Origin of the sequence: Xenorhabdus innexi, assembly GCF_002632485.1 — a bacterium.
GTDB classification, from domain to species: Bacteria; Pseudomonadota; Gammaproteobacteria; order Enterobacterales; family Enterobacteriaceae; genus Xenorhabdus; species Xenorhabdus innexi.
In genome coordinates, this window is sequence record NZ_NIBU01000012.1 from 1 (window position 1) to 98,521 (window position 98,521).

General features: G+C 45.6%; 81 protein-coding genes, 3 tRNA genes, 2 pseudogenes and 2 riboswitches. Of the genes and pseudogenes, 40 read left to right on the plus strand and 46 right to left on the minus strand.

Going from position 1 to position 98,521, the window contains the following annotated elements:
* The 5 genes and pseudogenes from Xinn_RS06960 to xni form a co-directional block, all read left to right on the plus strand.
* Nucleotides 1-127 (plus strand): annotated as a pseudogene (locus Xinn_RS06960) (IS5/IS1182 family transposase); the annotation flags it as partial.
* Between the two features lie 51 nt (nt 128-178).
* Nucleotides 179-490: a YopJ family acetyltransferase gene (locus Xinn_RS23680; protein WP_479688273.1), complete on the plus strand. Its 312-nt coding sequence runs from the start codon at nt 179-181 to the stop codon at nt 488-490.
* 229 nt (nt 491-719) lie between these two features.
* Entirely contained in the window at nt 720-1,565 is an 846-nt protein-coding gene (queF, locus tag Xinn_RS06965; RefSeq protein ID WP_086955286.1) for an NADPH-dependent 7-cyano-7-deazaguanine reductase QueF, read from the plus strand.
* Nucleotides 1,566-1,895: 330 nt separating this feature from the next.
* The gene (ppnN, locus tag Xinn_RS06975; protein ID WP_086955285.1) at nt 1,896-3,263 is read left to right on the plus strand and encodes a nucleotide 5'-monophosphate nucleosidase PpnN; all 1,368 of its coding nucleotides are present in this window, start codon (nt 1,896-1,898) and stop codon (nt 3,261-3,263) included.
* Between the two features lie 77 nt (nt 3,264-3,340).
* Nucleotides 3,341-4,099, plus strand: a complete 759-nt coding sequence (gene xni / locus Xinn_RS06980) for a flap endonuclease Xni (protein ID WP_086955284.1) — start codon at nt 3,341-3,343, stop codon at nt 4,097-4,099.
* Nucleotides 4,100-4,119: 20 nt separating this feature from the next.
* Here xni and Xinn_RS06985 read toward each other — a convergent pair whose 3' ends face one another.
* The 8 genes from Xinn_RS06985 to Xinn_RS07020 all read right to left on the minus strand — a co-directional run bounded on the left by Xinn_RS06985 (nt 4,120) and on the right by Xinn_RS07020 (nt 13,645).
* A complete protein-coding gene (locus Xinn_RS06985) occupies nt 4,120-5,475 on the minus strand; it encodes a TolC family outer membrane protein (protein WP_244590152.1) in 1,356 nt (451 codons plus the stop codon).
* Between the two features lie 65 nt (nt 5,476-5,540).
* Complete coding sequence (locus Xinn_RS06990; protein WP_086955283.1) at nt 5,541-6,878, minus strand: HlyD family type I secretion periplasmic adaptor subunit; 1,338 nt, start codon at nt 6,876-6,878, stop codon at nt 5,541-5,543.
* Between the two features lie 18 nt (nt 6,879-6,896).
* Nucleotides 6,897-8,660: a type I secretion system permease/ATPase gene (locus Xinn_RS06995; protein WP_086956568.1), complete on the minus strand. Its 1,764-nt coding sequence runs from the start codon at nt 8,658-8,660 to the stop codon at nt 6,897-6,899.
* 178 nt (nt 8,661-8,838) lie between these two features.
* Entirely contained in the window at nt 8,839-9,159 is a 321-nt protein-coding gene (locus Xinn_RS07000; protein ID WP_086955282.1) for an AprI/Inh family metalloprotease inhibitor, read from the minus strand.
* A gap of 156 nt (nt 9,160-9,315) precedes the next feature.
* The gene (locus tag Xinn_RS07005) at nt 9,316-10,755 is read right to left on the minus strand and encodes a serralysin family metalloprotease (RefSeq protein ID WP_086955281.1); all 1,440 of its coding nucleotides are present in this window, start codon (nt 10,753-10,755) and stop codon (nt 9,316-9,318) included.
* Between the two features lie 440 nt (nt 10,756-11,195).
* On the minus strand, nt 11,196-12,293 hold the full coding sequence (gene rlmM / locus Xinn_RS07010; RefSeq protein ID WP_086955280.1) for a 23S rRNA (cytidine(2498)-2'-O)-methyltransferase RlmM: 1,098 nt from the start codon (nt 12,291-12,293) through the stop codon (nt 11,196-11,198).
* On the minus strand, nt 12,286-12,681 hold the full coding sequence (locus Xinn_RS07015) for a DUF423 domain-containing protein (RefSeq protein WP_086956567.1): 396 nt from the start codon (nt 12,679-12,681) through the stop codon (nt 12,286-12,288). Before Xinn_RS07015 ends, rlmM begins: the two co-directional genes overlap by 8 nt.
* Before the next feature lie 43 nt (nt 12,682-12,724).
* Nucleotides 12,725-13,645 (minus strand): transcriptional regulator GcvA, encoded by a 921-nt coding sequence (locus Xinn_RS07020; RefSeq protein ID WP_086955279.1) that lies wholly within the window; start codon nt 13,643-13,645, stop codon nt 12,725-12,727.
* A 444-nt stretch (nt 13,646-14,089) separates the two neighbouring features.
* Here Xinn_RS07020 and csdA point away from each other — a divergent pair, with 444 nt between their 5' ends.
* The 4 genes and pseudogenes from csdA (at nt 14,090) to Xinn_RS07040 (ending at nt 16,557) form a co-directional block, all read left to right on the plus strand.
* Nucleotides 14,090-15,385 (plus strand): cysteine desulfurase CsdA, encoded by a 1,296-nt coding sequence (gene csdA / locus Xinn_RS07025; RefSeq protein WP_086955278.1) that lies wholly within the window; start codon nt 14,090-14,092, stop codon nt 15,383-15,385.
* 7 nt (nt 15,386-15,392) lie between these two features.
* On the plus strand, nt 15,393-15,872 hold the full coding sequence (gene csdE / locus Xinn_RS07030; protein ID WP_086955277.1) for a cysteine desulfurase sulfur acceptor subunit CsdE: 480 nt from the start codon (nt 15,393-15,395) through the stop codon (nt 15,870-15,872).
* Between the two features lie 113 nt (nt 15,873-15,985).
* Nucleotides 15,986-16,264: pseudogene (locus tag Xinn_RS07035) on the plus strand (type II toxin-antitoxin system RelE/ParE family toxin).
* On the plus strand, nt 16,264-16,557 hold the full coding sequence (locus tag Xinn_RS07040; protein ID WP_086955276.1) for a HigA family addiction module antitoxin: 294 nt from the start codon (nt 16,264-16,266) through the stop codon (nt 16,555-16,557). The pseudogene Xinn_RS07035 and the gene Xinn_RS07040 overlap by 1 nt, the downstream one beginning before the upstream one ends.
* A 41-nt stretch (nt 16,558-16,598) precedes the next feature.
* On the opposite strand, the gene tcdA is transcribed toward Xinn_RS07040, so the two are convergent.
* Entirely contained in the window at nt 16,599-17,411 is an 813-nt protein-coding gene (gene tcdA / locus Xinn_RS07045; RefSeq protein ID WP_086955275.1) for a tRNA cyclic N6-threonylcarbamoyladenosine(37) synthase TcdA, read from the minus strand.
* A gap of 237 nt (nt 17,412-17,648) precedes the next feature.
* Nucleotides 17,649-18,761, minus strand: a complete 1,113-nt coding sequence (gene mltA, locus Xinn_RS07050; protein WP_086955274.1) for a murein transglycosylase A — start codon at nt 18,759-18,761, stop codon at nt 17,649-17,651.
* Between the two features lie 223 nt (nt 18,762-18,984).
* Between mltA and Xinn_RS07055 the strand changes: the two genes are divergently transcribed.
* The 3 genes from Xinn_RS07055 (at nt 18,985) to Xinn_RS07065 (ending at nt 19,319) form a co-directional block, all read left to right on the plus strand.
* A tRNA-Met gene (locus Xinn_RS07055) sits at nt 18,985-19,061 on the plus strand.
* 52 nt (nt 19,062-19,113) lie between these two features.
* Nucleotides 19,114-19,190: transfer RNA gene (locus Xinn_RS07060), tRNA-Met, on the plus strand.
* 52 nt (nt 19,191-19,242) lie between these two features.
* Nucleotides 19,243-19,319, plus strand: a tRNA-Met gene (locus Xinn_RS07065).
* A gap of 46 nt (nt 19,320-19,365) precedes the next feature.
* Here the strand turns inward: Xinn_RS07065 and Xinn_RS07070 are convergent.
* Nucleotides 19,366-19,713 (minus strand): DUF2834 domain-containing protein, encoded by a 348-nt coding sequence (locus Xinn_RS07070; protein WP_086955273.1) that lies wholly within the window; start codon nt 19,711-19,713, stop codon nt 19,366-19,368.
* Between the two features lie 248 nt (nt 19,714-19,961).
* Here Xinn_RS07070 and Xinn_RS07075 point away from each other — a divergent pair, with 248 nt between their 5' ends.
* Nucleotides 19,962-20,690 (plus strand): hypothetical protein, encoded by a 729-nt coding sequence (locus Xinn_RS07075; RefSeq protein ID WP_086955272.1) that lies wholly within the window; start codon nt 19,962-19,964, stop codon nt 20,688-20,690.
* 41 nt (nt 20,691-20,731) lie between these two features.
* Here Xinn_RS07075 and amiC read toward each other — a convergent pair whose 3' ends face one another.
* On the minus strand, nt 20,732-21,976 hold the full coding sequence (amiC, locus tag Xinn_RS07080; RefSeq protein ID WP_086955271.1) for an N-acetylmuramoyl-L-alanine amidase AmiC: 1,245 nt from the start codon (nt 21,974-21,976) through the stop codon (nt 20,732-20,734).
* A gap of 242 nt (nt 21,977-22,218) precedes the next feature.
* Here amiC and argA point away from each other — a divergent pair, with 242 nt between their 5' ends.
* Nucleotides 22,219-23,553, plus strand: coding sequence for an amino-acid N-acetyltransferase (gene argA, locus Xinn_RS07085; RefSeq protein ID WP_086955270.1), 1,335 nt, complete (start codon nt 22,219-22,221; stop codon nt 23,551-23,553).
* Nucleotides 23,554-23,561: 8 nt separating this feature from the next.
* Here argA and recD read toward each other — a convergent pair whose 3' ends face one another.
* From recD to rppH, 12 genes are all read right to left on the minus strand, one after another.
* On the minus strand, nt 23,562-25,496 hold the full coding sequence (gene recD, locus Xinn_RS07090) for an exodeoxyribonuclease V subunit alpha (protein ID WP_186435706.1): 1,935 nt from the start codon (nt 25,494-25,496) through the stop codon (nt 23,562-23,564).
* Between the two features lie 19 nt (nt 25,497-25,515).
* Nucleotides 25,516-29,130 carry an exodeoxyribonuclease V subunit beta gene (recB, locus tag Xinn_RS07095; RefSeq protein WP_086955268.1) on the minus strand — a complete coding sequence of 1,205 codons (3,615 nt, stop codon included), beginning with the start codon at nt 29,128-29,130 and terminating at the stop codon, nt 25,516-25,518.
* On the minus strand, nt 29,127-32,012 hold the full coding sequence (gene ptrA, locus Xinn_RS07100) for a pitrilysin (protein WP_086955267.1): 2,886 nt from the start codon (nt 32,010-32,012) through the stop codon (nt 29,127-29,129). Before ptrA ends, recB begins: the two co-directional genes overlap by 4 nt.
* A 20-nt stretch (nt 32,013-32,032) precedes the next feature.
* Nucleotides 32,033-35,413, minus strand: coding sequence for an exodeoxyribonuclease V subunit gamma (gene recC / locus Xinn_RS07105; protein WP_086955266.1), 3,381 nt, complete (start codon nt 35,411-35,413; stop codon nt 32,033-32,035).
* Nucleotides 35,413-35,808 (minus strand): prepilin-type N-terminal cleavage/methylation domain-containing protein, encoded by a 396-nt coding sequence (locus Xinn_RS07110; RefSeq protein ID WP_244590153.1) that lies wholly within the window; start codon nt 35,806-35,808, stop codon nt 35,413-35,415. Before Xinn_RS07110 ends, recC begins: the two co-directional genes overlap by 1 nt.
* A 13-nt stretch (nt 35,809-35,821) precedes the next feature.
* On the minus strand, nt 35,822-36,301 hold the full coding sequence (locus Xinn_RS07115) for a YgdB family protein (RefSeq protein WP_244590154.1): 480 nt from the start codon (nt 36,299-36,301) through the stop codon (nt 35,822-35,824).
* A gap of 4 nt (nt 36,302-36,305) precedes the next feature.
* On the minus strand, nt 36,306-36,932 hold the full coding sequence (locus tag Xinn_RS07120) for a prepilin peptidase-dependent protein (protein WP_086955265.1): 627 nt from the start codon (nt 36,930-36,932) through the stop codon (nt 36,306-36,308).
* Entirely contained in the window at nt 36,929-37,423 is a 495-nt protein-coding gene (locus tag Xinn_RS07125) for a prepilin peptidase-dependent protein (protein ID WP_086955264.1), read from the minus strand. The genes Xinn_RS07120 and Xinn_RS07125 overlap by 4 nt, the downstream gene beginning before the upstream one ends.
* 252 nt (nt 37,424-37,675) lie before the next feature.
* Nucleotides 37,676-38,470 (minus strand): thymidylate synthase, encoded by a 795-nt coding sequence (gene thyA, locus Xinn_RS07130; protein ID WP_086955263.1) that lies wholly within the window; start codon nt 38,468-38,470, stop codon nt 37,676-37,678.
* Entirely contained in the window at nt 38,467-39,372 is a 906-nt protein-coding gene (gene lgt / locus Xinn_RS07135; RefSeq protein WP_086955262.1) for a prolipoprotein diacylglyceryl transferase, read from the minus strand. Before lgt ends, thyA begins: the two co-directional genes overlap by 4 nt.
* A 92-nt stretch (nt 39,373-39,464) precedes the next feature.
* Nucleotides 39,465-41,711 (minus strand): phosphoenolpyruvate--protein phosphotransferase, encoded by a 2,247-nt coding sequence (ptsP, locus tag Xinn_RS07140; RefSeq protein WP_086955261.1) that lies wholly within the window; start codon nt 41,709-41,711, stop codon nt 39,465-39,467.
* 9 nt (nt 41,712-41,720) lie between these two features.
* A complete protein-coding gene (gene rppH, locus Xinn_RS07145; RefSeq protein ID WP_086955260.1) occupies nt 41,721-42,248 on the minus strand; it encodes an RNA pyrophosphohydrolase in 528 nt (175 codons plus the stop codon).
* Between the two features lie 262 nt (nt 42,249-42,510).
* Nucleotides 42,511-42,615, plus strand: a riboswitch (TPP riboswitch).
* A gap of 110 nt (nt 42,616-42,725) precedes the next feature.
* Here rppH and thiB point away from each other — a divergent pair.
* The 4 genes from thiB to Xinn_RS07165 are packed head-to-tail and all read left to right on the plus strand — an operon-like array spanning nt 42,726 to nt 46,322.
* Nucleotides 42,726-43,739 (plus strand): thiamine ABC transporter substrate binding subunit, encoded by a 1,014-nt coding sequence (thiB, locus tag Xinn_RS07150; RefSeq protein WP_086955259.1) that lies wholly within the window; start codon nt 42,726-42,728, stop codon nt 43,737-43,739.
* Complete coding sequence (gene thiP / locus Xinn_RS07155) at nt 43,715-45,319, plus strand: thiamine/thiamine pyrophosphate ABC transporter permease ThiP (RefSeq protein ID WP_086955258.1); 1,605 nt, start codon at nt 43,715-43,717, stop codon at nt 45,317-45,319. Before thiB ends, thiP begins: the two co-directional genes overlap by 25 nt.
* Complete coding sequence (gene thiQ, locus Xinn_RS07160; RefSeq protein ID WP_086955257.1) at nt 45,312-46,007, plus strand: thiamine ABC transporter ATP-binding protein ThiQ; 696 nt, start codon at nt 45,312-45,314, stop codon at nt 46,005-46,007. The genes thiP and thiQ overlap by 8 nt, the downstream gene beginning before the upstream one ends.
* An 18-nt stretch (nt 46,008-46,025) precedes the next feature.
* Nucleotides 46,026-46,322 (plus strand): hypothetical protein, encoded by a 297-nt coding sequence (locus Xinn_RS07165; protein WP_280176134.1) that lies wholly within the window; start codon nt 46,026-46,028, stop codon nt 46,320-46,322.
* A gap of 67 nt (nt 46,323-46,389) precedes the next feature.
* Here the strand turns inward: Xinn_RS07165 and Xinn_RS07170 are convergent, their stop codons facing one another.
* The gene (locus Xinn_RS07170; protein ID WP_086955256.1) at nt 46,390-47,796 is read right to left on the minus strand and encodes a DUF6880 family protein; all 1,407 of its coding nucleotides are present in this window, start codon (nt 47,794-47,796) and stop codon (nt 46,390-46,392) included.
* Nucleotides 47,797-47,904: 108 nt separating this feature from the next.
* On the opposite strand from Xinn_RS07170, the gene Xinn_RS07175 reads away from it, so the two are divergent.
* The 3 genes from Xinn_RS07175 to rluA all read left to right on the plus strand — a co-directional run bounded on the left by Xinn_RS07175 (nt 47,905) and on the right by rluA (nt 54,164).
* Complete coding sequence (locus Xinn_RS07175) at nt 47,905-50,253, plus strand: DNA polymerase II (RefSeq protein WP_086955255.1); 2,349 nt, start codon at nt 47,905-47,907, stop codon at nt 50,251-50,253.
* Between the two features lie 240 nt (nt 50,254-50,493).
* Entirely contained in the window at nt 50,494-53,403 is a 2,910-nt protein-coding gene (gene rapA, locus Xinn_RS07180; RefSeq protein WP_086955254.1) for an RNA polymerase-associated protein RapA, read from the plus strand.
* A gap of 107 nt (nt 53,404-53,510) precedes the next feature.
* The gene (gene rluA, locus Xinn_RS07185) at nt 53,511-54,164 is read left to right on the plus strand and encodes a bifunctional tRNA pseudouridine(32) synthase/23S rRNA pseudouridine(746) synthase RluA (RefSeq protein ID WP_086955253.1); all 654 of its coding nucleotides are present in this window, start codon (nt 53,511-53,513) and stop codon (nt 54,162-54,164) included.
* A 28-nt stretch (nt 54,165-54,192) separates the two neighbouring features.
* On the opposite strand, the gene djlA is transcribed toward rluA, so the two are convergent.
* The gene (gene djlA / locus Xinn_RS07190; RefSeq protein ID WP_099137624.1) at nt 54,193-55,002 is read right to left on the minus strand and encodes a co-chaperone DjlA; all 810 of its coding nucleotides are present in this window, start codon (nt 55,000-55,002) and stop codon (nt 54,193-54,195) included.
* A gap of 200 nt (nt 55,003-55,202) precedes the next feature.
* On the opposite strand from djlA, the gene lptD reads away from it, so the two are divergent.
* The 6 genes from lptD to apaH all read left to right on the plus strand — a co-directional run bounded on the left by lptD (nt 55,203) and on the right by apaH (nt 61,973).
* The gene (gene lptD, locus Xinn_RS07195; RefSeq protein WP_086955251.1) at nt 55,203-57,554 is read left to right on the plus strand and encodes an LPS assembly protein LptD; all 2,352 of its coding nucleotides are present in this window, start codon (nt 55,203-55,205) and stop codon (nt 57,552-57,554) included.
* A gap of 66 nt (nt 57,555-57,620) precedes the next feature.
* Nucleotides 57,621-58,919, plus strand: a complete 1,299-nt coding sequence (gene surA, locus Xinn_RS07200) for a peptidylprolyl isomerase SurA (protein ID WP_086955250.1) — start codon at nt 57,621-57,623, stop codon at nt 58,917-58,919.
* Nucleotides 58,900-59,898, plus strand: a complete 999-nt coding sequence (pdxA, locus tag Xinn_RS07205) for a 4-hydroxythreonine-4-phosphate dehydrogenase PdxA (protein ID WP_086955249.1) — start codon at nt 58,900-58,902, stop codon at nt 59,896-59,898. The genes surA and pdxA overlap by 20 nt, the downstream gene beginning before the upstream one ends.
* A complete protein-coding gene (rsmA, locus tag Xinn_RS07210) occupies nt 59,891-60,721 on the plus strand; it encodes a 16S rRNA (adenine(1518)-N(6)/adenine(1519)-N(6))-dimethyltransferase RsmA (protein ID WP_086955248.1) in 831 nt (276 codons plus the stop codon). The genes pdxA and rsmA overlap by 8 nt, the downstream gene beginning before the upstream one ends.
* Nucleotides 60,722-60,756: 35 nt before the next feature.
* Nucleotides 60,757-61,134 (plus strand): Co2+/Mg2+ efflux protein ApaG, encoded by a 378-nt coding sequence (gene apaG / locus Xinn_RS07215; RefSeq protein ID WP_086955247.1) that lies wholly within the window; start codon nt 60,757-60,759, stop codon nt 61,132-61,134.
* 2 nt (nt 61,135-61,136) lie between these two features.
* Nucleotides 61,137-61,973, plus strand: coding sequence for a bis(5'-nucleosyl)-tetraphosphatase (symmetrical) ApaH (gene apaH / locus Xinn_RS07220; protein ID WP_086955246.1), 837 nt, complete (start codon nt 61,137-61,139; stop codon nt 61,971-61,973).
* 68 nt (nt 61,974-62,041) lie between these two features.
* On the opposite strand, the gene folA is transcribed toward apaH, so the two are convergent.
* Nucleotides 62,042-62,527: a type 3 dihydrofolate reductase gene (folA, locus tag Xinn_RS07225; protein ID WP_086955245.1), complete on the minus strand. Its 486-nt coding sequence runs from the start codon at nt 62,525-62,527 to the stop codon at nt 62,042-62,044.
* A gap of 249 nt (nt 62,528-62,776) precedes the next feature.
* Nucleotides 62,777-63,511 (minus strand): hypothetical protein, encoded by a 735-nt coding sequence (locus Xinn_RS07230; RefSeq protein WP_099137625.1) that lies wholly within the window; start codon nt 63,509-63,511, stop codon nt 62,777-62,779.
* A gap of 304 nt (nt 63,512-63,815) precedes the next feature.
* On the opposite strand from Xinn_RS07230, the gene Xinn_RS07235 reads away from it, so the two are divergent.
* Complete coding sequence (locus tag Xinn_RS07235) at nt 63,816-64,109, plus strand: BrnA antitoxin family protein (RefSeq protein ID WP_086955242.1); 294 nt, start codon at nt 63,816-63,818, stop codon at nt 64,107-64,109.
* A 29-nt stretch (nt 64,110-64,138) separates the two neighbouring features.
* Here Xinn_RS07235 and ftsP read toward each other — a convergent pair whose 3' ends face one another.
* From ftsP to nudF, 7 genes are all read right to left on the minus strand, one after another.
* Entirely contained in the window at nt 64,139-65,563 is a 1,425-nt protein-coding gene (gene ftsP / locus Xinn_RS07240) for a cell division protein FtsP (RefSeq protein ID WP_086955241.1), read from the minus strand.
* A gap of 274 nt (nt 65,564-65,837) precedes the next feature.
* Nucleotides 65,838-66,569, minus strand: coding sequence for a 1-acylglycerol-3-phosphate O-acyltransferase (locus Xinn_RS07245; RefSeq protein ID WP_086955240.1), 732 nt, complete (start codon nt 66,567-66,569; stop codon nt 65,838-65,840).
* A 101-nt stretch (nt 66,570-66,670) separates the two neighbouring features.
* A complete protein-coding gene (gene parC, locus Xinn_RS07250; protein ID WP_086955239.1) occupies nt 66,671-68,926 on the minus strand; it encodes a DNA topoisomerase IV subunit A in 2,256 nt (751 codons plus the stop codon).
* A gap of 68 nt (nt 68,927-68,994) precedes the next feature.
* Entirely contained in the window at nt 68,995-70,890 is a 1,896-nt protein-coding gene (gene parE, locus Xinn_RS07255; RefSeq protein ID WP_086955238.1) for a DNA topoisomerase IV subunit B, read from the minus strand.
* A gap of 131 nt (nt 70,891-71,021) precedes the next feature.
* Nucleotides 71,022-71,630 carry an esterase YqiA gene (gene yqiA / locus Xinn_RS07260; RefSeq protein WP_086955237.1) on the minus strand — a complete coding sequence of 203 codons (609 nt, stop codon included), beginning with the start codon at nt 71,628-71,630 and terminating at the stop codon, nt 71,022-71,024.
* The gene (cpdA, locus tag Xinn_RS07265) at nt 71,630-72,469 is read right to left on the minus strand and encodes a 3',5'-cyclic-AMP phosphodiesterase (protein ID WP_086955236.1); all 840 of its coding nucleotides are present in this window, start codon (nt 72,467-72,469) and stop codon (nt 71,630-71,632) included. The genes yqiA and cpdA overlap by 1 nt, the downstream gene beginning before the upstream one ends.
* Before the next feature lie 106 nt (nt 72,470-72,575).
* Nucleotides 72,576-73,247, minus strand: coding sequence for an ADP-ribose diphosphatase (gene nudF / locus Xinn_RS07270; RefSeq protein ID WP_086955235.1), 672 nt, complete (start codon nt 73,245-73,247; stop codon nt 72,576-72,578).
* A 217-nt stretch (nt 73,248-73,464) separates the two neighbouring features.
* Here nudF and tolC point away from each other — a divergent pair, with 217 nt between their 5' ends.
* The 3 genes from tolC to Xinn_RS07285 all read left to right on the plus strand — a co-directional run bounded on the left by tolC (nt 73,465) and on the right by Xinn_RS07285 (nt 76,870).
* Nucleotides 73,465-74,838, plus strand: a complete 1,374-nt coding sequence (tolC, locus tag Xinn_RS07275; RefSeq protein ID WP_086955234.1) for an outer membrane channel protein TolC — start codon at nt 73,465-73,467, stop codon at nt 74,836-74,838.
* Between the two features lie 167 nt (nt 74,839-75,005).
* A complete protein-coding gene (locus Xinn_RS07280) occupies nt 75,006-75,686 on the plus strand; it encodes a DUF1190 family protein (protein ID WP_086955233.1) in 681 nt (226 codons plus the stop codon).
* A 23-nt stretch (nt 75,687-75,709) separates the two neighbouring features.
* A complete protein-coding gene (locus Xinn_RS07285; RefSeq protein WP_086955232.1) occupies nt 75,710-76,870 on the plus strand; it encodes a glutathionylspermidine synthase family protein in 1,161 nt (386 codons plus the stop codon).
* A 133-nt stretch (nt 76,871-77,003) separates the two neighbouring features.
* On the opposite strand, the gene ygiD is transcribed toward Xinn_RS07285, so the two are convergent.
* Together ygiD and ribB are read right to left on the minus strand one after the other, a co-directional pair.
* Nucleotides 77,004-77,780 (minus strand): 4,5-DOPA-extradiol-dioxygenase, encoded by a 777-nt coding sequence (gene ygiD / locus Xinn_RS07290; protein WP_086955231.1) that lies wholly within the window; start codon nt 77,778-77,780, stop codon nt 77,004-77,006.
* 326 nt (nt 77,781-78,106) lie between these two features.
* On the minus strand, nt 78,107-78,760 hold the full coding sequence (gene ribB / locus Xinn_RS07295; RefSeq protein WP_086955230.1) for a 3,4-dihydroxy-2-butanone-4-phosphate synthase: 654 nt from the start codon (nt 78,758-78,760) through the stop codon (nt 78,107-78,109).
* A 120-nt stretch (nt 78,761-78,880) separates the two neighbouring features.
* Nucleotides 78,881-79,067: riboswitch (FMN riboswitch) on the minus strand.
* Between the two features lie 158 nt (nt 79,068-79,225).
* Here ribB and ubiK point away from each other — a divergent pair.
* Nucleotides 79,226-79,555 carry a ubiquinone biosynthesis accessory factor UbiK gene (gene ubiK, locus Xinn_RS07300; protein WP_086955229.1) on the plus strand — a complete coding sequence of 110 codons (330 nt, stop codon included), beginning with the start codon at nt 79,226-79,228 and terminating at the stop codon, nt 79,553-79,555.
* Nucleotides 79,556-79,674: 119 nt separating this feature from the next.
* Here the strand turns inward: ubiK and hldE are convergent, their stop codons facing one another.
* The 3 genes from hldE to Xinn_RS07315 form a co-directional block, all read right to left on the minus strand.
* On the minus strand, nt 79,675-81,099 hold the full coding sequence (gene hldE, locus Xinn_RS07305) for a bifunctional D-glycero-beta-D-manno-heptose-7-phosphate kinase/D-glycero-beta-D-manno-heptose 1-phosphate adenylyltransferase HldE (RefSeq protein ID WP_086955228.1): 1,425 nt from the start codon (nt 81,097-81,099) through the stop codon (nt 79,675-79,677).
* A 93-nt stretch (nt 81,100-81,192) separates the two neighbouring features.
* Nucleotides 81,193-84,066, minus strand: coding sequence for a bifunctional [glutamate--ammonia ligase]-adenylyl-L-tyrosine phosphorylase/[glutamate--ammonia-ligase] adenylyltransferase (glnE, locus tag Xinn_RS07310; protein ID WP_086955227.1), 2,874 nt, complete (start codon nt 84,064-84,066; stop codon nt 81,193-81,195).
* Between the two features lie 22 nt (nt 84,067-84,088).
* A complete protein-coding gene (locus Xinn_RS07315) occupies nt 84,089-85,042 on the minus strand; it encodes a CYTH domain-containing protein (RefSeq protein ID WP_086955226.1) in 954 nt (317 codons plus the stop codon).
* Nucleotides 85,043-85,354: 312 nt separating this feature from the next.
* On the opposite strand from Xinn_RS07315, the gene Xinn_RS07320 reads away from it, so the two are divergent.
* The gene (locus tag Xinn_RS07320) at nt 85,355-85,975 is read left to right on the plus strand and encodes a TIGR04211 family SH3 domain-containing protein (protein ID WP_086955225.1); all 621 of its coding nucleotides are present in this window, start codon (nt 85,355-85,357) and stop codon (nt 85,973-85,975) included.
* Between the two features lie 17 nt (nt 85,976-85,992).
* Nucleotides 85,993-87,147: a multifunctional CCA addition/repair protein gene (locus Xinn_RS07325; RefSeq protein ID WP_086955224.1), complete on the plus strand. Its 1,155-nt coding sequence runs from the start codon at nt 85,993-85,995 to the stop codon at nt 87,145-87,147.
* Here the strand turns inward: Xinn_RS07325 and folB are convergent.
* A complete protein-coding gene (gene folB / locus Xinn_RS07330) occupies nt 87,144-87,497 on the minus strand; it encodes a bifunctional dihydroneopterin aldolase/7,8-dihydroneopterin epimerase (RefSeq protein ID WP_086955223.1) in 354 nt (117 codons plus the stop codon). The two genes, Xinn_RS07325 and folB, sit on opposite strands and share 4 nt — an antisense overlap.
* A 115-nt stretch (nt 87,498-87,612) precedes the next feature.
* Between folB and plsY the strand changes: the two genes are divergently transcribed.
* From plsY to Xinn_RS07345, 3 genes are all read left to right on the plus strand, one after another.
* Complete coding sequence (plsY, locus tag Xinn_RS07335) at nt 87,613-88,266, plus strand: glycerol-3-phosphate 1-O-acyltransferase PlsY (RefSeq protein ID WP_086955222.1); 654 nt, start codon at nt 87,613-87,615, stop codon at nt 88,264-88,266.
* 67 nt (nt 88,267-88,333) lie between these two features.
* Complete coding sequence (locus Xinn_RS07340; protein ID WP_086955221.1) at nt 88,334-88,921, plus strand: GrpB family protein; 588 nt, start codon at nt 88,334-88,336, stop codon at nt 88,919-88,921.
* A gap of 47 nt (nt 88,922-88,968) precedes the next feature.
* Complete coding sequence (locus Xinn_RS07345; protein WP_086955220.1) at nt 88,969-90,006, plus strand: zinc-dependent alcohol dehydrogenase family protein; 1,038 nt, start codon at nt 88,969-88,971, stop codon at nt 90,004-90,006.
* A 117-nt stretch (nt 90,007-90,123) separates the two neighbouring features.
* Here Xinn_RS07345 and Xinn_RS07350 read toward each other — a convergent pair whose 3' ends face one another.
* The 4 genes from Xinn_RS07350 to Xinn_RS07365 all read right to left on the minus strand — a co-directional run bounded on the left by Xinn_RS07350 (nt 90,124) and on the right by Xinn_RS07365 (nt 94,000).
* On the minus strand, nt 90,124-91,284 hold the full coding sequence (locus tag Xinn_RS07350; protein ID WP_244590158.1) for a DUF4056 domain-containing protein: 1,161 nt from the start codon (nt 91,282-91,284) through the stop codon (nt 90,124-90,126).
* The gene (locus tag Xinn_RS07355; protein ID WP_086955219.1) at nt 91,278-92,429 is read right to left on the minus strand and encodes a BamA/TamA family outer membrane protein; all 1,152 of its coding nucleotides are present in this window, start codon (nt 92,427-92,429) and stop codon (nt 91,278-91,280) included. The genes Xinn_RS07350 and Xinn_RS07355 overlap by 7 nt, the downstream gene beginning before the upstream one ends.
* Nucleotides 92,429-93,421, minus strand: coding sequence for a hypothetical protein (locus Xinn_RS07360; RefSeq protein ID WP_086955218.1), 993 nt, complete (start codon nt 93,419-93,421; stop codon nt 92,429-92,431). The genes Xinn_RS07355 and Xinn_RS07360 overlap by 1 nt, the downstream gene beginning before the upstream one ends.
* Nucleotides 93,422-93,559: 138 nt before the next feature.
* Nucleotides 93,560-94,000 (minus strand): bleomycin resistance protein, encoded by a 441-nt coding sequence (locus tag Xinn_RS07365; RefSeq protein ID WP_244590155.1) that lies wholly within the window; start codon nt 93,998-94,000, stop codon nt 93,560-93,562.
* Nucleotides 94,001-94,194: 194 nt separating this feature from the next.
* Here Xinn_RS07365 and gntR point away from each other — a divergent pair, with 194 nt between their 5' ends.
* The 3 genes from gntR (at nt 94,195) to gntU (ending at nt 97,284) form a co-directional block, all read left to right on the plus strand.
* A complete protein-coding gene (gene gntR, locus Xinn_RS07370; protein ID WP_086955217.1) occupies nt 94,195-95,190 on the plus strand; it encodes a gluconate operon transcriptional repressor GntR in 996 nt (331 codons plus the stop codon).
* A 220-nt stretch (nt 95,191-95,410) separates the two neighbouring features.
* Nucleotides 95,411-95,947 (plus strand): gluconokinase, encoded by a 537-nt coding sequence (gene gntK, locus Xinn_RS07375; protein ID WP_086955216.1) that lies wholly within the window; start codon nt 95,411-95,413, stop codon nt 95,945-95,947.
* Nucleotides 95,947-97,284 (plus strand): gluconate transporter, encoded by a 1,338-nt coding sequence (gene gntU, locus Xinn_RS07380; protein WP_086955215.1) that lies wholly within the window; start codon nt 95,947-95,949, stop codon nt 97,282-97,284. Before gntK ends, gntU begins: the two co-directional genes overlap by 1 nt.
* A 61-nt stretch (nt 97,285-97,345) precedes the next feature.
* Here the strand turns inward: gntU and Xinn_RS07385 are convergent, their stop codons facing one another.
* On the minus strand, nt 97,346-98,410 hold the full coding sequence (locus tag Xinn_RS07385) for an SGNH/GDSL hydrolase family protein (RefSeq protein WP_244590156.1): 1,065 nt from the start codon (nt 98,408-98,410) through the stop codon (nt 97,346-97,348).
* Between the last annotated feature and the right edge of the window lie 111 nt (nt 98,411-98,521).

The window sequence follows — 98,521 nt, forward strand, 5'->3', positions numbered from 1 at the left end:
GGTTGAAAACGCTTTTCTCCATTTGAAACGCTGGCGTGGTATAGCGACCCGTTATGCCAAAAATAGTGCATCGTTTCTTGCCGCAGTCCAAATCCGCTGCCTTGCTCTTTGGTTGAGCATTTCATGACGACACCATATAGAGTTTAATTCAAAAGACAATGAATTATTTACACCGAAAATAAAGCAAAAGCCAGATGATACATGCCTTAATTGGCGCAAAGTTTATTTCAATGATGCTATAAATTTACTTCCTATTGATTTCTTTAAACATGCACATTCACAAACCCCTATCAATGCTTATCTGGCTCGTCACCCAGATGAAGTTAAGATAAAAGTAAATAAATGGCATGGAGGAGAAACACTGACGGAAAGGTATGCGCGCCATATTGTTACACGCATGATTGATGGAAAAGAACGTACCTATAGCGCTTCCATCGAAGAAAAAAGACTCAGCCTCGCACAGGCAGCACTACGCTGGCTCGATGAATAGAATATGGGGAATAGCTGCCAACTAGAGCAGCCGAGCGCCTCTCTTAGCTTCCCGATAAATGCCCCTGTTTCGCAAACAGACAGATCGCAATTATCAGGCTAAGTTTCTTTAAAATGCACAATAAAAATACGAATCATCAATATTCCTTGATACACTACCGCCTGTATTCAGAACAATAACCTCCGCCCTATCGCTCTTAAATGCAGGGTATACAACTTTGAGGAATCTTATGTCTTTGTATCAGGATAATCAGGCGCTCTCTCAACTCACTCTTGGTAAACCAACTTCCTACTGCGATACCTATGAACCCGCATTACTGCAAGCCGTTCCCCGCAGTATGAACCGTGAGCCTCTGGGGCTGTACCCTGATAATCTGCCTTTCTACGGCGCAGACATCTGGACAATGTATGAACTGTCATGGCTCAATTCCCGGGGTGTTCCCCAGGTTGCCATTGGTCATGTCAGCCTGAATGCTGCCAGCCAAAATCTGATTGAATCAAAAAGTTTTAAACTTTATCTGAACAGTTTTAACCAAACCCGCTTTGCTGACTGGGAAACCGTCCAGCAAACCCTGCAACGGGATTTATCCGCCTGCGCTAACGGTGATATCGAGGTTGTTTTATACCCTCTGCATGATTTCAACCAACAACCAATTGCCGATTTTGAAGGTAAATGTATTGATAATCAGGATATTGAAATTGATGACTATCAATTCAGCCGCGATTATCTTAATGAGGCAGCGACAGGGCCTGTTGTTGATGAAGTTTTGGTCAGCCATCTCTTAAAATCAAATTGTCTGATCACAAATCAGCCTGATTGGGGTTCCGTACAAATTCGCTATAAAGGCCCGAAAATCGATCAGGAAAAATTATTACGTTATCTGGTTTCCTTCCGTCACCACAACGAGTTTCATGAGCAGTGCGTTGAACGTATTTTCAACGATTTAATGCAGTTATGTGCACCGGAAAAACTGACTGTTTATGCGCGTTATACTCGTCGGGGTGGGCTGGATATCAATCCGTGGCGCAGTAACGACTCATTTGTGCCGCCAACCGGCAGGTTAGCCCGTCAGTAATCGCCGGACTTATATATACTCTATGGATTTCAAGTTGCGTCGCGGCGGCAAGGGAATGACAAATTCGTCGGGAACGAATTTGCCCAGCTAAAGGCTGGCCTCCGGTGAGAGGCAGGAGCCTCTCAGTAATCCCCGGGAGCATAGGTTGGGGTGAATGAGCGCAGCCAACAAAGAGGCAGCTTGAAAGACGACGGGTATAGATGGCATACATCCGTATGCCATCCGATGACCTGACAGGCTGACTTAAACCAGATACGTTCAATTAGCCCCGACAAATTTCAGGTAGAATCATTATTGAGAAACCCCGATTGGGGTATAAAGGAGGCATTCTTGATTACACATGTCAGCCCATTAGGGTCAATGGATTTACTCTCTCAACTTGAGGTTGATACCCTTAAACGCACCGCAAGCAGTGATCTGTACCGCCTTTTCCGCAATTGCTCACTCGCAGTACTCAATTCTGGTAGCCAGACTGATAACAGCAAAGAGCTGCTGTCAAAACATAAAGATTTTGATATTAACGTCCTGCGCAGAGAGCGGGGAGTTAAGCTAGAGCTGGTCAATCCACCGGAAGAAGCATTTGTTGATGGCAAAATTATCCGTTCTCTGCGGGCAAACTTATTCGCCGTATTACGGGATATTCTGTTTGTCCATGCCCAGATTGCCAATGCACAAAAAGCTGACTCACTGAATCTGAAAAACGGTATGCACATTTCCAATACCGTTTTCTCCATCCTGCGCAACGCCAAGGCTCTGCATCTTACCGAAGATCCCAATATGATCGTCTGTTGGGGCGGGCATTCTATCAATGAGCAAGAATATCTGTATGCCCGTAAAGTCGGTAATGAGCTGGGTTTACGGGAGCTGAATATTTGTACCGGCTGCGGAGCGGGGGCAATGGAAGCACCGATGAAAGGCGCAGCCGTCGGTCACGCACAACAGCGCTATAAAAACAGCCGCTTTATTGGTATTACAGAACCTTCCATTATCGCCGCTGAACCACCCAATCCACTGGTTAATGAACTGATTATCATGCCGGATATCGAAAAACGGCTGGAAGCCTTCGTTCGTATCGCCCACGGTATTATCATCTTCCCCGGAGGAGTCGGAACAGCAGAAGAGCTGCTTTATTTGCTGGGAATTCTGATGCACCCTGAGAATGAGAATCAGGTATTGCCTCTGGTATTAACCGGGCCAAAAGAAAGTGCTGATTATTTTCATGTTCTGGATGAGTTTATTATTAACACACTGGGTGAACAGGCTCGCCGTCATTACCAGATTATTGTGGATAATCCATTAGAAGTTGCCAGAGTAATGAAAACTGCAATGCCACTGGTCAAAGAAAATCGCCGTTCAACCGGTGATGCATACAGTTTTAACTGGGCAATGAAAATTCCCCATGATTTACAATATCCCTTTGAGCCTAACCATGAAAATATGGCTAATCTGGATTTACACCTGAACCAGCCGACTGAAAAACTGGCAGCAGCACTGCGACAGGCATTTTCCGGTATCGTGGCAGGTAATGTGAAAGAGTTCGGCATTCAGTCTATTGAAAAATACGGGGTTTTCAATATTCACGGTGACGCAGAAATTATGCACCGGATGGATAACCTGCTGGAAGATTTTGTTCAGCAGAATAGGATGAAACTTCCGGGTGGCACAGCTTATGAGCCATGTTATAAAATCATCAGATAAATCACGGCAGATTATCCTGCCTCATCAAAACCCAGTGAGGCAGTAGCCAGGGAATAAGTCCACGGATGGAATAAGAAATTATGATACACCTTTTGATTGTAGATGCCCTGAATCTGATTCGACGTATCCATGCTGTGCAGGGAACGCCTTGCGTTACCGCCTGTGAGCATGCGTTAAAGCAATTAATCTCTCACTCTTCTCCGACTCATGCCGTCGCAGTGTTTGACGAGGATGATCGATGCCATAGCTGGCGCCATAAATTACTTCCCAATTACAAAGCCGGGCGTTCAGCTATGCCGGAGGATTTGCAACAGGAAATGCCGATGATTAAGCAGGCATTCAATGCGCTGGGAGTTGCCAGTTGGCATGCTGAAGGACACGAAGCGGATGATTTAGCGGCAACACTGGCGACCAAAGTCGCTGCTACAGGGCATCGGGTCACCATTGTTTCTACCGATAAAGGCTATTGCCAACTACTTTCTCCGAATATCCAAATCCGCGATTATTTCCAGAAACGCTGGCTGGATTTGCCTTTTGTACAACAGGAATTTGGCGTTTCTCCTGCCCAATTGCCCGATTTCTGGGGGTTGGCAGGAATAAGCAGCAGCAAAATTCCGGGGATTCAGGGTATCGGCCCCAAAACCGCCGTGACTTTGCTGCAACAGGCTGGCTCGTTAGATAACCTCTTCCAGAATCTGGAATCTCAGCCGGAGAAATGGCGCAATAAATTGGCTTCTGACAAAGAAATGGCTTATATCTGCCGTGAAGTTGCTTCATTAAAAACCGATTTATCCCTGCATGGTAATTTGCAACAACTCCGGCTGAATCGTCTCTGAGCCAGATACAAGTAATGTGGTCAGCCAAAATAATGAGAAAGCAATTGGATATGTTCACTACTGAGCTGCCCTGATTCATTCAGTAAGCCAATCCAGGATTTCATATAATCATATTTTGCCTGAGAAAGTTCACGACGAGCAGCATAGAGTTGCTGCTCCGCATTCAATACATCCACGTTCACCCGCTGCCCTAACAGAACACTTTTTTCCGTCGCCTGTACCTGCAATTCTGCCGCTTTTACGGCCGCTTCATAAGCACGTATCCGCTTCTGCCCATTGACACAACCGTTATAATGGCGGCGCAATGCATTGAGTGTTTCCCCTGCCTGCGCCTCCATTTCATATTTGGTCTTATCATAATTAGCGGCTGACTGACGCACGGATGCCAGTGTTCCATTACCGTTATAGAGGTTCATGGAAACACGCACACCTATAGAATCTGTACGGTATTTCTGATTGATGGTGTTGTCTGTGCCGGATTTATTCTCACTGTGAGAGGCGTATAATTCCAGTTTCGGCAGATACCCTGCCCGACTGCGTTTAATATCATAATATGCCGCATCAATTTTCTGACGGGCAACCGCTAACTGAGGGTTCTGACGCAATGCTGCCTGCTCCCAATCGGCATAACGTTCAAAGGTCAGATTTATCGTCTTGAAATGTTCGACATTTGATAAACGGGTCACAGGAACATCTGTCGGTAATGGCATCCCGACTAATAGCTGCAAGTCGCGGATCGCAGCATCCAGTTCATCCCGCACAGTTAACTCATCGGCCTGAACCTGACTATAACGGGCCTGAGTTTCGGCGATATCAGTACGAGTACCTTCACCAGAAGTGAATAGTTTCTGGTTAAGTTCCAACTGCTTTTCATAGGCCATACGCCGTTGCTCAATTTGCGCCAGCCTGTCCTGCTCATACGCGACAGCAACGTAGCTATTCACGACTCTGACTGCCAGTTGCTGGCTGTCAGCCCGGAAACGGGCATCACTCATTAACGCATAAGCCTTACGGGTCTGATAACGTGCCCAAGCTTCGATATCAAACAGGGGCTGAGTGAGGATTAATACTCCACTGTAACTGTCATACTGCCGATCATGGTGCTCTTTAACTGTGTTGCCTCTCCTGTCCAAAGAATTGGATTCTGCCTGCTGCCAGTTCTTTGGGGCATTCTGGTAGCTCATTGACAATTTGGGTAATAATTCTGCCCGTCCAAGCGCTTCTTCCTCCTGCCCCACTTCCAGCTCTTTTATCGCAGCCTGAAACGTTGGATCGTGATGTAACGCCAGTGCATAAGCCTCCGTCAGGGAAAGTGCCCTGACCGGAGCAGAATGCAACACTGCGGGAACAGTGATTAAGAATAAAAACAGGAGCACAGAACACTTTCCTGTTATTTTCTCTGTGTTTTTTCTCTTAATCCGATGCTGCCTGAACATTTCCATTACTCCTCGATCAGCGATGTAGATGCTCTGTCCACCAGCGGCTTAAATAAATAGCTAAGTAGCGAGCGTGACCCTGTTTTGACAAAAACTTCAACCGGCATTCCCGGCTTGATATGTAAATCTGTCAGTTTTGCCATACCTTCCGGTGTCACCCGTACTCGGATCTGGTAATACGATTCTCTGGTCACATCATCCACTAAGCGGTCGGCAGAAATAACCAGCAGCTTTCCGGTCACTTTAGGCGTGCGGTTCTGGTTTAATGCTGTAAACATCAGATCAACACTCTGACCGATCTCAACTTTATCAATCAGGTGTACCATCAGACGCGCTTCCACTTCCAGCGCACTCTGTTCAGGCAAAAGTTCCATCAACTTTTCTCCTGATGCAACAACGCCTCCCTGAGTAAAGACTTTCAATCCGACGACGGTTCCCTCAACAGGTGCCGTAATAGAGGTATGAGATAAATCAAACTGAGCCGTTTGCAGCTTGTTTTGTAATTCATTGGCCTGAACCTGAACATCAGCAAGCTGGCTACGGACTTCTCGCTGATACTCCGCCTGCCGCTGGATAATGCGCTGCTGGGTTTCCTGTTGTTGTTTTTCCAGCAAACCAATCCGCCCGCTCATTTCCGCCATACTGCCGCTTAACTCAATCTGGTTGCGTTGTAACTCCAGATAACGATTGCGGGGAAAGTAACCCTCTTCTGTCAGCGGCCGCAGATTCGTGATCTGCTCCGTCAGCGAAGCTTTCTGCTGCCGTTTATTTGCCATTGCCTCCCGTAATCCTTTGATCTGAACAATCATCCCTTCTTCTGACTGTTTCATTCCCGCCAGATCACTTTTCAGCATCTCCCGCCGGGACAGAAAAAGCTGTTTCTGTAACGCCAGAATATTGTCAAAACGCGGCTCTGAAGGCAGAGATTGTAACGATGGCGGAAAAACCAGTTCCTCCATCCCCTCCTGTTCAGCCAGTAAACGCGCTTCTGTTGCCAGCATGGTATGTAACTGCTGTTTCAGTGAATCAATCTGAGCATTCACCTGTACCTGACTGAGCTGAATCAATACCTGACCAGCCCTGACATGTTCCCCTTCTGCCACCAAAATCTGCCTGATGATGCCATTAGTCGGAGACTGTACAGTTTTACGATTACCATCCACCACGACTATGCCGGAAGAAGCAACACCTTTATCGAGCGGAGCGAATGCCGCCCATAGTAAAAACCCCAGAATGCCAATACCAATAACCAGCCAGCCCAGTCGCAAATAGCGATTGGCATCCAGAGGCAATAATGCGGGTTCATTATGTTGGGTATGTTTTATGTTGGTCTTATCGGACATTTTCACTCCCAGACAAATTTATATTTCCTGAAATCCATTGGGTATATGCCCGGCACTTTTTGGCTGTTCTGACGCTGGCTTTACTGATGCTGACTGCCCTGAAGCCGACTGCGCCAATGCCGCCATAACCTGCTGTGTCGGGCCAAATAATTTCGTTTTTCCCTGTACTAACAACAAAACTTTATTTGTTTGAGAGAGCAATGCCGGACGATGGGTAATCACCACCACCGTTTTTCCCTGCTGCCGTAATTGGTTAATTGCGCGACTCAACGCTTTTTCCCCGATATCATCCAGATTAGAATTAGGTTCATCCAACACAACCAATGAAGGATTACCATAGAGCGCCCGTGCCAGCCCGATCCGCTGTTTCTGCCCGCCGGATAATCCCATACCTCCCGCACCAATCACCGTGTCATACCCCTGTTCAAGATTGAGTACCAAATCATGTACTCCGGCTTTTTCCGCCGCTTCAGTGACTTTTTCTGCCTCAATCTCATTAAAACGGGCAATATTTTCTGCAATGGTTCCGGCAAATAATTCAATATCCTGTGGTAAATAGCCGATGTGAGAACCCAGTTCATCCTTGTTCCACTGGTAAATATCCGCACCATCAAGCCGCACGACACCTTCCTGAGCCTGCCAGACACCAACCAGCAAACGTGCCAGCGTTGATTTTCCTGACGCACTCGGCCCGATAACACCGAGAACATCTCCGGCTTCGAGGGATAAATTGATCTCCTGCAAAACCGGTTTATTCTTTTCACCGGGTTTCGCTGCTTTGATTTTTCCGGGTGGAGAAGCTGACACATTTTCCAGCAACAGTGCTCCTTTCGGATCAGGTAATGTCATCCCGCTTTTTCGCTCAGGCTGTGCTTTCAGCAAACTATCCAGCCTCTGCCATGAAAGACGGGCGGCATTCCAGCTTTTCCAAGCCTGTATTAACTGCTCAATCGGGGAGAGTGCCCGCCCCATCAGAATTGAACCGGCAATCATCATACCGGGCGTAATATTGCCTTCAATTGCCAGCCAGCCTCCCAGACCGAGGATCAGAGACTGTAATGCCATACGCACTGTTTTAGTGATGGCTGTAATCGATGCCGATCTTTCGCTGGCAATACGCTGAAAATTGAGAAAACGCTCATGCAGACTAAACCAGCGCTGTCGCAACATTGGCAACATGCCTAATGCTTCAATAACTTCTGCATTACGTAAATTAGTGCTGGCAAGATTAGCGGAGCGCAGAGAAAGATGGCTGGCCTGCGCCAGAGGGAAGTGAGATAACCACTGATTCAGGATAGCCAACGCAATCAGAATAAGCGCACCAATCAGTGCCAGTAGTCCTAAATATGGGCTGAACAGAAAAATAACGCCCAGATAAACCGGGAACCAGGGGGCATCAAAAAAAGCAAATAATGCGCTTCCCGTCAGAAACTGACGAATAGTCGATAAGTCATTCAGCATCTGTCCCGCATCTGTAGAACCATTTTTCAGGTTGGATTCATACGATGCGGTATAAATACGCTGGTTCAGGCACATATCAAACTGACTTCCGATACGGATCACAACCTGACTGCGGATATATTCCAGCCCGCCGCTGATGACATACATGCCCAGAGTAATCAGCGTCAGCATCAATAAGGTCATTATGTTGCTTGACGGCAGTACCCGATCATATATCTGAAGCATATAAATGGAGGGAACCAGCATCAGTAAGTTTATAAATGCTGTAAACAAACCGATTGTCCAAAATATTTTGCTGCGTGCACGGATAATATCCGTCATTTCACCTACTGAATGGCGTAATTTCACAGAAATCCTTTCATTGTCAGAAGTAAAATAGTTATTTATGTTCTTATCGTTATCTTGTTTTTATTCTACCCAGTGAGTTTCAACTTTTTGAAAAACAGTGATTATTGAAAAACACTGGGTATGTCTTAATTTTGTTTACTTCTTACTCTTTTTATTTACTTTTACCCTTAAACGTCATAACCAGATCTCGGCCATCGACAAGATAAGCAACCCACTGTTCAGATTCCTGACTAAAAAAAGCCAGACCATAACCCGTCGCATCCGTCAGAGTGATGCCATCAGGTGCCGCACGCCAGCCTGCTACAGGATTTCCCATCAGTTCTGTCAGGCAGTCATCACTTTTCAGCTCCCAGATAGAACCTTCCGGCAAACGTACATCTGTCAGTTCAATACTGCATACCTGATGTTTATCCGCCACCTGCCAGAAACCTGCCAGCTCAGTCGGTTCAGGGAGATTCAAACTACTTGCCATACATCCTCCAATTAAAAATAAAGATACCGTTATTGATAGAGTGAAAAACCTCAATAAATCAAACAGCTTATTAATATTGAAGGAAACCAGATGTCGTTGTATCACGGCTCACCCTACAAACAGCTACTGCCTGCTTTAAGGCAGCAGCCTATCCGATTAAACGATGAAATCCATTTCAGGCGATGGCTGACCAATAATTTTCACCAGAAAATCATTGCCGGTTAACTCTCCTCCGAGGCTGATAGACATATCTGTCACATCCGTTGACTCGTTATAACTCAGCAGCACTTCACCCGCTTTACCTGAGAAGGAATTAACAAACTTGAGATCGCCCTTGCTGCCGAAGTTAAATTGCGACAGGTCGATTTTGTCTTCACCGGAAACAAAATCGTGGATCCAGTCCGGGTTGCTTTTCAGTGATTCTTTGCCATCCAGATAGACAAAAGTATCCTTGCCTGAACCTCCCCAGAGATGATCGCCGCCCAGACCGCCATAAATGACATCATTGCCTGCACCACCTTTCAGGATATTATCTGCGCTGTTGCCAACGATGATGTCGTCACCACTGCCGCCAATCGCATTCTCAATGACGACGCCACGCGCAATAGAAACATTACCTCTCAGGCCGCCCACATCAGAGAAAGCACCTTCATTCAGATTAATACGCTGATTCTGGGTAAAACCAGAGAAATCAAATGTATCTTCTCCGCCAGCATCCCAGACGCTGAATAGCAGTTCGCTGTCAGCATCTGTTGCTGTCATAAAATCGCGGTCGGTATTGGAGTTGAAGCCATATACGGTATCGCCTTTACGGGTTTCCATATTGGCACCGTACAGAGCCTGAATAGCAGAGATGTCATTTAATAACGGTGCTGATGAGAAATTACCCTGAAAATCCTGACCTGTGTATTTCTCACTGAAATAACTCATCACGGTATAAGCACGGCTGTCTTCGAAATATTCACCGACATTGGGATAAGTTGGCCTGACTTTATCAGAAGCATCATAATCGGCGGGATGTTCCAGCCCCAGCGTATGCCCAATCTCATGAACAAACGTCTGCCGCCCGTAGCCATTGACACCGATATCATTGGTTTTGAAAGTATGGTCTTCTGCGTTGTACCAGGAATACGTTGTATTTTGTCCCCTTGGTAAAGTAGCAAATGCATAATCTCCATTTGCACTATAATCAAAAAAACCAAACGTAATATTGGCATCAGAAAGTTTGCTGACTTCGGTGAATTTTATATTGGCAACATCAGACCACGATTGTAATGAAAGTCTGGCGGCTTCTTTTTGTTCCGAATTAAAAGCCCCGAAGTCGGTAATATCAAACCTCGGCATTATAGAAGGGGCTGTTTTTAAAAAATGATAGGTTAATTCTAACGTACCATCCGGCCCGATTTTATTATTCCCCCATTGGAAGTTAGTCCGTAGAAGCTCATTAGGAGCCTTATCTCCCAATGGCTTATGTATGACACGAAGATTTAGATCAGAGTTTGGAACGTAGGCTGAGAGTAGTGATTTAATATCCTGAACAGAGCTAGAGTTAGAGTCGGATAACCCCGTGTAGGTATATTTTTTCTTTGAGGTCATATAAATCTCCTGTAAAAAAAGACTCATAGTCTATATCCCGCTATATCAATAATAGCGGGTATCTGAGTTTATTATTCTTCCTAAGCGAGCTATTAGAAATAAAACTCCTGAATAAAATAACGCCAGTTTCTGGCCATGTAAAAATGATTAACACATCATTTTAAGTTATACATTAAACACATTTAATTTACATGTCTAATTATTAATTTAAAAATAAACGATTGCGTTAACAAAAAAGAATTTTTCTTTATTTATTGAAAAATACAATTTTATTTGTATGGAATTAACAAAAATAAAGAATTTACTTAGGTTAAAATTTCAAATGAAATTAAAATCAGGCAGGAAAAAAATAAAAAATGCCCCGGTTATATAAAAAATAAAATAACCGGGGCATTTTCAGATTTTTTAAGAGATAACTGACGGAAAGATAAGGATATTAATCAAAAATCACGATGCATCGCATAAGCAGACCAAATACGACGAACATGTACTGTGACTTCTTCACGATCATGATATAAGTGTTTCGCCTGAATCTGGGCATTGACTCCATTTTCCTTCAATTGCTGCTCAATTTTTTCCAGAATATGAGCCACTTCTTCATAACGTTTTTTCATCGGCAATTTTAGGTTGAAAATTGCTTCACGGCACCAGCTTTTAGCCAACCAGTCAGTCATAAGCTGAGCCACTTTAGCCGGTTTCTCCACCATATCGCAGACCAACCAATAAATATTTTTTACCGATGGTTCAAACTTAAAACCATCCACTCGATGGTGTTTTACCTGACCGGTTTCCATCAGGCTGTCCGCCATTGGCCCGTTATCTACTGCATGAACTATCATGCCGCGTTTTACCAACTGGTAAGTCCAACCACCTGGACAGGCTCCCAGATCCACAGCATACAGACCACTATCAAGACGCTCTTCCCACTCGTCATAAGGAATAAACATATGGAAGGCTTCTTCCAGTTTCAATGTCGAGCGGCTTGGTGCATCTGACGGGAATTTCAGACGGGGGATTCCCATGTAAAAACGCGAGTTATTATTACTGTAAGAATACCCCACATAGCAGCAACCGGAGGCAATGAAAAAGACATGGATCACCGGGCGACCGGGATTCTCTTTTGCCTGTAGGAGCTTTTCCTGTCGCATTGCATTACGCAGAGGAACCGTAAACTTACGGCAGAATTTCATCAGTTCCTTGCTTTCATTGGTATCCGGGACTTCTACGCGCAATTCACCTGCACGTTCAATAACCCCCGTCAGCATTCCAATGATAGGCGTAACGCGATCTTCCTGAGGCAGGTCTTTCAGCAATTCACCCACAACCAGCATCTGGCGGGCAAAAATTAATTCACCGAATGGAATTTCACGGATCAGGCGGTCTGCATCATCATGCTGATAACACTCAAATAATACATAGCCGCTGTTTTCTTTCACGCGGGCAAAACCATAGATTTCTTTCAGCCCCGCTTTATGGGTAATTTCTGCCGCACACTCTTTTTCAAACCCGGGGCGGCAATATAAAGCAACTTTATTCATGGCTAAGCGCCGATTTCCTTAGACGCAGAGCGCCAATTAATACACATAACCAACCGATGAGAAAACTTAACCCACCAATTGGTGTCAGATAAACTAAAAATTTTAACGGTAAAAAGGCCAGACAATAAAGGCTGCCGCTAAACAGAACGATACCGGCCACAAAAAATATTCCGGCCCGGTTAAACAACGTAACAGGCTGCCTTATCAGGAAAGCCGCCAGCGCCATCATTGCCAGTGTATGTAGACCCTGATATTGCAGACCGGTATGAATCCACTCCATTTGCTTTGGTGTCAGTACTGATGCCAGAAGGTGAGCACCCATCGCACCAAAGGCGACGTAAAAGAAACCGCTTATTCCGCAAAAAACAAGCATTACACGACTACTCATTGCGCTGTCTGTCATCGCTCTTTCCTGCCCTCATGGGTTAATGTCATTCATTAGTAATAAAGCCCAGCCTTTCCTGTTCACTCGCGGCCTGCGCAAGTATCCATTTACGAAATGCGGCAATCTTGCCCAATTCTGCCTGATTATCATGGCAAACCAAATAAAATGCATTCTTACTGACCAGCACATCATTAAACGGACACACCAGACGCCCGGCATCGATTTCATTTTGTGCCATCACATTATTGGCAAGTGCCACGCCCTGACCGTGTACCGCAGCCTGAATAACCATAGCACTGTGGCTGAATATCGGCCCCTGCTGAACATTAATCAACTGCTGCATATCAAGCTGACGAATATAAGCCTGCCAGTCACGTCTGGAAGAATCATGCAATAAAGTGTGATTAACAAGATCTGCCGGTGTTTTCAGCGGGCGTTCTCCCATCAATAACGAAGGAGAACAGACAGGCAGTAAATATTCAGGATAGAGTCTGTCAGTCCGCAACCCCGGCCAGTTACCCCGCCCGTAGAAAATAGCGACATCAACATCATCTGCCAGTTTATCCTCTTCCCGATCCACTGCCTGAATCCTGACATCAATGCCCGGAAAGCTCTGATTAAAACCAGAAAGCCGTGGCACAAGCCATTGAATGGCAAAACTGGGAGAAAGGCTAACGGTGAGCGCGCCTTTGGCACTACGAGCCTGAAGTTTCCGGGTTGCTTCATTAATGGCGGTGAATATCTCTTTAATATCCAGATAGTAACTTTGCCCCTCTTCCGTCAGCAACAAAGAGCGGTTACGACGACGAAAAAGTTTCAGCCCCAGAAAATCTTCCAGACTTTTCATCTGATGGCTGACGGCAGCCTGAGTGACAAATAATTCTTCTGCCGCCTTAGTAAAACTTAAATGACGGGCAGCAGCATCAAAAACTCGTAACGCATTGAGTGGTGGTAAACGTTTGGACATGTTGGTTTCTTATATAGTGGTTACGATACCGGTAACTCTTTTCTCTCAGGTATTAGTTTTTGTAATCCGAAGCATTATAATTTGTCCATTGATGATATACCAGCAAATCCCTATAGTGTGCGCACTTCCTAAGCCGGAACGAAAAGTAGCTCTGTCGCGGGCAAATTTGGAGTGATACAAATTTGCGGCAATACATAGGTACTTTTGGCTTTGTGGTTGTGATGTTGTGTTTGCAAGTTATCTGGGAAACCAGACTTTGTAGCATATGCTACAGTTTTTTTTCACTTCCTGTACATTTACCCTGTCTGTCCATAGTGATTTTTTTATGCACCGCAATTGCGGTGCTTTTTTCTTTTTTCTTTTCTTCTTTGCTTTGCTGTAAAATCCTCTCCAACCTGATTAAAGAAAACTTATTCCTTTACGACCCCTAACTTAACATCACCTATGAAAGCCTTTGATCCAGAAAAATTTCGCTGTCAGTTTCCTGCCCTACAGTTATCTGCTGAATTTGCGGTATCTGTTGAATTTACCGATAGTTCTGCACATCCCCGGAGTACCGTCTTTCTGGACAGCGCAGCAACTTCCCTCAAGCCTGCATGTATGATTGAGGCAACTCAATGCTACTACCAGAATCACAGTGCGACAGTTCATCGCAGCCAACATGCAACCGCACAGGCAATGACAGCGCGCTATGAGCAGACCCGCTCTTTAGTGGCGGAATTGATCCGTGCCCCACAGCCGGAAAATATTATCTGGACAAAAGGTACCAGCGAAGCCATTAATCTGGTTGCACAAGGCTATTTTCGTTCCCGTTTATCGGCGGGTGATGAAATTATCGTCAGTGAACAGGAACATCATTCCAACCTGCTTCCGTGGCTGATTCTGGCAGAACAGACCGGCGCTAAGATCGTGAAATGGCCGATTGGCAATTCATGTCTGTCACACAAACAAGGCGTACAGGAAAAACGCTACCAGCCAGAAATTGATACGCTGGCAGAACTGCTTAATGAAAAAAGCCGACTGGTCGCTATCAGCCAGATGTCCAATGTCACTGGCGCTGCCGTCGATCTGAAACGGATCACATCCCTCGCTCATCAATATGATTGTCTGGTACTGGTTGACGGTGCTCAGGGGATTGTCCATTCTCCCGTTGATGTCCAGCAGTCCGATATCGATTTTTATGCTTTCTCCGCGCATAAACTCTACGGTCCGAATGGATTAGGTGTACTGTATGGCAAGGGAACGTTGCTGAATGCCATGTCACCGTGGCAGGGTGGCGGAAAAATGCTGACTCAGGTCTCTTTCGAGGGTTTCACGCCAGAAGAAGTTCCTTATCGTTTTGAAGCAGGTACGCCGAATGTGGCTGGTGTCATTGGTTTTGCGGCGACGCTTGAGTGGTTAAAAACGGTCGATATTCCGCTTGCTGAATCCTATGCTATTGCCCTGACTGATTATGCAGAACAGCAACTTAGTGCGATACCGGGCTTTATCAGCTACCGTGCAGCGAAATCCAGTCTGCTGGCTTTCAATATCGCAGGTGTACACCATAGTGACCTGGCAATGCTGATTGCGGAACAGAATATCTCTCTGCGCTCAGGCCAGCATTGTGCTCAGCCTCTGCTTGACGCGTTGGGAATTGACGGATGCCTGCGGGCTTCATTTATGCCCTATAACAATCAACAGGATGCAGATAAGTTAGTGAGTGCAATAAAATTCGCCCTATCACTGCTTGAGGATTAAATAACTGATGACATCATTTTCAACCCCAATATCTTCAACATCAACCGTTGCTCCGCACCCATTCGGTACAGAAATCACAGAGCAACAACTGATAGAAAACTTTGAGCAGTGCCGATTGTGGGAAGAACGCTATCGGCAGCTTATCGGGCTAGCAAAAAAACTACCGGCTCTGCCCGATGAACTGAAACAACAGCAGATTGAGATCTCAGGTTGTGAAAATCGGGTTTGGTTAGGACACCAGCTACTGGCTGAAAACCGCCTGCATTTTTATGGCGACAGCGAAGGGCGTATTGTAAAAGGCTTACTGGCTTTTATCCTGACCGCAGTAGAAGGAAAAACGCCGGAACAGGTCTTACAAACACCATTAATCGAACTATTTCAACAGGCAGGCCTTGAGCAGCAACTCAGTGGTTCACGAGTCAATGGTGTGAAATCCCTGATTAATGCCGTACAAGAAATCGCCCATATCTATCAAAATGGTGCGTAACGTAATAAGAGTAAAACAGTGTACTCTTTTATTAACCTTGACAGTAAAATTGTTGCGTCCAACGAAGCACTGACATATGTTGCTCTCTGTAGCGCAACAGGGAGCACTGAGGCATGATAAAAAGTTTCAAACACAAGGAATTACGTTTGTTTTTTGAAACAGGGAAGACATCTGGCATTAATTCCTAACATGCCAAAAAACTCAGGCAAAGACTTGCGGTGATTAATGATGCAGAAGTTATCGGGGATATTAATTTACCCGGATACAGACTACACCCATTATCTGGAGATAGAGAGGGCCAATGGTCAGTTACTGTGTCAGGGAACTTGCGTGTGACATTCGAGTTTATTGATGGTGACGCATATATTGTTAACTATGAGGATGATCACTAATGAAGATGTTTAACCCCCCTCATCCCGGTGAAGTTATTGCTGATGCTTTAGAAGAGTTAGGTTTAGGTATTCGTGATCTTGCTAGAGCACTAAATGTTGCTCCCTCGACAGCACAACGGCTCGTAACGTGTAAAGCATCCGTAACACCAGAAATGGCTGTTAAATTGTCTAAAGTGCTTGGTAGCAGTCCTCGGCTATGGTTGAAACTACAAGAATCTTACAGCCTTGATAAAGCGGAAAAAACTGTTGATACTTCAAAATTAACACCATTATTTACTCCGGTTAATTACTAGCAAATCTAACATTCCCCCGTCTAGAAATACGGGGGATATTACTACAGACGATTTTCTCGCTCTGCTTTCGCTACCATTTTCTTTAACGCATGAGAGACAGAGACAAATCCAAAAGTCGCCGTAACCATTGTTGCGGCACCAAAACCAGAGGCACAATCCATCCTTTTCGAGCCATCAGCCGTACTTTTAGCTGCACAGACTGTTCCGTCAGATTGCGGATACACTAACTGTTCTGTTGAGAAAACACAGTCAATGCCTAGTTTTCCTTTACCATTTTTCATCACACGATAATCAGATTTCAGGCGTTCTTTCAGCTTAGCGGCCAGAGGGTCTTGCACTGTTTTGGCTAAATCCACTACCTGAATCTGCGTGGGATCAAGTTGCCCACCAGCTCCGCCTGTTGTCACCACCGGGATCTTATAGCGACGGCAATAAGCTAACAAAGCAGCTTTCGGGCGAACACTGTCAATAGCATCAATGACATAATCAAAATCCGCAGATATCAGTTCCGCCACATTATCCGGTGTAACAAAGTCATCAATGCAAGTGACACGACATTCAGGGTTGATCGCGCGAATCCGCTCCGCAATCACATCAGTTTTTGCCAACCCGACATTCTGCACCAGTGCGTGTAGCTGACGATTGGTATTGGTGATGCAGACATCATCCATATCAATGAGTGTGATCGCCCCGATGCCCGTACGAGCCAGCGCTTCTGCTGCCCATGAACCCACACCACCAATGCCGACAACACAGACATGTGAACGGGCAAATAACGAAAGTGCTTTCTGGCCATATAAGCGTGCAGTACCAGCAAAACGTTGAAGATAAGCATCAGAGAGAGAAACTTGCATTATTAATAAATCCTGAACCAAATAAACTTATACACTTCGTCTTTCAAACTGCCTCTTTGTTGGCTGTGCTCGCTCACCCCGGTCACATAGTTATTATGCTCCCAGGGATTTACTCCCTTGCCGCCGCGACACATCTTGAAATCCATTGTGTATATACCAACAGATAGCGTTATTTTTTGACAGATAATCGACCACTAACAGATGATAAGTGATCAATAGTTTGAACTGAGCAGGATCTTACTGGTTTGCCGCCAAAAAGCCAGTTGATGCTTTCTTTAATATCCAGACACGCCCATAGTGATTATAAAAACCGGCCATTTCTCCGGCTCTGCTACCAACACCATGATAAATATCAAAATGGTGGCCTTTTATCGCTCCACCAACATCCAGAGATACCAACAAACGCAGCCGATGTTGACCGGTGAACTGCCCCAGATTATCCAATACAGGCACTTCTGCCAGTAACACTGTTCCGGGAGGAACCAGAATTTTATCTGATGCGACAGAGGCTTTGGCAACCAAAGGCACCGCACTGGCTCCCCTAACCGGGGTATATGGCTCTGGTTTAAAAAACACAAAAGACGGGTTTTGCTCCAGAACTTGCTTCACATCAGATTCACTATTCTTCTCAGCCCACTGACGGATCGCTTTCATCGACATTTTTTCGCGGGGAATGTCGCCATTCTCGATCAGTACCTTGCCTATACTGCGATAAGCCTTACCATTCTTTCCGCTATAGCCGAAAAAGGTTAACGGGTTTTTGTCACCAAAATCCACATAACCACTTCCCTGTACTTCCATGAAAAAATTATCAATCAGAGAATTGCTGTAGCCGATGATCCATTTTTTATCGAGCGCACCATTATAGATAGCCGTGCGATCCGGTAAGCGGGACACTGATTTATCCGGCATCCGGTACAGAGGGTATTTAAACTCTCCCTGCCTGCTGTGGCGGGCCTGCAAAATAGGTGTGTAGTAGCCGGTAAATTTGACATTCCCGTAGTTGTCTTCGCCTTCCATCTGATAAGCGAGCAGACCGAACTGATTTAAATTGCGGACATCGCCACCATACTGCGCCCAGCTTTCAATCGCATCAAAAGTTGTACGATGGTTGGCATACAATTTGGGAGAAGCTTCACTGATTAATTTTACCTGAGTCGCGAAATCACCGGCATTAACGGGAGAACCCTGCACATTTGGCGTATCAACAAGCCGGAAATCCTGAGCAAAATGGCCATCCTTATACTGCTGACCCTGATGCTGCTGCTTTTGTTCAGTCGGACGCAAATGACAGGCAGATAAGAGAGCAATGGCAACGCCACATAAGAGGTATTTATTCCAAAGTTTCATATTATGTTTTATCTCCTGCCATCCCTATTTGACGGCGAACAATATCAAACCTTTATAAATAATAAAATGTAGTTAGAAAAAATAGAGAGCTCTGCTTAAATCACAAACGAACAAAAATAAAACAATACGCATCATTTTTAACCCAAGAACAAACAAAATTGGTAAATATCAACAAAAAAGCTTGCAACGGAAACGATCCAGAGTATAGTGTGCCGACATCGGACGCGGGGTGGAGCAGCCTGGTAGCTCGTCGGGCTCATAACCCGAAGGTCGTCGGTTCAAATCCGGCCCCCGCAACCAATTCGATATATCTTTTATCGACACAATTTAGCATTTGCAAGTAGTAGACGGACGCGGGGTGGAGCAGCCTGGTAGCTCGTCGGGCTCATAACCCGAAGGTCGTCGGTTCAAATCCGGCCCCCGCAACCAATTTGATATATTTTTTATCAACACAATTTAGCATTTGCAAGCAGTAGACGGACGCGGGGTGGAGCAGCCTGGTAGCTCGTCGGGCTCATAACCCGAAGGTCGTCGGTTCAAATCCGGCCCCCGCAACCAATTCCCAGATTCATATCTTTCCTATTTCCAACTCTTAAATTTCGTACTATTTCCTGTCTTTTTTCTCCTGTTCAACAAAATTAACCGCCTTTTCCATATGCTTTGCTCTCATATAGAGAAATAGCGGCAATGCAAATGATACCCCAATACACAACCCTAATAAGGAATAAATCCCATTTGGCATTTTCAGGCGTCTGCTTTCATAAACAACAAAGAAAATTAACACGCCTGCTGAAACAACAACATCAGCTACAAAAAAGCGTGACGCATCATTTATAAATAAAAAATCGATAAATAAAACCACATCTAACCCATTCCCAGCGAGAAACAGGAAAACAAAATACCAAGGGATTACTGCGCCTAATATAATCAGAAGAAAGTAAAACCTTGCCATAATTTATACCCTTAGTTTCTTTATTTCAGTCAGTTAATTCCATTAACACTATATACCGTCATTTACCAATATAAAATTTAATTTATAAAAACAATGAGGTAAAAATTGAGATTACACTTCAATGACATAGGAAATCAAACAAAAAGCTTACGATTGTTTAGATAGATTTGAATAAAATTAAAATAAAATACATTTACCTACTGAAATATCTTTAGGATAAATTATTTTTAAATTAAAAGGATAATAATATGCCATTTTCTTCAGATAAGTTCAGAAAAAAATTTTACCAAGGTGATATGGTGTTTGGGTTAAATAGCGCCAGGAATAAATATGTTATTAATGGTGATATTGATACGTTTAAAGAAGCAAAAATTCAATTTAATAGCAAAGATTGCCAGCCAGTGATAATTGATGATTATTTAACTCCCGCAGATAAAAAAGAAATGAAAGAATTTTTGAATAATTATAATAATAGTTGGTCAAATGGAGAAGAGCAGAACAATGATTATGATAGGATGATAAATTACAAGAGGCAGTTTAATAAAACTAAAAAAAATGTTTACAAAACTTATCAAAAAGATTTTTTTTACCATTTGAAAAAACACGATAAATACCGAACAGTAGTTTCAGACCATTCAGATTATACCCCTAAAACTATAGGAAGAAAATGCAAAGGGGGGTTATGGTGGATAGGAATTAGTGTCAGTGAAGTAATCCGTGATGTGCATATTCACTTCTTACTTGACGATATAGATATGGATAAGGTGATAAATAAACTCGATGAAAATATAACAGGAAAAGAATTAAGGTGGCTCTTCCGACATAGACATAACTCTAATATAGCTCAAAAGGTACAATTTTGGAAAGATAATACCCCAGTACTTCCCCCTTGGAAAACAGAACCAAGTGCATGGTTCGAATATTCAACCCCAATTGATTACTCCGACGTCTTCTCCAGATTATTTAACCTTCCATGATGTTATTGATTTTTACTATTAACCTCATCAGGGCAGATATTTCACCGCCGTGCTAATTCTGCCCCGTTTTTAAAATAGGTTTTAATACCCGCAAAAATAGATTCTGCAATTTGCTGCTGGAATTTTGCAGTACGTAACTTTTTCTCTTCTTCCGGATTACTGATAAATGCCGTTTCAACCAAAATGGAAGGGATCTCCGGTGCTTTTAATACAGCGAATCCGGCCTGGTCAACACTGTTTTTATGCAGCTTATTGACTTTCCCCATCCGTTTAAGCACTTCTCCCCCGAATTTCAGACTATCGTTGATCGTCGCGGTCTGCACCAGATCTAGCATAGTGTGATCCAGATATTTATCACCACTTTTACTGACGCCACCAATCAGGTCAGCCTCATTCTGGGTCTGAGCCAGAAAACGGGCCGTATTACTGGTTGCTCCTTTGGTAGACAGCGCAAAGACAGAAGAGCCACGAATCGCACGGTTGGTAAAAGCATCCGCATGGATGGAAACAAACAGATCAGCCTGCATCTTACGGGCTTTTGCGACCCTGACAGTCAATGGAATAAAAACGTCTTCATTGCGGGTCATATACACTTTCATCCCCGGCTGACGCTTGATCAGTGCCTGCAAGCGGCGGGCAATCTGTAAAACAACATCTTTCTCACGGGTTTTATGCTTGCCGATAGCCCCCGGATCTTCACCACCATGCCCCGGATCAAGCATAATCACAACCGGCCTGTCTTTCCCTGCCTTGCCTGCTTTTTTTCTTTGCCGTGGCATATGCTTTTCCAAATTCCCGCTGTTGTACTCTTCTAACAGCGCCAACAACGGATCATCATCGACTTTTGCTGCTTTTGGATAGAGATCCAACACCAGACGATGCTTAAATTCCGCAATCGGTGGCAACGTAAAGATATGCGGTGAAACAGGCTGTTTGATTTCAAATACCAGACGTACAGTCTTAGGGTCAAATTGCCCGGCTCGAATCAGCTTCAGATAAGGGTCATGTTTCTGGATCTTGGCTCCCATACCACTGAGCACACTATTAAGCTGAACCCCCTGTAAATCAAGAACGATACGGCTTGGATTTGACAGCGAAAACTGACGGTATTTAAGCGGAATATTAGACTCCAGCGTCACCCGGGTATAACTTGATGCTGGCCAGATACGGACAGCTATCACTTTTGATGCAGCGGCATACCCTATCGGGCTGACGCTTAACAGCCACAGAGCTGCTGCACCTTTCAGTAGACGACGGCGTGAAGAGTTATGGTCTGAGTGACTCATTATTTATTCCATTTAAAAACAATCAAACAGTAACTTTTGTCAGAAAGCAAAAGACAGTCAGGTGGGAAACTCTAATTAATTACAGTCAAACTGTCATCAAAAAAAGCATTTTCTGCTTCTTCAATAGCTTAATACCTATAGGAATAATAGTACTCTTTTAATCCGTACTCACTCTTGCCATTTTTCTCTCAATGAATAAAAATATAAAAAACACGAATAAAAATGCAATAAAGGGGCGTTTCATGAAAGAAAGTAGTACCGAATTGGTCGAAATCTTCCGGCATTCGGTTCCGTATATCAATGCGCATCGCAATAAAACTTTTGTCATTATGCTGGGTGGTGAAGCTATCGCTCATGAAAACTTCCCGAATATCGTCAATGATATCGGCTTACTGCACAGTCTCGGCATTCGTTTGGTTGTCGTGTACGGTGCCCGCCCGCAAATCGATCAGAGTCTTACCGAACATCACTGCCAGCCGGTTTATCATAAATACACCAGAGTAACTGATGCCAGAACACTGGATTTGGTCAAACAGGCCGCAGGCTTGCTGCAACTTGATATTACCGCCCGGCTTTCTATGAGCCTCAGTAATACACCATTGCAGGGCGCTCATATTAATGTCGTCAGCGGTAATTTTATTATTGCCCAACCTTTGGGGATCGATGACGGGATCGACTATTACCACAGCGGAAAAATCCGCCGGATTGATGATGAGGCCATAAATCAGCAATTAGATAATCATTCCATTGTTCTGATTGGGCCTGTTGCTGTTTCCGTTACCGGTGAAAGCTTTAATCTGACGACAGAAGAAGTTGCCGCAAAACTGGCAATTAAACTGAAAGCCGAAAAATTGATCGGCTTCTGTTCATCACAAGGAGTCACCGATGCTGAAGGGAATACCTTATCAGAAATGTTCCCCAATGAAGGAGAAGCACGGCTGAACTATCTGGAAAGTACCGGAGATTACGCCTCAGGAACTGTACGTTTCTTACGGGGAGCCATTAAAGCCTGCCGCCGTGGTGTTCGTCGCAGCCATCTGCTCAGCTATCAGGAAAATGGCTCACTCATTCAGGAACTGTTCTCCCGCGAAGGTATCGGAACCCAGATAGTTATGGAACGTTCCGAACAAATCCGCCGGGCTAATATCAATGATATCGGTGGTATTCTTGAACTGATCCGCCCGCTGGAACAGAGGGGGATTCTGGTTCGCCGCTCGCGTGAACAACTGGAAATGGAAGTCGATAAATTCACCCTGATAGAACTGGATAATATCACTATCGCCTGTGCAGCTCTCTATTCCTATCCTGAAGAAAAAATCGGTGAAATGGCCTGTGTTGCGGTACATCCGGATTATCAGAACTCGGCACGCGGTGAGGTTTTATTGGGTGCAATCATTAATCAATCCCGACAGTCAGGGCTGGAAAAATTGTTTGTTCTGACGACACAAAGTATTCATTGGTTTCAGGAGAAAGGTTTTGCACCCGCCGAAATCACCATGTTACCCGTTGAAAAGCAGGCGCTGTACAACTACCAACGCCGCTCCAAAATCCTGATGTTAGATCTGAAAACCCATTAAAGATAGTGTCAGGCTTTAAGCCATGCAGCCAGCCCACTCCGCCTTTGAGTGGGTGTTGCCACCGCTTTAATCAGAACGGCTTTATGCGCATAAATCGTCAGTTTTTCACGGGCACGGGTCAACGCGGTATAGACCAGCTCCCGGCTGACGACAGGAGAAAACTGGGTCGGCAACACTAATGCCGTATGTTCGAACTCAGAGCCCTGTGATTTATGGACTGTCATCACATATGCTGTTTCATGCAGAGGCAATCGGCTTGGCTGAAAAGGCTTTATCTGCCCGTCAGATAACTGAAAATAGGCTTTCAGCTCGTTATTATGATCCTTTAACATAATGCCGATATCACCGTTAAACAGCCCCAACGTGCTGTCATTACGCAGGATCATAATCGGCCGCCCGACATAGCCCCGGTTCTCTTTTTCTGCATTTTCTTTTTTTATGTGACTGTGCCGATTACCTGCTACATGCCTCGGTAAAACAATCATCCCTTTACTATGCAATAATTGCTCTACTCTCTGATTCAATCCACTGACACCAAATGGCCCTTCCCTTAATGCACAAAGTAATCTGAAACGGTTAAACTCGGCCAGAATGGCCTTTTCAGATGCCTTTTCTTTCACCAGCGCCAAATAGCCCTGATAACCGTCAGCAGTTTCAGTCAGTAAACGCTGATAATCTTCATCATCTGCCAGAGTGTTAAAGTACACATCTGACAAAGGCTGTTTCAGTACCGATGAAACACGCCTGCTATTCCCCTGATTGACCGCAGAAGCCAGTTGCCCGATACCGGATGCGGAATTAAAACGATAACTTTTACGCAGCAGGCATAAGCTATCACGGACTGCCAACGTAGCCTCTTTCTGCTCAGACTCTGAATATGGCGCTAACTGACAGCCGGTTAACCGAGCCAGTTGTGCTGCACGAGCTGCGCTATACCCCTGCTCAGCAAAACGACAGATATCGCCTAAGACGGCTCCCGCTTCCACCGACGCAAGCTGATCCTTATCTCCCAAAAAAATCACCTTCGCTTTTGCTGGCAGGGCTTCAATCAGACGGGCCATCATCGGTAAATCCACCATTGAGGCTTCATCTATTATCAGAATATCCAGGGAAAGCGGGTTATCACGGTGATAACGAAGTTTCTGGCTTTCCGGCTGGGCGCCTAATAAACGGTGGATGGTTTGCGCCTGTTCTGGAATACTTCGCCGCTGTTCATCAGTCAAAGCCAGTTTACTGACAGCCTCGCTGAGCGATTCTGTCAGTCTGGCCGCTGCTTTCCCCGTTGGCGCAGCTAGCTGAATAGCTAATTGCCGCCCTTCATTCAGCTTAATCAACGCAGCCAGTAGTTTTGCTACCGTCGTTGTTTTTCCGGTTCCGGGGCCGCCGGAAATAACGGAGATACGGCTGGTCACAGCAACCGCTGCCGCTACTTTCTGCCAATCAATGGCATCGTCATCAGCCAGATCTTGATCAACGACACCAAATAACTCATCCAAGATACTGCGTAACTGCCTTTCATCAATATCATCAGCCAGTTCTACATCAGCAAAAAAGGCGGCTACCTGACATTCACTCTGCCACATACGCTGTAGATAGAGGTGATAATCCGAAAGCCCATTTCGGGAAAGTATGATCGGGGTAGGAGATTGCCCGTCTCCGATTGCAGGGCAGGCTTGCAGTGCAGAAATAATCTGTTGTCGGGAAGGTTCTCCGGCCTGCGCCCAGAGGGATGCCACCAGCTCAGGGTTACGCCCTTCAAATAAGTGCTCAGGAACAACTCTTTCTAACGGCAGGCAAACATGACCAGCTCCTGCTTCCGCACTCAGATAGGCAGTAATCAGTAACAACAGTGGGTTTTCATCTTCAACCATCGCATAGGCAAACTGCACGTCTAACGGTCGCAATAGTTTCTGCGCTACAGCCTGCTGCAATAATGACATCATGACATTCATATAACTGCACTCACACCTTTTCTTCCTCGCCCTCTGCGCTGAAAAGCGCATCCAGCTCATCAACAAATTCAACAGGCGGCAAATAGCGATAAATACCGTGCCCCGGATTATTATTATCGATGCCACGCAGGAACAGGTATATCACTCCGCCAAAATTCTGCTGATAATCATAGTTCACCAGCCGGTGACGCAGGTAACGATGCAGTGCCAGAGTGTAAAGCTGATACTGTAAATCATACCGATGCTCAATCATGGCTGTGGCCATTGCTTCCTGAGTATATGAGCTGCTGCTCTCCCCCAGCCAGTTTGATTTGTAATCCACGACATAAAACTTACCCTGCCAGCAAAATACCAAATCAATAAATCCCTTCAACATGCCTTTCACCTGATGAAAAGATAATGGTGAGCACTGTGCTGACAAGGGATCATAGCGATGAGTGACCGCATCCAGCGCGTTGGAATGCAGCAACTGATCAACGGGCAGATAAAACTGCATCTCGTTTTGTTGATGGTGATGCGGAATATCAGCCAAACGCATTCCCTGCTCATTCAATTCTGCTGTCTGAATATCCGTCATCCACTGTTGCAAAACCGGTGCCCAACTTTCATCAAACCCTGCGGTTGACAGTTTCTCTTCCAGCCAGAGCTGATCCGGCGGTGAGCTGAAATTCAGATCCTCCAGAATCGAATGCAGAAAAGTACCCGCTGTTGCTCCACGGGGAAAAGTATGTGGAGTCATCAGTGATGAAGGTTCAGCCTGCTTTTCACCACTGGCGTCAATATCCAGCTTCGGCGCAATAGATTGCACAATCACTTCCACCGATTCACCAAATGCACTGGTGTGAAGCTGAGAGAATGAATGTGAAGAGGCGTTTTGTAAACCGGAATAGCTGGTTACTCTCCAGTCATCCCGGATAAAACGCCGGAATTTTCTGGCAACCAGAGACAACTCGCTTTCCTTTTGCGGTTCCCACTGTTCATCTCCGGTATTTTCTACCTGTATCACCTCAATATTGTCATCCTGAAGTTCATCTAAGCTGCGTACCAGTAATTCAGCATTCCCTTTTTGCCCCTGCTGTACCAAATAACCAAGAGCAGAAAAGTGCAAATCTGTATCTCCGGTTTTTTTCCTATTGCCCTGAATCAGCGGTGCTACACCAACACTACAGTGATATACCGAGCGAGTCAGCGCCACATACAGCAGGCGTAAATCTTCAGCCAAACGCTCTTCATCCGCTAACTCCAGCTTTTCACTATCCTGAAAGATACTGAAATGGGTATCAAAATTCTGGCGGTCATGATAAATGGCCTGTTCCTGCTTCCTGAAGCTGCAAATAAAAGGTAGCCAGACCAGCGGATATTCCAACCCTTTTGATTTATGAATGGTGCAGATCTGTACCAGATGTTTATCACTTTCCAGCCGCATCTGCTGGCTTTCTGACTGTGGATCAGGGCGGGAAATCTGTTGCGCCAGCCAGCGAACCACGGCATGTTCACTATCCAGTTGTAATGACTCTTCCTGTAACAGTTCACCAATGTGCATCACATCGGTCAGACGTCGCTCTCCTTCATAGCCTGCCAACAGGTTTTCTGCAATCTGGTATTTCCGCATGACAGCCCGTAACATCGGCAGAACGCCCCGTGAGCGCCACAGACGTGCGTAACCATCAAACTCATCCACCAGCTTATCCCATGCCGTTTCATCATGGTTCAGCTGATCGATCTGACGGGCACTCAGCCCGAATAAACCACTGGCTAATGCACTTCTCAGTACACGTTCTTTTTCCGGTGCTAACACCGCCTGTAAAAGCCAGAGCAAATCTTTCGCCTCCGGCGTATCAAACACACTTTCACGATTAGAAAGAAAGACGGACGGAATTTGCAGTTCATTCAACTCATCACGAATCAGTGCTGCTTCACGGCGGTTACGCACCAGTACCGTAATATCCGCAGCAGTAACCGGAGTGCTTTTTCCATTTTGTTGCAGGAAAGCATTACCGTTCTGCCCGGCCTGCAACCAGTCTCTGATTTGAGCGGCACACAGTTTCGCCATTCCCTTTTCATATTCGCCTTTTGAAACACCTTCGCCGGACTGAAGCAAAAACTGTAAGGCTGTTTGTTCCTGACCATTGAGCAGGAATTTCAGGTTATGATTTTTTTCTGCGGAATTGACATGAATAAACGGAATTTGATTAAACAGAAACGGCTTCTTAGTGCAAGAAAACAGCTTATTGACTGCCTGAACCATCGACGCGGAAGAGCGCCAGTTAGTTTCCAGTGTGTAATGAGCACTGACCTGAGAACGTGCCCGGATGTAAGTGAAAATATCCGCCCCACGAAACGCATAAATAGCCTGTTTAGGGTCGCCAATGAACAACAGGCCATTTTCCGCCTGATTACGATAGATGGCCTGAAAAATCCGATATTGTTGTGGGTCTGTATCCTGAAATTCATCAATCATAGCAACAGGGTAGCGTTGCCTGATCGTCTCTGCCAACAGCTCTCCCCCTTCACGTTTCAGGGCAATGTCTAACCGCGTCAGCAGGTCATCAAATCCCATATAACCGCGCATCAGCTTTTCCTGATTAACGGACTGGCGTATTTCAATAATCGCCCTGGAGATGATAATGTCGCGCAGGGTCAGAGGTTGCTGATATAACTCATCAATCGCCGTAAATACAGAATGGCAGGGAATTTCGCCCTTTTTGGTTTTTTCTTCCAGTCTCGACTGACAGAATTTATCCAGCTCCTTAGGAAGCTGGTAATCTCTGGTCTGTGATTTAGCCCATTCAGAAACGTTATTCAGCCAGTTAGGTAAATTTTTCTTACTGTAACTGCGTTTATCCACTCCGGAGTTTTCAATCAGCGCGGGTAAATCCGCTATAGCTTCATTCCACTGCTGTTTTACTCCGTCGATCAGGGAGATGATTTTTTCATGGCGGCTGACTAAAGTTTCATTCTCATCCGGCGCATTGACGATATAAGGCATATCCCCCTGCAAATGGGCTAAAACATCCACCAGCAGTGCTTCCGGCCCACTCCACTCCTGACTGATTACCGTCGCCATTGACAGTGATAACGGGTAACAGTGACGCCGCCAGAAATCAGCACACCCCTGCTTACGCAGAGGATGTTCGTCCTGAATTAGTGTTTGCTCGAAAAGCACACCGGATTCAAACGCATTATGTACCAACATACGCTGGCAAAAACCGTGGATCGTGTAGATTGCCGCCTCATCCATCTGACGCTCAGCAGCCAGTAACCATGCTGCGGCGCTTTGCCTGTCGGGGATTTCCGCCAGCAATTGCTGATAAACCGGATCACTGACATCGTTATCCTGCCGGATACACGCCAGCCGTAACTGATGAATATTTTCGCGGATACGACCCCGTAATTCATCCGTTGCCGCTTCGGTAAAGGTTACAACCAGAATCTCTTCAACATTAAGCGGACGGGAAAAGGCGGCATCGCCGCCCAGTCCGAGTAACAGACGCAGGTAGAGTAAACCTATCGTATAGGTTTTTCCCGTTCCTGCTGATGCCTCAATCAGCCGCTGACCATGCAGCGGCAGCGTTAATGGATTAAGTTTATGAGACGTTATGTTACTGAGTATTTCTGTGCTCACTGAGCATTCACCTTAACCGGTAGTTTTTTCTGGAAAGCGGATACATTCGGATATGTTTTCCAGCCTTTCAACTGCGCATATTGATGAAGTGATCCTTTCTTCCCGGTAATTTGTGAAATGAGTGCCAGTCCCTGACGTTTCATGACTGCTTTATCGTAAAACTCAATCAATTGTGTTTTAGTGATTTTTTCAAGAGAGGCAATAACTTTCTCTTTTGTATCAAATTTGAAATTATTACGAGCAAAATCAGTGCCGTAAAGGGAGGCTTCTCCAGAGAAAGTTTGTGGCGGTTGACGCATTTCTGTCAGTAATGCTGTTTTATACTGCTCAAATTCAGCATCGGACATCGCCTGTAACTTTTTCTTAGCCAGCTGATAGAAGCTCTGATAACGCTTGTGCAAGTAATCCGGCTGTTTGCTGTTACTCTGCAACAGGAAGCCAAGCCCCCATTGCTCCCCTACCCTTGTATTAAAGGCGAATACAGCATAACCCAACTGTTCCGTTGTCCTTAATTGATCATAGAACCAAGGGGATAAAATGCTACTCAACAGGTTGGAACGGGTGTAGCCGTCAATATGACCATATCCCGTCGGAATATAAATCTCAGCCAACGCATTATCGGTACTGCTGGCAGTGCCTTCAAAATTCACGGCATAATTGCGATCCAATTTGATATGCTCGCCAGTCCACCACTTAGTTCCCTGATTCCCGAGCTGTTTATGTGCTGAGTTAACAATATCAATGCTCTGTTTTTCGGTTAAATTACCAAAGATGAATGCCTGTAATGCCCCACCTTGGATCATCTTCTGACGATATTTGACAATATCATCAATGCTGATGCTATCCAGTGCTTTCAGGCTCTCAGCCTGTTCAATATAAGGTACGCTGGATAAACGGGATACAGGCTGCATTGCCATATCATAGGCTTTACCTTCATTAGATATTTCAACCTGATTACGATACCAGGATTTCGCCTGTTGTAGCTCAGTCTGAGTTGGTGTCAATGCCATATACTGGCTGATGGTAGAAGTGAGTAATTCAGGTAAATATTGAGTGTAACCATATACCTCTATTTGCAGGCCATCAGCATACCCGGTTGAAATTCCCATCCCAGCGACGGATGCCTGATAGCCAAGTTGATGCAGTTTAAGAGAAGACAGATAGGCCAACAGGGAATAAGTCACCTGTTGTTTGGCATTTTTCATGCCATCAGCATTGCGCAGCTCCAGCAAGATGTTTGCTTTCGGTTCATCAGCAAAATAGTGGCTCGGCATATAAAGCAGACGCACATTAGGCTGTTCCAGAATCATTCGGGGATGTTTCTGGCTGTCAGATTCTTTAATCAGCGTTAAGTTATCAGCGATATAAGGATTCAGCTCCGGTAAAGAAAATGACATTTCTTTTTCAAGTTTTTGCCACTCTGTACGCTGTTTCGGACTGATTTTATTAACCTGATAAGGAGCCTGAACAAAATAAGCCTCTTTGTTATGTGGCTCTTTCGGGCTGATAAACCAGATGCGGGCGTTTTCAGGTGTCAGTTGTTCCAGACGACTGAGGATAGCCTGAGGATTATATTTATCGGTAAGGTAGATAGCATCCAACACATGGGAAACTGGCACCAGCAACATTGAATCAGCTAACGATTCAATGTAATTCATATTTCGTACAATTGACGCGTATTTGAATGCTAAATTGTTTACTTTCACCATTTCATCAAAATAGCTATTCTGAATGCCTTTCTGCTTCAACAGGTTAATGTAAGCAAAGATGGAAGCAATAACCCGATCACGCTGCTCAAGGCCTTTGTCTGTCAATGCGACATCAATAGTGAATACACCCGAGTTACCATCGACATTCGGGTTGGCATCGGCACTAATTCCTTCAGCCAGCCCCTGTTCCAGCAACCAGTCAGACAACGTATTCACACTGCGATTACCAATCAGATAGCTGATGTAACCGTCAGTTTTACTACGGAAATTTGCAAGATCGTTAGGGATTCTGAACTCAAGTTGCAGTGATTTATAAGGTTTGGATGGCACGTAATGGATAATAATGCCTTCTTCCTTTTCTGTTATCGCCGGAACCGTAATTGCAGGGACTGAAGTATTCCGGTTCGGAATACGACCAAATGTTTCTGCTGCAATCTGAGCCAGTTTATCTATCGGCTGATTACCATACAGCACACCTTTCATCAGATTGGCCGAATAGTAATGCTGATAAAAATCAACAAGTGCAGGATGTAACTTACTGTCTGGTTTATCTTTCAGAGTTTCCAGATTACCTCCGGCAAAACGGGCATTAGGATGCGCCGGATTCAGGGTTTCTGCACGGATCTGCCAGATACGGTGCCCTTCACTTGCACGGGCAATTGTCATTTCGTTATCCACAGCATTACGCTCACGGTCTGCATTCACAGGGTCAAGCAAAGGCTCTGCAAGCGCATCCGCCAGACGATCGGTCGCCTCTGTCAAAGCACCATTTTCAACGTCCAGATAAAAAGCGGTCCTGCTAGATGTGGTGCTGGCATTGTGACTTCCTCCGTGTTTCTGCAAAAACTCGGTAAAACCACCCGCCTGAGGATAGCGTTTAGAACCCATCAGCACCATATGTTCCAGATAATGGGCCAGCCCAAGCTGATTATCCGGGTTTTCCATATGGCCTACAGGGAGTGCCACTGCCGCCAGCGATTTAACTGCTTTTTCATCTGAAACCAGCAAAACTGTCATATCATTTTTCAGTTGGATCGCCCGGTATTCACGAGAGTCACGTTCACTTTTATGAATCGTTTCCGGTAACATTACCCAGGACGATTCAGCATATACGGTGACTTCCCAGAAAAATAAAAAAAGCATCATCATGATGCGAGTAACATATTTAGGCATTACCTAATATTCTCCCTTCTCTACTTCTTCTTTAAATAGTGCGCCATAGGTAACAAGTAGCTCTGTACCTCATGTTTCATGCGAATCCAAAACGATTGATCCACCTGCCTGAATGCTCTTTTAGTATAAGCGTCGTCAATCTCACCATATTTTCCCTGTGTACCCAGCCATTGCTGCATGAGTTTACTCTCTGCCTTTTGCTGAGCTTCTTCACTAAAATCGATCTGCTGGTTTTCCCTGTCATAACAAGCCTCCAACCATGCCCAACCGCTTCGGCAGAACAAAGGAAGAGGTTCTGTCATTCCCTGAAAATAACCGGCAACCAGATGATTCAGATAATTTCTGGCCTCATCCGCCGATAATGGTGAAAAACACCATGCGCTGCTTTCTCTTCCATACATGCGGCTTTCGCCGTTTCCTCCGGCAAGGCAATAGGCAAGGTGTTCAATCCAGAGTTGGATACCATCATTGGCAGTTAAGTTCGCAGGACGCCAACATAAAATTCCATCCGGTTGAACGTTATTCACTTTTCCGGTCAAAGTGACAGCATCCAACTCATAGCATAGCTCAATAAAAGTACTCTCTACTCTTTCTTCACGGATCTTATCTGCCAGTAGCTGCATCGCCTCCAGCTGATTCAGCCAGTACACTTCGCCAAATGCCCCATGTGGCAGCCCGCCAGATGCACGCAGGTGATAAAACAGTGATTCAGGCTGCTCCTGTTCAATCAGGATATTGAGTAGTAGTTGATTGAATTGATAACGTTGCAGGTGATCCAGAACAAAAGGCTCTTCTTCAGGCAGCTCAGTCTCTTCAATAACAAAATGGACTTTCAGTATCTGCTGAAAAAATGCCCTGACCGGGTGACGGTAGAACCGCACCAATTCATCCAGAGAGACCTCTTTTATTTCACTGGTATCACATTCCAATGGCTGGCCAAAATAAACCGGGGAAACACCCTGCAAACTGGCGGCTGGCAGCCATTCAACCGCATAACTTTGTTGTTCATGTTCAGGCTGAAAATTTTCTATCGCAAAAGGAACCCGCGTATGCTGGAGCAATAAATGATTTCTGACCCTTTTTGCGCTCTCATCCACATTCAGCATTTCATCTTCCGGCAAACGGCAACTCTGGCAGAGATAATCCAGCAGCTCATTCACCAATACGGAAGGATTGCATTCTTTATCATCACGGATTGATTTACCGATGTAGCTGACATAAAGGTACTCTTCTGCTGAAACCAGTGCTTCCAGAAACAGATAACGGTCATCATCACGCCGTTTCCTGTCACCTCTCTGGATTTTTTCTGCCATAAGATCAAAACCAAGTGGCGGAATATTACGCGGATAAACACCATCATTCATTCCCAGCAGACAAACCACTTTAAAAGGAACAGAGCGCATTGGCATCAGAGTACAGAAATTCAGTGACCCCGCCAGAAAACGCTGGCTTATCTTTTCATCATCAAAACGGAGTGCCAGCTCATCACGCAACAATACCAACGGTATTTTCTGGTCATAATGAGCATACAGGCCATGTTCGACCACTTTCTGCCATTGCTGGGTAATCAGTGCCAATACCAGCTCGGTTTCATTATCCGCAATAAAAAAAGTTTCCAGCAATTGTGGACAGATACTCAGCCAGTCAGTCAAGGGTTGTTCTTCACTCAGAAGCCTGCGCCAGCGATTCAGCTCCATCAGAAATTCAGCCAACTGACCGGCCAGCTCTGCCGCCAGCCCACTGGATTCATCATAGGGTAGAACATCATTCCACGGCCCTGCATGGCTATCCATCGCATAGCCCAACAACATGCGTGTCAGGCCAAAATGCCAAGTGTTCTGCCCTGTCGCTGGCAGGGACAGGGCTTCAATATTGTCATCATCCAGCCCCCAGCAAATCCCGGATTCTTTCACCCAACGGCGCAGTAAACGCAAACCTTCTTCCTGAATTGAAAATTTACCGGCCAGTGCTGGGACTTCCAATAGTGCTAATACCTGCTCTGCGGTGAAACGGCTCTGAGGCAAGTCCAGCAGAGTAATGAAAGCCTGTAATACAGGATGAGCCTGACGCGCTTTACGGTCAGAAATGGCAAAAGGGATATAACGTTCATTCGGCGCATTACCGAATACGGCCTGAATATAAGGCGTATAGCTGTCTATATCGGCCATCATCACAATAATGTCCCGTGGTGTCAGAGAGGGGTTTTCATCTAACAGGCGCAGGATATAATCCTGCAAAACTTCGACTTCTCTTTGCGGACTGTGACATGAGTGAAAAGATACGGAGCGATCTTGCCGATCAATCGGGCGTTTTTTCAGGCTATTTTTATATGTGTTATCTGTCGAGCCTATCTGAGCATGATCTTCAAGGTTCAGAATATCACGCTGAACCTGATGTAAAAGGCATCCCGACTCCAGTTCAACAAAGGCATGAATATCATCATCCGGTTCCAATTCGGACAATAGATAAAGATTATCTCTTCCCAGTTTTCCCCATGATGCCAGTAATGGATTACTCAGCTCCTGCTCCCCTTCTTCATTGAAAAGGGAAGGCGCATTATCCGGTTCCCGGAACCGCTCCAGTTGTTGCTGAGTACGATAATGTTTAGGTTTACGGCTGTTCAGTCTGGCAAGAAATTTATAACTCTGAATATCTCCCCAATAATATTTGCATGGGTTAGTAAACATCAGATGGATATCAATCTGTTTTCCCAACGCCTTGAGCACCTGCATGTAGGTTGGTGGAAGGGACGATATGCCACAGATAAAAACCCGCGAAGGCAATTTTTCCCGTGGAAAATTGCCTTCCTCCAGCGTGGAAATAAATCGGCTGTATAAGTTGGCTCGATGCCACAGGGGCTGTTGCAATTGAAGAGTGTATTTGTTCAGCTCAATCCATAGCCGTTTTTGCCACTCCTGACTGGCACTTAACCCTTCAACAAGCTGCCCCTTTTCCCAGCTTTCGAGCCATTGCGGACGATAAACCAGATACTGGTCAAACAGGTCGGCCACCCTGCCAGCCAATTGGTGAATTTTACGTTTATCGTTATCCTGCTCAAGATAATGCCTGAGTGCTGTAAATTCCGGCTCGGTTAACAAATCAGGCAGAAGTGTCATCAGCTTCCATTTCATGGCATCTTTGCTGAAAGCTCCTTCTTTAGGAACGTCAGGCAATACCACGGTGAACATCTGCCAGATAAATGTTGCCGGTAGAGGAAATTCCATGTTTGCCGCAATTCCCAGTTTTTCAGCCAGCTGAATTTGCAGCCACTGGGACATACCGGGGCTCTGAACCAGAATCACTTCTTTGTCAAATGGGTTAGCTAGCGGGTTTTTCCCGATAAAATTCGCCATCAACTCTTTCAGAAGATCAAGTTGATTTGAATGATAAACTGTAAACATCAATACTCCCCACTTGCACAAAACCAGCGCTCTAATTTACCTGAAGGATTATAGCTTTTTGTCACGCTTACTGTTATCCGGTTGCACCCCGATGATTCAAATTGTTGCTGAAATTCGGTTTTCCACCCTTGTTGCGGGGCTGTTTCATCACGGATAATCCGGCCTTCTGATTGCTCATATCGTTCCAATTGCTCATGTGCCAGCTTTACCGCTTTAAGTTGCAGCCAATACTGCTGAAAATTTGATGACAGCGCCTGATGATAACGCATCAGACCTAACAAGGAGACAGCGAACAAAACTGATGCCACCATCACTTCCGGCAGGCTTATGCCACTCTGCCGGTTATTTCTCTGGTTTATCCGGGCTATTTTCATCACAGTTTTCGTAAGCAACATTTATAAACAGCTTTCATAAACAAAACTCAGCCGATGTCACAGGGCAAAAATCCAGCCAGCTACTTTCAATAGGAATAAGTGTATCCCGATTCAAATATTTCATCCGTTTCATCCATTGATAAAGCTCAAGCGGTTCTCCAACTAACGGTTTTCCGACTGACAATTGCGCCGTTCCCTTTAACAGAAACAGATCCCCCTGATAGTGCCTGAGGCAGCTTTTCAGATAAGAGCCGGATTTTTCTGAACAGTGCCAATTTTCCAGCTCCTGCGATTCAAACGGCCACAACTGAACTTTTCCCCATGCCAGTGATGATTCTGCCTGTTGAAAGGCATTCAGATACCCCTGTTCATCAAACATCATTAACATGGCACTTTCCTGTTGATAATGAAGTGCTTTCAGTGTCATCAGACTGAGTGTCATCATCATAAGAATAGAGACCAGCAGCGCATTTCCTCTTTGCCGTTTGCTCTTTAATTGCCTGTATTCACTCACCGGATTATTTCCTGATATTCCGCAACCGGATTGTGGTGCGATGATGATGAATAATAAAGGGTGACTTCATCCAACTGGCTTTGATGGATAACGTGATAAATATCAGCCCGTGTTTTGACTGCGATTCTTCAAGGGAAAAAGTATCAATATTCACCTCTTTGGGATCAAAAAGCCGTTCCCAGCCATTTTCCTGACAATTCGCTACTCCTCTTTTCCATTCCAGCATGCGGTTATTTAACCGGTAACCGAAGAATTCAGAGGCAATATGTTCAGGCTCTTCCCAGCGATTATTTAAATTAAGATCATAGGCGACAATAAAACAGGAGTTAGTAGATTCACTCTGTTTATGCCGGATAACCAACGGCGCTCCTCGGCACTGTTTTCTGTCCAGACAATAACCCGCTCGCCGGAGATCTTTTTCCATCATATGAACCACCCGATTGATCAGGTAATGGAGACGGTATTGACGATAAAGATCGAGTATCTGGCTCGATAAAACCGGATAGGTTTTTGCCATTGCAATGAAGATGATACTGCCAACCAACATGGCAACCAGCACTTCCAACAGGGAAAAACCTGACTGTTTTTGCTCAGAACGGGTTTTACGAAAACAACTTCTGACCCGTATCATAGGTTTTTTATTCCTTCGCAATCAGGTAGCTGGCTCAGGTGATTACTGCATGTCCTGATCCTCCCCCGCGCTGAGATAACAACACTTATTTCTCCGGCAGCATTTGCCAGCGAGAAGCTGGCTGGCATCGCGGTATTCCTGATGCCATAAAAATCAACCCGATGGCTGGTTGCTGATGCCAGCAACACATCATCATGAGATGAGCTGATTCGTTCACCCTCACCTTCATCGCAATCACTGCTTTTGGTCACTGATGACACCAGACACCACGGCGGCCCTGCCACCAGCCATAATGTTCGTTCCTGATTCAGGTAATTCGCCAAAGCCTGCTGTCTTTCCATAAACGACAACACATTTTGCACTGCTGACTGTAAATGCAGGCTGTTCTGATAATTTCCCCAGCTATGCAGCCCCCAGATCAAGCTCATAGAAATTATGACCATCGCTATCATCAGCTCTAACAAGGTGAATCCGTTCTGTTTGTTATCCATCTATCCGGCCTGTATCGCGGTTAATTCCGACAGGCAAAATATCCTCAATATGAAAGAGAATAAAAAGTGTGAGTTTTTATTTATGCGAGGGGATTTGAGGTAAGAAACCAGTATAGTGCGGAGTTACATTTTATTTGCGAACCAGCTCGGTAATATCATCAAAAACTATTGGGTGTATATAATTTCCATCCCCGGAAAATGGGGATGGAAACAGGATAAATAATGATGTTTATTGGATGAAGCCAGCCGGGATCAGATAGCTACCGGTGCTTTAATACCGGGATGCGGGTCGTAACCTTCGATTTCAAAGTCTTCGAACTGATAATCGAATAGTGATGCAGGCTTACGCTTGATGATCAGTTTCGGCAATGCCCGTGGTTCACGGCTGAGTTGGAGCTTAGTCTGTTCCATGTGGTTGTTATAAAGATGAGTATCACCACCTGTCCAGACGAAATCCCCCACTTCCAGATCACATTGCTGAGCCATCATATGAACCAGCAGAGCATAGCTGGCGATATTGAAGGGCAATCCCAAAAATACATCACAGGAGCGCTGGTAAAGCTGGCAGGAAAGTTTGCCATCTGCCACGTAAAACTGGAAAAAAGCATGACACGGCGCCAGCGCCATTTTATCCAGTTCGCCAACGTTCCAGGCGGAAACGATGATCCGGCGTGAATCCGGATCGCTTTTCAGTTGTTCGATCACGTTAGTCAGCTGATCAATCTGGCGGCCATCCGGTGCTCCCCATGCCCGCCACTGTTTACCATAAACCGGCCCCAAGTCACCATTTTCATCGGCCCATTCATCCCAGATACTGACGCCATTGTCGTGCAGGTATTTGGTATTGGTATCACCATTAAGAAACCACAGCAGTTCATGAATGATGGAACGAAGATGACAGCGCTTGGTTGTTACCAGCGGAAAACCTTCCTGCAAATTGAAACGCATCTGATGACCAAAGATCGAAAGTGTTCCTGTTCCTGTACGGTCATCTTTTGCTGTGCCTTCTTCCAGCACTTTTTTCATTAAATCCAGATACTGTTTCATTTTGCCTCTTGAATCTTATCTTTTCGCGTGTTGTTGCGGGTATTATTGTTGCTGGGACGTTTATAGGCCCACACCATCATTAATATCCCGACTAAAATCATTGGTATGGAAAGGATCTGCCCCATGCTGATCCCGTCAAATAACCCGAGCTGGGCATCAGGCTGACGGAAAAATTCCACGATGATGCGGAATGCACCGTAGCCAATCAGGAATAAGCCTGAGACGCTTCCCATCGGGCGGGGCTTACGGATAAATAAATTCAGGATGATAAACAGTACGATGCCTTCCAGTACCATTTCGTAAAGTTGTGAAGGATGGCGGGGCAGGACACCATATTTTTCCAGAACAGGCCATAAAGAAGGATCTTTCGCTGCCAGTGCGATATCTTCACTGCGGGAACCGGGGAACAACATTGCCCACGGAGTATCAAGCGTAACGCGTCCCCACAGCTCGCCATTGATAAAGTTACCAATGCGGCCCATGCCTAACCCAAAAGGAACCAGTGGCGCAACAAAATCAGCGGTTTGCAGGAAGTGGCGTTTAGTCCTGCGGGAGAACCACCACATTGCACAAATAACACCGATCAATCCACCGTGGAAAGACATCCCGCCATCCCAGACCTTAAACAGATACAGCGGGTTATCCATGAATACCGGAAGATTATAGAACAGGACATAACCGAGACGCCCGCCGATAAATACCCCGACAAACCCCGCATACAGCAGGTTTTCTACTTCGTTCTTATCCCAGCCACTATTTGGTTTTGCTGCGCGACGATTTGCCAGCCACATGGCAAAGACAAAGCCGACCAGATACATAAAGCCGTACCAGTGAAGAGATACCGGGCCAATTGAAAATATGACAGGGTCAATATCAGGAAATGCCAGATAGCTAGTGCTCATCGTTCCCCACTAAAAAATAATGTTGTGTGAATGAATGTATTAATAAGTGAATATACTCTAAGACAAATAATGATAAATAATAGCATGGGCGGTTAAATGCCACCACGCACCAGCCCACCAAGCCCATGCGATTCCATAAAGGCAGAGCAAATTTCTTTCACCTGCCCTGTAGTTTCTGCCTCCAGAACCTTACTGATAAACTGACTCAGTTCCGCAGAGTCTAAATGATGTAACAGGTATTTAATTCGTGGAATACTCCGGCCACTCATGCTCAGATAACGATAACCAAGAGCGACCAATACCAGCACGCCTACCGGCAAACCAGCCATTTCACCACAAACACTGACGGGTAAACCAATGCGGCTGCTTTCATCAATAATCTGTTTTAAAGCCTTAATTACTGCCGGATGAAGATTGTCATACAAAGAAGCAACATGGGTATTATTACGATCCACCGCAAGTAAATACTGGGTTAAATCGTTCGTACCAATAGAGATAAAATCAACTCGCTTCTTCAATTGTGGTAACAGCAGGGTCAGTGAGGGCACTTCTATCATGACGCCGATTTGTGGCATCGCAATAGTTACCGCAGCGGATTGTTCAACTTCTGATTTTGCTCTGCTGATCAGTTTCTTTGCTTCATCAATTTCTTCGATACCACTTACCATCGGCAGCAATATTTTCAGATTTCCGGTCGGTATATTCGCTTTCAGCATGGCCCTGAGCTGAATAAGGAAGATTTCCGGCTGATCCAGCGTTATGCGAATCCCCCGCCAGCCAAGACAAGGATTTTCTTCATTAATGGGCATATAAGGGAGATGTTTGTCAGCACCAATATCCAGTGTTCTCAATACAACTGATTTTTCCGGGAACAGTGTCAATATTTCCTGATAGCGGTTTCTCTGTTCATCTTCTGATGGGAAACCATTATGTAGCATAAAAGGGATCTCAGTACGATACAGACCTACACCATCAATACTGTCGCCGATTTGTTGTTCGTATTTCAGACTTAGCCCCGCATTGAGCTGAACCTGTACTCTTTCCCCACTTTTAAGCCGCGCTTTCTGTTGTTGCCCCCCTTCAGCCAGTTGACTGAAAACCTGTTCCTCTTCAATGAGCTGGAGATATTCCTGAACAACCAGAGGTTCTGGATCAATAAAAAATTCTCCGTGATAGCCATCCAGAATCAGCATCCGGTTATGCAGTAATTCAGAATGAATATCAGCGCCCATAATCGCCGGTATTCCCATTGCCCTGACCAGAATTGCAGAATGTGAATGAGCCGCACCATCACGCACAATAACACCAGCCAGCTTTTCCTGTGGGATTTCAGCCAGTAAATTGGCACTGAGTTCATCAGCCACCAGAATAAAGCGCTCAGGCCACTGACTACTGCCCGTAAAAGAGTCATCCAGATGAAAGAGCAACCGTTGCCCGAGAGCCCGCAGATCAGAAGCCCTTTCCCGCATATAGACATCCTGAAGGTTGGCAAATTGTTCCGCATAGTTCTCAACAACACTTTTTACCGCCCACTCGGCAATAAAACCGTTATCAACCGAGTGAAACAGATCTTGTTTAAGTTTCGGATCATTCAGTAAATGGCAATAGAGATCAAAAATAGCAGCACTTTCTTTTTGCGAGCTGGCGCTAAAACGTTTACTTATCCGGCGGCATTCTGCTGTTGCCTGCTCAAGCGCAAGGATCAGACGGGAGCGTTCCGTCTGATAATCCAATGTCAGTGCTTCAGATACTTGTTCAAGTGATGGCTGGGAGCAATCCTGCCAGCCCTGAGCCATCGCAATGCCACAAGAGACAGACAGTGCTTTGATACGGGTCTGGCAATACGAACCAACTAACCCGCGCGCCTGTGCCTGAGCAAGGATTGGGGCCAGTTGCATGGCGAGAGTCACCATAAAAGACTCTTCACTTTCATCAAATGAGCGCCGCTCATGTTGCTGAACGACCAGAATACCCTGCAATTGTCGGCGATAGATAATTGGAACGCCTAAAAAGGCACGCAGATTTTCTTCTTTTACCTGAGGGAGATATTTGAAGCTGGGGTGATCACGTACATCAGCGAGGTTGATTAGCTCAGACAAACGCCCGACTTCACCCACAACACCTTCGTCAAAGGAGAGGCTGACCGCGCGCTTTTCCGGCTTTTTCAACCCCCGGGTTGCCATCAGATAATAACGCTGGCGCTGATGATCGGACAGATAAATAGAACAAACATCCGTGTTCATTGCCAGGCATGTTTCATTCACTAACAGCTCAAGCGCTTCCGATAAACTCGCTGCCATAGCAACCTTTTCAACAATTTCCCGTAAACGCGTAAGCATAAAAATAACCTAACTTCTTCTACGACGATAATAGGCTGAGTAGGGCTGTGGCGCTGATTCCTGTGTTGGCATCACGATGGATGAAAATTCTTTCATCACACGGCGATACACATCCCGTTTAAAGGAAACAACCTGCCTGACAGGGTACCAATAGCTCACCCACCGCCAACCATCAAATTCTGGTGTACTACTGCGCTGCACATTAATATCTTTTTCACTGCAAAGCAGCTGCAATAAAAACCAGCGTTGCTTTTGCCCGATACAAACGGGCTTTGTATCCCAACGCACCAAACGTTTGGGTAATTTGTAACGCAACCAGCTACGGGTGGAGGCTAAAACCCGTACATCTTTGCGACTTAAACCAACTTCTTCGAACAACTCACGATACATCGCTTGCTCTGGCGATTCTCCCAGATTGATACCCCCCTGGGGAAACTGCCATGAATGTTGTCCATAACGGCGGGCCCACAGAACCTGCCCATGACGATTACAAATTACAATTCCTACATTCGGGCGGTAGCCATCATCATCGATCACCAGACTACCTCTCGATAAAACGAATTTGAAAAGATGGCTAATTGTTTCACACTCCCCTCAAGCGGTAAACCTCTATACCTAATGGATTTAGAATTGCATCCCGGCGGCAGGAAAATTCCCCGCCGAAACCTAGAGAACCGCCTATTTATAAAAACAGAGGCAGGAGTGTGAGGACAACCAATAAGCCAACAAAAAAGCAGACTGCAAGACCACAGATATATTAATGGGGCTTTGCAGTTATTGGTTAAGTCTCTACAATACAACCATCTCAACGGGGTGCGATTGTTGTCAGACAACATCGCTGAGAGCAGACCCGTAGAACCTGATCCGGTTGGTACCGGCGTAGGGATTTGAGCCACTATCCTTTGATAGATAAGTAATTTTATCAGGCGCCTTCTCAAATCCTTTGCCAATCTGCGAGTCACTTATTTAATTATGAGTGCTAATAGCTATTATTAATAACTACAGGAGAGCAAAGTGTTTAAGCGTTTATTTTCCCGGTTTATCGCAATCAGCATCTTATCGGTTTCTGCCTGTGCCTTTGCTCAGGCAGCACAGACTAAACCCACCCTGACTGTTTATACTTATGATTCATTTGCCGCTGAATGGGGTGCAGGTCCCATCATTAAAAAAGCGTTTGAATCCGAATGTGGCTGCGAATTAAAACTCGTTGCTCTGGAAGATGGTGTTTCTTTGCTTAACCGCCTAAGGATGGAAGGTAAAAAAACTCAGGCCGATATTGTACTGGGTTTGGATAATAATCTGATTCAGGCTGCCCAACAGACCGGGTTATTCACCCCTGCCAACATCGACACCACAAAGTTAAAACTGCCTTTTACATGGAATAACAGTACCTTTATTCCTTATGATTACGGTTATTTTGCTTTTATTTACAACAAGAACACTCTGCCTAATCCCCCTAAAAGTATGGATGAGCTAATTAACGGTCACCAGAATTGGAAGATTATTTATCAGGACCCGCGTACCAGTACTCCCGGTCTGGGCTTCTTGCTCTGGATACAGGAACTCTATGGTGATAAGGCTACACAGGAGTGGCAGAAAATTGCCAAAAAAACCCTGACTGTCACGAAAGGCTGGAGTGAAGCCTACGGACTATTCCTGAAAGGGGAAGGCGATATGGTTCTCAGCTATACCACTTCACCGGGCTATCACATCATGTCAGAGAAAAAGGATAATTACGCCGCAGCCATCTTCAATGAAGGGCATTATTTGCAGGTCGAAGTTGCTGCACAACTGGCATCAAGCAAACAGCCTGAACTGGCTCAAAAATTCATGCAGTTCATGCTCTCACCCGCCTTCCAGCAGGCTCTCCCGACCACGCAGTGGATGTATCCCGTTACTGACATTCCTGTACCAGAAGTGTTCAAACAACTACCTGTGCCAAAAAAATCACTGCAATTCAATGCAGATGAAGTCGCAAAACACCGTACACAATGGATCCGTACATGGCAAAGTGCAGTAAGCCGTTAATCGCGGGTTGGTTATTACCGGGGGTGATTGCCTCCGGTCTGTTACTTCTCATTGCGCTTTCTGCTTTTGGCGCACTGTGGTTTTATGCCCCGGAAAGTCACTGGCAGGTATTTCTGAATGACAGCTATCTGTGGCATGTAATTCGTTTCACTTTCTGGCAGGCATTTTTATCTGCTTTATTTTCGGTGATACCGGCAATATTTGTGGCCAGAGCGCTCTATCGCCGCCATTTTCCGGGCAGAACACTTTTCTTACGCCTATGCGCGATGACGCTGGTATTGCCGGTTTTAGTCGCTTTATTTGGCATACTGACTGTTTACGGACGTATTGGCTGGCTTGCTACACTTTGCCAGTGGGCAGGGATTGAGTACCATTTCACACCTTACGGCCTGCAGGGTATTTTGCTGGCGCATATCTTCTTCAATATGCCGATGGCAACCCGGTTATTACTTCAGTCACTGGAAAATATTGCCATAGAGCAGCGGCAGCTTGCGGCTCAGCTTGGCATGAATGAGTGGCAGCATTTTCGTTTTGTCGAATGGCCTTACCTGCGCCGTCAGATTTTGCCGACAGGCGCACTGATTTTCATGTTGTGCTTTGCCAGTTTTGCTACCGTGCTCACTTTAGGCGGCGGCCCTTCTGCAACAACGATTGAGCTTTCTATTTATCAGGCCATCAAATATGACTACGATCTCAGTCAGGCCGCTCTGCTCGCGCTTATCCAGCTCTGTTGCTGTCTTGGTCTGGTTCTACTGAGCCAGAAGCTTAAAGGCGTACTTTCAGTGGGTTATGGCTATCAGCAAAAATGGCGTAATCCGCAGGATTCGTGGCTGAAAAAGTTATGTGACGGAGTGCTTATCACGACAGCATTACTGTTTTTACTCCCGCCGTTACTGGCGGTTATTGTGGATGGCCTTAACAGTGCGGTGTTTGATGTTCTCAGTAAACCCGAATTATGGCAGGCGTTCACAACCTCCATTATTATCGCGTTGGGGGCCGGTTTCTTATGTGTCCTGCTGACGATGATGCTGTTATGGAGCAGTCGTGAATTGCGGCTGCGTCATTTATCCCGCTGGGGGCAGGCAATCGAAAGCAGTGGTTTGCTGATCCTCGCCATGCCGGGTATTGTTCTTGCGACAGGCTTTTTTATTCTGCTGAATAATACCATCGGGTTACCTGATTCTCCTTACGGGCTGGTTATCCTGACTAATGCTTTAATGGCAATCCCCTATGCTTTAAAAGTACTGGATAACCCAATGCGCGATCTGGCCGAACGTTATAATCCGCTGTGCCGTTCCCTGAACATTCAAGGAGTTAACCGACTGCGCTGGATTGAGCTGAAAGCGCTGAAAACCCCGCTGGCTCAGGCGCTGGCTTTTGCCAGTGTGTTGTCAATCGGCGATTTTGGTATTGTGGCGTTATTTGGTGATGAAGATTTCCGAACTCTGCCTTTCTATCTCTACCAGCAAATCGGCTCATACCGCAATCAGGATGGGGCAGTAACTGCTTTCCTGCTTCTGCTTCTCTGCTTTATTTTGTTCAGTGTGCTTGAACGCTTACCGGGCCTACGCCATGATTAAACTTGAAAATGTGACTTATACCTATGAACAGATTGCCATGCGTTTCCATCTCAGTATCGCAGAGGGTGAACGCGTTGCTATTCTCGGGCCGAGTGGGGCGGGCAAAAGCACGTTATTAAGTTTAATCGCGGGGTTTCAGTTCGCAGAACACGGCGACATCCGGCTGAATGGGAACAATCATACCCATACCTCCCCTTCTGATCGGCCGGTATCGATGCTGTTTCAGGAAAATAATCTGTTTTCCCATTTAACTATTGAGCAAAATATCGGTTTAGGTTTGCATCCCGGCCTGAAATTAAATACTCAGCAACAGCAGACGCTACAACAAATTGCAGCACAGGTATCCTTAGCGGAATATCTGAATCGCCTGCCCGCTCAACTTTCCGGTGGGCAACGACAGCGTGCGGCACTGGCTCGATGTTTAGTGCGCCAACAACCTATTTTATTACTGGATGAACCTTTTTCTGCTCTCGATCCTGCCTTACGAAATGAGATGCTGGAATTACTGGATCAGGTATGTCATGACCGGAAACTGACGTTACTGATGGTGTCCCATAATCTTGATGATGCCGCTAAAATCGCACCACGCTCTCTGCTGATTGTGGATGGAGAAATTCATTATGATGGGGCAACAGAAAAACTGGTGAAGGGAGAAGTGCCTGAGGCGGAAATTTTGGGGATCATATAATTGGCGAGGAAAATAAAAATGAGATTACGTACCGCAATAATAATTCTGTCTGTATTAAGCTTTCCTTTTTCGTTATTACATGCTGAACCTGAAAGTAAAAATAATGATGTAAAAAACATTGACTGCACAACATTAGATGGAAAGCCCGGCCAGAATGGTAAAGATGGAATACCAGATAGTCATTGCAAAGACGGAGGAAAAGGTGGAGATGGGAAATATCCCGGGCAAGCTGGTGGTCATGGTGGGAATGGCGCTGATGGAGGAAACGGCGGCGATGGTGGGAATGGAGCCGATGGTGATTACACCAAATCCTAAAAAACTTCAAAAACAGCCTCTTATATTATAAAGAGGCTAATTTTTACTATTAAAAAATAATTAGTAATTACCTGTCATATTTAATGCCATTTGTCCCGACTGAGATAGCATTAATTTTTTCCAGTGCCTGAGGCCAGAATGCACTTTTCTTTTTATGCTTGTCATAGAGAGCGGCTAAATAGGTTTCACTGGAGGCAACACCGTCTGAGTCTTTCAGAGTCTCACCATATTCCAGACTCTTTTTCAGATCAGAAACAGCATATTGGTAATATCTGCTTTTTGCTTCACCAAGGACATTATCAACCAATGCCCGCCTCAGGAATGTTGCAGAACGAGGGAAATGATGTGCATTCAATGAGTTTGATAACGATCTGATTTTGCTGGCAGTAATCATTGAGATGATAAATTTTATATCGGTTTTTGCTATCTTCAGAACATAGTCATCAATGATATCGAACTGTTCTATTGCTATCAGGAACGTCAGATAGCTATAAGCTTGTTTCTGACTGGCAATATCCAAAAATAATTTTAACCCGCCAGCCTTTTCACTATCCTCAATAATGCCCACATATAATTGATAGAATTTATGGTCACAATAACCCTTAAATGCCTCGATGCAGAGTTTTTTAGCCTGTTCTTTCTTTCCTTCTTCAAGGTAAGCCTTAATTAATAACTCTTCTGCCTGCTCCTTAACGCTATACATCATTCTTTTATCCATGTTGATGAAATCTTCTAAAACAATGATCGCCTCATCAGCTCTGACGTCTTCAATAAGAAGCTGAGCATAATTAAGGTAAGACATTGGGTATTCGAATTCTTTTCTTTCATCAAGATAAGTTTTAAAGAAGTGAGTATCTTTAATCAGATAACTTATTTCCAGTGCTTCATGAGATTCGCCATGTTGATAAAACATATCCCTTAAATGGCGGAAAGTTTCAAGCCCGAGCACTGCCTTATATTGGTCGAATGAAGAGATAGAAAAGAAGGTTTCACTCTGGAAGACGTTGAAGATCTTATTTGCGATAACTGAGCTGTCCTGATTTTTCTGCAACGATAATGCTTTAATCCAACAATCAATCAGGTAATAGTAAAAATCCTGCCAGCCTCCGCTGGAAGTATCTTTGTTTTCACACAGACGCTCAAAATCCTGTAACATTTTTGACAGCAGTGATTCAGATTCTTCCGGCAGAACCGGAATAACTTTATCTAAAAGCGAATTCAGGTAATCATGCAGCCCTGCAAAAAAGGCATCCGTTTCATAGTAATCGAAAAATCTGTTGCTTTTAGTCCGCTGTTTATAGCCTTTTTCAATCAGCTTCAAAAGATCTTTCGATTCCAGTAAATATCCGCCCACCAGAACCGAGCAGGCCTGTTCATTGTTTTTAACCAATGCATAAATGATTTCAAGTAGTTTGTCTTTATCAAAACTGGAAAGTAAATCAGTTTGCTTTTTGTTTAATCCACTCTTCACCATTAATTCCTCATTCACTCGCCAAAAAATGCCTGTATAAATAAACAGCCCTTGCTATAATGCAGGTTACTGTCCGAAAAATCAGTCTGGGTTATTTAACGCCAAAATATTATGCCGATAAAACACGCTGAGCAAGGTTTCATCCTGTCCCGTCACTGGAAAGATACACCATCCGGTATCGAGTTGGTGTATTGGTTAGCTACGGATAAAGGTAGCCGATGTATTAAAATTCCTCATCAAAAAGCCGTCGCTTTTATTCCTCAGCATGATTTGCCCAAAATCGAGAGTTTATTAGCACAGGAGCGCTATTGTGAAGTGAAGGCGCTTCCACTGAAAGATTTTAACCGTCAGCCTGTCTTCGCTTTGTATTGCTCCCAGTATCGTCAGCTACAACAGTTGGAAAAAACATTCAGAGAGCTGGACGTTCCACTTTACGAAACGGATATCCGCCCTCCCGATCGTTTTATGATGGAGCGTTTTATCACCGCTCCTGTCTGGTTCAGTCAGAAGCCTGACGGAAGTTATCAGATGAAGCCCAATCCTGACTATCGTCCCAGCCTGAAATGGGTTTCGCTGGATATCGAAACGAGTCAGCATGGCGAACTCTATTCTATCGGGTTAGCAGGCTGCGGAGAGAAAACGGTATTTATGCTGGGGCCGGAAAACGGTGAAAAGCAGCAACTGGGTTTCAGGCTGGAATATGTTGCCAGCCGCCCGCAACTGCTGGAAAAGCTGAATGAATGGCTGGAGGTTTATGATCCGGATGCGATTATCGGCTGGAGTCTGATTCAGTTTGATTTAAGAGTGCTCCAGAAACATGCCGAACGCTATCATATCCCCCTGAGATTCGGCCGTGGAAAAGGGTTACTGGAATGGCGGGAACACGGTTTTAAACCCGGGCATTTTTTCGCTTCTGCGGCAGGCCGTTTGATCATCGATGGCATTGATGCGCTGAAAAGCGCAACATGGAATTTCCCTTCCTTCAGCCTTGAATATGTTGCTCAGGAATTATTAGGTGAAGGAAAAGCTATTGACAGCCCCTACGACCGGATGGATGAAATTAATCGCCGCTTTCAGGAGGATAAACCCGCTCTTGCTCACTATAATTTGCAGGATTGTATTCTGGTCAGCCGGATTTTCGAAAAAACTGAGCTGATGGCATTTTTGCTGGAGCGGGCGACTGTAACAGGGTTGGCGGTGGACAGAGCCGGAGGTTCAGTCGCGGCGTTCACCCATCTTTATCTGCCGCGTATGCACCGTATCGGCTATGTGGCCCCTGTTCAGCCGACGGATTTTACCAACCATAGTCCGGGTGGTTTTGTGATGGACTCATTTCCCGGCCTGTATGATTCGGTGTTGGTACTGGATTATAAAAGCCTCTATCCTTCCATTATCCGTACTTTTCTTATCGATCCGGTCGGGATGGTAGAAGGCCTTGCCTTTCCCGATAATGAACATTCTGTCCCCGGTTTCCAAGAGGCATTTTTTTCCCGTACCCAGCACTGCCTGCCGGATATTGTCACGCATATCTGGCATGAGCGGGACAAAGCCAAAAAACAGCAAAATGCTCCGCTTGCTCAGGCACTGAAAATTATTATGAATGCTTTTTATGGTGTACTCGGTGCTTCTGGATGCCATTTTTTTGACCCGCGACTGACTTCATCAATTACCATTCGCGGACACCATATCATGCACCAGACCCGCGATTTAATTGAATTACAGGGCTATCAGGTGATTTATGGTGATACTGATTCCACGTTTGTCTGGCTGAAACGTCCTCACTCAGAAGAAGAAGCCAGCCGGATTGGTCATTCACTGACACAATCTGTCAACCAGTGGTGGAAAGATCACCTCAGAGAGCAGTTCAACCTTGAAAGTACGCTGGAGCTTGAATTTGAAACGCATTATCGGCGTTTTCTGATGCCTACCGTCAGAGGTGCAGAGGAAGGCAGTAAAAAACGTTATGCCGGGTTGAGCGGTGATAAAGTGGTCTTTAAAGGGCTGGAAACGGTAAGGAGTGACTGGACACCACTGGCGCAGACATTCCAGCAGGAGCTGTATGCCCTTATTTTTTATCAGAAGCCTTATCAGGATTATATCCGTCATTATGTCGCCAGCACGCTGGCAGGTGAGTTTGATAACCGTCTGGTTTACCGGAAACGGCTGCGGCGTAATCTAGCAGATTATCAGCGCAATGTTCCCCCTCATGTCAGAGCGGCTCGTCTGGCGGATGCGTATAACAAGCAGAAAAACCGCCCGTTGCAGTATCAGAATGGCGGCTGGATTAATTATATTATCACGCAGTCAGGGCCGGAACCGCTGGAAAATCTGACCTCACCACCGGACTATGAACACTATATCAATAAGCAGATTATGCCGATTGCAGATGCCATTCTGCCGTTTCTTCAGGATGATTTTACTACCCTGCTGACAGGGCAAATGAACCTTACTTTCGATTAATTGATATTTTTGCAGGTGACGACTTGCTCAGCTTCAATTAACATAACGCCCCTTTAAAGGGAAATGACACTTTTATGCACAATTATGCACAATTTCTCTCCGGAAGTGTCATTGAAACTAGTCATGACAGCTAGTCATAAAGACAAACCCTATCGATAACCAATGATGATCGATTCCAACAAAAGCAGCCGCTCTGCAACCATAAATAACATTATCTAACAGAAAACTGAGCCAAAATTTATGCCATTTACTCTTGGTCAACGCTGGATAAGCGATACAGAAAGCGAACTTGGATTAGGTACAGTCGTGGCGCTTGACACGCGCATGGTGACATTGCTTTTTCCAGCCAGCGGAGAAAACCGCCTCTACTCACGCAATGATTCCCCTATTACCCGAGTTATGTTTAATGCGGGCGATACTGTGACCAGCCACGAAGGCTGGAAACTCAAGATCGATGAAGTTCAGCAAGAGAATGGCCTGCTGAGCTACATTGGTACTCGTTTAGACACGGAAGAAGAAAATGTCATCCTGCGGGAAGTATTTCTGGATAGTAAGCTGACATTCAACAAGCCTCAGGATCGCCTGTTTGCCGGTCAGATTGATCGAATGGATCGCTTTGCTCTGCGTTTCCGCGCCCGCAAGCATCAAAGTGAACAATTTCGTCTGGCAGAAAGTGGTCTGCGTGGCATTCGTGCCAGTTTGATCCCCCATCAGTTACATATTGCCAATGAAGTCGGTAAACGCCACGCGCCACGCGTATTATTGGCGGATGAAGTAGGTCTGGGTAAAACCATCGAAGCCGGTATGATTATCCATCAGCAATTGATGGCGGGCCGTGCTGAACGTGTATTGGTTATCGTGCCGGACAGCCTCCAGCATCAGTGGCTGGTGGAAATGCTGCGCCGCTTTAATCTGCGCTTTTCTCTGTTTGATGATGGCCGCTATTCCGAGGCTCAGCACGACAGCGATAATCCATTCGAAACAGAACAGTTAGTTATCTGCTCACTGGAGTTTGTCCGCCGCAATAAACAGCGTTTTGAACATTTGCTGGAAGCGGGCTGGGATTTGATGGTCGTGGATGAAGCACACCATCTGGTATGGAGTGAAGAAGCACCAAGCCGTGAATATCAGGTTATTGAACAACTGGCAGAGCAGATCCCGTCAGTCCTGCTGCTGACGGCTACGCCAGAACAACTGGGACAGGAAAGCCACTTTGCCCGCCTGCGCCTCCTCGATCCGAGTCGTTTCCACGATTATCAGGCGTTCATTGATGAGCAACAAAAATACCGTCCGGTTGCCGATGCGGTCACTTTACTGCTGTCCGGTGAAACACTGAGCAATGATCAGCAAAACCTGATTGTTGAACTGATTAGCGAGCAGGATATTGAACCACTGTTGAAAGCCGCTAACAGCGATCAGGCAGAAAAGAGTGAAAGTGCCCGCCGTGAATTAACTTCAATGCTGATGGATCGCCACGGCACCAGCCGCCTGCTGTTCCGTAACACCCGTGGGGGTGTAAAAGGTTTTCCTCACCGCGAACTGCATGAAATTAAGCTGCCGCTGCCATCCCAATATCAGACTGCTATCAAAGTATCTGAAATTATGGGAGCGAAAAAATCGGTAGAAGCACGTGCTAAAGATATGCTCTACCCTGAGCGCATTTATCAGGAGTTTGAAGGTGAAAATGCAACATGGTGGAACTTTGACCCCCGTGTTGAATGGCTGCTTGGCTTCCTGCTGGCAAACCGCGATGAAAAAGTGCTGGTGATTTGTGCGAAAGCGGAGACTGCCCTGCAACTGGAGCAGGTTCTGCGTGAACGCGAAGGTATCCGCAGTGCGGTATTCCATGAAGGGCTTTCCCTGCTGGAACGTGACCGGGCTGCTGCTTATTTTGCTTCTGAAGAAGAAGGCGCACAGGTACTGCTCTGCTCTGAAATTGGTTCCGAAGGACGCAACTTCCAGTTTGCCAATCAGCTCGTTATGTTCGACCTGCCTTTCAATCCTGATTTGCTGGAACAGCGTATCGGTCGTTTAGATCGTATCGGTCAGAACCGCAATATTACGATCAGCGTCCCGTATCTGGAAAGTACCGCACAATCTGTTCTGCTGCGCTGGTATCACGAAGGTCTGGATGCCTTTGAACATACCTGCCCGACTGGCCGTCCTATTTATGATAAGTACTATGAAACGCTGCTGAGTTTCCTTGCCAAACCTAACGAACAAACAGGTTTCAGTGAGTTTATCGCTGAGTGTCGCGACCATCACGAACAGCTCAAGCAACAACTGGAACAAGGCCGTGACCGCCTGCTGGAAATGAATTCTAATGGTGGTGATCAAGGGCAGATTCTGGCTGAAACCATCGCAGGGCAGGATAATAATACGGATTTGGTGAATTTCGCCCTGAACCTGTTCGATATCATTGGTATTAATCAGGAAGATCGCAACGATAATATTATCATCCTGAACCCGTCTGAACACATGCTGGTTCCTGATTTCCCAGGTCTGCCGCAGGATGGCTGCTCTGTTACCTTCGATCGTGAAAAAGCTTTGTCCCGCGAAGATACACAGTTCCTGAGCTGGGAGCATCCGATCATCCGTAATGGTCTGGATCTTGTCCTGTCAGGAGATACCGGAAGCTGCGCTGTTTCTATTTTGAAAAACAAAGCACTGCCGGTCGGTACGCTGTTGGTTGAGTTAATTTATGTTGTTGAAGCTCAGGCACCGAAACACCTGCAATTAACCCGTTTCCTGCCACCAACACCGTTACGCTTACTGATGGATCTGAAAGGCACTAATCTGGCACCTCAGGTGGAGTTTGAAAGCTTTAACCGTCAGTTGAATGCCATCAACCGCCATAATGCCAGCAAACTGGTTAACGCGGTGCAAAAAGAAGTTCATGCGATTTTGCAGCAATCTGAACCTTTGGTTGAACAACAAGCGCGTGAAGTCATTGAGAAAGCGAAAAAAGAAGCTGATGAAGTGCTGTCTGCTGAATTGTCACGTCTGGAAGCCCTGAAAGCGGTTAACCCGAATATCCGTGATGATGAGCTGGAAGCGATTGAGTCAGAACATAAGCATCTGCTGCTGAACCTTGATCAGGCAAGCTGGCGTCTGGATGCCATCCGTCTGGTCGTGGTTTCTCACCAATAGTTTTTTCATTATAAACAGCATTCTGACAGAGTGCTGTAATAAGGAGTCACCTCAATCAATGAGGTGCTCCTTTTTCCAAACCCATTTTCCACCCCATTGGAGCGACTATGCTGGAGTTTTATAATCCCCCGACTGACCCGTGGTTACATGTGCTTTATCAGGATGAGCACATTATGGTTGTCAATAAACCCAGCGGATTACTTTCTGTTCCGGGAAAAGCAGAAGAGCATAAAGACAGTATCATGACCCGGGTACAGGCCGAATTTCCCTCTGCCGAATCTGTCCATCGGCTGGATATGGCCACCAGTGGCATCATGGTAGTCGCACTGACTAAAGCGGCTGAGCGTGAACTCAAACGGCAGTTTCGTGAGCGTGAACCGAAAAAAGTCTATATCGCGCGTGTCTGGGGGAAATTAGAACCGGAAGAAGGATTAGTCGATTTACCGTTAATCTGCGACTGGCCGAATCGCCCGAAACAAAAAGTCTGCTTTGAAACGGGAAAATCGGCACAAACCGAGTATCAGGTACTTGAATATGAAGCTCAGGCAACCCGTGTCAGACTCGCGCCTATCACCGGACGTTCCCATCAGCTTCGGGTACATATGCTGGCGCTGGGTTATCCCATTCTGGGTGATCGCTTCTATGCCCATCAACAGGCAAAAGAGCTGGCTCCTCGCCTGCAATTACACGCACAGGAGCTGTTCATCACTCATCCGGCTTATGGTTCTCCGATTCATTTTGAATGTAAGGCCGACTTCTGATTGCCATGATTGCTTTCTGTGACAGCCTCTATTTAAAGCCTTTCTCTTTCTTGATCAGATCATAAGCGGCCTGAATAGACTGTGCTTTTTGTTTGGCAAGCTCCATCATTTCTGGTGGTAAACCTTTTGCCACCAGCTTATCGGGATGATGTTCACTCATCAGTTTCCGGTAAGCCCGCTTAATGGTTGTCGCATCATCACTCTGACTGACTCCCAACACCTTACAGGCATCTTCCAGTGTTGCCCGTTGTCGGGCTGCTCCCTGATAATGACCATTCTGCTGATATTGCCCGCCGAAATGACGACCTCCCTCCATCATAGCCAGAAACTGTTCGAACTGAATACGGGAGATCCCCAGCTCTTCAGCAATCACAAACAGCACTTTTCTTTCATTAGGATGGAGTTCACCATCGGCAAATGCCGCCTGAAGCTGGATTTCGAGAAACATTCTGATCAGATCAAAACGACCAAAACAGGCTCGTCGAAGCTGCTTTAATGTGTCACGCAACGGAAACTCAGGGTGTTTACCCTCACGAAATGCCCGTTGTGCCGCAAGCCGGGCGTCACCATGCAGCCGCATTCTGTCCATTAACTGACTGGCCAACTGGATATCCGTTTCGGTAACGCGCCCTTTGGATTTGGTCAGATGGCCCAATACCTGAAAGGTAGTGCGGAAAAACAGTGACTGCCGGGATGGGTTTTTAGCAGGAGTCCCCTGATTCCGTATCCTGACCTTATCAAGGATATGGCCCAGCAGAACACCCACGACAATGCCCCAGAACCCGGCACCCGATGCAATACCAAATATTAACCCTAATAATTTTCCCCAATACTGCATATACTCTCTAATTCCTCAATGCCCTGAGCGAAATTTTGCATTATCATACTATTCATCATTATCATACTATCCATTAAGCTCTGTGCCTAACAGCATGATTAGTGAAATTTAACTTTACTCTGGCGCATATCTATCAAGTGCGTTAGTCTCTCAGCGTTTGTCGGCGTGATGCCACTGATGATGGAACCGCATAAGCATCTATGAATAAATGTTATCCCACTTTGCTGGCCACGATGGTATGGGCAGCACTTTACAGTCAGCAGGCACACGCTGACCTTGCAGCACAATGTATGCTGGGCATCCCTGTCTACGACAAACCCATTATTACCGGGGACCCCAATCAGCTCCCGATTAATATTCAGTCTGATGACACCCGTGGTGAATACCCTACCTCAGTAGAGTTTGTCGGTAATGTCGATATCCAACAAGGAAATAAAACGCTGACAGCCGACAGGGTCAGATTTCAACAGACTGAAGATAAAGATCCTGTACGAACCCTTCATGCGGCAGGGAACGTCAGATATGATGACCCTCAGATAATTCTGAAAGGGCCACGCGCCTGGTCAAACTTAACCACAAAAGATACCGATGTGGAGCAGGGCAAGTACCAGATGGTCGGTCGTCAGGGACGCGGTAGTGCCGATAAAATGATGCTGCGCGGCGAGAACCGCTATACCATTCTGGATAATGGCGTGTTTACTTCCTGTCTGCCGGGTAATGATAGCTGGAGCGTTATCGGTTCAGAAGTGATTCTGGATCGTCAGGAAGAAGTAGCGGAAATCTGGAATGCCCGTTTCCGCGTTGCGAATGTTCCGGTATTTTATACTCCTTACCTGCAATTACCGATCGGTGATAAACGCCGCTCTGGTTTTTTGATCCCCAATGCCAGTTTTTCTAATAAAGACGGAATTCAGTTCCTTCTGCCTTATTACTGGAATATTGCACCGAATTACGATGCCACCATCACGCCACATCTGATCAGTAAACGCGGCCTTAAGCTGGATAATGAGTTCCGTTACTTAACCAAAGCAGGCTCAGGTACCATCGCACTGGATTGGATCAAGAAAGATCGCCTGTATGCAGAAGATAAAGATTTTAATCTCAGACCTGAAAGGGATAGCAACAGCCGCTGGTTATTCTACCTGAACCACGGTGGTGTTATGAATCAGGTCTGGCGTTTCAGTGCCGATTACACCAAAGTCAGTGATCCGCACTATTTTACTGATTACAGCTCTCAGTACGGTACCAGTACCGATGGCTATGCTACGCAAAAATTCAGTATTGGTTATGCGCAACGGAACTGGAATGCCACGTTAACCACTAAGCAGTTCCAGATCTTTACCGCCAGTGATACCAGAAAAGCATACCGTGCCACCCCTCAGTTAGACCTGAACTACTATAAAAATGATCTGGGGCCATTTGATTTCCACACTTACGCACAATTCGCCAAATTTACCAGTGTCGGTAAGGATCAGCCGGATGCAACCCGCTGGCATGTGGAGCCTTCCATCAACCTGCCACTTTCCAATGGCTGGGCGAGCCTCAACAATGAATTTAAGTTGATGGCTACCCATTACCAACAGGATATTCCTGCGGCGAAACATACCTCGGATTTGGAAAAATCGGTTAACCGCGTTCTGCCACAGTTTAAATCAGATGCACAAATGGTATTTGAACGTTCGATGTATTTTGAACCGGGTTTTACGCAGACACTGGAACCTCGTATCCAGTATCTCTACGTTCCTTATAAGAATCAGAACAATATTTACGACTATGATTCTTCCCTGCTGCACGCCAGTTATACCGGCTTGTTCCGTGATCGGTTCTTCAGCGGCCTGGACCGCATTTCATCAGCCAATCAGTTCACGAGCGGTATCACCACCCGTATCTATGATGAAGATTTAGTTGAACGTTTTAGTTTCTCTATAGGTCAAATTTATTACTTTGAAGCGCCGCGGGTTAAGGATATGGGTTCTTCTGAGGAATCACAGCGTCCTATTGATACCATTGATAATAAAAGAACCGGCTCTACAACCTGGGCTAGTGAGTTTGAGTGGAAAATCAACCCCTCCTGGGGCTTCAGAGGCGGGATGCAGTATGATACCCGCCTGAGTCAGGTCTCAATGGGGAATTCGGTAGTGGAATACCGCCGTGATGCCGACCGGCTGTTACAACTGAACTATCGCTTTGTTAATCACGATTATATCCGGGCTACCCTCAGTAACCCTCCGGCATATCAGCAGGGAATTTCTCAGGTAGGCGTGATAGGGAGCTGGCCGTTAACTGATCGCTGGGCATTAGTAGGAGCATATTACTACGATACCAAAGAGAAACAGCCCGCCAGCAAAATGGTCGGTATGCAGTACAGTACCTGTTGTTGGGCTGTAAATGTCGGTTACGAACGTAAGATAATCAGCTGGAAAGACAACCAGAGTGAATATGATAATAAATGGTCACTTAATATTGAACTCCGTGGCTTAAGCAACAATCATAGTTTGGGTAGTCAGAAGATGCTTCAGCAAAGTATTTTGCCTTATCAGCGCGCCTTCTGATACCAATAAACAAAGTGTAAACACAATAACCCCGCTGTAAGGCGGGATTGATATGATGGGAAACATATGAAGAACTGGAGAACGCTCATTCTCGGGTTGATGTTTGCAATGAACACCGCCGTAGCAGCACCACAGGAACTCAATAAGGTTGCTGCTGTTGTTAATAATGATGTCGTGCTGGAAAGTGATGTCAGCAACCTCTTAGAATCCGTTAAGAAAAACGCAAAGCTGTCTGGTCAGCAAGTACCGGATGAAAAAATATTACGCCACCAGATCCTTGAGCGTCTGATTATGGATGACATTGTCCTGCAAATGGCAAAGCAGATGCAGCTGACTATTCCCGATGCTACTGTGGATTCAACCATTGCAAACATTGCAGCAGAGAACCATATGACTCTTGCCCAGATGAAACAAAGTCTGGCGGCGGATGGTATGAGTTTTGATACTTATCGTAATCAAATCCGCAAAGAAATGCTGATTGCTGAAGTACGTAACAACGAAGTACGTCGTCGTGTTTCGATTCTGCCACAAGAAGTTGACTCTTTAGTTAATCAACTCAGCAGCCATGAAAATCAGAATACTGAACTGAACATAAGTCAGATTCTGATCCCACTGCCGGAAAATCCGACTCACGCTCAGGTAGAGAAAGCAGAAGCTACCGTAAATAATATCTTGTCTGACCTCAAAAAAGGCGGGGATTTCGGGAAACTGGCGATTGCTTATTCCAGCGATACGCAAGCCTTAAAAGGCGGTAATATGGGCTGGAACAGGTTACAGGAACTGCCATCACTATTTGCTGAACAACTTCAGGTGGCTCAAAAAGGGCAGGTCGTTGGCCCAATCCGTTCCGGTGTTGGCTTCCATATCCTGAAAGTCAATGATATCCGTGGCGATAACGCTCCTGTTGCAGTTACAGAAGTCAACGCCCGCCATATTCTGCTGAAAACATCACCTGTAATGACGGATGAGCAGGCCCGCGACAAATTAAAACAGCTCCGGGAAGATATTTTAAGTGGCAAAACCACATTCGAGAACGCAGCAAAAGAGTACTCTGAAGATCCGGGGTCTGCTCTGCGTGGTGGCGAACTGGGTTGGAACATACCAAGTGCTTATGACCCTGCTTTCCGTGATGCTTTGGTTAAACTGCAAAAAGGCGAAATCAGCCAGCCGGTTCACTCCGCTTTCGGATGGCATTTGATTCAGTTAATTGATACCCGCAAAGTAGACAAAACGGATGCCGCACAGAAAGATCGTGCTTACAAGCTGCTGTTTAACCGTAAATTTAATGAAGAAGCGCAAACCTGGATGCAGGAATTACGCGCCTCTGCTTATGTGAAAATTTTAGATGGCAGCGATGCAAAATAAACCCATCATTATCACCCTCGGCGAACCAGCCGGGGTTGGCCCGGATTTGGTTATTGCCCTTGCCCAGTCTGAGTGGCCTGTTCAATTAGTTGTCTGTGCCGATCCTGAGCTGATGCTCTCCCGTGCCCGGCAACTGAATCTGCCCCTGCAATTACAACCTTATTCTCCAGAACATTTATCTGGTTCACAAGCTGCCGGAACACTGACTATTCTCCCTGTTTCTCTCCATACTCCGGCTGTTGCGGGGGAATTAAACCGGAAAAATGGTACTTATGTAACAGAAACACTGGCTAAAGCCTGCGATGGTTGCTTAAGGGGTGAGTTTTCAGCATTGGTGACAGGCCCTGTACACAAAGGGGTTATCAATGATGCAGGCATAGCCTTCACCGGGCATACTGAATTTTTTGCCGATCACAGCCAGTGTTCACGCGTTGTTATGATGCTGGCGACAGAAGAATTACGGGTCGCTCTGGCAACAACCCATTTACCTATTCTGGATGTTCCCAACGCGATTACATTCGATTCTCTGCGGGAAGTGGTCACGATCCTTAACCATGATCTGAAAACTAAATTTGGTATCCCACGGCCTCATATCTATGTCTGCGGCCTTAATCCTCATGCCGGTGAGAACGGGCATATGGGACGTGAAGAGATAGATGTGATTATTCCGGCACTGGACAGCCTGAGAGCAGAAGGCATCTGGCTGGAAGGGCCGTTAGCTGCTGATACGCTGTTTCAGCCCAAATATCTGGATCATGCTGATGCCGTGCTTTCTATGTATCACGATCAAGGGCTGCCCGTGCTAAAATATCAGGGTTTTGGCAGAGCGGTGAATATCACTCTGGGGCTGCCATTCATCCGAACCTCTGTCGATCATGGCACCGCACTGGAGCTGGCAGGGACAGGTCAAGCTGATGTGGGAAGTTTTATCACCGCATTGAATCTCGCAATTAAAATGATACAAAACAGTAATGAATAATAAAGTCCACCAAGGGCACCATGCCCGTAAACGCTTCGGGCAAAATTTCTTAACCGACCAGTATGTTATTGATAGCATCGTGGATGCTATGAACCCACTGCCTGGGCAGGCTATGGTGGAAATCGGGCCGGGTCTGGGAGCACTGACTGAACCGGTAGGCGAACGTCTGGATAAAATGACGGTGGTCGAACTTGACCGTGATCTGGCGGCTCGTTTGCACGTCCACCCAAAACTGAAAGATAAACTGACTATCATTCAGCAGGATGCCATGACCGTTGATTTTGGTGAGCTAGCCAAAGAACAGGGTCAGCCTCTGCGTGTATTCGGCAACCTGCCATATAACATCTCTACTCCATTAATGTTTCATCTTTTCAGTTATACCGATGCTATTGCTGATATGAACTTTATGTTGCAGAAAGAAGTGGTTAACCGTCTTGTTGCAGGGCCGGGCAGTAAAGCTTACGGGCGTTTGAGTGTGATGGCGCAATACTACTGTCATGTAATGCCTGTTCTGGAAGTACCACCCACTGCCTTTACTCCGGCTCCGAAAGTAGATTCTGCTATCGTGCGATTGATCCCTCATAAGGCAATGCCTTATCAGTCTATACCCAATCCTGTACAGGATATCCGTATGCTGGCAAGGATCACTACGCAGGCATTTAATCAGCGTCGTAAAACTATCCGCAATAGTCTGAGTGACCTGTTTTCTCCTGAACAACTCTCTGATTTAGGCGTTGATCCGGGTACTCGGGCTGAAAATATTTCAGTTGCACAATACTGTAAGATGGCAAACTGGTTATCATCTCAACCTCAAACTGTCTGATTAACGAACATACGTTGCAGTAACAGGAGGCATTTATGCTCAACGAACCAAGAGTTCATATTCAAGTTCAAAGCACTTACGTAGAAAGCCAGTCAGAACCGGAACGACTGCGTTTTGTGTTTTCTTATACAATATTAATTCGTAATCTTGGGCATTCCCCCGTGCAGCTCATCAGCCGTTACTGGCGTATTACCAACAGTAACGGTCATCAGACAGAAGTTCAGGGGGAAGGCGTTGTGGGAGAGCAACCGGTGATCGCCCCCGGGACAGAGTACCGCTACAGTAGCGGTGCTGTTCTGGAAACACCTTTGGGAACAATGGAAGGCCATTACGAGATGATTGATCATCTTGGTAACCCGTTCCGGGTTGCTATTCCGGTGTTCCGGCTGGCTATCCCGACACTGATAAATTAACGATGGCTACATACCTTATCGGCGATATTCACGGCTGTTATCGCGAGCTGATTGCGCTCTTACAACAGGTCAATTTCGACCCTGACAACGATACCTTGTGGCTGACGGGTGATTTAGTCGCCCGTGGCCCTGATTCTCTGGCTGTTCTGCGCTATGTTAAGCAATTGGGTTCCGCAGTCAGACTGGTTTTAGGCAATCATGATCTGCATCTTCTGGCTGTGTATAACAAAATCAGCCGTAATAAATCCAAAGACCTGTTGGATGAACTGCTTACTGCTCCTGATGTTGATGAACTGATTAACTGGCTGAGAAAACAACCGGTATTACAGATCGATGACGAACTGAAACTGATCATGACTCATGCAGGTCTGACCCCACAATGGGATCTGGAAACAGCCAGAATATGTGCCCGCGAAGTGGAAGCAATCCTGCGCAGTGACAGCTATCCCCTGTTTCTCAATGCCATGTATGGTGACATGCCTAATAACTGGTCACCGCAATTAAGCGGATTGTCACGATTACGCTATAGCACCAACGTACTGACACGGATGCGTTACTGTTTTCCGAATGGTCAGCTGGATATGATTTGCAAATCCAAGCCGGAAAATGCACCGGCTCCGCTAAAGCCCTGGTTTGAGCTGCCACGAAAAATTTCAGATGATTATTCCATTGCATTTGGTCACTGGGCAGCACTGGAGGGACGCGGAACACCTGCTGATATTTATGCTTTGGATACAGGCTGTTGCTGGGGTGGAAAACTGACTCTTTTACGTTGGGAAGACAAACAGTATTTCAGTCAGCCATCATTTATTACGCATACAGATGATTCAGATTCGTAATCTTTAACCCCATGATTCAGGAGTGTCTGCCGACACTCCGTTTCTCAGACCTGACAGGTTAAAGATAATTACTGGCGTTTTTCCAGAATTTCAAAACAGTAGCTGTGTGAATTGCGCTCATCGGCATCGTGATATTCAGTAAAAACCGAACTCCACTGATCGGGTTCATAATCAGGAAAATGGGTATCACCAATCACTTCTGCATCAATATGAGTCAGATACATCCGGTTGGCCAGCGGAATAAACTGCTCATAAATTTTACCACCGCCTATCACCATGATTTCCCCGACATCACCTGCCACAGCCAGAGCTTCTTCGACAGAGCTTACCCAGGTTACACGATCATCGCTGCCTGGCTGGCGGCTGATGACGATATTCAGACGCTCCGGCAATGGACGGCCAATTGACTCATAGGTGACCCTTCCCATCACAACCGGTTTTCCGAGTGTATTACGTTTAAACCAGGCTAAATCACCCGGAACAGTCCACGGCATAGCATTATCCAGACCAATAACCCGATCCATCGCCATCGCAGCAATCAAGCTGATATTCATTAAAAGTCACCTTACAGGCAAGTAGTATGAAAATTGCGGACACTATACGGAAAGGGGTAGTGACAGTCGATAAGATTAGCCATTTGTTCAGAACAAATAATGAATTTGTATGTGTGATTTGACCAGCACTTACACATTAACTCGTCACTTAAATACAATAAAAGCCAAAAAAACATATCATTGAGTTCAGGCTATAAGTTCCGCTAACCTCAACTCTGTTTAAACACAGCGATTCATGGGATATAAGATTTACCTCCTTATACCATCCAGTAAGCTAGCCACCCCTGCTACCGGGCTAGCTTTTTCTTCTTGCGTAATATAGTTTTTCCATAGATCATCTATGTCGTTTTCCCAAGGTGGGGAAGTAGGCTTACCATAGATCCAAAATTGAACCTTATTAGATATGTTGGGATTACTTCTGTTTCTATAGAGGAATCTCAATTCTCTTCCCGTGATATTAGTATCAAGTTTATAAACAACTTTATCGTACTCTATATCATCAAGTATGAAATGTACGTCTTTCGCAATTTCTTGATCATTATTTTCACATATAAATGATAATGCTCCTTTACATTTCCTCCCTAAATAACAGCGGTTATACTCAAAATCTTCCAAAACAGTCTTGTACTTTGGGTTATTGCCTAAATGTGATGCCAGAGCTTTTTTATATTTTCCTAAATGTTTAGATTTATTATATTCTAATTTCTGGTTAAATCGCCCAATTGCATTGGTATATTTACTTTCAACAAATTCATTTCTATTAATTCTTTTTTTTATATATATATCCGTAGTTATACCACGAAATATTTCCGCAAGAGTTAGGTATTGGTCAATGTATATAGGAGGATAACCGCCCTTGTTAAAATGAGATTTGGCTTTTGAAAAAAAAGGATTTTTATCAACATATCTAGCTCTAACATCCGCTAAACCAAAAATCAAATCACCAACTTCAAACTCTGTTTTAAAAAGTCCTGAAAATGGCATGTTTTTCTCCTCAAGCTCATTAATGGAATTAAAAAATCATGTTGAGATATCCCTATAGAATGAATTTATCTGATAAAACCAGAACACATATAATAATAAATCGACTATTACCTGTTATCCAGACAACATTTGTAATATTTTAATAAACAAACTAAATAAAATTATAAATATGAGTGTTATTCATATGGTTACAGTAAATTATCATTATAATAAACCAATTAATTTTATTGCATTACTCAATAATAAAATATTTATTATGAACATCTGACTATCGGAGATCTGATCTTATTGAAATAATAACATTATGAGAATAATTCCATATAAACGAAACGAGCTACCGCTTCTGACCAAAAAACGTGAACACGAACTCAAGGCACTATCTGATAGTGATATTAACTACAGTGACATTGCACCGTTAGATGATAGCTTCTGGAAACAAGCAGAGCGGGAACGTTTCTACCGTCCGGTAAAAATACAGGCATCAGTCAGAATTGATGCCGATGTATTGGCCTGGCTTAAACAGCCGGGAAAAGGTTATCAGACAAGGCTAAATGCTATCTTACGTGAAGCTATGATGTGTGACTTACAGCGAAAATAATCACCCATTGGCCTGCAAATGCAGGCTTATTACATCCCTGCCGGAGTCACAACCAATTGCCCTGCCACGCCACGATCAGCCCATTCCAGAATCTGGCTGTAATACATAAAAGGATAACGTTTATAGGATGGCTGCATCATATTGACCAATAATTCGGTTCTGCCATCCACCCACACGGTATCTTTCCAGCCGTAGTCCTGTGGCTCAGGGCGTACCCCGTTGTGATTGATCACTTTGAATCTGACCCCTTCGATATGAAAAGGCTGCGGAATCGATGTGGTGACTACCCAGCGCTCCCATGCTCCCTGATAGCTGTTAGTGTCAATTCGGTTTGGGTTCAGTAGTGCTCCATTGATGCCCTGAGTCTCATCCCCTAACACAATTTGTCGGGTGCGAATTGAGGAATCAATGTCTGTCGTATCAGCCACCAGCTGAGAAGGCAGAGCTTCTGTGACCAGAGGCAGTAATCCGCCTGATTTAATCGTCAGAACATTTGTTGAGTGTAACTTATTTGATGGCTCAAACAGCCCTTTCAGACGATCAATCATCCCGGCAGATTCTCCTGCCGTAATAACAACACTCTCTGCTTTTGACATATCAATCAGAACTTCACGACGCTCTCCCGGTGCCAGTGAAAGTGTCTGAACGGCTATCGGCGCTGGCAATAAGCCCTGATCAGTTGCAATCATGTAGAAAGGCCTGCCATCACTAAGCTGTAACTGGAAACGGCGGGCATTGGCGGCATTCAACAGGCGTAGCCTGATCCACCCTTTAGCAACTTCAATGAACGGGTTTTCAACCCCGTTAATAACCAGCGTGTTACCAAGAAACCCCTGACTGGCAGAAACCTTGTCGTAGCGGGGAGTACCAAAATTATCCAACCGCTTGTCCTGCAAAATAACCGGAAAATCATCGACGCCATAATTTATGGGTAAAGGCAGAGTACGACTGCTTTCATCTTCCACCAGCCACATCCCTGCTAATCCCGCATAAACCTGTTCCGCCATTCGGTTTGGTGTATTGGCATGATACCAACATGTTGCTGCTGGCTGATTAATAGGAATAACAGGAGACCAGCTTCCGTGGGCTGAAATAAGACGTGATGCCCCTCCCATCAGAGTTCCGGGAACCTGTAACCCGCTGACAGTCATTGAAACCGGCTCTGACAGGCGGTTACTGTATATCAGTTTGACGTTATCCCCTTTACGGACACGAATGGTCGGCCCCAGATAAAGCCCATTGATGCCCCATACTGATGCCTTATTCTGCCCGTCGAAAGACCAACTGGCTCTCTGGAGAGCTAAAAACAGAGGCTGACCACCGCGGGATTCCAGTAAGGGGGGAATGGGTAATGCTATTTGTTGACCTTTATCAGCTTGAACAGCAAAAGGGAGCACTCCTAAACATACTGCTAAACCAGATGCCTGAATAAATTGGCGCCGACTTAGTGACATATTTTCTCCACGGCAGGAATAAGCACCACGAAAAGAAAGAATAGCTGCCCAAATTGAGTGCTTATCCATACCTAATTAATTTCAAATTACATCGCGGCGGAATTAGATATATATCTTATCGATTGCGTTTAATAAAAAACGTTAATTTATTAAAAAGCAATCATATCGCGAACAGGGGATAAATTCTAAAACTATCTTAAATTTATAGCCAGAATTCATCCCCGTATCAGAAAGGGATACTCCATAAAAATAGAGTAATTTATTTTTAATTCAACTAACTACGCTTATTCAGCTCATCAACTTCTTTATCCAGCTCGGCAATCTTAGCCAGCATCACCTGATGGCAATGTTCAGCTAATTCACGCACCCGCTCTTTCGTATATTTTGTTGTATCAATAGGTGGCAGCATTTCAACAATGACCGTACCATTATTCCAGCGATTGAGCTTAATCTTGCCATGTGTTGTGGAAACACAGACCGGTACAATCGGTACTCCGGCTGCAATAGCTGCATGGAACGCACCGGTTTTAAACGGCATTAAGCCACGACCACGGCTGCGGGTTCCTTCCGGGAACATCCAGACAGAAACACGGTTCTTTTTAATCTGCTCAACAACCTGTGAAATCGTCCCGTGTGCTTTTGTCCGGTTTTGTCTGTCAATCAGGATATTACCTGTCACCCAGTACAACTGCCCGAAGAAAGGAATAAATACCAGACTTTTTTTACCAACGGTAACTGTGCGGGGCTGTACTGCGTTTGACATGGTGATCATGTCAAAATTGTTCTGATGATTACCGATATAAATACTTGGGCCGACTTTTGACGCCTCTTCAGGGATACGTTCAATGAGCTTTATACCGAATATGGTGTGTAGCTTACCGAATGCCCGGCCAAAGGTCATCACATGACGCGGATCACGCGGGCTGAATAAACAATAAATTCCACCGAATATAAAAACTAAAATGGTGAACAGAACAACAATGATCCCACGAATAATGGTTAGCATAGTTTCCTCTTGCTTTCCTCTTACAAAAGCAGGCCAGTGTTATACTGGCCCGCTGTCAGGGTTGTTTGGGTATTAAGACTGAAATGATATCGGAATTACATTCAGCTTAATTTGGGTGTTTCTATTTCTACGCGTTCAACGCGCTGTAAGCCACGCGGCAATGAAGTTCCTTTACGCCCTCTTTCAGCCCGGAATTTCTGTAATTCTTCTGGCTGAAGCTGTAATTTGCGTTTACCGAAATAAAGCGTAATTGAGGACTTCGGAGGCAATACCAACAACCAGCTCAATATATCCTCGCCGGAAGCAGCCTGCGCCGAGGTAATGGAAACGATTTTATTGCCTTTACCTTTTGAAAGCTGTGGAAGATCAGCGACAGGAAACATCAGCATCCGTCCTGCTTTAGTGATCGCCAGTAGCATATCATCTTGCTCATTGGCAATCTCCAGTGGTGACATGACCTTCGCATTTTGCGGCAACGTGATGAGAGCCTTCCCTGCCCGGTTTTTGGCAATTAAGTCACTGAAGGTACAGATAAAACCATAACCCGCATCAGATGCCATCAGAAATTTCTGCTCTTCTTTCGCCGTCAGCAGATGTTCAACGGATGCTCCCGCCGGTAATGCCAGTTTGCCGGTCAAAGGCTCGCCCTGCCCTCTGGCAGAAGGTAAATCCAGTGGATCAATAGAATAACTGCGTCCTGTGCTGTCAATAAAGACAACCGGCTGATTACTCTTACCACGCACAGCATTGCGGAAGTTGTCACCAGATTTGTAATTTAAACCCGCAGGATCAATTTCATGGCCTTTCGCACTACGCACCCAACCCATTTGGGACATAACAACCGTGATCGGCTCTGATGGCAGAATATCGTGATCGCTCATTGCCTTCGCTTCTGAGCGTTCTTTCAGCGGAGAGCGACGCTTATCACCATAACTTTCCGCGTCTGCGATAATCTCTTTTTTCAGCAACGTATTCAGTTTACGCTCAGAACCAAGAATAGCCTGGAGTTTATCCCGTTCTTTTGCCAGTTCATCCTGCTCACCACGGATTTTGACTTCTTCCAGTTTTGCCAAATGACGAAGTTTCAGTTCCAGAATCGCTTCTGCCTGTGTTTCCGTTAAACCAAAACGCTGCATCAGTACTGCTTTTGGTTCATCTTCACTGCGGATAATATGGATCACTTCATCAATGTTAAGATACGCCGCCAGCAAACCTTCCAGAATATGCAGCCGCTTGAGCACTTTTTCCAGACGGTGATTAAGGCGGTTGCGTACCGTTTCACGACGGAATACCAGCCATTCACTGAGAATTTCAACCAGACCTTTAACACTCGGGCGATTATCGAGACCAATCATGTTGAGGTTCACACGATAGCTCTTTTCCAGATCGGTTGTGACAAACAGGTGGTTCATAACCTGCTCGACATCGACACGATTAGTCCGTGGCACAATCACCAGACGCGTCGGGTTTTCGTGATCAGATTCATCCCGCAGATCATCGACCATCGGCAACTTCTTCGAGCGCATCTGGCTGGCAATCTGTTCTAATACTTTCGCACCGGAAACCTGATGTGGCAGAGCGGTAATAACAACGTTACCCTCTTCTTTTGACCACACGGCACGCATACGTATCGAACCGCGACCATTTTTGTAGATCTTACGGATATCTTCTTTTGAAGTGATGATTTCCGCATCTGTCGGGTAATCCGGCCCCTTAACATGCTCCATCACTTCATCAAGTGAAGAGTCCGGCTTATCCAGTATGGCAATCAGCGCACTCGCCACTTCACGTGAGTTGTGCGGTGGTATATCTGTTGCCATACCAACAGCAATACCCGTTGTACCGTTCAGCAGGATATTAGGCAGACGTGCAGGCAGCATTTTCGGCTCCTGCAATGTACCATCAAAGTTTGGCACCCAATCTACTGTGCCATGACCAAGTTCACTCAGCAGTAACTCAGCGTACTTAGACAGACGGGATTCGGTATAACGCATCGCCGCAAAAGATTTCGGATCATCCGGTGCACCCCAGTTACCCTGCCCGTCCACGAGAGGGTAACGGTAGGAGAAAGGCTGTGCCATCAGGACCATCGCTTCATAACAGGCGCCATCGCCATGTGGATGGTATTTACCCAGTACATCACCAACGGTACGGGCAGATTTTTTGAATTTTGCGCTGCTGCTCAGCCCAAGCTCTGACATCGCGTAGACAATGCGGCGCTGCACCGGCTTTAAGCCATCGCCGATAAAAGGCAACGCCCTGTCCATGATGACGTACATGGAATAGTTCAGATAGGCGTTTTCGGTGAATGTGTGGAGCGGCTGACGTTCCACACCATCGTGAGTTATCTCACTCATGTATTAATTTCCTCAGAATCCATATATACCCGTCGTCTTTCAAGCTGCCTCTTTGTTGATTTCAATCGCTATACTTCAATGTCGATGGAATCACCCTTTTCTTGCAGCCAGTTACGGCGGTCTTCCGAACGTTTCTTCGCCAGAAGCATATCCATAACGGAAAGGGTTTCCTGATAATTTTCATCACTGATAGTCAATTGCACCAGACGGCGGGTATTAGGGTCTAGTGTGGTTTCACGCAACTGCATCGGGTTCATTTCACCCAACCCTTTGAAACGCTGAACATTCGGTTTGCCACGCTTGCGGCTCAGGCGGTCAAGGACTGCACTTTTTTCACCTTCATCCAGTGCATAATGTACTTCTTTGCCAAGATCGATACGATACAATGGCGGCATCGCCATATAAACGTGACCCCGTTTGACCAGCGTCGGGAAATGGCGGACAAATAAGGCACACAGCAATGTTGCAATGTGCAGGCCATCGGAATCCGCATCAGCCAGAATACAGATTTTGCCATAACGCAGCTGACTGAGGTCTTCACTGTCAGGGTCGATACCAATTGCCACCGAAATATCATGTACTTCCTGCGAAGCCAGTACTTCATCTGAAGAGACTTCCCATGTGTTCAGGATCTTACCGCGCAGAGGCATAATCGCCTGAAATTCACGATCACGGGCTTGCTTGGCTGAACCACCCGCAGAATCCCCTTCCACCAGAAACAGTTCTGTGACATTCAGATCCTGTGAAGTACAGTCAGCCAGTTTCCCCGGTAGCGCCGGGCCGTTGGTCAGCTTCTTACGCACGACTTTTTTAGCCGCCCGCATACGGCGCTGGGCGCTGGCAATAGCCATTTCAGCTAATTGCTCTGCTTCCTGAATATGCTGATTCAGCCACAGGCTGAATGCATCTTTAACCACCCCGGAAACAAACGCCGCAGACTGGCGCGATGACAGACGTTCTTTCGTCTGTCCGGCAAATTGAGGGTCCTGCATTTTGAGGGATAACACATAGGCACAGCGATCCCAGATATCGTCAGCAGAAAGTTTGACGCCACGCGGCAGGATATTGCGGAATTCACAGAACTCACGCATGGCATCCAGTAACCCCTGACGCAGACCATTAACATGGGTTCCGCCCTGTATGGTAGGTATCAGGTTAACGTAGCTTTCCGTCAATAATTCACCGCCTTCCGGCAACCAAAGCAGCGCCCAGTCAACAGCTTCAGTTTCACCACTGAGTGCACCCACAAATGGCGCTTGTGGTAATGTTACCAGCCCATTAACGGCCTCCAGCAAATAATCTGTCAGACCGTCGGCATAACACCATTTTTGCTCAGTTCCGGCCAGTTTGTCCTTAAAGACAATTTCAACGCCGGGGCACAAAACCGCCTTGGCTTTCAGCAAATGAGTCAGGCGGGTAGTTGAGAAACGGGGTGTATCGAAATAGCTTTCATCCGGCCAGAAATGCACGCTGGTTCCGGTATTGCGCTTTCCGCAACTGCCGATAACAGCCAGTTCCTGTACTTTATCACCATTCTCAAAGGCGATCTGATGAACCTGACTGTCACGACGAACGGTCACTTCGACTCGTTTGGACAGCGCATTAACGACCGAAATACCAACCCCGTGCAGGCCACCGGAAAATTGGTAGTTTTTATTGGAAAATTTGCCACCTGCATGCAGGCGGGTCAGGATCAACTCAACTGCTGATACTTTTTCTTCAGGATGGATATCAACCGGCATACCACGGCCATCATCTATCACTTCCAGAGACTGATCGCTGTGGAGAATCACTTGGATATGCTTCGCGTGACCAGCCAGCGCTTCGTCCACGCTATTATCGATCACTTCCTGTGCCAGATGGTTCGGGCGGGCAGTGTCGGTATACATTCCGGGACGGCGACGAACTGGCTCCAGGCCACTGAGGACTTCAATGGCCTCTGCGTTATAACTAGATTGAGTCATGTTGTAATTCTGTCGGTTGCTTCATGATTAAAGGGCCAATCAGTATTGATTACCCTACGTCTTCCGGGCCGCTGTCTGAACCGCGTTAACCCGGAATCCATTGGATAGATACTGTTGATAATACCAGTCGCTTACCTATTTTTGGCAATTTTTTTACTATTGCCGCTGGCGAGCCCCAAGAAGTCAATGATTTGAGGAAAATAGTATTCGAAACCAATAAATGCGTGATCTCCACCAGATTCGACAGTTTGTCTGCACTGCATCAGGTAAGCAACTGCCTGACGGTAGTCCAGTACTTCGTCCCCGGTTTGCTGTAATAACCAGATAAGATCCGGTGATTCCAGCGGGTCAATATGCATTACTTTGAGATCATGAATGTGACTTTCTTCAAGAGTATACCGCTCTTCGGTATAAGGATTCACGTTTTCCCCAAGATAATCCTGAAGAAGATCGAATGGACGAACCGCAGGGTTAACAACTACCGCTGGCAGACCAAAACATTGTGAAAGCCAGATGGCCAGATATCCCCCTAAGGAAGAACCCACCAGACCGATGTGCTCTCCCGAGCGGCTCATCACTAACTCTTCAAGTAAGGCAGCCGTCTCTTCGGGATAAGGCGGTAATTGTGGCACCAGCATTTCTATTTCAGGATGCTGCTGGTGCAACCATGTTTTCAGCGCATTGGCTTTTGCTGATTGTGATGAACTATTAAAACCATGGAGGTAAAGTAACGTTGACATTAATACCCGTCCGAATCTAAATCCGGGCAAAATTCATTACTCTCAAGCCTGTAAAGCTGCGTCTGAAGTGTTGCTTCTTCGTCGCCAGCCACAGGCAATTCAAGATAACGCCAACCCGGAGCCACTGTATCAAGCATAAAATTAGTACAATGTGGCTTAAATTGCACACAGGTTGATGGTGTTGCTATCACACGAATACCATTCCACATGACATCCAGTTCCTGATGAATGTGCCCGCACAATATTGTTTTCACCTGCGATTTACCCTTCAGGAATTCTGCCAGTGCAGGAGAATTGCGCAGGCTGTGCTGATCCAGCCATGTACAGCCTGATGGTACGGGATGATGATGAAGCATGACAATCGCCTGACGATCACTGTGTTCATCCAGACATTTCTTCATCCATTCCAGCTGGTATTCTGTTAATTCACCGTGGGGAACACCCTGAACCTGACTATCCAGCATAATAAGCTGCCAGTGCTGACCAATAAATATTTGTTTGGATGGTGAAATCCCACCCGCTGCCAGTACATCAACCATGGTCGGCTGATAATCGTGATTGCCGGGCAACCAAACGCAGGGAGCGGGCAAACGGGCAACTCCGTCAACAAAATTCTGATAGGCGCCGGAGGTCTGATCCTGAACTAAATCGCCGGTCGCAACGACCAAATCAATATCAATATTCTGCTCAAGGATCGCATCCAACACAGCATGATAACTGCGGTAGGTATTAATACCCAGCAGTGAGCCACCTTGATTGGCAAAAAGGTGCATGTCAGTGATTTGCAATATTCTTGCTGTGGTGTTTTTTACCACAGGTATTTCAAGCAGGCTTTCCAAATGGTTTCCTTTTCCTGTCGTTCATAGAGGGGCATTCTAACGTGTCTTTGTACATAAGATCTGCTGACTGGGGCACACTTCAGGTTTCCCAACACAAAATTACAGTCTATATTTCCAGCCACATTTTTTTAAGCCTTTCATGGTGCAATGCCAGCCACTGTATTGCAATAACTGAAGCCGCATTATCAATAATTCCCTCTTCAACCCATTGATAAGCCTGTTCTCTGCTGACGGTCAGAACCCGGATATCTTCATTTTCCGTCTCAAGACCATGAATACCGGAAGCAGTAGAAGAATCGACTTCTCCGACAAAAATACTCATGCGTTCTGTTGTTCCCCCCGGGCTTGAAAGGTAACTCAGTACCGGCTGACAGCGTTTTACTTCAATGCCAGCCTCCTCTATCGCTTCACGACGGACAACCTGCTCAGCATCTTCCCCTGTTTCAATCATCCCGGCAATGACTTCCAGCAACCACGGGGTCTGGCTGGTTTCTATGGCCGGAATGCGGATCTGTTCAATCAGGACGACTTCATCACTCACCGGATCATAAGGCAACAAAACAGCGGCATGACCCCGCTCAAATACTTCACGCTTAATATTATCGCTCCATCCTCCACGAAACAGACGGTGTCTGAACTGATACTCCGTCATTCTGAAAAATCCGCGATAGAGCGTTTTCCGTGAAATAACTTCAACATCCTGCTTTTTAAAAGTGAATGGTTTTTCTGAATCTATAGATTTTATAGAAATAAGAGGTGAGATAAGATCGTCGCGCATAAAAGCTCCTGTTTGTTATCTTTTAATTCTCTACTATTTAAATGTATTTTTTCACATTGTTCTAAGTAAATTGATTTTGAAGATACAAACACACTAGAAAATAAGGCAATATGGCACAAACAGCCACCTTATACTGCGAGTATTCTCTGCTAGAATCTGTGATATCGTTTTATGCAGAGGCAACTTAAGCAAAATAGCTGCACAACAAGGAACGCAAATGAAAAAATTGCTATCTCTTTTTATCGCTATAAATCTGGTAGGTTTCAGTACGTCAGGCCACGCAGAAGACCTGTTACACATTTATAAACAGGCGAAAGAAACTAACCCTGAGTTGCTTAAGGCGCTGGCTGATCGCAATTCGGTTTTCGAAGGGATTAATTCAGCCCGCAGCCCTTTGTTACCTCAGTTAAGCCTGAATGCCGGGGCTAACTATGACAAGAATTTCCGCAATAGTAAGCAAGAAAACCATGGTACTAACGCAGGATTAACGCTGAAACAGACCATTTTCGATATGTCCAGTTGGAATAAACTTAGTCAGGCTGAAAAGAATGCAGGAATTGCCGATATCGGTTATCAGGCAGCTCAGCAGAAATTAATTCTCGATACTGCCAACGCTTATTTTGATGTCCTGAGCAAAATTGACTCTCTGACCTATAGCGAAGCACAGAAAGCCTCACTCTACCGACAGCTGGATCAGACAACTCAACGCTTTAATGTGGGGCTGGCTGCCATTACTGACGTACAGAACGCCCGTGCCCAGTATGACTCCATTCTGGCACAGGAAGTCCATGACCGTAATGAACTGGATAACTCACTGGAAAAACTGCGCCTGATTACCGGTGTTTACTACCCGCAACTCGCCTCACTGAATATTGATCGCTTTAAAACAAATAAACCGAAACCCGCTGAAGACTTACTGAAAGAGGCTGAAACCCGCAACCTGAGTCTGTTATCCGCACGCCTGACACAAGATTTAAGGCGGGAACAGATTAAAGACGCTCAGACCGGCTATATGCCAACTATCGGCCTGACAGCCAGCACGGGAATCAAGAATAGTCATACACGGCATGGCGATAACAACGATCCAAGCGGTAATGCATATGGTGGGCAGAACTCTGTCGGCGTGTCATTAAGTCTGCCACTTTACAGCGGCGGAGCAACCAGCTCTCAGGTTGAACAGGCTAAATATAATTTCGTCTCCAGCAGCCAGGAACTGGAAAATACTTACCGTAAGGTTATTCAGGATGTCCGTTCCTCCTCCAATAATATTGCAGCCTCTATCAGTAGTATTGAAGCGAACAAACAGGCTGTTCTCTCAGCGGAAAGCTCACTGCACTCAATGGAAGCTGGCTACCATGTAGGAACCCGCACCATCGTTGACGTGCTCGACTCTACAACCAAACTGTATCAGGCTAAAAGAAATCTTTCTCAGGCACGCTATAGTTATCTGATTAGCCTGCTGGTTAACCAACAGGCTCGTGGTACGTTGAATGAAGAAGATCTGGCGGCGCTGAATAATATACTGGGAACACAGGTTTCAACCTCTGCCAGCAATATTGTTAAAGAGATGAAAACACCATCAATTCGCTGAATTAGTGTGCTATCGTTTTAGATTAAAAAACGTTATATTAAAAGCGCTATACTAAAGTAGCCCGCCGTTGTGTGGGCTGTTTATTAATATATTCTAAGGAGCCGTCCCATTGTGCAGAAGTGGTGGGATTAGCTCTTAATCAGATACCTTCAAGATGGATGCCCCCTATGACAATGAAACGGACAAAAGAGATTAACCGCGATAGTTTCCGCAAAGCATGGAAACATTATCGTCTGGCACCTGTAGCACTCGCTGTCAGTGCTGTTTTCATGCTTTCTGCCTGCGAGCAGAACGATGAAACGGTATCGCTTTATACCAATGCCGATGAGTGTTCCAAGGCAAATCCTTCTCAAAGTGAACAGTGTACCATTGCTTACAATAACGCCCTGAAAGAGGCAGAAAAAACGGCACCGAAGTATGCAACACGTGAAGACTGCGTGGCTGAATTCGGCGAACAGCAATGTACTCAGGCACCTGCACAGGCTGGTGTCGGTACTCAGGCTCAGGCACAAAGCAGTGGTGGCAGTTTCTGGATGCCGCTGATGGCGGGTTATATGATGGGGCAACTGATGGGAAATAGATCTGCACCTTCGCAACCCCTGTTCTCATCAAAATCGGCCAGCAGCCCGGCTAATGGTAAGTTTGTTGATGCTACCGGTAAAAGTTACGGCCCGGCAACCGCTGGTGGTCGTAGCATGTCAGTGCCAAAAACCGCAATGGCACCAAAACCGGCCACCACAACGACGATTACCCGTGGCGGGTTTGGTGATTCGGTAGCAAAACAATCCACTATGCAGCGTTCATCTGCTGGCTCAAGTTCCAGTTCTTCCCGTTCAATGGGCGGCTAAGTCAAAGCGAGTATTAAGTAAAGATGAAACGCATTAGTATTACTGAGCGCCCGGACTGGCGCGAAAAAGCAACAGAATATGGCTTCAATTTCCACACCATGTATGACCAGCCTTACTGGAGTGAAGAGGCTTATTATCAGTTCAGTCTGAGCCAGATTGAAGAAATCGAAGATGCCACCGCAGAGCTGCATCAGATGTGTTTGCAGGTTGTGGAAAAGGTAGTCAACAGTGAAGAGCTGCTGACAAAATTCCAGATCCCGAAACATTGCTGGGAGTTTGTCCGCTCTTCATGGGTCACCAGCCAGCCTTCACTCTATTCCCGTCTGGATTTTGCCTACGATGGTCAAAACCCGCCAAAACTACTGGAAAATAACGCTGATACACCGACATCACTGTATGAATCGGCCTTCTTCCAGTGGATTTGGCTGGAAGATCAGGTTAATGCCGGTAATCTGCCGTCAAATGCCGATCAGTTCAACAGCCTACAGGAAAAACTGATTGACCGTTTTGTGCAGTTACGTGAAAAACATGGGTTTGGCCTGCTGCATATGGCATGTTGTCAGGATAGTGAAGAAGACCGTGGCACCATCCAATATTTGCAGGATTGTGCTTCAGAAGCAGATATTCCGACAGAATTCCTGTTTATTGAAAATATCGGTTTGGGTGAAAAAGGGCAGTTTACGGATTTACAGGATCAGGTGATCGGTAATCTGTTTAAACTCTATCCGTGGGAGTTTATGCTGCGTGAAATCTTCTCGACCAAACTGGCTGATGCGGGAGTCCGCTGGCTGGAACCGGCCTGGAAGAGCATTATTTCTAACAAGGCATTATTACCGATGTTATGGAAGATGTTCCCGAATCACCCTAATCTGTTGCCTGCTTACTTTGCTGATGAACGTCCGGCAGACATGGACAGCTACGTAATTAAACCTTTATTCTCACGTGAAGGTGCCAATATTCGTATTATCGAAAATGGCCGTGAAGTTGCCAGCGCCGATGGCCCTTATGGTGAGGAAGGCATGATTGTTCAGCAGTTCTATGCTCTGCCTAAATTCGGCGATAACCACGCGCTGGTGGGAAGCTGGTTAGTTGATGATCAGGCTGCGGGTATCTGCATCCGCGAAGATCGTGAATTAATCACACAAGATCTGTCCCGCTTCTATCCGCATATCATTCTGGATTAACTCAATGATATTCAAAAGATATCTTGGGTAACATTGTGGTGAGATAAAGGAAATATTCCCAGTCACATAAGCAACTATGTAACTGGGTAAACGAGCGTAACCAACAGAGCATCAGCTGAAAAAATGCGGGTATTTACCCGAATTGGATTGTCAGCATACTTAAAGAGCCATCTTCAATACCTTCAATAGGTGTTGAAACTGGCTCTTCTTTATCCCACGTTCCCAGTACATAGAAAAGGGGCAGAAAGTGTTCAGGTGTCGGGTGAGATAATTTACCATCTTCCCTGTTTAAAGCCTGAAATAACGGATGTGGCTCTTCAAGGCTGGTCAGGTTTTCACGCACAAACTGCTCAAAAGAAAGTGCCCACGGGTACGGCTTTGCCCCCAGCTCTTCGTCTGGCAGGTTATGCACAACGTTTCCGCTGCCGATGATCATGACGCCTTCATCCCGTAACATAGATAATTTACTACCTACGTCATAATAGAAAGCAGCAGACTGATTACGGTCTATGCTCAGTTGGATCACTGGGATATCGGCATCAGGATACATTTTCGCTAATATTCCCCAGGAACCATGATCCAATCCCCATTCGTCAAAATCAGTTTCGACCTCAATCGGCTCAAGAATATCCTGTACCAAAACAGCCAGTTCAGGATAACCTTTCGCTGGATACTGTCTTTCATGCAACTCACGGGGAAAATTACCAAAATCGTGGATAGTTCTGGGTTGGGACATCGCCGTCACAGCAGTACCATCTATATACCAATGTGCAGAAATTACCAGAATGGCTCTTGGTCTGGGCAACTTTTGTCCTAATTCAAACCAAGCTCGTGAATAACAATTATCTTCAATGGCATTCATTGGGCTACCATGACCAATGAATAAGGCGGGTATTCTCTGGAGACTCATTCTCGTCCCTCATACAGCAAATCAAACATGGCGGATTATGGGTAGTCACTAAAAAATTATGGCAAGATTATGATGTTTCTTCCTTGAATATAACCAATCAAAAAATGATGGGGTATTAAATACTGAAAGGCCACAGGGTGTGGGCTGCGGCCTTATATGCGTACATGCGATAAGAACTGATATATTCTATCCTGTTCGGCTTTTTATTCCGAACTATTTTTCCCGTCATGACCCAAAACGCCGTTTTATCAGCTGTAAATTGAGGGTCATGAGATATTCCATACTAATGGAAGGCAGTATCAGTAGAAGAAAACTACTGTGTTCAATTAGCTGACTGCTTTTTCCAGCTTAATACGATATTCAACCAAATCTTCAATCGTGACCACGGGCATATCGTGCTGTTGGGCAAATTCAATAACCTCAGGTGCTCTGGCCATGGAGCCATCATCATTTGTCAGCTCACACAACACGCCTGCGGGTTTGAAACCTGCCAATTTGACCAGATCAATCGTTGCTTCTGTATGACCACGGCGGGTTAAAACTCCCCCATTCTGTGCCCGCAGAGGAAAAACATGCCCCGGACGATTCAGATCATTCGGCTGCGCGCCATCTGCAATAGCCGCACGAATGGTCGTAATACGATCTGTGGCAGATACGCCGGTCGTAACACCTTGTGCAGCCTCGATCGTAACCGTAAAGGCAGTCTGGTACTGGCTTGAATTGTTTTCCACCATCATAGGCAACTGTAATTGCCGACGGCGCTCTTCTGTCATGCAGAGGCACACAATTCCGCTGCCATGACGAATGGTCAATGCCATTTGCTCTACAGTCATTGTTTCGGCAACGAAAATCATATCACCTTCATTTTCACGATTTTCATCATCCAGTACCATTACCCCACGACCTGCCTGCAAAGCAGCTATCGCGCGTTCAACACGCTGGAATGGAGTACCGTAGGAAGAAAGTAGCGTCTGATTCATGGTAAAGAAACCTCTTTTAAGTATATGGGTTACCAGAATCAGGGCGATTTTGAGGAGTTAGCATTGCTTAAAAATAAAGCAATAAAAAACAACAGACGAGTGCAGACACCCGATTGATGCTGTTATTCTCTCCCATCCGGACTATCACCGTCGGCTCCAGAATCACACTGGATCTGCTGACCTCTGTTATACCCTATTAAAAAAGCAGAGTAACGACAAACAGAGCGCTCGCGGGCTTCATGAAATCATCAGAAAATGATTACACTTTACCGCCGGTAGGGACTTTCACCCTGCCCTGAGATAAACAGTTTTGACTATAACGTTAATGTTTCATCAGGGCAATCGGTAAAAACCAAATATAAAACCCGCCTCTCAATCATTTGTGCTTTCGCCAGCAGGTATTAAAATAGCGACAATATTATTTTTATTAAAACAGCTCTGGCTGTCATTAAAAGGATACCCATCATGCTCGACCCAAAAAAAATTGAACAAATTGCCCGCCAAATCCACAATGCGATGCCGAAAGGTGTTAAAGAGTTTGGTGATGATGTAGAGAAAAAATTGCGTACTGTATTGCAATCCCAACTGAGCAAACTGGATCTTGTTAACCGTGAGGAATTTGATGTTCAGACTCAGGTTTTACTGCGTACCCGTGAAAAACTGGTTAGCTTAGAGCAGCGCCTGAATGAACTGGAAGCCCGTCTGGAAAATCCGAAAACAGCGATTGATGCTGAACAGAGCAATACCGAGAAAAACAATACCGAAAAAAGTGATACCGAAAAGAAAGCTGATTAATACATAAGGAGAATTGCCGCAAAACACAATTCTCCCGATTATTCAGCTTGCAGGCTATGCCGTTTATGTCATCCGTTAAATCACGTAAGAAACATAACGGCATAATGGTTCAGATAAAACTACTGGCTTTTTATCGCTTTGATAATATTGCTCGTCGAGATACCGTCTTCAAAATTCAGTACCTTTACTTCACCACCAGCAGCCCAGACTTCCTCACTGCCAGCGATCTCTTCAGGCTTATAATCCCCGCCCTTGACCAGAATATCAGGCAAAATGCCTGCGATTAAACGCTGTGGCGTATCCTCTTCAAACGCAACAACCCAGTCCACTGATTCCAGTGCAGATAGTACAATCATTCGCTGTTCCAGTGGATTAACCGGACGCGTTTCACCTTTCAGACGTTTGGTCGAAGCATCACTGTTAACCGCCACAATCAGGCGATCACCCAATTTGCGGGCATTGGACAAATAAGAAACATGGCCGGCATGGAGAATATCGAAACAGCCGTTTGTCATTACGATGCGTTCACCACGTTGACGCGCCTGCTCAACGACTTCTTTCAGACGTGATTCACTCATCACACCAAAGCCTGTTTCCGCACGCCCGCGCACCGCATTTTCCAGTTCCACCGTGGAAACTGTGGATGTTCCCAGCTTACCGACAACCACGCCCGCAGCCGCGTTAGCCAGATAACAAGCTTCAGCCAGTGGTTTACCTGCGGCTATTGCGGTTGCCAGAACACCAATTACTGTGTCACCTGCGCCTGTGACGTCAAAAACTTCCTGCGCCTGAGTTGGCAGATGCAAAGGGGGCTGCCCGATGCGCAGCAGGCTCATACCGCGCTCTGAGCGGGTGATCAACAGTGCTTTCAGTTCCAGATCCTGTACCAATTGCGTCCCTTTCCGCACCAGCTCATCATCATCTTTGCAATGACCAACCACCGCTTCAAATTCTGACATATTCGGAGTCAGTAATGTTGCACCACGATAACGTTCAAAATCATGGCCTTTAGGATCGATCAGAACAGGCACACCAGCATCATTTGCCAGTTTAATCATTGCCTGAACCTGATTCAGCGCGCCCTTGGCATAATCGGACAATACCAGCGCGCCGATATTCGGCAGGGATTGCTGAATTTTCTCCAGCATAGGCTGCGCGTCTACGTTCTGGAACCCTTCTTCAAAATCCAGGCGGATCAGTTGCTGATTACGTGACAAAATGCGTAATTTGGTAATTGTCGGATGGGTTGCAACGGAAACAAAATCACACCGGACTTTCACACTGCTCAGTTTCTCGCTTAATGCACGGGCAGCATCATCAGTACCCGTTAACCCGACTAAATGCGAATTAGCGCCGAGTGATGCGATATTCATAGCAACGTTAGCGGCTCCGCCCGGACGCTCTTCAATGGTATCAACTTTAACGACAGGAACCGGAGCTTCCGGTGAAATGCGGCTGGTTGGGCCGTACCAATAGCGGTCTAACATGACATCGCCAACAACCAAAACACCTGCACGGTGAAAATCAGGGAGTGCTACGTTCATCCCATGCTCCAAATATCAAAATAAATTGTTGCGGATATTACCATAACCAGCCCGTACTCGTCGTATTTCAGGCTGGTTCAGCAAAAAAACTGTTCACTGTGGCTTATCGCCAAGCCACTTCTGCCAGCTATTATGTACCAGTGTTTTCTGTTGACTGAACCGTTCAACAGGTACATGACTGGATAATGCCTGTAAAGCAAGGTGGTGCAATTCATTTCGCAGAGTGATATAGGCCTGTGTCAATGAAGTTGCCTCTTCCTCATCCATAATGTTGTATTCAGCCATTAACTCAAAAATGCGGACATTATCAGACCAGCGAGCCAGTCTGGCGTTTTCCGGTGCGTAGCGCAGTACCTGATATTGAGCGATAAATTCAATATCTGTGATCCCTCCGGGATCAGCTTTAATATCAAACTGATCATGTTGATGACTTCCCAGATGTCGGTGCATTTTTTCACGCATTTCACGTACTTGCTGACGCAATAGCTCAGGATCGCGTGGCATACATAACGTTTCACAGCGAATACGTTCAAAATCGCTCCGCATTTTCTCATCACCAAATACCATACGGGCGCGGATCAAGGCCTGATGCTCCCATGTCCATGCCTCTTTTTTCTGATATTCATCAAAGGCTTCAAGAGTACTGACCAACATCCCTGACTCACCGGACGGGCGCAGTCGGGCATCCACCTCATATAACACGCCTGAAGCCGTCCGGGTACTGAATAAATGAAGTATCCGCTGGGCAAGACGCAAATAGAACTGACGGGCATCAATGGAACGATCACCATCCGTCATGATGCCCATCGGGCAGTCCAGTAAAAACACTAAATCCAAATCAGAGCCATAACCCAGTTCCCACCCGCCTAATTTGCCATAACCAAGAATGGCAAAACCCAGCCCCTGACGCTGAGATAAATGCGCCGGGGCACCAAAACGTTTTACCATCTGGTTCCATGCCAGATGAACGACTGAACCGATAATGGCTTCCGCCAGATAAGTCAGATGATCGCTGACTTTCATCACCGGCAGCGCACCTACAATATCTTCTGCTGCTATTCGCAGTAACTGCGCCTGTTTAAATTGCCTCAATGCTTCCAGTAACTGCTCTTCATCATCTTCGGGAATACGCAGTAAATATTGATACAGCTCATCCCGATAGGCCTCCAATGGTAACGGTTTATACAATGAAGTCGGATCGAGTAATTCATCCAGTAACACCGGATGATGACTAAGCTGGCTGGCAATCATCGGCGATGCAGCACATAAACGGATGACATGGATCATCACCTGCTCTGACTCCAGAATCAGTTCCAGATAAGTGGTGCGACTGACAATACTCAGCAACAGAGGAATTATCCGTTCCAGTACGTTATTGGCATCTTCCCTTAGCGCAACCTGTGCCAACAGACGAGGCATCAGATGATCCAGTACGTCACGCCCTCGCGGGCCAATGGTACGTTTGCTGATATCGTTACGCAGAGACACAATCATCTCGAGCATTTTATGAGCTTCAGGTTCACTGAGATGCGGAACAAGCACCATCAGTTCATCTCTGTTCAGGCTCTCCTGCCATAAACTCTTAAACGGCACATGAGCGGCAACTTCGCCACTTCCTTCCGTTTCATCGCCGATCAGTTGCTGAAAAATATCCCGGACAACCTGCATATTTTTTTCTGTTTCCGCGATTAAATGATCCCAGTCAGAAAACCCCATTCCCCAGCATAAACGAGCACGATCCAACTCATTCTCCGGTAAAGTCTGGGTTTGTTGATCACGAATGGATTGCAGTAAATTCTCAAGCCTGCGTAAAAACAGATAACTTTCTTTCAGTTGCCTGACCTGCTCCTGAGTCAGTAATGCCAATGTCTCGATGGATTCCAGCGCTTGCAACAATGAACGGGATTGCAGGTTCGGCTCCCGGCCTCCACGGATCAACTGAAACACTTGTGTGATAAATTCAATTTCCCGAATTCCGCCCGGCCCCAGTTTAATATTATCTTTTAAACCCCGCCGACGAACTTCCCGCTCAATCATGTTCTTCATATTACGTAACGACTGGATCACACTGAAATCGATATAACGGCGATATATAAATGGCCTCAGCATCTGGCGTAATTCGTTACAGTAAGCCTGATCATCAGACCCTAAGATCCGTGCTTTTATTAATGCGTAACGCTCCCAGTCCCGTCCCTGCTCCTGATAATAATCTTCCAGAGCCGGAAAACTGAATACCAATGGCCCGCTGTCACCAAACGGACGTAATCGCATATCCACACGATAAACAAAACCATCAATCGTCTGCTGATCCAATACCTTGATCAGTTTTTGCCCCAGCCGGGTAAAAAACTGGGCGTTGTCCATTTCACGACGACCGCCTTGTGTCATACCGTTTTCCGGATAGGCAAAAATCAGATCAATATCAGAAGAAAAATTGAGTTCTCCTCCCCCCAGTTTCCCCATACCGAGGATCAATAACGGCTGCGCTACACCAGCCTGATCTGTGGGAGTTCCCCAATTCTGACAGCAATGCCGGTACAGCCAGTCACGGGCAGCAATAATCAGCGTTTCTGCCAACGTACTCAGTTGTTGCAGAGTCTGTTCTGTTGTACTGATCCGCAAAGCCTGCGACCAGGCAATTCTTACCAGCATTTTGTGACGGAAAAGACGTAAAACCCGCATCAGTACATTTTCGTCATTGGCTGAAGACGCCGTCTGATTCAGCCATTCAGACAACCACTCAGAATAGTATTGCCACTCATCAGGCTGAGGAGGAGCCTGACGGATCTCAGCCAGCCATGCGGGGCGTGTCAGCAGGTTCTCTGCGACAAAATCACTTATCGCCAGTACTGCCTGCTCATGAGGTGCAAAACTGTCTTCTCCTTCCTCTGATTGCCCGAATGACAGCTGAAAGTGCATTACCGCATGCTTTAATTGATGAGTTAAAACGGATGAAAGTGGCAACATAGTCGGGTTCCATTGTTTATGATTATTGAGCCATCAACCACTGGGTCAGTGCCAGTTTACATTGCAGCCATTTCGCGCTGTAACACAAACTTTCTGCATCAGCTTCTGTATCAGCAGTTAAAAGGCTCTCTTTTAATTCTGACAATAAACCCAATGCCGGAGCTGTTTCGCCTTGTTTTTCAACCAGTAGAACAGCCCGTTTTAATACTTTCTCTAAGCCTGCTTTTCCTGCATTTATTCCTGCCAGCCATCCTTCCTCTTGTTGCTGCCACTGTTCCAGAATATCCGTCAGAAGAACAGATAACGGTTGCTGCCATTCCGGTGTTTCAGATACTTCTGTTTTCACACCTGCCAAATTTATGGAAGATGTTTCTCTGATAAGCGCATAACCCCGCGCAGCCTTACTACTGTTTGCCAGCCGCAACCCTCCCTGAAGCGCCAGCTTGTCCGCTAATGACAATACATCAGACACCTGACCGGTTTTCAGCTCCAGTTCAAATTCGCAAATCGGGGAGGTTTTCTTTCCGGCGCGGATTTCTCCCTGATCCAGAACAACTTCTATTTCACTCTGCCCATAGTTCACGACCCATTTCTCACGGGAAAAATCCGTGCTGAACAACTCAGCTAACGCTGCCTGTAATTGGGTAATATCAGTATTCTCAGGCCAGATATCAGCAGGAAAACGGACTAAATCCAGTTTTGGCTGATTGAGAGGAACGTTAAATTCTGGCCGCTGATGCAGGCCAGCAATCACTCTCCCCGCAGTTTTAATTGTCATTTCATACTGATGATCGAAGCCACGGATACGCAGCCCCATATCCCAGCGACGCAACTGATTATCGGGTGTCTCAAAGTAAATATTGGTCAAATGTTGGGGTGAGGTGTGATGATTAGGAAGCTGGAATAATCGGTTGCGTACTGTCGGTATCGTTTCGGGTTTTACGGACAGTTTCAACTCTACTTCTACAGAACACATATCTTTATCTCTCTCAGTTCATACTGCGCGGATCGTTTTTCATCCTGAATCACGATTTTTTCAGGAAAACTTTTCAGGGATGTTTTTCAGGATATGAAAAATAAACCACAATTGCCTGTTCTCTCAACAATGATTATGCAACTCCATCAAAAAAACCCTAACAATATCTGTATTCGGTCAGTTGATTGAAGATTCATTCTGGTTTACTGATTGCACCCACAAACTTAACTCTTTACTATCGGCCTGAGTAGTTTGAATAATTGGATAGCTTGAATCACGACAACCACATACACCAGAACAGTTGACAACAGAATGCAGAAACTACATCGATTACTTATTTTATTACTTGGTCTTACACTTCCGTTATCCGTGCATGCTGAAGAAAAACGTTATGTTTCCGATGAACTATCAGCCTACATTCGCAGCGGCCCGAGTACTCAGCACCGCATTATGGGTTCATTGAATGCCGGTTCAGAGGTTATTCTGGTTAACCCCAAATCAGATAATGGCTACTCGCAAATAAAGGACAGCAAAGGGCGTACAAGCTGGATCTTATCCAGCGAACTCAGTGCTATCCCCAGCGTGCGTGAGCGTATCCCTGCTATGGAGCAGAAAATCAAAACGCTGACGGAACAATTGGCTAATATTGATAATAGCTGGAATGAACGCACCGCAGAAATGCAGAACAAAGTGGCTGCCAGCGATAGAATCATCAATGATTTAAAAGCCGAGAACCGCAAACTCCAGAGCAAGCTGATTGTGGCAGAGAAAAAAGTAGAAGTTGCCAACCTACAGCTCGATGATAAGCAAAGGGAAATTATTTTACAGTGGTTCATGTATGGTGGTGCAGTCGCGGGTATCGGCCTGCTTCTGGGGCTTGTTCTGCCACACATCATTCCTCGCCGGAAACGCAAAGATCGCTGGATGAGCTGATTTTTAAGGATATAAAAGTGAAAGTTTATTTGGTTGGCGGAGCTGTTCGCGATCAACTGTTGGATCTGCCGGTGACAGAAAGAGACTGGGTTGTCGTTGGCGGCAACCCTGAAGAATTACTGGCGCAGGGGTATCAACAGGTAGGGAAAGATTTTCCTGTCTTTCTGCATCCTCAAACCCATGAAGAGTATGCACTGGCACGTACAGAGCGGAAATCCGGTCAGGGATATACCGGTTTTACCTGTTATGCCGCTCCCGATGTCACACTGGAAGAAGATTTGTTACGTCGGGATCTGACTATCAATGCCATTGCGCAGACGCCGGAAGGCGTGTTAATCGACCCGTATCAGGGCATTGATGATCTGAAAAACCGCATCCTTCGCCATGTTTCAGCAGCATTTACAGAAGACCCGCTGCGGGTACTGCGTCTGGCGCGCTTTGCTGCCCGCTTTGCGCATTTAAGTTTTTCCATCGCAGCAGAAACGCAGGCATTGATCACCGAAATGACTGCGAACGGCGAATTGTCATCCTTAACACCTGAGCGGGTTTGGCGGGAAACGGAAAAAGCGCTGGCATCACAATCTCCACAGGTTTACTTTCAGGTCTTACGCGACTGCGGTGCATTGGCGATTCTTTTCCCGGAAATCAATACGCTGTTTGATGTGATATCAGCAGAGACGAATATGGGAATTCACTCTCTGAACGTGCTGAAAATGTCAGCTCACCTGAGTATTGATACCGACATTCGGTTTGCTTCACTGTGTACTCACCTCGAAAAAGCACACATCAAACAACTGTGCGAACGGTTACGCATTCCTAACTCAGCTCGTGATCTGGCTGGTATCGTGGCGCAATATTATGACCAGATACACACTGCCGAACAGTTATCAGCCGAGAAATTGCTGGCGTTGTTTAATGCCATCGATGTATGGAGGAAACCTCAACGCCTTGAGCAATTGATTGTTTGTAGTAAAGCAGACATCTGCGCCCACACCGGATTGAAAACACCGTTATATCCCTCTGAGCAATATTTGCAGGACGCTTTTGCCATTGCAGCTCAGGTGAGTGTTCAACAGATCATTGCCCGTGGTTTTCAGGGTTCTGAAATCCGTACAGAATTAGAACGGCAACGGCAACTTGCTATTAATGACTGGCAGCAAAACCAGCATTAGCTGGCTTTGCGCTCAATCACAACACCCACACTTTGCGCCTGTGCTACTGCACCGGGTTTACTGACTTTAATTCTGACCCACGGTGAGTGAAACTGCCCCAGCAAAATATCTGCCACTTCTTCCGCTACACGTTCAACCAGAGCAAACTGCTGGTTTTCCACATGGCGGATCACCGTTTCACTCACTTTGGAATAATCCAGACAGTGCTCAACATTATCACTGGAGGCTGCGCGTTTATTGTCCCAGCCCATTTCGATATCGAACACTAGTTTCTGCTTAATCGTCTGTTCCCAGTCATATACGCCAATCGTCGTAATAACAGTTAATTCTTTAATAAATACGATATCCATCACGCTGTTTCCCCGTTTTTTAGTTCACCGGATACCACTTCCGACTAAATGTGCGTATTATCCATTGTTATAGTAAAGAAAACGACCCTTGTTCATTGGACATTGGAGATATCTTATGAGTGCTATCGCGCTTGGTATGATCATCTTCGCGTATTTGTGTGGCTCTATATCCAGCGCGATATTGATCTGTCGTCTGGCCGGATTACCCGATCCGCGCCAGCATGGTTCCGGTAATCCGGGAGCAACAAATGTACTGCGTATCGGCGGAAAAGGTGCTGCATTTGCAGTACTGATCTGCGATGTACTGAAAGGCATGATCCCTGTCTGGCTGGCATATAAACTCAATATTCAACCCTTTTATTTAGGTATTACCGCTATCGCTGCCTGTTTAGGCCATATTTACCCTGTTTTCTTCCACTTCAAAGGAGGCAAGGGAGTTGCTACCGCATTCGGTGCCATTGCTGCCATTGGCTGGGATCTCATGGGGTTAATTTCCGGTACTTGGTTGCTCACTGTGTTATTGAGCGGTTATTCCTCATTAGGTGCGATTATCAGCGCGCTGGTTGCCCCTTTCTATGTATGGTGGTTTAAACCCGAATTTACCTTTCCCGTCGCAATGCTTTCATGCCTGATACTTATGCGCCATCACGATAACATTCAGCGTCTCTGGCGAGGTCAGGAGAGCCGTATCTGGCATAAGCTAAAAAAGAAAAAGGAAATGACTGAAAAAGAGAAAATTCAGGCAGAACAGGAACAGCAGGACGACTAGCACGAATGTCCCCGCAAGGGGGCTTTACTATCTATCTTCTTTTCTTTCAGATGATGGAGTGAAATAAATGATTGCTCCTGAAGATATTACTTTTTTTCCTCCGCCAGATCCCAATGAAAACCCGTGGGTGCATGGAAAACCCGCCGAAGAAATTATCAAAGTCGTGGATTACGACCCTGAATGGGTCACTCTGTGGCAACAACTTTCTGCTGATATAAAAACGGCGTTGGGCAGTACAGCCCTCTGTCTGGCGCATATCGGTTCGACGTCTGTTCCCGGTCTTACCGCCAAACCGATTATCGATATCGATCTTATTGTGGGAGATCCCAGACAGGAAAAAAAGTATTTGCCTGCACTGGAAAAGCTGGGTTATTACTTAACCGTACGTGAGCCCAGTTTTTATCAGCATCGCTGTTTTCGTCTGGCAACGCCAAGAGCCAATCTCCACGTATTTGGCCCAGCCTGCCCTGAACATATCCGTCATATTCTATTCCGCGACTGGCTCAGAAAGCACTCTGAAGACCGGGATCGCTATATCTCTGCTAAACTTCAGGCAGCGGATAATGTAAATCATGTTATGGATTACAATCAGAGAAAACATGCGATCGTGCATGAAATATACATGAAGATATTCAAGCACCAAGGCTTACTGTAATTCAGCAATTCTTCGCGGTTATCACTATCACTTGTGAAGGGGGTTATATGAAAGCACTTGTTTATCACGGAGCCGGAAAAAAACGTTGGGAAGAGAAAGCAGCACCTCAACTCATTGAACCAACCGATGCTATTGTTCGCATAGTCAAAACCACCATCTGCGGGACAGACCTGCATATCCTCAAAGGAGATGTTCCCACTGTCGATCAGGGCCGGATACTGGGCCATGAAGGTATCGGTATTGTTGAGTCAGTCGGTGGCTCTGTCCGCAATCTCAAAGTCGGTGATAAAGTCATTATTTCCTGTATCACCGTCTGTGGTAGCTGTCCCTATTGTAAACGTCAGCTTTATGCACACTGCAAAGATGGCGGCTGGATTCTGGGACATAAAATTGATGGTACGCAGGCAGAAAAAGTACGTATTCCTCATGCTGATAACAGCCTTCATCGTCTACCGGATGGTGTCGATGAAGAGGCCGCCTTAATGCTCAGCGATATTCTGCCGACCGGGCTGGAAATTGGCGTTATCAATGGCAGGGTTCAACCAGGCAATACCATTGCCTTAGTTGGCGCAGGGCCTGTCGGACTCTCTGCGCTACTGGCATCTCAGTTTTTCTCTCCGGCGCATATCATCATGATAGATACCGATGATAATCGCCTCAGTGTTGCTCAGCAGTTTGGTGCCAACACAGTTATCAATCCGGCACGGCAAAACGTCGTAGAAACCATCAACAAATTGACTGATGGAATTGGTGTTGATGTTGCTATTGAATGTGTCGGTATCCCTGCAACCTTCCAGATATGTCAGGATATTATTGCCCCTGGAGGATTTATCGCCAATGTTGGTGTTCATGGCAAATCCGTCGATTTACATCTGGAAAATCTCTGGATTAAAAATATCACTATCACAACCGGGCTGGTCAATACAAGCAGTACGCCCATGCTGTTGAAAAGTGTTCAATCCGGCAAAATTTCACCTGAAAAACTGGTTACTCACCATTATCCGCTGAATGAAATAGAAACGGCTTATGACATATTTGGCAATGCCGCCCAAGAGAAGGCACTGAAAATTGTCCTGTCAGCATAACTGACTTAGCAGGAAGAGTTATAAGATGACAACTCTTCCTGCTAAGTGCTGAAAGCATCCCAAAATGTGCTGAAAGCACATGAAAAACAGCAGGTAAATGCTACGCGTTTGAAAAGGCTATTTTCCATTCAGCTGTTGCTGATACCTGTCTTGTTTTTCAGCATTCTCCGCTAACATTGGAAAATCTTTCACTGCCCAATACTCTTTTTCTGGCAAATAGTTTTGTGGTGAAGGTAAATTTTCCATTTTATTTGTCGGCCATAATTGAAATTCAGCCAGTTTATCCAATGAAAAATTCAGATAGGAATCCGGTAACGAGAGGTGTAACGCGAATTTATCCTTACCGAAAGGCATTAGTGGATAACGATCATCCCGCGTTTCATAATTCCTGCGCAATACCAGAAACTTTTGCGGAATGCTCTGATAGCTGTTCCACCATAAACCATCAACCTGATCAAACATCTTTTTCGTGCCTGATTTGTTGTAAGCGCCCAGTTCATTCAATGCAATTGGCAGGATATTAGCAATAGCAGCAGAAAATTGATTCACAGAAGATACCTGACCTTGCAGAATAAGCGTCAGCGCCAACCTCGCCCCCAATAAATTGGAATAGAGATCTTCTGGAGAGAAGGCCGAAATGGCCTCTGAAAAACCGGGAACAGACTGATAACCGTACCATTGGGCAATTTCATGCCACGCGGCTAACTGAAATGCCAGTTTTGCAGCCAAATAGGCACTCAGGGTATAACGTTCTGCGGGATCTGTTGGCGGTGTAAATGCAAAAAAGTGGATCTTACGTGCCGCAAGCTCATTATCCAAATCCAGTATCCACTGTTGACCAAGGTGAGCATAAATCTGGCTAAAAAGATAAAGCGTATAGTCCGCCGTATCTCTGACATGAGAAATATCAATAAACCCGCCTTTCTCAGTATATAGCAGGCCGACTTTTTCATTACTGACACCAAATACTTCCGCACTTGCTCCCAGAAAGCTATCGTTATAGTGGTGTTCTCCCAACTTATCTGCTTCAACAATATTATCAATACGATAGATAGGAACAGAAAGGCCTAACGCCTTAACTTTAAGATCATAACCAAATGCACAACATGCTCTTAAACCTTCAGGCGCTTTAATAGGTGGCAGGACTGGCCAGTCAGTTTTTGCCTGTTCGTGTGTAGTCGTTCTGAGCATCGGCTCAATAGTTATCACCGATACAGGTTTGTTTTGACAGGCTATCAGCAGAAAACTAAAGAATAGTGTGACCAGATACTTCAAAATGCTTCTCCAACCTGAAAATAGAACCCCATACTGCCTTTTCCGATACCAAAATCTAACCTGACATTCATACGTGGCTTAAATTCAAAACGGTAACCTACACCAATTGAAGGCAACCAGTGCCTCTCTCCCAGCGTTGACGGTGTATCACTTAACGTTCCCATGCCTATCCAGCCCACAACGCCGTGGCGCCAGTCCAGCTTATGCCTTAACTCTAACTGTGTGGTGAAAATATTTCTGTCACGGTAACGCCCTTCATAATAACCACGCATACGCAGACTATTCCCTAACAGGGATAGCTGATTCCACGGCACTTCACCGGTACTAAAGCGAGCATAATTATCAAAAGCGAGCACCGTTTTCTCAGATAGCGGGTGGTAAGTCGAAAACTGTAACTGTGTTGTATAGAAACGATGATCTCCGCCAAATTCGGGGGAGAAATAGGTGTAAATAAGTTCAAGAGCCTGACCATATTGCGGGTTGGGCAGGAAATCCCGTGTATCATAACTGAAGTAGGCACTTACCCCTGAGCTTATCACTGAAGCCCCGCCAACAGACTGCTCAAAATATTTTTTCGCCTGAGCTTCGGTATTACCGGCACTGACGGAAGAGAGATTCAGACCCAGCCCCATGTAAGTTGCATCGGTAACGCGGTACAGCACGCGGGGACGAATATTAAACTCACGCGAACGGTAACTTTCTTTATTACTGTTATCTTTTCCTGCGTCATAACCTTTCCCCCAATAATAGGTAGGTATGTTATTGAGCGTACCAGAAACAAATAACCGCCACTGGTCATCGGCAAGAAAGTTATAATTAGTAAAATTCAGACCAAAAGCGCCGGTCGATGAACCAAACCCACTGAGACCAAGTGAAGAATTCTGACTGATATGATCGCTATTATCGGGACGATAAAGCCCGACTACCGCCACGCCGATCCCCACTCCCATTTCAGGGGTATAAAAAGGCCCCGGCAGCACACCCCAGTCAATTTTCTTGCTGGTATCAAACTCATTATCACCACCTAACTCACTGAGCCAGCCATCAATTTTTTTGCGATCAGGCAGGATATCGGCATGAACAGCTGTGGTGGTAAAAATAAGAAGGCCGGATATCACCAGCCTTTTGATCGTTGTAAGGCACAACATTAGAAACGAAACTCGCCGGAAATATAGAAGCTGTTTCGGTTACCAAAACCCACTTCTGATAATAGATTGAAATTACGGGTAACCTCAAAGCGGGCACCAACGGTGTTATTCCATTTATGGGCAAGGTGTTGTTTGACGTCGAAATTTATATCTGTCGTTCCGGAAATCCAATGAAATGCTTCTGATAATTCAGGAGGAAGATCTAGTTTACTCACATCACCTTTAAAACGTTGAGTAATATCCTGATACATTGCACCAAACCATACCTGAACTTTGCTATTCCCTTGTTTAGATATTAATGGACTAAAGACAAATTCATAGCCAACACGAGGAGTGACAACAAAAGCACTGATATCACCGTCTAAAATATCCAGCTTAGTGCGGGTATAATTAGTATCCAAAGTAGCAAAAAACTGATTATATCCACCCGCAAGTGTTGCTCCTCCACCATAACTTTTTCCTTTAAAATTTAATGCAAAAGGAATATTTACACCATAAGGTTCTTCTAGGTTAAAAACATAAATGCTATCTATATTGGTTTTTGATACTCCTTTTGTTTTTCCATAAACACCATATAAATTCAAAAAAGGTAAGAGCCACGTATCCAACTTTAACAAATGGGTTTCATTTTTACTTCGAGTATTACCCGCATTAACAATAATTTTTTCTTCAAGAGGTTTATATTCAGGGTTAGTAAACCCAAATTTAATGCTATCCACAATCACATTCTGCCGCAGGTTCATATAACCATAACTGACCCCAAATGGCTCAGGAAGATCATAGCCTCTGGCTCGGGCTTCATCGCCCCAGATAGGCAGGATGCGGGATTCTGATTTGGCTGAGTGGGACAGACTACCATCGCTGTTCGTTTGCGGTACACCAGACTCAGACATCGTCAATGAAAAAAGCGGGCGTTCACTGTCTGCATAACTATATGAAGTTACAAGGCAAAATACAGTTGCTAACAATTTGCTATAGTTAGTTAAAGTCATAATAAACCCAAAGGAAAAATGGAGGATTCGGCAGACTAGCATAATCCCTGCCACATAAAATTAACCCAAAATGCGTACAACTGAATAACTAACATGAAATAAATCATTTCAAACTGATTATTTTCCATCCTAATTATTTCATGTACTCTCTCCGATAAACTGACTAAATCGGAGTAAGTAACCATCAGGGTCCTGAACGAGAAATTCGCGCTGACATGCATATGTATCGCCGCCAGTGCAATAATGATTATCGGTCACTGAGCGATACAATTTAATGCCGTTACTTTTAAGACTCACCAGCAAAGGCTCTACATTATCCACTTCGATTTGCAGATTAATCCCACGTCCCAGTGGCTTACTCAACTTTCCGGTATTCCAGCCACTATCATTAAACGCTTCCAGCATGAGTTGCGCTTCACCTAAAGCCAGATAAACAAAATCTGGATCTTCCCGCCTTATCAATACATTAAATCCCAATATACGCTGATAAAAATCAAGAGAACGCAAAAAATCAGTAACAGTCAATTCAGGAACCATTCGGTTCCAGTAAACTACATCAATAGCGCTATTAATATCCATGAGGTTTATTCTTATTTCATATCAAGAAAAACATTATGACAGTTTGTGAATAAATGGAGTCTCTATGTAATGTGAGTTAGCCAGAGTTTTTTGCTAAAAATCGTATTATTATGATATCTAAATATGTTACAAACACACTCTATTAGCTTATACCTGCCAATACTGATTGCACTTATTGATTAAACCGCATTGAAATGAAGAAAAAACGCCCTGTTTTACAAGATGTTGCAAATCTAGTCGGTGTCACCAAAATGACTGTCAGTCGTTTCTTACGCAACCCGAACCAAGTTTCCGAACCGCTGGGAAAACGGATTGCAGCGGCACTGGATCAACTGGGTTACATTCCTAATCGTGTGCCGGATATTCTCTCCAACTCCACCAGCCGAACAATCGGCGTTTTGCTTCCTTCTCTGACTAATCAGGTCTTTGCTGAAGTGATTCGTGGTATTGAACATGTCACAGATTATCATGGCTATCAGACCATGCTTGCGCATTATGGTTACTCCGCGCAGAAAGAAGAAGAACGTCTGCTTTCTCTGCTTTCCTATAATATTGATGGCCTGATACTGGCGGAACGGACACATACGCCTAAGACACTGAAAGTGCTGGAAACCACCGGTATTCCCGTTGTCGAACTTATGGACAGCGTATCTCCCTGCCTTGATATCGCTGTCGGTATCGATAATTTTGAAGCCGCGCGCCAAATGACAGAATCCATGCTCGGACGTGGCTGTCGAAGTATCATCTATCTCGGTGCAAGGCAGGATGAAAGAACGCTGATCCGTCTGGAAGGCTATGAAATGGCAATGCATAGTGCCGGTTTACAGCCAAGGAAAATGATGACTACAGCCAGTTCATCTTACTCATTAGGCGCCCGGCTTTTACAGGAAACCTGCCAGAAATACCCTGATGTTGACGGGCTATTTTGTACGAATGACGATATCGCGATTGGTGCTGTCTTTGAATGTCAGCGTCAGGGGATTAACGTACCCGAAGATATCGCGATAGCCGGATTTCACGGGCATGATGTCGGTCAGGTGATGACACCAAAACTTGCCAGCGTACTGACCCCCCGCGATCAGATGGGACGCCGGGCAGCAGAAGCATTACTCGCTCGCCTGAAAGGTGAAAAACTGGAACAAACCCTTATTGATGTTGGATTTACGCTTTCATTAGGCGAAAGTGTTTAATTTTTGTAGCTTAAAATGATGCTTTCCCGCCTCCAATTGCGATAAGCCTCACATTTTCTTTTTTTTCCAATCTTGATTGATTGCTCACCATCCTTTGCTACTGATAATGTTGCTGATAGATAGTTACCGGTAACATTTCACAGGTAATATTTCACAGAGAAAATTTTGCAGGTCAGTCACAGGAACGGCCAAGTGGCAGAATCTGCGCAAAGGAGTTTATATGAGCGATACCCAGCGACCAAACCACGTATTTATATTGATGGGGGTATCCGGCAGCGGTAAATCTGCTGTTGCCAATGGTGTTGCCCGTCAACTGGGTGCCGCTTTTTTAGATGGTGATTTTCTTCATCCCCGCGCCAATATTAAGAAAATGGCCGAAGGTCATGCCTTAAATGATGATGATCGTCAACCGTGGCTGGAAGCCCTCAACGATGCCATTTTTGCCATGCAGCGTACTAACGGCGTTTCCTTGTTGGTGTGTTCAGCCCTGAAAAAACACTATCGGGATATCCTGCGTAGTGGCAATAACAATCTGTCATTTTTGTATATGCAGGGGAATTTTGAATTAATTGAAAGCCGTCTGAAAACCCGCAAAGGGCATTTTTTCAAACCGCAGATGCTTATCTCACAATTTGAAACACTGGAAGAGCCGACAATGGATGAAAAAGATGTCCATTTCATTGATATAAAACCTACTCTTGACGAAGTAATTAAAAACACAATTACAACAATTGATCGTATTACTGAGGGCCATTAATGAGTACATTAACGCTGGTGCTGACAGCCGTCGGCTCTGTTCTCCTGTTACTGTTTTTAGTGATGAAGGCCAGAATGCACGCCTTTATCGCCTTAATGCTGGTTTCAATGGGCGCAGGTATTTTTTCCGGTATGCCATTAGAAAAAATCACCCAAACGATGCAAAACGGCATGTCAGGCACTCTCGGCTTCCTTGCTGTCGTTGTTGCGCTGGGTGCGATGTTTGGCAAAATCCTGCATGAAACCGGTGCGCTGGATCAGATTGCGGTGAAGTTACTGGGTAGCTTTGGTGAAAAACGGGCTAATTATGCATTAGGTATAGCAGGTCTTATCTGTGCATTACCCCTGTTTTTTGATGTGGCAGTTGTGCTGCTGATAGGGGTTGTTTTTGCTGTTGCACGCCGGACTGGCGGCAATGTAGTCAAACTGGCTATTCCGTTATTTGCCGGTGTTGCAGCAGCAGCGGCATTTCTGGTGCCGGGGCCGACGCCAATGCTGCTGGCATCTCAAATGGGTGCGGATTTTGGCTGGATGATCCTGATTGGCCTGAGTGCAGCAATCCCCGGTATGTTACTGGCTGGCCCGATATACGGTAATTTTATCAGTAAACATGTCACGCTGGATTTACCCAAAGACCTGAGCACGCCAAGCATCGGTAAAAGCCAGATGCCTTCCTTCACTTTTAGTCTGGCATTGGTATTGTTCCCGTTGGTATTAGTCGGTTTGAAAACCATCGCAGCCCGGTTTGTTGATCAACAATCAAGTCTGTATCAGTGGCTGGAATTCATCGGGCATCCGTTTACTGCAATTTTAATTGCCTGTCTGGTCGCAATTTATGGTCTGGCGATCCGCCGAGGCATGAGCAAAGATAAAGTGATGGATGTGTGCTCTTCTGCACTCCAGCCAGCAGGAATTATCCTGTTGGTTACCGGTGCGGGTGGAGTGTTCAAACAAGTGCTGGTTGATTCCGGTGTAGGGCCTGCATTAGGTAATGCCTTAGTCGGAGCCGGTCTGCCAATCGCACTGGCCTGTTTTATTCTGGCTGGCGCGGTGCGTGTGATTCAGGGTTCTGCTACCGTTGCCTGCCTGACCACTGTCGGTTTGGTTCTGCCTGTTATCGGTGAATTAGGTTATTCCGGCGCACAAATGGCGGCACTATCCGTATGTATCGCAGGAGGTTCATTGATCCTCAGCCACGTTAACGATTCCGGTTTCTGGTTGTTCGGCAAATTTACCGGAGCAACTGAAGGACAAACCTTAAAAACCTGGACAGTAATGGAAACTATTTTAGGCACTACCGGAGCCATTATCGGTATGATCTATTTCGCAATACTGTAATAAGTTAAAAAGCATTAACGGCACCTTATCTGATGGATAACGTGCCGTTTTTGTTTGTTATTTACTTCTCAATCAAATCAATAAACTGCTCATAAAACCCTTCCGCACTACGCTCATAGCCAGCAGCCGAAAGGTGAATATAATCAGAACGCGCAAGCCCCTGCAGCTCCCAACTGCGGATTGAGCATGTTCCTCCCATAAATTCCTGCCAGTTCCAAAACAAAGTATGTTGTTTTCTGGCTACTTCCTGTTGAATCCGAATAACTTCTTTAAGCAAGGCAGGCTGCTGTTCTTCACACCCTGCCGCATTTTTGTTTTTCAGAGAATCATTCGGGCCAATCAGCAAGATCACCGCTTCTGGTATCCCACTGCGGATCTTCTGTATTTTCGTAGTCAGATCCTGACGATAGGCATCAAGATCTAAAGAGTCATTAAAAGCTTCGTTCGTACCATAAGCGAGAATAACTAAATCCGGCTTCATCTGTGCCAGAGTATTCATCCATTCCGGCTGCCATTTATTCGGCATATTGATGGTCGCACCATTAATCCCCAGAGCAGATAATATAACGCCGCTATTTTGACGTTTGATCAGCCAGCCACCCATTTTTAACTGAGTATCCTGTGCAGAGAGCTTAAGCGGAAAAGAGACGGGATGCTCCTGCGAAAAGCGCCATTCACTTTGTGTCGCAGGCAATTGCCATAAAGGTGAAGATTGCGGTTTCAGATACGTTTCATCATGAGACTGATAAAGAGTACTCATTAGAAATGAGCCATTGTCAGGGGAAGATAAGTTCATTGTTATGGTACTGCCGATATGTTCCGGCGTCGCGATAAAACCACCCAGCGGGAAATCTGCCCGGTCCTCTTTTCGGCTGGAAGAGAGCCACCAGCCTGTCTTATCCCCAGAAAACCTAACACTGGCACTACGCTGTCCCGGAATGGTCATCGGGCTGATAAACCCCGGCCCTGCATCACCATAACGCTGCTGAAATAGAATCCGTAGCCTGCCAGTGAAAAAATCAGCCGCAGTGTGTGAATCGCCTAATTGAACGAAATGTAGTTGTCGGGAATCACTGTGACGCAATTTATCAGCCAGTAATAGAAGATTAGGATCAGAAAAATCCACTAATTGCTTCTGAGAGGCTATTCAGAATCTTTTTCACCCTGAACAGTTTTTCATGTAACCTACTGGAATGAGAAAAGTTTATGCCAGTGATATCAGTCGAGAAGTCTTTCA

Coding starts and splice junctions, on each gene's coding strand:
- glnE (WP_086955227.1), bottom strand. CDS start 84,066: ATGTTGCCACTTTCATCCGTTTTAACTCATCAATTAAAGCATGCGGTA.
- ptrA (WP_086955267.1), bottom strand. CDS start 32,012: ATGCCTAAATATGTTACTCGCATCATGATGATGCTTTTTTTATTTTTC.
- recD (WP_186435706.1), bottom strand. CDS start 25,496: ATGATGTCATTATTGCAGCAGGCTGTAGCGCAGAAACTATTGCGACCG.
- rsmA (WP_086955248.1), top strand. CDS start 59,891: ATGAATAATAAAGTCCACCAAGGGCACCATGCCCGTAAACGCTTCGGG.
- gntR (WP_086955217.1), top strand. CDS start 94,195: ATGAAGAAAAAACGCCCTGTTTTACAAGATGTTGCAAATCTAGTCGGT.
- Xinn_RS07280 (WP_086955233.1), top strand. CDS start 75,006: ATGACAATGAAACGGACAAAAGAGATTAACCGCGATAGTTTCCGCAAA.
- Xinn_RS07000 (WP_086955282.1), bottom strand. CDS start 9,159: ATGGCAAGTAGTTTGAATCTCCCTGAACCGACTGAGCTGGCAGGTTTC.
- pdxA (WP_086955249.1), top strand. CDS start 58,900: ATGGCAGCGATGCAAAATAAACCCATCATTATCACCCTCGGCGAACCA.
- Xinn_RS07235 (WP_086955242.1), top strand. CDS start 63,816: ATGAGAATAATTCCATATAAACGAAACGAGCTACCGCTTCTGACCAAA.
- Xinn_RS07015 (WP_086956567.1), bottom strand. CDS start 12,681: ATGAGTAGTCGTGTAATGCTTGTTTTTTGCGGAATAAGCGGTTTCTTT.
- Xinn_RS07355 (WP_086955219.1), bottom strand. CDS start 92,429: ATGTTGTGCCTTACAACGATCAAAAGGCTGGTGATATCCGGCCTTCTT.
- Xinn_RS07175 (WP_086955255.1), top strand. CDS start 47,905: ATGCCGATAAAACACGCTGAGCAAGGTTTCATCCTGTCCCGTCACTGG.
- Xinn_RS07040 (WP_086955276.1), top strand. CDS start 16,264: ATGAAGATGTTTAACCCCCCTCATCCCGGTGAAGTTATTGCTGATGCT.
- gntK (WP_086955216.1), top strand. CDS start 95,411: ATGAGCGATACCCAGCGACCAAACCACGTATTTATATTGATGGGGGTA.
- apaH (WP_086955246.1), top strand. CDS start 61,137: ATGGCTACATACCTTATCGGCGATATTCACGGCTGTTATCGCGAGCTG.
- parE (WP_086955238.1), bottom strand. CDS start 70,890: ATGACTCAATCTAGTTATAACGCAGAGGCCATTGAAGTCCTCAGTGGC.
- thiQ (WP_086955257.1), top strand. CDS start 45,312: ATGATTAAACTTGAAAATGTGACTTATACCTATGAACAGATTGCCATG.
- lptD (WP_086955251.1), top strand. CDS start 55,203: ATGAATAAATGTTATCCCACTTTGCTGGCCACGATGGTATGGGCAGCA.
- yqiA (WP_086955237.1), bottom strand. CDS start 71,630: ATGTCAACGTTACTTTACCTCCATGGTTTTAATAGTTCATCACAATCA.
- Xinn_RS06995 (WP_086956568.1), bottom strand. CDS start 8,660: ATGACGGATATTATCCGTGCACGCAGCAAAATATTTTGGACAATCGGT.
- argA (WP_086955270.1), top strand. CDS start 22,219: ATGAAAGAAAGTAGTACCGAATTGGTCGAAATCTTCCGGCATTCGGTT.
- surA (WP_086955250.1), top strand. CDS start 57,621: ATGAAGAACTGGAGAACGCTCATTCTCGGGTTGATGTTTGCAATGAAC.
- Xinn_RS07320 (WP_086955225.1), top strand. CDS start 85,355: ATGCAGAAACTACATCGATTACTTATTTTATTACTTGGTCTTACACTT.
- nudF (WP_086955235.1), bottom strand. CDS start 73,247: ATGCGCGACGATCTTATCTCACCTCTTATTTCTATAAAATCTATAGAT.
- apaG (WP_086955247.1), top strand. CDS start 60,757: ATGCTCAACGAACCAAGAGTTCATATTCAAGTTCAAAGCACTTACGTA.
- thyA (WP_086955263.1), bottom strand. CDS start 38,470: ATGAAACAGTATCTGGATTTAATGAAAAAAGTGCTGGAAGAAGGCACA.
- Xinn_RS07005 (WP_086955281.1), bottom strand. CDS start 10,755: ATGACCTCAAAGAAAAAATATACCTACACGGGGTTATCCGACTCTAAC.
- ygiD (WP_086955231.1), bottom strand. CDS start 77,780: ATGAGTCTCCAGAGAATACCCGCCTTATTCATTGGTCATGGTAGCCCA.
- rluA (WP_086955253.1), top strand. CDS start 53,511: ATGCTGGAGTTTTATAATCCCCCGACTGACCCGTGGTTACATGTGCTT.
- Xinn_RS07170 (WP_086955256.1), bottom strand. CDS start 47,796: ATGGTGAAGAGTGGATTAAACAAAAAGCAAACTGATTTACTTTCCAGT.
- Xinn_RS07070 (WP_086955273.1), bottom strand. CDS start 19,713: ATGGCAAGGTTTTACTTTCTTCTGATTATATTAGGCGCAGTAATCCCT.
- thiP (WP_086955258.1), top strand. CDS start 43,715: ATGGCAAAGTGCAGTAAGCCGTTAATCGCGGGTTGGTTATTACCGGGG.
- gntU (WP_086955215.1), top strand. CDS start 95,947: ATGAGTACATTAACGCTGGTGCTGACAGCCGTCGGCTCTGTTCTCCTG.
- csdA (WP_086955278.1), top strand. CDS start 14,090: ATGAAAGCCTTTGATCCAGAAAAATTTCGCTGTCAGTTTCCTGCCCTA.
- Xinn_RS07340 (WP_086955221.1), top strand. CDS start 88,334: ATGATTGCTCCTGAAGATATTACTTTTTTTCCTCCGCCAGATCCCAAT.
- ribB (WP_086955230.1), bottom strand. CDS start 78,760: ATGAATCAGACGCTACTTTCTTCCTACGGTACTCCATTCCAGCGTGTT.
- ftsP (WP_086955241.1), bottom strand. CDS start 65,563: ATGTCACTAAGTCGGCGCCAATTTATTCAGGCATCTGGTTTAGCAGTA.
- Xinn_RS07360 (WP_086955218.1), bottom strand. CDS start 93,421: ATGACTTTAACTAACTATAGCAAATTGTTAGCAACTGTATTTTGCCTT.
- Xinn_RS07230 (WP_099137625.1), bottom strand. CDS start 63,511: ATGCCATTTTCAGGACTTTTTAAAACAGAGTTTGAAGTTGGTGATTTG.
- csdE (WP_086955277.1), top strand. CDS start 15,393: ATGACATCATTTTCAACCCCAATATCTTCAACATCAACCGTTGCTCCG.
- djlA (WP_099137624.1), bottom strand. CDS start 55,002: ATGCAGTATTGGGGAAAATTATTAGGGTTAATATTTGGTATTGCATCG.
- Xinn_RS07165 (WP_280176134.1), top strand. CDS start 46,026: ATGAGATTACGTACCGCAATAATAATTCTGTCTGTATTAAGCTTTCCT.
- ubiK (WP_086955229.1), top strand. CDS start 79,226: ATGCTCGACCCAAAAAAAATTGAACAAATTGCCCGCCAAATCCACAAT.
- parC (WP_086955239.1), bottom strand. CDS start 68,926: ATGAGTGAGATAACTCACGATGGTGTGGAACGTCAGCCGCTCCACACA.
- Xinn_RS07285 (WP_086955232.1), top strand. CDS start 75,710: ATGAAACGCATTAGTATTACTGAGCGCCCGGACTGGCGCGAAAAAGCA.
- Xinn_RS07315 (WP_086955226.1), bottom strand. CDS start 85,042: ATGTGTTCTGTAGAAGTAGAGTTGAAACTGTCCGTAAAACCCGAAACG.
- folA (WP_086955245.1), bottom strand. CDS start 62,527: ATGAATATCAGCTTGATTGCTGCGATGGCGATGGATCGGGTTATTGGT.
- Xinn_RS06990 (WP_086955283.1), bottom strand. CDS start 6,878: ATGTCCGATAAGACCAACATAAAACATACCCAACATAATGAACCCGCA.
- Xinn_RS07120 (WP_086955265.1), bottom strand. CDS start 36,932: ATGATACGGGTCAGAAGTTGTTTTCGTAAAACCCGTTCTGAGCAAAAA.
- hldE (WP_086955228.1), bottom strand. CDS start 81,099: ATGAACGTAGCACTCCCTGATTTTCACCGTGCAGGTGTTTTGGTTGTT.
- Xinn_RS07365 (WP_244590155.1), bottom strand. CDS start 94,000: ATGGATATTAATAGCGCTATTGATGTAGTTTACTGGAACCGAATGGTT.
- recC (WP_086955266.1), bottom strand. CDS start 35,413: ATGTTTACAGTTTATCATTCAAATCAACTTGATCTTCTGAAAGAGTTG.
- rlmM (WP_086955280.1), bottom strand. CDS start 12,293: ATGAATAAAGTTGCTTTATATTGCCGCCCCGGGTTTGAAAAAGAGTGT.
- lgt (WP_086955262.1), bottom strand. CDS start 39,372: ATGAGCACTAGCTATCTGGCATTTCCTGATATTGACCCTGTCATATTT.
- Xinn_RS07110 (WP_244590153.1), bottom strand. CDS start 35,808: ATGTTGCTTACGAAAACTGTGATGAAAATAGCCCGGATAAACCAGAGA.
- plsY (WP_086955222.1), top strand. CDS start 87,613: ATGAGTGCTATCGCGCTTGGTATGATCATCTTCGCGTATTTGTGTGGC.
- Xinn_RS07245 (WP_086955240.1), bottom strand. CDS start 66,569: ATGCTAACCATTATTCGTGGGATCATTGTTGTTCTGTTCACCATTTTA.
- Xinn_RS07075 (WP_086955272.1), top strand. CDS start 19,962: ATGCCATTTTCTTCAGATAAGTTCAGAAAAAAATTTTACCAAGGTGAT.
- folB (WP_086955223.1), bottom strand. CDS start 87,497: ATGGATATCGTATTTATTAAAGAATTAACTGTTATTACGACGATTGGC.
- Xinn_RS07125 (WP_086955264.1), bottom strand. CDS start 37,423: ATGGATAACAAACAGAACGGATTCACCTTGTTAGAGCTGATGATAGCG.
- amiC (WP_086955271.1), bottom strand. CDS start 21,976: ATGAGTCACTCAGACCATAACTCTTCACGCCGTCGTCTACTGAAAGGT.
- Xinn_RS07345 (WP_086955220.1), top strand. CDS start 88,969: ATGAAAGCACTTGTTTATCACGGAGCCGGAAAAAAACGTTGGGAAGAG.
- queF (WP_086955286.1), top strand. CDS start 720: ATGTCTTTGTATCAGGATAATCAGGCGCTCTCTCAACTCACTCTTGGT.
- ptsP (WP_086955261.1), bottom strand. CDS start 41,711: ATGCTTACGCGTTTACGGGAAATTGTTGAAAAGGTTGCTATGGCAGCG.
- rapA (WP_086955254.1), top strand. CDS start 50,494: ATGCCATTTACTCTTGGTCAACGCTGGATAAGCGATACAGAAAGCGAA.
- mltA (WP_086955274.1), bottom strand. CDS start 18,761: ATGAAACTTTGGAATAAATACCTCTTATGTGGCGTTGCCATTGCTCTC.
- tcdA (WP_086955275.1), bottom strand. CDS start 17,411: ATGCAAGTTTCTCTCTCTGATGCTTATCTTCAACGTTTTGCTGGTACT.
- tolC (WP_086955234.1), top strand. CDS start 73,465: ATGAAAAAATTGCTATCTCTTTTTATCGCTATAAATCTGGTAGGTTTC.
- Xinn_RS07020 (WP_086955279.1), bottom strand. CDS start 13,645: ATGTCCAAACGTTTACCACCACTCAATGCGTTACGAGTTTTTGATGCT.